Origin of the sequence: Tenacibaculum sp. M341 (assembly GCF_004337695.1) — a bacterium.
GTDB lineage: Bacteria > Bacteroidota > Bacteroidia > Flavobacteriales > Flavobacteriaceae > Polaribacter.
The window spans coordinates 115343-230685 of sequence record NZ_SJXJ01000010.1 but is presented as its reverse complement, the minus strand read 5'-3'; the positions used below and the strand labels follow the sequence as shown (position 1 = coordinate 230685).

Sequence of the window (115343 nt, the reverse complement as noted above, 5' to 3'; positions counted from 1 at the left end):
TACATCAATCATCTCTCCTTTATCATCAATAATTTTTAATACCATATCTCCTTCTACTTGATAAAAGAATTCTGGAGTTTCATTATAATGATAATCTTTTCTGCTATTAGGACCACCAACAACCATTACTATGTATTCACCGTTATCCCAAACTTGCTTATTACCTACAGGAGGTTTTAACAAATGACGGTGTTCATCAATCCACTTTTTAAAGTTTAAAGGCTGTACTAAATTCATAATATTTTCTATTAAATTCTAAAATTAAAGAAAAAGAATGAAGTACAACTATTGCTCATTAATTAAATATTGAATAGTTTTTTACTGATTTTCTATTAAAAAAAATTGACTTAAACTAAACAAAAACAAACAAACATCTAAAAACCAGTAGTTTAAATATTTTCATTTATTAACTTTGTAAAACAAACGGTCTTAACCTCCGTTATTATAAAATCAAAATTATAATCTAAAAAACCCTAAAAATGTTTACAAACAAATTAACCTTTTCAATTTGTGTTGATGTATTGTTATCAACACTCGCTTGGTTACATACCAAAACACACTATTTGATAGCTAACAAAAACTACAGTACTAGCTAATCAAACAATTATTGGCTTTTAGTAGAAACTCATAATTACTTTCTAACGAGTAAAAAGTAACAGGCATTTCTGTACTGTAGATAGCTTTTGAGTTATCTAAAAAACTCTATGTTAGAATTTTATTTATGATGAAATCAACTAAGAGCTACAAAAAAATCAAATAATTGAGTTTACTATAAATTTTCTGACCAACTGTTTATAGTAATTGGATGAAATACTCGTGTTTCTGATTGTTTATACCCTAAAAAGATCAGTAAAATAGGACTGAAACTCAACAGCAATACAATGTATTTAAACCTACTCTGATTTGATTTGATTTACTAAAAAAACTAATAAATAATCCTTTAAACTTTTAATAAACTATTGAAAGACGGTCATACTATTCTGTAAAAAATAATATACAAACTTCAAATATATGTGGTCTTTCAATTAGTAAAAATTAAAACAATTACTAAAATGAAAAATCTTAAAATACTTTTACTTTTTGTACTATGCTTAAGCATACAAATCACTGCTCAAAATGATTGGGACAATATATCGATACCTGCTAATGCTGGTGATGGAAAAACATGGGAGATAGTTGAATCACTCTCTGATGATTTTAACTATTCTAATTCTTTTTCAGCTGGGGAATTTGCTAATAGATCGAACTTCGGTCCTCAAAATCAATGGTATAATTTTTATCATAATCAATGGGATGGTCCAGGATATACCTATTGGGATACTTCTAATGTAGCTGTAGATGGTACTAACTTGGTAATAACCGTTGGACAAACACCAGAAACAACCAAAGGAGGTGCATATGGTGTTGCTTCAGGCTGTGTTACTTCAAATGCAAAAGTTACATACCCTGTATATGTTGAATCTTCAATTAGTGTTGCCAATATATCATTAGCTTCATGTTTTTGGTTATTAAGTCCTGATGATACTGAAGAAATTGACATTATTGAAAATTATGGTGGTGTTGATTTCTTTAAAAATTTCACACACATTAGCCATCATTCGTTTGTTAGAAATCCTTTTACAGATTATCAACCTAGAGACTGGAATAGCTGGTATCCTATTGATGAAATCACACAAGCTGGTGGATGGGGAGAATACTGCTGGAATGGTGGTAATAGACGTTACATGCGAATGGGAGTAAATTGGATAGGTCCGAAGCACTGGGAATATTATATTGATGGAAACTTAGTACGTGTTATGTACTACAATGCCATGGCTACTAAAATAGGTGATAAATGGGAATACACCTATTACAAGGCTGTTCAACAAAATGCCAATGGCTACTATTTTCCTACCAATAGACCTGATGGATATTCAGATGTAACAATTCACACTACAACTAACAATTACAGTTTAAGTACGCTGCAAAATACTAGTAATGCTTCAAAAGGTTTTAGTGTAATTGATCCGGGATGGTTTCAAGGTGGAGATGATAATGATGTAGATCAAAATGGAGTTACTGTTGAACCTGCAGGTTTTACAAAAGAATTAGACATTATAATTAATATGGAATCTCAAGGTTGGTTATTAAATAGTACACCTTCTGTAGCCGATTTAAATGATCCATCAAAGAATAAAATGTTGGTAGATTGGGTAAGAGTATACACACCTATTACCAACTCTTCAAATAATGCCTCTGTAAGTTGCAATAATTTACCAAGTACAATAACTGCTGAAAAGAATTACACGTTTGATGTTTCTTATGAAGCTGATACTACTAGAGATATTGTGATTGAATTTTGGGAATCTGGAGTGTGGAAAACCAATGGAGTTACTACTGTAAATGCAGGGTCTAGTACAGCTACTGTTTCTGTTAACTTAGAACAAGCTCCGGCAGCAGGAAGTACTATTTTATTAAAAACAAGCATTAGACCAGTTGGAGGAAACTTTACCACTTCTATTGATAATTGTGAAACCACACCTCAACTATTAACTAGCGACAATACTTTCTTTATAATCAACAAACAGACAAATGGTAAAATAAGCGCAAATGGTACTACTGTATTCTCTGAATTACAAATGGTTGCCAATAGTAGTAACTCAAATAGTGCAAAATGGACTATGATTGATGCTGGTAATGGTTACTTTTTTCTTAAAAATGTAGCCACTAATTTATTCTTCCGCCCGTTAAATAATTCCAATTCAAGTATTATTCAACAAGTACCTAATACCTTTAAGGGAAATTTCACTCAATGGAAAAAAGTACCTAGCGCTAATGGTTATTTCTATTTACAAAATAGACAAACTGGAATGTACTTTAGACCAACTACAAATGCAATTTCTAGTAGCCTAGAACAACGCCCTACCAATTGGTCTGGAAATTATACTCAATGGATTTTTAAAGATGCCGTTACAGGAAATGCTTTCAATAAAACTGTAACAGTTAAACAAAAAATCCAAGAAATTCCTAAACAACAAAAATTCTCTGTTTTCCCTAATCCTTCAAACGGATTACTTACCATAACTGGTTTGAAAAATACCAATGAAGTATTTAAGGTTGTAAATCTTTTAGGAGCAACTGTCAAAGAAATAAACACTGAAATTCAAAATGGAAAAACAACCATAAATCTAAACAATTTGGAAACTGGTTCTTATTTCCTTCTTAGTAAAAACCAAAAACTATCGAAACGAATTATTATTAACAAATAAAACCTTAACCAAATGAAAAGATTAACCTCCTTATCTATTTTAATTACGCTTTTAGTAATAACACAAGTAATTGCTCAACCTACTCCTCCGTCAGGAAAAAAGTGGCAAAAAATTGAGAACATGTCTGACGAATTTAATGGCTCGTCACTAGATTTTAGTAAATGGGACAATCAATCTCCACAGTGGGCAGGAAGAGTACCTGGCTTATTTACTAAAAATGCAGTTACTATTGCTGATGGTAATTTAAGGCTTACCGCTGGCTTATTGCCTAGTCCACAAGGAAATTACACACACCAAGGTGCGTTAGTTAGAAGTAAAAACAAAACTACTTATGGCTATTTTGAAACAAAAATGAAAGCTAATAAAACGTTTATGTCTTCTACTTTTTGGCTTATCAACAAACGTAGTGATAACTCAGGTTGTGATGCAAGAGTTACCGAATTAGACATTACTGAAACTGTTGGAACCAATACTGGTGGTGCTAATTGGATTAACAACACTATTAAACAAATGAATTCTAACACTCATAGTAGAAATACATCTTGTAATAATACTCCTATAGGTTCAAAAGGCAATAAAGCAGCATTGGGTAGAAATAGTTACGAAGGATATCATATTTATGGTGTTTGGTGGAAAAGTGCAACTGAGTTACTTTTTTATTTAGATAACAAATTTGTGTACAGCATTACTCCTCCAGCTAACTTTAATATAGATATGTATTTACGCATGGTTGTGGAAACTTATGATTGGAATCCTCCTAAAGCTGGTAGTGATGGTATTAACGGTTCTTTTGAAGATAGAACGACCTATTATGATTGGACTAGATCATGGAAGTTAGTGGACGATACTAGTAATAATGATAGTTTTTACATAGTTAATAAAGAAACTGGTGGTAAAATTAGTGCGAATGGTACTGCTCTTTTTTCTGGACTTAAAATGGAAAATGCTAACACAACTTCTAATGCTGTAAAATGGACAATGATTAATTCTGGAAACGGATATTTCCATCTTAAAAATGTAGCTACTAATTTATTTTTCCGTCCATTTAATGATACTAATCCTAGTGTTATACAACAAGTACCTAATACATATTTGGGGTATTATACACAGTGGAAAAAAGTTCCTAGTTCTAATGGATACTTTTACTTACAAAACAGAAAAACAGGAATGTATTTTCGTCCTGTAAAGTATGCTTTGCCAAGTAACTTAGAGCAGCGCCCTACTACCTGGTCAGGTAATTACACCCAATGGATTTTTAAAGATGTGAATACAACAAACGCTTTAAAGCAGGAAGTAACCTCTAAACAAACGTTGACAACTTTAAAAACCGCTCCACAAGAAGAATTCATTTCTGTATATCCAAATCCATCAAATGGTATTCTTACTATCTCTGGATTAGATAACAAAAAACAAGTATTTAACATTGTAAATATTTTAGGTGCTACTGTACAAAAAGTAACTACAGAAGTTCTAAACGGAAAAGTAATTTTAGACTTGAAACAACTAGAATCTGGTACTTATTTTATATCATCTGAAGATAAAAAAATATCAAAACAGATCATCATTAATAAATAAGAAGTTCTCATCATATCATAAATGAAAAGCAGCGTCAAAAAAACGCTGCTTTTTTTATGGTATAACTTCTTTTAATATGATATCACAATTATTGAAAACACCAATGCTTCTCTATGAATATTTAATAATCATAATTAACTTGTATATTTAAGCATTATTTAAATTACAACAAACCAAACCAGTATAACATTTTTATACCGCATCAAATGAAGAAAAAAATATTAATTACTATTTCATTCCTTTTATTGTTAGCTGTTATTGCTTTCTTCTGGGTTAAGAATAGTAATAATTTTAAGCAAGAAGGAAAATTTGAAATTACTGTAAACGATCGTCCAATAAAAATAATTAGAGATACATATGGAGTTCCGTACGTAATTGCAGAAAATAAGGCAGATGTGTTAAGAGGTCAAGGCTTTGTAATTGCTCAAGACAGACTTTTTCAAATAGAATTTTATAGAGCTATTATACAAGGTAAAGCAGCAGAATTAATAGGACCTGTAATGTTAAACTCAGATATTAAAGTTAGAGTTTTAGATATTTATGGAAATGCAAAAAGAAGTTATCAATACTTAAATGCAGAAACAAAAGAGGCTTTAACTTGGTACTGTGAAGGATTTAATGAATACTTAAGAGTTGGTAAAGATGAGTATCCGCTTGAAGTAGGTTTATTAAACATTACTCCAAAAAAGTTAGAACCAATAGATATTTTATCTGTAGTACATTTTGTGGGATTATTTCAAGCACAAAATATGGATGATGAAATTATTAGTCATAATTTATCTTCTCTTTTTGAAAATGCTTCAGAATTATTACCGCTTTCAATTAATTTAGATAGAACGAAACCTTTAAAATTAGATTCTATTAAAAGGGTAACACCAGTTGCTGCTGAAAAGAATGTAGCATATCAAAAACTTCCGTTACCAATGATTCCTTATCCTAAATTAGGTTCTAATAACTGGATTATTTCTAGCGAAAAATCAACATCAGGAAAACCGATTTTAGCTAACGACCCACATGTAGATTCACGAATTCTTCCCGGACTTTTTTATCCTATCGGATTAATTTGTCCTGAATTTAAAGCTGTAGGAATTGCTACTCCTGGTATACCTGGTTTACTTTCTGGTAGAAATGAATTTGTATCATTTGGTGTTACCAATGCTTATGGTGATAGTCAAGATTTATTTATAGAAGAAATTGACGGTGACTCTTATATTGAGGAAGGAAAAAAAACACCTTTTACAGTTCGTAAAGAAACTATCAATATAAAAGATACTACTGCTCTTGAATTAACAATTAGATCTACCTCAAGAGGTCCCATCGTTTCTGATTTTCCAATATTTAATATACTTACCAATGATGTGATCAGTCAAAGATGGTCGTTGGCAGAAACCAAAAGTAGTACTATAGGGCAAATTGGAATGTTAGAAGCTAAAAATGTTACTGATTTTAGAAAAGCTTTGAGTGGTATGGATAATATGTTTTACAATTATGTTTTTGCTGATGTAGACGGAAATATTGCCCATCAATCAACCGGATTAGTACCTATCAGAAAAAATGCGAATGGAAATTATCCACAACCAACTAAAGATGGTGATAATTGGATGGGATTTATTCCTAAAGAAGAACTACCTCATACTATTAATCCTGAAAAAGGTTGGCTTGGAACTGCAAATCATGATACAAGACCAGATGATTATCCTTATTTTTATTCAAATCACTTTTCACCATTCTACAGGTATGAAAGATTAATAGAATTATTTTCTTCAAATAAGAAATATAATGCTGATGAATTATGGAAACTATTATTTGATGTAAAAAATTTACAAGCAAAAAAGTTAAACCCATTATTTGTAGCTGCTCTTAGTAAAAATGAAAAAACTAAAAAGTTAGCTGATATTTTGAGTTCATGGAATCTTAAAGAAGACATAGATGAGGTTGGCGCAAGTGTATACACAATGCTATACAATGAACTTGGCTATCTTATTTTAGATGATGAATTACCTGATGAGGTTGAAGAAATGTATTGGGACAATCTTTATTACTGGAATCAAAGAATTGATCAAATGATACTTACCAATCATCGCTTCATTGACAATATTAAAACTCCAGAGAAAGAAACATTGGCTGATTTAATTATAGCTGCAGGAATGACTACTGATAAAATTTTAACTGAAAGATTTGGAGCAGATACTAAAAACTGGACTTGGGGTAAACTGCATACTGTAAATTTTGTAAGCCCGTTAAGAACCAAAGGTTTTGGAAAAGAACTTTTAGGAGGCGAATTGTTACCCAAAGCAGGTTCTAACCAAACAATTAATAGAGGTGGTTTTGTAAAAAACAAAGAACACACTTATGAAACTTCTTGGTTCAGTTCTTTTAGAATGATTGCTGATATGAATGACAATGAAAAAATTATGGGAATCATAGCTGGAGGAAACTCTGCTAGAGTATTTCATCCATATTATAAATCACAATTAAAAAAATGGGATAAAGGCGATTGGATTCCTTATTGGATTTCAAAAGATAAAGTTTTAGAAAATGCTAAATTCGAACTTACACTTGAATAATTTAAAGTTTAGCAACTTTTAAGAAAGTAAAAACTTATTTCCTTAATATTATAAAATAACCTAGAATTTACAGTGTAATTCTAGGTTTTTTAGTTTAATTTTTAGTAACAACATAGTTAACAACTACCCGTTGATTTTTTTTCTTCATCAAAATACATTTCAATATTAAAAAAATCTTCTGTTCCAAATACATTTAAACAAGGTGCGTACCATTTGTATTGTTTACCGTTTTCACATCCTACTGAATAACAAAAAACACCCCATCGGTATTCTTTTAAATGATTAAAATTACATACCCATTTAATAGTTAGTTTTGTTTTTCTACAAGAATATGGAATTCCCCATCTTTTACAAGTTCCCAAATAAGAAACTCTTGTTTGTAACATTCTTTTCTTGGCATAATAGTTAGTTTTTGAGTTTTCAAAACTAAGTTTGATACTATTGTAAACACCAAGTGTTTTACTTTAAAAAGGAAGAGGAAAAACCTTATTTATAAAAACGGGTTTTTACCTTTATAAACTTTTCGTTCTGCCTCCGTCTACAGGCACATTTATTCCATTAATAAAACTAGCTCTTTCACTTGCTAAAAACGCTACAGCATCTGCTACCTCTTCTGGTTTTGCAAAACGTTTTGCTGGTGATGCATTTTGCATAGTTTCCGTAATTTCTTCTACAGATTTACCCGTTTTTTTAGCTTTGTTATCAATAATCTCTTTTAATCTTCCTGTGGCTGTTGCTCCTGGTAACACATTATTCACTGTTATTCCAAATTGCCCTAACTCATTAGCCATGGTTTTAGACCAATTGGCTACTGCTCCTCTAATGGTATTAGATACTCCTAATCCATCTAAAGGCTGTTTTACCGAAGTTGAAATAATATTGATAATTCTACCGTAAGATTCATTTTTCATAAATGGAACCACAGCTTGAGTTAATACATGATTGCATTTTAAATGCTGCGTAAATGCTTTTTCAAATTCTTCAACCTGTGCATTAAAAATTGGTCCTCCAGCTGGTCCTCCAGTGTTATTTATTAAAATATGGTAATTTAAAGCAGAAGCAGCTATTTTGTCTTTTAATTCTTCCGGATTAGAAAAGTCTGCAACAATATAACCATGCCTTTGATCTTCTTTTACATCACATGTTTCATTAATTTCTTTAAGAACTGCTTTTAACTTTTCTTCATTACGAGCAACTAAAGTTACACTAGCTCCTTCTTTAGCTAAAATTAATGCTGATGCTTTTCCTATTCCTTGTGTACTTCCGCAAACTAATGCGTTTTTATTTTGTAAATGTAAATCCATTCTTTTTTTAGATAAGAGAGAAGAGAATAGATAACAGAGATTTTTCTCTTTTCTTGATTCTCTTTTCTAGATTCTTTGCTTTTGCCCTTACTAACCTCCCCAGAAGGGAGGAACTCTCATCTGGGTAAATGAAAGTTTTATTTATTAGTTTTTATAATATATACTCTTGATTGATTCTTTTATCACAATAATTTTCACTGCCTAACTTAGGAAGGGTTGGGATAGGCTTTTATACAAACATTCTTAGGTTCTGTAAAAAAGCGTAAAGCTTCAAAACCACCTTCTCTACCCACTCCACTATTTTTCATACCTCCAAACGGAGTTCTCAAATCTCTTAATAACCATGTATTCACCCAAACAATACCTGCTTCAATTTGCTTGGTCATTTGCATGGTTCTATTTAAATTATTTGTCCATAAAGTAGCGGAAAGTCCATAAGTAACATCATTAGCCATTTGTAATACTTCTGCTTCTGTTTTAAAAGGCATTATTGTAACTATTGGACCAAATATTTCTTCTTGATTTAATTTACATTTATTGTCAGTCACTTCAATAATTGTTGGCTGTAAATAATATCCTTGCTCGCTACCAATAACCTCTACTTTTTTACCTCCAAAAAGTATTCTCCCTCCTTCTTCCTCAGCTATATTTATGTATGAAATTACTTTTTCTAAATGCGCCTTAGAAACCAATGCTCCTACATTTGTATCTTCATCAAATGGATTTCCTACCTTTAATTCTGATACTTTCTGAATAAAATCTTTCTTAAATCTTTCGTAGATTGATTCTTCTACAAAAATTCTACTCCCACATAAGCAAATTTGACCTTGATTGGCAAATGAAGAGCGAACTGTTGTTGCTAACATTTCGTTATAATTACAATCGGCAAAAATGATATTTGGATTTTTGCCTCCCAATTCTAAAGACAATTTTTTAAACATTGGTGCAGCTGTTCTGGCAATATGAGCACCAGTAGTGCTTCCTCCTGTAAATGAAATTGCTTTAATATTTGGATGCTCAATAATTGCTTGCCCAGTAGTAGTTCCTAATCCGTGAACAATATTTAAAACTCCTTTTGGCAACCCCGCTTCGTTACAAATTTCTCCTAATAAATAAGCTGTCATTGGAGTTACTTCACTTGGTTTTGCTACCACACAATTTCCGGCAGCAATAGCAGGAGCAATTTTCCATGTAAATAAATACAAAGGTAAATTCCATGGAGAAATACAACCTACAACTCCAATTGGATGACGGAGTGTAAAATTCATTGCATTTAAACCAAAACTCTCATAAGCCTCTGACGAAAATTGAGTGATGGCATTAGCAAAAAATTGAAAATTAGACGATGCTCTTGGTATATCAATAGCTGTAGCTAAACTAAGAGGTTTTCCGTTATCTTTAGCCTCTGCTTCGGCTAAAAAATCTAATTTTTCTTTTATCAGCTGTGCTATTTTAGATAAAATAGAGCTTCGTTCTTCTAATGTTGTATTAGACCAAGAAGGATAAGCATCTTTTGCTGCTTGGTAAGCTAACTCTACATCTTCTTTAGATGAATTTGGAATTTGTCCATAAATTACTCCTTTTGATGGATTATAATTATCAATATAATTTCCAGATAATGGTGCTAAAAATGCTCCGTTTATGTAGTTTTTTATATTCATCCTTTTTTTCTGTTAATTAAGGCTATAAAGAGATTTATTAAATATAACAATTGAGCTAATAAAAAAGTAAAAAAACCTACTGTTATATAAATACTACTTATTTCAAATGATTCATGATGCTTTGCTAAATTAATTATATCAGCATACATAGAAATTACTCCTTTATAATATAACAATCCGCCTAAAACTGTTAGGGAAATGTGTAAATAAGTTAACCAAGAATTAATTTTTCTGTTACTTTTTAAGATAAACCAATATCCTAAACTTAGTAATCCTATTATTAATGAAATAAAAATAGAAAAATAGAATCCTTCAAACACAAAATAAGTGTCATGAATATTTATATCTATTACTTCTTCTTTATTGTAAACTCCAAATAATAGCGTAACAATTATCAGAATTAAAACAAAGACATATGGTTTAAGTATCTTTTTTTTCATTTTTAATTTTAAATTCAATAATACTCGAAATTATATACTTATTAAAATATTCTATTATCAATAATATCAGGTCGAGGGCAATCGAGATTGAATGAATAGCTAGTTTCATAAAGAACTTGAGACATAAAAAGATAAACTATTATTTTTTTAGCCCACTCTATAAATTTAGTTTAGTGTTTAATAATTAACAGATTGCTTCACTACATGTGTTTCGTTCGCAATGACATTCTCTTTTAATGTAAATTTAAGAACATAAAACTGAATACTTAAACACTACCATATTGTCAACTAAGAGAAAGCTGATCTTGTCAGATCGAGCACAGTCGAGATTGTTTTTTATTGCTAGTAACAAATCTCTTTCCTTTCTAACCAGTTCATTGGTATTTCTTTATTACAAAACTCTAAATGAATTACTCGTCTATCAAACTCTGAAGTAGATTTTGCAGAAGCATGCAACAACAAAGGTTTCATTAACATTACTCCACCTTTTTTTACATTACACAAATACTCTTCTCCTAGATTTTCTTTCTCAAAGTTTTCATCTATTCTTATAAATCCTTTGGTATGAGTTTTTGGAATTACCTTTAAAGCTCCATTTGTTTCATCAGTATTATCTAAATGTATTCTGAAAGTAATTGTGTTTTCTAAAACTTCTTTTGGAGGAATTACTCCCAATTGTCCATTCTTACTAGTCCAATTAGTATAGCCATCCTTTTCAACTTTATTCTTAACACTAATACTCATGTCTTGATGATATCCTACAAACCAATTTGACTGGCTTGGCTTGTTAAAAAAAATTGCTTTTGATAAAAAATAATTCTCATCGCAAACTGATTGATATAAGCTAACAAACTGTCGATTCTTGAAAACTAAATCTAATAATTGAGGTTTAAAATTTACAAGCTGCCTAATAGCATACTTCTTGTGAGAGTTCTCAATAATATCAATAAAGCTATCAAGTTCTTCTTCAGAAAAAACAGTATTTTCTACGGAAAAACCTTTCTCTTCTAGTTCTTTTTTATACTTCATTTAGTTTTATCAACCTTTAAAACCTTTTAAATACTTAAGTAAATCAACCAAATGCTGCTCACTGTGTGTATTCATCAAAAAATTAAAGTGCCAAATAGCATCAGTATTACTTGTATTTTCAAATCGCCATTTTACCTCTAACAAGTCTTTTATTATATCTGAAATATCATCAATGGAGTCTCCTAATAAAAAATCTATGTCTAAATTTGAACTTGAATTTGTTTTATACTCTACTTTATGACAATCAATAACAGTTGTGTAATAAGTTAACTTTGGAAAGTTACTTTCAACATTCTTTCTTACATCTTCATATAAATAATTAAAATCCACTTCATATTCATTGTCATCTACTTCAACTTTTATATCTATAAAAATTGCATAGATATTGATTAATAAAGACTTTAATCTTAAAACATTATCATCATAAAGATTGATACTTGGCTTCAATCCAAACTCAACAATTTCATCAATATATTTTTTTAAAATACTTTCATCCAATTCCTCTACTGTTTTTTATACGCTGTAACTTTTATTTCTACTACCAAATCAGGATGTGGCAATTGATGTACGGCAACTGTCGTTCTAGTCGGACCTGTTTCTTTATCAAAAAACTCAGCATAAGCTTTATTATAGCCTGCAAAGTCATTCATATTCACTAAAAAAGTAGATACATCAACTACATCTTTTAAGCTAGCTCCAACTGTTTGTAAATTCTTATCGATATTTTTTAAAACTTCTCTAGTTTGCGTTTCTATATTCAAACGCTTAGTTCCCATTTCGTCAATAATATCTACTCCTGCAATCGTATTATCAGGTCTACGAGAACTTGTTCCTGACACAAATATAAAATCACCTACTACTTTTACATGCGGATAAGCTCCTCTTGGAGTTACTTTTTTTGTACTCATTATTATTTAGTTGTTGTTTAAATTATCTAAGAGTTAAATACTAAAATGTATTATTATTCTTTGTATTTCTTTATTTTCTTGATATATGACAGCATTCTATCACATTCATTTTCTAATGCGGCATCTGTTTGTTCTTCACCTCTTGTATATCTAACATTTTTATCACAAATGCTTACGTTATTTTTACCATTAAAGGTGTTTACAAACAATAGCCACTTATCTCCCTCTTTTACCATTAATCCACAATCTCCACCGCCCATTCCAGTTCGAATTTCTAATGTTTCTTTCTCATCTCCTTTATAAGTTTTATAAACCTCCAAAGTAATTACTTTCTGATATGCTTCTGTATCTGTAACAATTTTTAAAATCTTCCCTTGCACTATATAACTCGCATTTGCATAATCTTTTTTTCCAAACTTGCTCTTTAAACAAGAACATGCTGATACTGAAACTCCAATAAATAGAATAATTAAAGTGATAATTTTTTTCATGTTGCTAGTGTTAATAATTTTAATGTTGTTTTTAAATTTCTAGTTGTTGCCGATACTTTTAATTTCTTTTCAAATAAATTGTTGTTCAGTTTTGTTTTTCCATATCCTCCTACTGCATTTACATAAACAACATCTCCCTTTATTTTGTACTCATCATTTTTTGCATCAACTTCTATGTTTTCCATACTTGTTGCTTCTGATAAAAAAGTAAAATATTGCTGTTTTTCTTCAACATTTTTAAATGGATTATTTTCAATTGCTGATTGCCATTCTTCAATTGTTTTTACCAATACCGGTACCTCATAACCAAACTCTTTTAAAATAGCTTCTTTTATAATAGAAGCTACTTTTTCTTTGGTGTCTTCAGATTTTAAAATAATATTACCACTTTGAATATAAGTTTGTACAGCCTCAAAGTTCAACTTTTCTAACAATGTTCTTAAATCTTGCATTGGTAGCTTGTTTTTACCCGATACGTTGATACCTCTTAGTAAAACGATGAAAGCCCCTCTTAATCTCCCCTGAGGGGAGAAACTATTTTCTTGATCTGTTTTCATTTATTTATTTGATATTTATACAATCACAATGCCTCTTTTCTTACCAAATCAGAATAATTCATATTGTTTGGTATTGACTTTAGTATTTCTAAATTTTCTTTGTTTTTTCTTTTTCTATGGAATTAATATCCAGGTTAAACCAAACAGTATATTCGCTTATAATCCAGCTATTTTATCTTCCTCTAAAATTTCAGAAGTTTCTTCTTTTACTTTTTGTAAGATGATTTCTAGTTCAGCATTAGTCATATTATCAGATGTAATTACCTCTTTATCTGCAATCAAATTCAATAGTGCTTTATCTTGAGCTCGTCCTCTTTTCAATGCTTCTGCATATCCTACAGACGGATTAAAAGTTACCATCGCATATTTTGAATAATATTCAGTTGGAAATGTTTTTTCTAAATCCATTTCTATTTTTCGCTTCTGTTTGAATAATGGATTTGCTACATGATCTCGCATTTCATAATAATTATCAACTGCTAAGTCCGCAATTGCATCGGTATCTTTTTTCCGTACTTTCTGATATGTTTTAAAAACAGCTTCCCAATCTCCTTGGGGTTTTTCTAAAATCGAATCAAAAACCAATACATCTTCAAACGAAGCATTCATTCCTTGTCCGTAAAAAGGAACAATTGCATGCGCTGCATCACCAATTAATAGTGTTTTGTTTTCATACATCCATGGAGAACATTTTACAGTTCCTAAAGCTCCGGTTGGATTATTAAAAAACTCATCTTTTATGCTTGGAATTAAAGCTAAAGCATCTGGGAATTGTTCTTCAAAAAATTTGGTTACGGCTTCTTCTGTAGTTAAATTCTTAAAGTTATACTCTCCTTCTTCGTAACTTAAAAACAACGTAACCGTAAAACTTCCATCTAAATTAGGCAATGCAATCAACATATACTCACCTCGTGGCCATATATGCAAATGATCTTTGCTAATTAAATGATTTCCATTTTTATCTGCTGGAATTTCTAATTCTTTATAGCCATGTGTTAAATACTCCTGACTATAACTGAATAAAAATTTTCTTTCTAAATAATAACTTTTACGTAATATAGACCCCGCTCCATCTGCTCCAAAAATTACATCTGCATCTACCGAAAACTCTTCTTTTGTCTCATAACTTTTAAAATGAGCTACGGTATTTTCTATATCTACTGAAATACATTTACAATTAAAATGTAGTGTTACGTTCTCGTGTTTTTCTGCCTCATCTAATAGTAAAGAATTTAAATCTTGACGAGAAATTGAATTGATATACTCTCCTTCTCTACCTGAATAATTAGATGAAAACGTGTTTCCTTTTGTATCGTGCATTAAACGACCATACATTGGAATACAAATATCTTTAGCTTTCTCAGCCACTCCTGCTAATTCTAAAGCTTTAAACCCACGATCAGAAAGCGCTAAGTTAATAGATCGTCCTGCTGAAATATCTACTTTTCGTAAATCAGGTCTGCTCTCATATAAAGCTACTTTATAACCTCTTTGAGCTAATCGAAGTGCTAATAAACTTCCGCATAAACCTGCGCCAATAATTAAAACTCCTCCTAAATCATCTCCTTTATGAAGAATTTCCTTATTTGTATGTTTTTTTATACCCATAAACACTTATAAATCTTTCCTTATGAAAGAGTTTTCTTATTTATATTTTCTAATTTCTTTTACCCTTCAGTACTCAACATCATTTTTACTATTGCGTCTACATGTATTTCTGTAGTATCCATTACTTTAATAGTTTTAAAATCATCTTGATTTAAAATTAGAGGTATTTCAGTTCCTCCTAAAATTAAACCTTCTATAGCATGTTTGTCATACAAGTCATTTACTATATTTATTAAAGCTTCTTTAGTTGTTTGTTTTATATCTCTATATAGAAGTTCTTTCATGTACTTTTCATGAATATATTCCATTTGACTTTGAGTAGGTGCTATTACTTCTATTCCATATTCTTTAGCCTTTTTCTGATAAAATCCACTAACCATTGTAGACATTGTACCAAATAAAGCAACCTTCTTTAAATTATTTTCTTTGGTTGTTTTACACGTCTCCTCAACAATACTTATTAAAGGGATAGTAATCTCTTTACTTAACTCTTCATAAACTACATGCGGTGTATTAGATGCCATAGCTGCAAAATCAGCATTAGCTTTTTCTAATACGTTAATTTTCTCTTTTAAAAAAGCTACTAAATCTTTATACCTTTTTTCTGCTGCATAGGCTAATACAACATTTGTGTCAATACTTTTGATTAAAAAATCAGGATTTGTTCCTTTTATTTCTTTAACCTTCTTTATTATTTGTAGATAATATTCTACCGTTGATTCTGGTCCTATTCCACCAACTAATCCAAAATTTTTCATATTGTTTTTTTAACTTCTTTTAATTCATTATTTAAAATTGATGCATAATAGAAATGAAAAGCTATATAAATTCTTAAAACTTCATTTTCTTTTCTTAAAGTCTCTCTTCCTCTTTCACCATACAAACTGCCTGCCAACGTAGGAACATAAACCGAAACATCTTTATTTAACATTGTTAGAAACTCTTTAAACCGTTCTGTCTTAGCTAATTTAATTAAGCATGATAAATATTTACCTTTCTTGGGAAAATATTGTTCTTCATCTTCGTAGACTTCTGTTTTTTTCCAAAAAGTTTTAATTTTATTTAAAGATTTTAACTTTTTAATAAAATCTATTCCTTTCGATTTAGACTCTAATAAAAAAAGATTGTCAGTGGCTAATGTTAAATCTTTAAAATAAGACATATAACAATCCTCTAAACTTTCTTTTGCATAAAATTCTATTAATGTTTCTTCAAAAACGTTTTTTCCTTCATATAATAGTTCCGCTTCTTTCTTTTCTAAACATTCCGATAATTTTATATCTCTGGAACTTGAACAACTTATTATGATTAATAATAAGAATAACAATTTTAATATTTTCATTTTACAATAGCTCTTTCAATGTAGTAACCATCCTAAACACATCTTCAAAAGAGTTATACATTGGTACAGGTGCACATCTTATTACATCAGGCTCTCTCCAATCGGTAATAATATGATGATCTGTTAGCTTTTGATGCAAACTCTTATCTGCATTTTGGACTTGAATAGATAATTGACATCCTCTTTCTTTTGGATTTGAAGGTGTAATAATTTTAATTCTATTAGTATCTATTTGTTTGATTAAATATTCAAAATAACCAGTTAGTTTCTCTGATTTTTCTCTCAAAGCATCCATTCCAACCTTTTCAAATAAATCTAAAGAAGAACGAATTGCTGCCATGGATAAAATAGGTGGATTTGATAATTGCCAACCTTCAGCACCTGCCATTACATCAAATGGTTGACGCATGTTAAAACGTGTTTCTTTATTATGATTCCACCATCCTGCAAACCTTGGTAAATCTTTATTATGAGCATGTTTTTCGTGCACAAATAAACCAGACAAACTTCCTGGGCCAGAGTTTAAATACTTGTAAGTACACCAAGCTGCAAAATCTACTCCGCTATCATGTAAATTAGGCTGCACATTTCCTGCTCCATGAGCTAAATCAATACCCACCATACAATTTTTAGCATGTCCAATTTCAGCAATACGTTTTATATCTAAGTATTGACCAGTATAATAATTGACTCCACCAATTAATAACAAAGCAATTTCATCTCCTTGTTCTTCAACAATAGCTTCTAAATCTTCTATACGTAGTAATTCTTCACCATCTCTAGGTTTCCATTCTATTAAACCATCTTCAGTATTAAAACCGTGAAATTGTAATTGTGATTGTACTGCATATCTATCAGAAGGAAAAGCATCACTTTCAATAACTATTTTATATTTCTGTTTTGTTGGCTGATAAAATGACACCATCAATAAATGTAAATTGGTGGTTAGTGTATTCATCACCACTACTTCTAGCGGTTTTGCTCCAACAATTTTAGCCATATTATTAGTTAAAAACTCATGATAAGGTAACCAAGGCGTTTCTCCTTCAAAATGTCCTTCTACTCCAAAATTTGCCCAATCATCTAACTCTTGCTGAATGTATTTTTGAGTTTGTTTTGGTTGTAATCCTAATGAATTTCCTGTAAAATATAACCAATCATTTCCCTCTTTATCTTTAGGAATATGAAATTGATTTCTTAAATAAGCTAATGGATCGTCTTTATCTAGTTGTTGCGCGTATGCTAATGAGTTTTGATAATTCATCAAATAGTTGATTTTATTCAAAGATAAAAAACAAAACTAACAGATTTCTTTTGTTACAAAAATAAGTGCTTTAATACTCTTTTTTTATGCGTTTATGGTTATTGTTAATCACTGCAACACCCATTTATATAATTTTAGATTACTAAAACTAACTAAACATTCAATTATGAATACTGTAAAATTATTTAGTGTTTTATTATCAATATTATTTTTAAGTGCTTGTAACAATAATAAAGATAACAAGACAGCTACCAACAATGAAGGCTATAGTAAAGTAGAAACTTACGAATATCCTACAGATTCTATCAGAATAAACAAATGGGTTTCTGAAGGTAACTTTAAAGCTATGTACAAGCATAGTTGGAATATATGGAAACATTTAACGGATAGTTTGAAAGGTGGTAAATTAAGATATCAAACTTGGGCTAGTCCAACACAAATTGTCAATAAATTAAATAATCCATCTGGTAACGAAAACACAGAAACGTTGTTTGAAAAACCTCATCAATTTACACATCATAATCCAGATTTTGTAACTGATGATTTAAGTATTGTGGTTACTGTTGGTTACAACAAAGCTTCAGAAAAGTTTGCTATTGATAATAAAATATTTTATTTATCTAGCTTACAAAAAATGCAAACAGGACCTTATAGTAAAATTCCAGACTTTCCTTCTGATGCTATTAATATTAAGCCTGTATATAAAATAATTACAGAAGATAAAGTATACGACGGTATGTACACAATGTCTGCTTGGAATGGACCAAAATCTTACGACGATGGTTATCCACAAAGCAAATGGAAATCTTGTATTCATGTAAATATAAACGAAAAGAAAAACAATCCTAGCGGACGCTTAGACTATGCTTGCGATGATATTAACAACAATAATACTTTTTATTTAGATGATTTTATTCATTTTAAAATTTCAAAAAAACAAGCAGCTTCATACAACCAACAAATAAATAATGCTGATGTAAAAGCTAAAGAAGGTGACATTGCTTTATTAGTAGCTATGCATGTTACAACAAAAGAAATTAAACGTTGGACATGGCAAACATATTGGTGGTCTCCAACTCCATTAAACCCAAGAAATCCTAGTTCAAATGCAATTGCTTCTTCTAAAAATGGAATTGCTCTTGAAGGTGCTGCTCCTCATTATGCTATGGCTGTAGCTTATTCTATGATTACTCCAAGTCAGCCATATATTAATGGTAAAAATGAAGGTAATCCGTTAATTGCATTTAATCCTTATTTAGAAGCTCATTTTGGAAAATTTGGTTCAGATAGCTATGTGATGAATAATGGTAGTAAAATTAACACCAACTTAGGAGTAGATTCTAATTGTATGTCGTGTCATATGGTTGCTGCTATTGATACTAAAAAAGGATCAAGTTTTAACGGACCTAGTTACCAAGGAGATAAATATACTAGTTATAAAGATCCTGAATTAGAAAATAGATTGATGTTAGATTTTGCATGGTCTATTCAAGGAAATTTACAAACTTCAAAATAATAATATCCAAACTACATTTCTACTATAAAACGCCCTTTGTTTCTTTTGAAACAAGGGGTTCTTTTTAACAAATACTTTAATACAAACACTAATTTATTGTTTACTGATATTTCAGAAGATTATTATAAACAAAAAGACCACAAAGTAATAATAACTCATTCTCTTTTTTAGACTTTATTTCTCCTTTAAATGACTTTTTGTAGTAATTAATGATCGAAAAGTCATTCTCATACACAGCCCATTTACTTCTCCAAAAGTTTTCAAACTTCCATACATATTTTTCTCCTTGAAGATTGATCTCTGCTTGATACCCTAAAAGCTTAAATTTTATAGAGCCTAAACTTGTATGGTGTAATAAATCAACAATCTCTATTTCAGACCTCCAAAAACTCTTTTTCTGAAACTTAAAACTATAATTGTTTATTTGTCCTACGGAAATACTTCTAAAGTTACTGGTATTTAACTCCCCTATTTTACTATTATTGGTAAATAACTCATAAGTAGATGAAAAAATTCTTCTTTTCCATTTGATATTTTTAAATTCTCCTTTTTTTAATTGTACTTCATTTGTTACTGTAACTGCAGGCACTTCTATAATCATAACATTCAAATATTAAATAACAACTTATAGGTATGTAATTTTATAAAACTGTTACATTTTTTCACAAAAAAATAGCTTAATTAAGGTTACAAAATTGTAGACATCCTTTTAATTTTTTAATATCTTTAAATTCTCAAAAATTGTAATTAATATCCAAATATATTCCTATGAAAAAAATTAATTTTTCACTCATCATTTTATCGTTATTCATTTTTTTTAGTTGCGAAAAAGAAAAAGTAGAAGACAGCTTATTAAGCTCTGAAAAAGAAAAAGTATCTAATTTAAAAAACTACAAAGGTTTACCAGTTTCTCATCGTTTTGATGTTCCTTTTGAACAGCTTCATAATATGGAAAATGGTGTATTTAAAAAGAGTAATAATTCAGATGAAAGCCTATTAAGTTTTGAAAAGCATAGTTTGAAACAAATATCTGAAATCGTTCAAAATGAAATTAAAAACTTTCCTTTTATTACAACAAAAGAAGAATTAGAAGAAAAAATTCTCCTTTTGAAACAAGATTTCCCGACTTTAACTGATGATGAAATTCAAGAAAAAATGCCTTTAATTGAAGAGTATTACCACAAAAACTTAGACATTATTACACTAAACAAGCTTGAAGAAAATGCTTCTTTAGGTAAACAAAAAAACTCTGAGAATTCTTATTTAGATAGAGTTGCTTGTGTTGCTGATATCGCTTTTAATGATCATGGTGGTTTTATAGGTTCCAGTGCTTTATCTGCCACTGCATATTATCAAGCTTCTACTAAAGCACAAAGTATTTCTGCAGCACAATATCCTAATCTTAGCGGAACAGATACAAAGCGAGATGCTTTTCGTCATATTATTTGGAGCGCTTTGTTATGTAAGTATTACTACACTGTATCATCTAAAGCTCCTAAACTTCGTTTTGCCAAAGCTGTAGGAGACGCTAATGAAATTTGTGGAGAAAATGACGATGATGGTAAAGAAATGGATTATCATAACAATTATATGGGAAGAGAATTATATAATGCTAATACGCCGTACGAAACATTTTTAGGAATGACTACAGGTTTAAAAACACCTAGTGTTGAACTTTTAACGAATAAAACCAAGGAAATTATTGAGAAAGCTGTTTTAATTAATGGAAGTACTATTACCGAAAGAGCACAAAAAATTAGAGATAAAAAGTTTTATTGTATATCTATTTCATCTAGAAAATATAGATACATCTGTGATGATGTTGATCAAGATGCCTCAAATTTTATTGATACTGATAATCCTCAAGACCCTACTAGCGAAGATTGTTGGGAAACTTATTATGAATCTTATGATTCATGTGGAGATAATGCTCCAGTATATTTAAAAGAATAATCTACTAGAACTTTAAATTTAAAATCATAAAAAAACCTTGTTTCGAAAGAAACAAGGTTTTCACTAATCATCCTATCACATCTACCATTAGTGGAATACTTTTAATTCTTTTATTCCTACTAAACCAAAGTCATTAATATCTTTTGCTTTTTTTCCTTTTACAGATTGTAAATAAGCTCCTGCTTTAAAATAATTTTCTTTTGCAGCTGCCTTTTTAGAAGTATATATTGTTCTTACTCTATTTCCATTACTATCTAACTCATACAATTTTACAATACTGCTTTTATAAGTTAGCTCTAAATACAACTCTTCTCCTAAATTAAACTCACCTACAGTTTTTCCGCCTCCTTCAAGTACTTCTGTAACATAACCGTTAATTCTCATTGAAATTTTCCCACTGGTTTGTCCGCCGCTACCTTGACATTGAACTCTGATTACATCATCAAACTCATCTGTTTTATCATGTATTTGTCCGAAACAAACTTTACCTGATTGTGGTAAACGATCAACTTTTACTTTCCATATCATTCTATGTTCTGTACTAGTCGTTCCATCCCAATAAATATTATCGCTTCCGTCTTTTGTTAACTCTCTTAATTCTGATCTAGGATTACCAGAACCACTTGAAGTAGGATTCCCTACATGTGCTTTAAAATAAGTCCATGTACCATCTGTATAAAACCAGTTTGTATTGCTATGACTTTCTAAATTTGGAGTATTATCTACATAAGTTAATCCGTTAAATGTATCACCTATGCTAAGAGTACCTGAATACGCATTTAACTTCCAGTTTTTTAATCCTCCTAAAAGGTTTGCTGGCGAATCTGTTCCTCCATCAGTATCACCATTATCTCCATTGTCTCCGTTATTTCCATCATCTGATCCATCAGAACCTCCACTACCTAAAGTAACTATTTGTACTTCTGATATACTATTCCATTCACTTTCTGAATTACCAAAACCTCTAATTCTTAAATAACGAGCATCTGTATCAGGTAATTCATATGATTCAAAACCTTCCGTTGTTCCAGAAGAACCTTCTTGCTTCTTATTCAAAATAGTTTTTAAAGTATATTTAGAATCTCCTACAGCTACTTGGAAATAAGCTTTCCTTTGATCACCTTTATACCAAGCGATTCTAATTTCATCTATTTTTTTAGTTTCTTTTAAATCATAGGTAATGTATTTACCTAATCCATTAGATGACCACCTTGTATCTAACTTACCGTCAATGGTATTTTCAGCTACATTTCCATCATCTCCGTTAGAAGAAACAATTACATCGTTACTAGTTAATGTTTTTGAAGTTTTTATTAATTGATTTTCTGCTAAAGCAGCTTCAAGAGTTTCTTCTCCATTTTCCTGACATGCAAAAGAGGTCAGAAAAAATGCTGAGACAAAAAAAGTATTACACAATAAACCTGTAACCTTTTTAGTTTTTAAAAATTTAATTTTCATAATTGTTGGATTATATATTTAGTTAACTTTAAATTGGATCACCAAACTGGTAAACCAATTATAGCAACCAAATTTACAGATTAATATTATATAAACAATAATTTTTTTTTAAACTTTTTAATTTTAACCACTAAAAAACAACCACTTAACAAAAAAACACTATAAAAATTATACAGTTTATAATTTTTATAGTGATTTTTAAACAGACACCTTTTTGTAAAATGTCTTACTATTCTAACAGACTATTTATAGTCTAATATAATACTCTAAAACGGATGGTTCCTTCTACATCTTTTAGCTTAGATATAACATCTTGGTTGTAATCTTTATCAACATCAGTAATTACATAACCAACTTTAGAATCTGTAGATAAATATTGACCAACAATGTTTAATCCGTATTCTGCAACTACCTTGTTGATATTTGCCATTACTCCAGATACGTTTTTATGTATGTGTAAAAAACGATGTGCATTTTGCTGCTTTGGTAATCTAATGTTAGGGAAATTTACAGCATCTACAGTATTACCTGCATTTATGTACGCCATAATTTTGCCTGGAACAAAGTCAGCGATATCTCGTTGCGCCTCTTCAGTGCTACCTCCTACGTGCGGTGTAAGAATTACGTTTGGTAATCCTTTTAAATCAGTAAGAAAATCACCATTCTTTCTTGGTTCTTCAGGATATACATCAACAGCAGCTCCTGCTAATTTACCAGATTTTAATGCAGCCGTTAATGCAGGAATATCAACTACAAAACCTCTAGATAAATTAACTAAATGTGCCCCGTCTTTCATTTGAGAAATTTCCTTTTCTCCAATGTAATTTTTATTTAATGAGTTATCATCAACATGTAAAGTAACAACATCAGAAATTGCTAATAAATCTGCTAAAGAATTCATTTTTGTTGCATTACCTAATGCTAATTTGTCTTCAACATCATAATAATAAACATCCATTCCTAAAGCTTCAGCTAAAACAGATAATTGCTTCCCTATGTTTCCATAACCAACAATACCTAATTTTTTACCTCTAACTTCTTTAGACCCTTGAGCTGTTTTATTCCATTGACCGTTGTGAATTTCTGTACTTCTTTGAAAAACACTACGCATTAACATAATAATTTCTCCAATAGCCAATTCAACTACCGAACGAGTATTGCTATATGGAGCGTTAAATACTACAATACCGTTTTCTTTACAAGCATCTAAATCTATTTGTTTGGTACCAATACAAAAAGCCCCAACTGCCAATAAACGAGGTGCATTTTCTATTACTTTTTTTGTTATTTGTGTTTTTGAACGAATTCCAATAACATGTACATCTTGTAATTTTTCAATTAACTCTTCTTCTGATAAACTTCTTGATACAGTTTCAACTGTAAATCCGTCATTGGTAAATTTTTCGTACGCATCTGCATGAATGTTTTCTAATAACAACATTTTAATGCGATTTTTTGGATATGATATATTTCTTGGCAAATCGTTTATAAATAAAAATTCGTCTAAATTTGGTGTGATATGATCGGCATTTGCGATCGTTTTTTGTCTTTCAACATTTTCTGTATAGGCAAAGAATTTATGCGCAACTCCAGCTTCTCTGGTAACATAATCGCTATAACCGTCACCTATAACTTGTATTTCTCCATCTAGCTGTAAATTTTGTATACAAGCTATTTTTCCGTTGTGTACAGAAAGTTCATTATCTCTATCAAAACCAATAATTTCACCAGCTTCGCTAAATTCAAATGTGTTTGCAAATACTCTTTCTGATGGAATATTATATTCAGCAACTATTGGATCTATAAATTCTTTGAAACCTGCTGATATTACATAAATTTGATCTGAATAGGACTCAAAAAATTCTTTATTTCTTTCAATAGATGAAGAAACACGCTTTCTTAATTCTTTTATTAATAGCTCTAAGTCGGATCGATTGGCATTTAATAGTTTAATTCTCCTCTCTAAGGATTGTGTAAAGGAAATGTCCCCATCAATTCCCAAATTAGTAATTTTAATAATTTCTTCAATTATTTCTTCTTTTTTAGGATGGCTTGCCAATGTGATTTCGGCTAAAACATCCAACGCTTCAACTTTGGTGAGCGTACTGTCAAAATCGAAAATATAGTATTTATTCATGACTTAGAATTGTGTTGTTGGTTGAAAATTACAATCTATTTTCTACATATAAAACTAATGATATAATTTTAAATGATGAATTATGAATTATGAATTTTTTCATACTATTTTTTAATAATCCTGAAAAAAAATATTTCTTTTTGAATACTACTGAGTTTACCAGTATCTTTGAATTAGATTAAAACTTACCTACAAATATGAATACAAAAATTACTTTTTTCTTTTTCTCTCTTTTACTTTCTGTTTATATATACTGCCAAGAAAAAATAAAAGGTAATGGTGTTTTATCTATCAAAAAAACTCCTTTAACTTATTTTTCTAAAGTTGAAGTAGGCAATAATTTTGAAATTACGCTAATCAAATCGAGTGAATCTGCTATAGAAATAGAAACAGATGAAAATATTCACGAACATTTAAACACTAGTGTTAGTGATAGCATTTTAGTTTTAAAAACTTCTAAAAAAATAAGACCAAAAAAAGGATTAAAAATCACCTTATTTTTCACTGATAATTTGAAAGAAATAGTACTAAGCGATAATGCTAAATTAGAAACTATAAATGCCATAAACATTGATGAATTAAACTTGTTTATGAATGATTATGCTAAAGTAAATTTACATGTAAAATCTAATAAGTTTACCTTAACAAACAATACAATAAGAGCTATACAATTAAATGCCAAAGCAAAACTAAAAATTGAAAGTGCCTATGCTGGTTTTAATTTATCAAATGCCACTAGTACCAATGTTTCTATAAAATCTGACAGTATTGCTGTTAGTTTAATAAATAAAGCTTCTTTAAAGATTAATGGTATTACAAAAGCTTTAAGTGTTACTGCTGAAAAAAACACTGGTTTTAAAGGTATTGATTTGGAAGCTTCTAAAACCTTTGTAAAAGCTTCTGGTAATTCTCAATGTATTTTAAATTGTAAAAATGATATTACCATTGATGCCTCTGAGGAAAGTATTCTTGAATTGTATGGCATTCCTAAAATAACTGTGAATAGATTTACCAATAATGCTAAACTATTAAAAAGAGAAGTTGAAGAATAAAGAAATTAGTAGCTGCTAATAATGTTTAACAACTACTAAAATCTCTTTTTTATTTTTCTGTAAGTGCTTCAGATTCGAAATGTAAACCTTCAAAACCTGTTTTCATAAAGTTTCTAATGTTTTGGTGATCTGTAGCATTTGGATGCTCTAACACATCATTAAAATAATATTGCCCGAAACAAGCTAAAGTATCTTCTTTAGTTAAATTTTGCTTTACAGCAAATGAAAACACTTTACAAGATCCTTGATTTTGAGAAGCTTCATTTTTTAATTCTCCATTGGTAAAAGTAGCTGGTGTAAACTCATACATTGATTCTATTACTGAAATAGTTTCTGTGAAATTGATATCTTTTGCATTGTTTGCAAGCTTATTTTTAAATTCGTTTAGTGTCATTCTTATTTTTTTGAGTATCAAAACTACTTAAAAAAATAGTATGTAAACAAAAATCTCCCTTAACTTTTAGTCTAAATTTTGACTGAAAAATAAGAGAGATTTTCTTAAGCCTTGTAACTTATATTAGCAAATATAAGTTCCTCCAAAAAAACGATCTGGTACATAACAACATACTTTTACACCATCTTCATAAATAAAAGACCCATCACCACCACAAACAGTTATTGGTATAAACCTGTCATCTCCTCCGTTAATTTCTTGTTGTTGTGATTTACTTAATGCCTTGCCGAATTCTTTAATGTTTTTTAACATGATTTCTAAAAATTATTGGTTAATTATTCCTTTAAAATTAAATAAAAAAACAACGTGTTAGATCACTTTAACAAAAACTTAAAATAGAGATTTTCTTTAAGTATCGTGTTTCGTAAAAACACATAGTGCATAGGATAAGCACTATTTTAGTACTTGATAAATAGCAAAATATAATATTTTACTTTTATCTTATTTTTTAAAAACATCAAATTTTATATTTGGTGGACTTTATTAAAAAACATAGAACTTTGTAGTTAATACCAAAGCCCTATGTTTTTTTTATAAATTGTTATAAAAATGTTTTTAGTACATAAGTCTGTTTTCAAAAATTTTCATTGTTTCTATATAATATCCTTATCTATTAATAATGTCTTGATTTAAAAAATAATTATAAAAAAAGCTGTGAAAACAGCCAAGTACAAAACCATAAGTTAATTAATCAATACTTTTAAAAATTTATCTTGGATTTAAAAGAACTTTCTACTTTACTTTTTAATCTTTAAATTTAAGACCTTTAAAATTTAAACTTTGGGCTTTTAACCTTAAGCTTTAAACTTTTCAGTTTTAATTAAAAGCTTTTCTAACCGTCAAGCTCGGGATTAAATTCAGGTTTTTCGTTTCCACAGCTAAATATTAAATTTCGATTTGAGTTATAGCATTTATTTCAGATAATACGGCATCAACTTCAACTTCAAAGTTATCTACTTCATTTTGTAACTTCTCAATTAGCTTTTCTATATTTAAAGGATCCACTATATGAAATTGATTTCTTTTTATATAAGGCTCAATAATATTTTTAACATCTTCATCATTTGGTTTAACTCTGTCATCTCCTTGTTTTCCTAGCATAATTTTAGCATTATCTAGAGCAATGTTATTGACCTTTTCGTTTTCTTGATTAAATTTAGCCTTAACAGATTGGTGTCTTCTGTTTAAAGTATTAATCAAATTCTTTTTAACAGCAATTACCGTTTTAAAATTAATTGCATCTGAAATAGTCATTGTTTTACCACTAATAATTACTTTTGTAATGCTATTTGCTTTAACAATAGCAGATTTAATAGAATTTTTTCTAGTTATTAAATCTTGTACAGATTGATATTTAGCTTTAGCTTCTTTTTCAAAGTCTTCTTTAGAATAAAAGCCATTTACTGGTTTTCCTAATTTCATTAATCCAGTCGGTTCCACCAAATTAATAGCTTTTTCAATTTTTGAATCAATTAACTTTAATTCAGCTAAAGCTCTGTGAATAGTCATTTTTTGAGTTTCCATAATCTTTTATAGTCTAATGTAAATTTATGTTCTTATTTCCAAAAACACAAAAAATCATTTTAATTGTATTTATTTTGATATCAAAATTTTATCACTCTCAGATAAGCACCAGTCTAAAATTTTTGCAATGTTTTTAGCATCATCTACTCCTCTGTGGTGAGTTCCATCTAAATTAAAATTTAAAATACTCAATGCTTTTTTCATTCCAACTCTTTTAGAAACACCTCTTACTTCTGTAAAAAGCTCTTTCACATTAATATGATCATGAGACATTGGATATTCAAGCCCTTTAATTCTACATTGACTTTTTATCATTTTTAAATCGTAAAAACCATAACTAGCCCAAGTATATTCTTTAGGATTGTATTCTTCTCTTAATTTTATCAATGCATCTCTAAGTAACATTCCTTTTTCATCTAACATCTCTTGGGTAATAGTTGTTAACTCGGTACAAAACGGACTTACTTTAGATCGTTCTGGTTGTACTAAAATTCCTTGGTTTTGTGAAATTTCTCCTGTAGCAGTATCTAGTACACAAATACCTATTTCTATTATTTCACTCGTTTGACCTTGAGGAATGTTTCCCCGCCAACATGTGGCTTCTAAGTCAATAACTATAATTTTATTTTGTTTCATTGTTTTTTAATTTTTACTTCAATTCAATTAAAATGAATTGAATGTTTTTTGAGTATCTTCTTCTTCTTCATCCTCAGGAACAAAAGACTTTACAATGGGTATCAATACATCGTTATTTGGATTCGGATACTCTTTTCCAAAACTGCTCCACCCCGAACTCCAATACAAAATCATTTCTTTCCACAAAGGAATATCTTTTGTTTTCGATTGCTCATACTCTGAAATATTGATCTCTCCTAACTCTTTTACAAATTCATGATACCATTCATCATCTTCTTTATCATACACAAGTTCAAATAAATCTAAATGCTCTTTCAATTCATTTAAAAGATAATGTCTCATATTCCAACCGTACACAATAATATCTGATCCCCAAATAGAAAGCACTGGTTCTTGTTTACTCACTAAATCACAAACAACAGATCTATGCGAGGTAATTGGTAATAGTTTAGGTGTTTTTTTAAACCATTCAGAAAATATTTTTTCCTTGTCTTCATCAGATTTAGGTCTTACACTTCCCCATGATTTCAACCAAACTTTATTAGATCCGGTTACATCTTCAAAAATTGTTCGGTATGGCCACTCCATCGCCTCCTTTATCTCTTCTGTATCCTTTTTCCAATTGTAAAAGAAAGGACGATGATTAAACTTTACTTCAGCATCATCCTCAAAACTATCAGTATACTCAATTACTTCTTTTCTATCTATAGTATGTAGTATATTCAAGAAAGCTCTATGTTCTGGCGAAAAAGTAATTTGATATTCTTCTTCTATAGCATCAATTTCTTCTTGGGTTAAACCAATCCACTTAGCTCCGTAAATCCAATCTTCACACACAAAGTCATCTTCTGATGTTTCTGGATTTTTACTCCAAAAACTTTCAGTTCTTTCTTTTACCCAATGTAAAAACTCAATATAATCCTCAGGTATTTCTAAACTCATTTTCTTTTTATTTTTTAATTTCTTTATCTTGTTTCATTGGCAAAAGGAGGTGTCCACTCTTTTTGTTTCATGATATTTTTAACCTCTTGATATGATATTGGATAATAATCATGACAATCAACACCTACATCAAACGACAGAGAATTAATATCGTCGGGTAAGTTTCCATGAGAATGACCGTACAAATGCCATGTTCCTCTAAAAGAAGAACGCCACACTTTCATTGCGTAATGAAATAGCATTATTTTCTGTTTGCCATTTGGAGCATCTTCATCTCTAACACTTAACTCGAAATAATCTTTTATCCATTCAAACCTGTTTTTATGCTGAGTAGCTACACCTTCATGATTTCCTTTGATTAGATAGATTTTACCATTTAATCGTGATAAAATATCTTTTAAACTATCAGAATCACCTAAACTCACATCTCCTAAATGATACACTCTATCATTTGGTTTTACTTTACTGTTCCAACGTTTAATTAGTTCTTCATCCATTTCTTCTACACTTTCAAAAGGTCGATTTGAAAATTTTATTATGTTTTTATGACCAAAGTGATGATCGGATGTGAAAAATATATCTTCCATAATTTCTTTTTTTTAATACCTCATCAGCTAAAAAACCGATGAGGATTTTATTATTTCTTCTTTTTGTTTTTCTTTTTATTCTTGGTTTTCTTCTTCTTGGCTTTTGATTTTTTCTCTGATTTCTTTTTAGATTTTTTAGTTGTCAACGCTATTTTCTTTTTGATGCGCTTCTTCTCGTCATCCATAAAATCAAAATAATATTCATTGTAAATATGAACCTGAGCTTTCTTTAATAGTTTAATACTCTTTTTATAGTTTCCATTTACATCTTCTATATATGCTTTTAACCAATACAGTTGAGAAATGTCTATTGCTTTTAATTTCTCAGCAAATGCTATTAATTTTTCTGCACGTGCTATTTCGTCTGCCCAAATTAAATATCTAATGTATACTGGATACACCTCTAAATAATTTGTATTTGTAGCTATGATTTTATCAAAGCATTCAAAAGCTTCACTGTACTGAGATAATCTTTCAGCATAAATTTGTCCTAAAAAACATAAAGACGGACAGTGGTTTTCATCATAAGACAAAGCGTAATTTAGAGATTCTGTTACCTCACCCCAATCACAACCAAAACCACCTGCTGCTGCCCTAGCCTTTAAATAATAATTGTCTGCTAATGTTAATCCCATAACTTAATTTGTTTTTCTTTTTTCTTTAATTTCTTCTCTTTTTATAGCAATATTCCCACTTCTAAACGGCGTATTTTTCATAACTACTCTGCAAATATTTTACAGTACTACGTATTCTTTTTGCGCAACTAAAAAAATATTACCTCTCGATTATGCTCGAGGAGACATTTTTAACTTAAACTCTTAATTAAATGATATTAAACAACCTAATTGTTACTATTAATCCATTTTCAAATTGTTATAGTGAAATATCACTTCTACTTTTTTCTAGAATCTTATTCCTAAAAGTAGCTTCCATTAATGAAAATTTCTCTAGCAATCGTCATCGTAATTGATCTCTCAGATCATTTTTTAATTCGTTACGCTTATTCTTATACGATTTTGTTTTCTTTTCTTTTTTAAAATCTGTTCCTTTAAATACTCTCACAGAATTTCCTCTTTTCAAATTCAAATGGTTTTCCCATTTTTCTTGAATTGAATTTTGCAATTTTCCCCTATTGTAAACGGCTACTTTTTCTTTTAATCGTTGTACGGCTATTTTTTTATTCTGATGTTGAGATCTACTATCTGAAACCAATACTTGCTCTCCTGTTGGTAAGTGCTTTGCTCTAACTGCAGAACTTACTTTATTTACATGTTGACCTCCTGGTCCTGAACTTCGTATTGCTTGAAATTGAATATCTCTTTCATTAATAGTGCTCTCAGTAACTTGGCTTAATTCAAAACAACCTATAAACCAATTCTTTCGTTTATGAAACTTTCTAAAAGTTGAGGTTCCTATCCATTGTATAGTGCCCAACCACTGCTCTAAGAATTGAGAAAGTTGTTTTCCTTTTAACTCAATAGTTACTGATTGTACAGTACCATTTTCAATTCCATTTACTTTGTGTAAAATTTGATATTCTATTTTTTGATCTATTACTTCTTTTATGAATATCTTTAAAACTTTAGCTACTACCCAAGCACACTCTGCTGGTCCTTTAGCCGCTGTTAGCTGTATTAATTTTGTATTCATGTTTTCTATGTTTTTAAATGAATTGCTCCAGTAGTAACATCAAATACCATTTGTTGTACTGTAATATTCATTTTTACGTTATCATCTGATAGTATTGAAAAATAATCTTCAACACTTACAGGAGGTTTAATTTTTAATAATTCTGATACTCTTTGGTGACTTTTGCAAAAAGTATTTCTTCTAAAAATAGGTTCTAATAAGTTATTAACTTGCTCTTTATATGCTTTTAGAAACTCCCATCTTTGCGACGGGAGCTGATCTAAATTGATTCTTATTCGTTCCACTATTTTTCTTTTAATTTTGAGATTAACTTTAATAAACCATCTCTATTATTTTTATCTTTTATAAAAGATGGAAGTTTATCTACCAACATCATTCCTGAACGATATTTACTTCTTAATCTTAATTTGGCTCTTATAAAATCTTCTAAATACGCTAAATGTTCCTCATTTACTGCCCAAAACCGATTGCCCTGATATGTTTGAGAATACCAAAAAGTAAATTCAATGTTGTTTCCTTTCCAAATAAATTCTCTCACGGTTTCTACTTTAGGTGTATACGTAATTCGTGCTTCACAACTTTTGCAACAAACTTCTTGTTCCTTTTTTATTTTTTTTGTTTGCATTGATCTGTAATCAATTACTTCTGCACAATAAGGACAATGTCTTTTAACTGTATAAATGTATTTTTCAACCTCTTTTATTTCTGAATGACAATGATTGCATTGAAATTTAAAAGTATATCCATAACAACATTTATAAGTATTAGGTTGGCGGTGTAATTGTGCTTTACTTTGACAATTAGGACACTCAACATCTATTATCTCTTCAAAAAAATCAAGCCACTTTATTGTTGATCTGAATCTTTTTGCTTCCATTTTACTTTATTCTAAAGGGTTCTTTGTTAACAATGGATTACCTACAGGATTTTTTCCTTGAGATAATAATTGAACTGCTTTTTGAACCGCCCAACACTTATCACTTGAATGAATGTTACTGTAAAAACTTAGTAATGTTTCTGGCTCTACTACATTCCAACCATTTACCTGAATACTTTTTAATGTTTTAGACTCAAAAAAATCGATGGTAGTTCTTACTTCTCTTCCAATGTCTAGCCAATCTACTTTTTCGTAGCGTCTAAAGTTTTCGTTACTTGGTAAATGATCGTAACGTGTCCAAACTTTTTCAAACCCTTCTTCTAAAAGAATTTGCATTACAATACCTACATTTTTAGGATTTACAAATATGTCTATGTCCTTATGGTCATGAGCATGTTTGTATTCTTTATGATTCATTTCTGACATAAAATGCCATGCCCATCCTCCAGATATTATTACCCATTGCTTTAACTTTTCTAATATTTTTATACCTAATTCTATTCGGTAATTAGGCCATAATTCTCCGTATCTTTTTATATTATGATTTGCTCCCATTTCTCTTTAATATTATGCTATTAGCTTTTTTTATTGGAATCACTGATAATTGATAATTGGACATTATTTATCCATTCGAACAATTTTTGGTGTGAATGTTCCTAAAACTTCTACCAATTCTTGTTGATTTGCCATGACTTTTTTAATGCTTTTATAAGCCATTGGTGCTTCGTCAATTCCACCACCAATCAAACTAACACCGTTCATGTTTAATTGATGTTTGATATCACTTTTTGTAAACTTTTCTTTACAAGCTTTTCGAGAATGTTTTCTACCTGCTCCGTGAGAAGCTGAGTGTAAACTATCGGTATTACCTAAACCTCTAACAATGTATCCTGGTGCTGTCATAGATCCTGGAATAATTCCTAACTCTCCTTTATTTGCTGGTGTAGCTCCTTTTCTATGTACTATTAACTCTTGACCGTTAATTTGCTCTTTCCAAGCAAAATTGTGATGATTCTCAATTTTTGCAATAGCTTTGGCTCCTAATAACTTACCTACTCTCTTATGAATATTATCGTGACATGCCTTTGCGTAATCACCAGCTAAATTCATTGCTAACCAGTACTCTTGTCCGTCGTGGGTATCTAAATCTAACCAAGCCAAATGCTGGACATTTTTAGGTAACGGACATTGCTTTTTGGCTAAATATGTATAGTGTTTTGCTATGTTAGCTCCTAAACCACGACTACCACTGTGCGATAACAATCCTACATATTCTCCAATTGGTAATCCAAACTCATTATTTTCATCAGTAACATCCACAATTCCAAACTCTACAAAATGATTCCCTCCACCCGAGGTTCCTAATTGATTGTATGCTTTCATTCGTAAGCGTTTTAACAATGGAATGTCTTTAAATTCGGTACGTTCAAATATTTCGTGATCGTGCTTTACCTTGTGTGTTTCATACATTCCAAACTTGGTATGTTCAGATAATATGTTTTCTAACTGATGTTGTTTCCCTTTTAAATAAGATGCTTTTACTGGGTAAACTGTTAAACACATTCTACAACCAATATCTACACCTACTCCGTACGGAATTACAGCATTATCAGTAGCTAACACTCCTCCAATTGGCAAGCCGTAACCTGCATGTGCATCGGGCATTAAAGCTCCTTGCACTGCAATTGGTAATTTTAACGCATCGTATAATTGATATTTAGCAATGTCATCTATTTCATTTTCACCATAAATACTAAAGGGTGCTCTGGTGTTTCTTAATTTATGAAACTGTACTTCAACTGGCTTTACCAATCCTTCTGCTACTTTGCCCCAAATAGCATTTCCTTTGTACTTTTCTGGTTCTAATAATACTTGTTTTGCTTCTTCTAAAATGCGTTCTTTTTTCTCTTTTTTTCGATATCTATTAATTTGCCCTAAGGCGATATTTATGCTATTATTTTTTGGAAATCCTAAATTAATTAAGTCTTTTCCTTTTAATTTTTTTCCCATGATATGTTGTCATTAATAATATCCTGCAACGGATATTGTTTAAGAGCATACAATTGTTTTTTTACTTTTAATTTTAAACCTCTTTCAATAGGTTTTCTCCAACAATTCTCCCAATAACTATCTTGCCACAGGTCATAAAAACCATTTTTAAATAGTTGTTGTTCTAATAAATCTAATTCACTTTCTAGTGCTGGATCTATTCTTTTAGAATGCGTTATGTATGCTCTTGTATATTTTATTTTGTAAGCTCCTTTCGGAATTCTCACATAAAACCGTTTTTTTAATCTTTTATTTACATCTCTGTACGAATAAATAGTGCACATTGCTTGTGCTTTGTATGTTAATCTGTTGAATTGTTTCTTAGAAATAGTTGGGAAATTTCGGTAGATTAAAAATTTTGAAATTTGATGAAACCATTGTCTATCAGCTTCCTCTTTTGTTCTACCCCAAAAACTTTTTTCTATACAGTCGTATAATTCTAGTATATGCTTTTTGTTTTTATAGCGTTCTACATTTTCGGTTAGCACAATTTCTTTAAACCAACCATGACGTATAGGTTCATCTAGTTTTTTATATCCTAATTCCCTTATTTCTTGATAAATTGCTCGTTGTCTTTTTCGAATATTTCGAATGACTTTTTGTCTTTGTTCTTTTATATGCCTTGGTTTCAATGAATATAATTTGACTATTCATAACCTTTTCGGATATAATTTGTAACCTCAACGATTCCTTGAAAGAAGTGTATAAAAAAATCCGAAACTTTTGGGCTTCGGACTTTTCATATATATTGTGTTTTATTTATCTATGAAGAAAGTCGCGAAGCATTGTACTGCAAAACCTAGTTCTGATCCTGTACCTGTGTTTAATTGAAATTTTAACATATTTACTTCGTTTTTATATAGTGTTAAGTTTTAATTACTTTTTTTATTTTAAACTAAATAGACTCCCCTAAATAATTTAATAAAGCTTTTAAAACGATATTTTGTTTTTGCTTAACTGCGATGCAAACTTAGAATGCTTTTTTGAATTACACAAATAAAATTTAAAATTATTTTATTGATTCTCAACAATTTAACTAATATTAAAGACAATAAAAATCCTGTCCGCTTTAAGCAGATATTTAATAGGTTGATACTTTGTGATGTATGTTTTTAATTACACGATTCAAAGAGTATTTCAGGTTTTTATTTTTTTTATAAAAAAAGCGTCCAAAAAATTAATTTTGGACGCTTTTGCTTTTTTATATTGTGAATTTCTACCTAAAATACAATCCACGAAGTCGCATTTTTGCGTCCTGATATGTGAATTTTAGTATTGTCATAGGTTAAAATTTGTTTTATTTGTTATTAATTACTGTGCAAGTATACTACTTTTTTCTAATGATTTTGTTAGATTCATTTTAAATTAAGTAAAATTATCCGTTTTTAACTAGGTTTCTTTAAAGATTTATCAAAAAAAGCGTGATGAGAAATTTCAATTGCTATTAAAGTGATACATCAAATTGTAAAAAGGTCTCGAATAAGTTCTACCTGACAAGATCGTCGCTTTTTAGTTGGCAGTATGCTGTGTTTAAGTATTCAGTTTTACGTTCTTAAATTTACATTAAAAAAATGTCATTGCGAACGAAACACAGTGTAGTGAAGCAATCTGTTAATTATTAAATAACGTGAATATCGTTTAAGAGTAAAAGTGTCACTTCGAGTGAAATTATTTGTAATGGAATGAAAAATAATTTTGTATCGAGAAGCTTTCGTAATACGAATTGTTCTCGATACAATTTTTTATTACGTTTTACTCCATAAAAAATCACTCGAACTGACATAATAGGGTTCTTATCCAAGATTCACGTTAAATACTAAATAAAATTGATAAAGTTTATCAGAAAACTAACTAATAATTAAATATCGACTGACCTCTAACTTACACTCTAAAGATACTTTTTGATATGTACTAACTATTTATTAGCTAAAAAAACAACTGCCGAAAACGCCGCAGAGCCTCTGGGATGAAAAAAACAACCGCCAAAAACGCCACAGAGCTTCTAGGATGAAAAAAACAACCGCCGAAAACGCCACAGAGCCTCTGGGATGAAAAAAATAACTGCCGAAAACGCCACAGAGCCTTTGAACTATTAACAAGCCTCTTTAATAAAGTCTTCAATTCTTATGTACTTTAACTTTCTAACTTTTGCTTTTGCTTTTGCTTGTTGCCTACTTTCTCTAAAACTAAGCCAGTCAGATTTCAATCCAAATAACTTTTTTTCTACGTCGTAATATCCTTTGCGTTCCATTTTCTTATATAAAAACGCTATCTCTTTTTGTAGTTCAGGATTTATATTACGTGTATGAGTTACATACGCTCTTGTAAATTTTATTTTGTAAGCACCTTTAGGAATTTTAAGGTAGTAACGCGTTCTTAATCTTCTTCGCTTTGTGTAATATTGAAAAGGAACACATAGTTTTTGGGCTTCAATACTTAATTTATTGAATTGCTTTCTATTAATCGTAGGAATTTCTTTATTGATAAGATATTTTGATATTTGATATTGCCATTTCCTTTCGGCTTCTTCTTTTGTTTTTGCCCAAACTTTCTTCTCTACTAATCTATATACTTCTTTTACATACTCTTTGTTAGCATACTTATCTATATCGTTAGTTATAATTAATTCTTTAAACCAACCATGTCTGTATGGTTCATCTAATTTTATCAACTTTAGCTTAGACTTTTTAACGAATAACTCATCAAGTTTTTTACGAATTCTTCGAATCTCTTTTTCTCGTAGTTCTTTCTTATTTTTAGGTTTCATAGCAATCAAAATTTATAAATATGTTATTTAGATTAGTACTGAGTAGAGAGAATTCAGTATTAAGTGAATAGTAATATCTTATTTTTCTTTTTTTAATATCTCAATTTTAAAATTTATAAATTAAAAAAACTTCTCAGTATTAAACTGAATATTTTTAATTTTATAAACTTGATTAGTTATGAGATTAGCAATTATATATTTAGAGTGTTACACTCTTAAGTTGATGTTTCTTTTTAGAATGCCTACGGCATTTAAAGTATTTCTACTACGATACCATACACATTTTTAGTCCATCCGTTAATTCTACCATGATTATTTCCTATTAACAAACCTCTTTTTGCATTTTTCCCTTTTACAAGGTGTGTAAAACAATTTCCGCGAACTTTACAATATACAATATCTCCAACTTCGCATTCTTCCCAAGTTATAGGTTTTAATTTTACAGGTTGCTTAGATTTTAAAATAGGCAACATAGAATTTCCGGGTTCTTTTGAAATAATGGTTTCACCATTATTTAGTTTTTGAATTTTCCAATTCATCTTTTAAATATTTATAAATTATGTAAAACACTATTGTCTTACATATTTCATAAAATTTGTTAGAACCATTTCAATGAACTATTGCAAAGATGCAACAAAAAACTATTAAGTTCCAAATTTAGAGTTATTTCTCAATTGAACTTAGTATAAATACCTAGTTGTAGGGATAAAACTACATCAATCGTCATGATAATTTAGTAGCGATAAAAATTCATAACAAATGAATATTATCAAATACTATAATCAAAAAAATAAATTAACATGGGGAACAATTCAACAAAAGAGAAATCTTCAAATACTGATTTCTTACAAAAATCTAAGTTTAGACTAGCTATAGGAATACTTTTTTTCTACTTAATATTCATAGTCTTTTTGACTTTTTATATTGAAGTTGATGAAAAGTATTGGAGTCGATTTCTATTTCTTTTTTCTGGTGTAGAAGCTATTGTTTTTGCTGCTATTGGTTATGTATTTGGACGAGATGTAAGCAGAAGTATAGAAAAAAATGCTGAAGAAAATGCTGAAAAGTCAAAGCAAGAAAAAGAAAAGGCTTTAAAAGACAAACAGAACGCTGAAAAACAAGCTTCAAAAGACAGAGAGCATTTAATTAGAATACAAGAAGCTGTTCTTTCTGAAAATGAAATTGCAAAGAATTCAAATATGGGAACTTTCGGATTTGATAAAGCAGAAACGGGATCTTCTATCAATGCTATGTCTACTAATAGCCGATCTTTAAAATTAGCAAAAGAGTCTTTAAATGTCTTTGAGTCTGGTAAAATAATCTCTTTTGAATATGAGATTGAAGTAGATGACTTTAACTCTATTAACATAGACGGTAATACTCAGTATGAGAAAAAAGGACGCTTTGCTTCTGTTTTTGTTTATGGAAATATTGTAGAAGTAGAAGTTGATAGAGATAATTTTAAACCTTGGAAATTTACCGCTACTAACATTAGAGATAATGATTATAACGAAATGAAAATGTCTAACACTCCTTTAGAAAGTCAAGGAAATAAAAGCTTTTTTAGAATTGAATACAAATAAACTAACTTATATCGTTTTAGGTGCATTCTTATTACTTTCAAAACAGTTAATAAATGCACAAGCTTTTGGACAAGATGCTAATGGTTTCAGTACTATAGTTTTTCCGGTTTCAAACTTAAATATCGATGGAAATAACAATATTATTTCATTATCATTTAATCAATTGAAAAGAGTGCGTAAAAAACCAATTAACAATGATGAAGCTAGTATTGCTAAATGTTTTTTAAATGAAAACAATGATCTTATTAAAACCGAACAATGTGTTGATTATACATGGAGAAAAGATGAAAATAAATACCAAAAAGAAAACTCTTATGCTTTATATGGATTTGAGCTAACTGGTAGTTCTAAAAATGGAGTTGCTTTTATTTTTGATAATGAACTTTTAGCTAATTCTGCAAAAATAAATGGTACGTTGGGTTATTATTTTAAATCTAAGAAATATAATCGAAAACACTTAAGTGAATATGTTTCGCAAAAAATTGAGTTCAAAAAAAGATCAGATAAAGAGCACGAATTAACTTCAGATATAATTGAACTGGTTGATCAAATGGCTTTGAATGGTGAAATTACCAATAATCAAAAAAGTAAATTTCTTGTTTTTGCTTCTATTGGTAATGTAAAAAATCAGATTAAAGAAATAAAGGCTAGAATTAATGATCCAGATTTAAAAACTAACTTTAAAATAGCTGATCGTGTTAATGAACTAAAAAATCAAGCATTGGTATTAGATTATTGCTTTAATAAAGTTGATGCAGTAGTTTCCAAATTTGAAAACAATAAGTATCCTGATTTAGAAAACTTAACAGATATTGATATAGAAGAGCTTAGAAGTGAAATCATAAACATACAATCTGAAATTAATAGTCTATCAAAAGATAATAGTAGGTTCAAAAAAATTGTACTAAAAGAAGATCTAAATAAATATTTAGAGATAAATACTTGGAAAAATTTAAAGAAAGAAATAATAACTTTTAAAATGTATACTAAAAGTGAATTGAATTATTTATCTAAGCAAAAACAATCATCTCATTCTGAACTTATTTCGTTATTTGAAGAGTACCATTTATACCTTCTAACAAAAGAAAATAATATGAATGAAATTAATAATCTATATAATAGAATACTTCATTACAATAAACATTCATTCTACTTTAAAGGTGGTTTTACGGGAAGAACTTTTTTGTATGATTTAAATAATGGAGCAAATACTATAAAAGAACGCTTTGCTGAAAGAGGTTTTCAAGGCACTCAATTTGAATTAGGTTGGTCGCATCAGTTTAAATCTTATAATTTTATAGGTGTTAATATATCTAAAAGCTATACTGATAATTCTAATTTATTAAGACCAAGAACCTTTGAATTTAAAATCATTGACAATACTGTAACACCTAGTCTTGAAGCATCTAGCTCTATAACTGCTATTTCAGGAACTTATGATCGTTTTGATGACTATCAGATTAGTGCTGATTATGTTGGTTTAATTTCATTAAAGGATAAAAGTAAATTCAATTACCAAAAACAGGATGACGATCTGTTTTTAAACATAAATCCATATTTCAGACATCACTTTTATAGTAATTCTGTTCTATATAACCCCAATACATCTATAGGCTTAGGGTTGTATGCTTTTAACGTAAATAAAAACACTATTACTGGTGGAGTTTTTTTCCAAGCAAATGATATTTTTAATACCAATACTGATCAGGCTAAAAACTTCATCAAACAATTAGATATTGGATTAGTATTTAAATACTCATTGAGTTCTTTTAGTACTAAATAAAATTTTTAAGAAACCTTATCATATTTACTTTGCCAAATGTATTTATTGAAATTTTTACCTAAAGAAATACCGTATAGTAAGCTTAAACCTACAGCACCTTTAAAGTAAAACATAAATAAAACTATAAAGTATGTAAAGTTACTTTGTTCTCTAAAGAAAAAAGTATGAGAAAGTAACGATAGAATAAAACTTACTAAAACTAGCGTGAAAATATAATTATCAACATCTTTAATACACCAGAACTTTAATCTTCTAAGCGGATGCAAATCGTTACCCCATTTGTGAATTAAATAATAATAATCGTTTCCCATTGGGGCAAAAAGTACAGGATCATCTGCTTTTTTTAATCGGAATAATACAGAGGGAGCTATAATCTTAAATCCATCTAACTTTGTATCATGGATTCTTTCTAACTCATGAATTTTTGTAATAGCTTCTTCTGGATATTCCCCTTTAAATAAAGATGTATCTAAAAAACGTAATCTGTAATCTATACACAGCTTTTTAATTTGATTAATGTGAAAAATTGCATTAGGATCAACTTCATCAATATTAAAATAATTGTTATTAATATGATCTGGACTAGATAGTTTTTGTTTTGTAGTTTCTCTTGCCTTATCTAAATCTGCAAAAATATCATGAATCCAAGATTCTATATCTGCATCTTTAATTTCTCTATTTCTTACATTTACTAATTTATCTTGAAGGTTTACAGGCTTTAACATCATTATTCAATTTTTAAATTATGAGTTACAAATACTTGAATTTATACTATAACATTTTTCTAAAAAGAAAACAAAAATAAGCTTGTAAGTACATTAATAATCAACCATGTACACACAAAAATATTTTTAATATAAATTTACAACAAAAAAAAGCTTACAACCGAATGATTGTAAGCTTTCATCCTATTTAGATTTATTCTAAAACTTAAATTGTAATGTTGTATACCAATTTCTTGGTGCAGAAGGAATAATTCCAGGTCCTGGATACCCTGTAGCTCTTCTTGTAAAATAAGAATTGTCTAATAAGTTATTTACTCCTGCTTCTAATTTTATATTTTCTGTAAATGAATACGATGCTGAAAAATCTAATATATCATAAGAAGGTATTGCTCCATCTACTCTATCGTTATTTAAAGGATTGTATTCTGAGTTTGTAGCATCTGTAAATTGTTCTGATAAATATGAATACTGTAACGATGTTAGTAAGTTTCCATATCCAAAAGATACTCCTGTTTTAAAATTCACTTCAGGAATAAATTCAACTTTATTACCATCCACACTTTCGCTTGTATTACTACTGTATTCTGAAGTTGTGTATGCAAAGTTTGAAAACACGTCTAATTTTAAATTGTCATTTTCTTCGAAAAAAGTTTCCTTAAGATTCCACTGCACCAAAGATTCTAATCCGTAAATAGAAGCTTTTCCTATATTTCCTCGTACCCATTGTCCTCTGTATGGAGGTTCGCTACTAAATACCTGTCCTATTCTATTATCGTATAACAATGAAAAGATGTTTACATCGTAAGAAATAATCTTTTGTAGCTTTCCTCTTACTCCTAAATCAATAGAATAGCCTGTTTCATCTTTTATGCTTGGATCAACTATAAATGAAGGATTGATATTTCTAATATCTGAAAAAGTTACTGACCTATAGTTTTGTGAAAAATTAAAATACGTTTCAAAATAGTTTTCTGGTTTATAACTTACACCAACTCCTAGTAATAAAAAGTTTCTATCTAATACATTATTATCTGGCGTAAACGTAACAATTGGATTACTTCCTTGAATACTTCCTCGCTCTAAATATTCACCAATAGATTCTGTTTTAATATATTCAAATCTAAAACCTGGTGTAACCGATAATTCATCAGTTATATTAAAAATATTTTCACCAAAAAATGATGCATTTAAGTTAGGGTATTCAAACTTATTCTGATTTGGGTAAAAAGGAAATTCATCTGTTTTAAATGTAAAATTTGCATCTGAACCTTTACTTCCTGGTCCTTGTTGAGAAGTGTTATTTGCTCTATAAAACTTAGCTCCTAATAATAAAACAGCGGGTTGATTTTTAATATCATATTTAGTAATTACTCTGGCTTCTGCTCCGTAGTTTTTAAAATTCCCCACTAATAAATCTCTTTCGAAATCAAAATTACCAAACCCATCTGTTTCATCTGGACCAAAAATGTCTGGATTTTCATTTACCACAAAATTATTTCCATTTCTTATCACTTCAATTCTTCTAAAACCAATGGCTTTTCTTGAAGCATCTAACGCAAATAAACTAAGTGTACCACTTACTTTATCTGAAAATTTATGCTCTAACTTTAAATTGAATAAATTCCAGTTAACAGCAAACCAATTTCTTGTTCTATAACTTTGCCTTGGATCTTCTAAAAACTGAACATCTGAAAGTCCTCCTGCCTGCTGTGCTAAATAATTTAAATGACTTACTTCTGCTTCAATTTTTGTTTTATCATTAAACTTATACCCTACATGTGCAAATGCATTTTTAGAGTCAAATCCTGAATTTGGTCTAAAGCTATCTCCTTGCTTGTAATTATAATATGCGTAGTAACTTAATTTATTGGCTGTTCCACTAACGCTTGTAAAGTTTGTAAATAGATTGAAACTACCTATTGAACTTCTAGAAATAATTTCGAATGGTTTATCTGGATTAGGTTTCTTTGTTACAAAATTTATCAAACCTCCAAACTGTGTTCCATATTGTAGAGAAGCAGCTCCTCTTATCACCTGAATTTTCTCTAACGCTTCTGTTGGTGGTGTGTAATAACTTTCAGGATATCCTAATACGTCTGCACTAATATCATAATCGTTCTGACGAGTATTAAAATTGGCTGTTCTATTTGGGTCTAATCCTCTACCTCCAATACTTAACTGTAAACCTCCATCATTGCTATCATAAATATTAAGTCCGGCTACTTTAGCATAAATCTGACGTGCATTATTTACAGATTTATTTGCTATTTCTTGATCTAATAATACAACTTCTGATTTTTTTCCTGCGTAAATATGTGTTCCTTCTACAGGTTTTAAGGTGGTTAAACCAAATGCTTGTCTTTTCTTGTACCCTAAAACTACTTCTGAAAGTACATTACTTAAAGGTTCCATTTTAACAACCAAACTGTTAGTTTTTCCAACAGTAATTTCGGTTTCATAAGTTTTATAATTGTACTCAAAAAAAACTATTCTATATTTTGTGTTATTTTTTAGACTAACTAAACTTACCTTTCCTGCATCGTTAGTAGTACCAATAAAATTACCTGCTTTAGTGTACACTTCTACTCCTAAAATAGGCTTTGATGTTCCTGCATCTATTACTTGTACGTTATTACTTTGAAAAGCGTATGTGGTTAGTGTTAAATAAAAAAGTAGTAAAAAATTATAAGCCTTTAATCTCATCTTTAAATGGTAAAATCCAATTTTTATGTTTGAAGTTGTCTTCTACTTTTAGTAAATCAATAGTAGGATCTATAAAAGGTTTACTTACTCTTCCATTTAATGAAATGTAACCTTCTACAAAAATTCCTATATTTTCAGTTTTAAGCTCTTTTTTATAATGTTCCCCTAAAAAATGAGCATACTCAATAATAAAATCAGGTTGTGTAGTCATTTGTTTCTGCTGAAACACATTTAAAAAATAACTATCATTTACCTTAAAACTATTACCTGTATCATATTTTAATACCCTAAACGCGGTGTATCCTGCTTTTTCAATTAACATTACTCTCCAAGAAAAACGATATCCTTCCTCTGTCCAAAACAATTCATCGGGATATAATAAATATCTAAAAGGCACTATTAATTGTATTCCTAAAAATAAACAGACAACAAAAAATATTTTTTTGTAAATCTTCGGCAAATATACATCTCTTACCGTATTAACACTAAACTTAATACGCAATATATCTGTAATTTTTTTTAAGGATTTCTCATGTAATTCTCCACTAAAAAAAATAAGTGTTACACATATCATTACATACGGAAACACTCCGATTGGGAATAGTAGACGAGTAAATATGTGAAAAATAACAACTAAGAAGAAAGCAAAAGGTCTTGTTTTTCTAATTAATAATAAAAATGGTATGGTTAAATCATACAGAGCTCCGCTCCAACTCATTAAATAATGGAACCAAGTATCATTCATAAATCTACCAATAACAGGAAAATCTGTTTTTGAAGATAACCATATTTTTAATGGTTGTGCTCTTAATAACCAATCTGAATTTAATTTAGCTAAACCCGCATAAAAATATACTATACCTATTAAAAGTTTAATAGAATCTACTGTCCATGACGGAACATATTTATATGATTCTTTTTTGAAATACGCATCTAAAGAATAGGTAACATTTAAAGGTAAAAAGCATAATAAAAAACTTAAAACACTTATAAAATAATAATGGTTTAAGTAGGTAGTTTTATCAATCAACTCTATATATGTGAACGATAAAAAAAATAGAATAATAGACAATCGATATTTAAAGCCTATAATAATACCAATACAAGCAATAATAGCTATTGCAAATAAAATATAAGTATACTCTCCCCAGGTTACTACCCAAGAGAATCCGTAGTATTTAAAATGAAAGTTTGGAGCAATATAGAATTTGTATACCCAACCTTTGTATAAAAATCGGACAAGGCTAAACATCATTAAAACTCCAAATAATATACGAAAAGCGGCTAATGTAGCCGCTCTTGATTTTTTATTTAGATATTGATTAACGTATTTATTAATCTCCATCACTATCTGCAAAGTCTATTGTTAAATTAAATGCATTTATAACATTTGATTTTACAGCTACTACATATTCTTGAATAGCATCAAAAGCTTTATCAAAATTAGGATTGTAATCTTGTGTTTGCTCAAAAAAGTTATCTGTAATATTGTTATTCGCTGCATCTATGTTCTGGAATAACTGCTGAATATAAGTATCTAAAGAAATATCTTCTCCGTTTACTAAAATAGTAGTTCCTAAAGATTTTAAATACTCCTGTATTCCTATAGTATCAGCATTATCTGTATAACTTCTTCCGTAATAAAAATCTTGAATAGCATCATAAGCTTCTAAATATAATATTTTAGAATTTTGAGGACTATATAAAGACTCTACAAACTCAGGACTTGCTGAAACAGAAATCGTTGGAAAGATATCTCTATTTCTAGTTCCTGAAGGAGTTGCTATTTTAGCTTCTCTAAATGATTTTTCTGTATACTGAACAAAATCATTTAATTGAATACTAAAATATGAACTAATTGTATTATCTACTTTGTTAATATTAGCTTCTTTAGATGCTTCAAAATCTTCCAATACTTTAGTAGTTATTGTAACTAAACGCTCTGACAATAATTTTAAATAATCTTGATATTTAGCTTCGTTATATTTTACTAAAACATCAGCTTCGGTAGCTTCTAAACCATTTACTAAATAATCTAACGCTGGTAAACCTTGAGAAGAATTTAAAACTGTTCTGTCTAAATTAATTTCTGTAGTGCTATCAATATTTAAAGTAATATTGTTTACATCTGCTGGATAACTGTTCACATCTAAAGAAAAACTAGATCCATAAAAAAACATTTCAACATGTTGCCAAACTTTATAAGCTTCAAATAAATCTGCTTTAACTTTAGTTAATTTGGTTGCGTCTGGTGCATCTGCAAATGCTACTACTGAAGTATTTAATGTAGTAACTTTAGTTTTAAAATCATTTGTTGCTGGTAATAATAAATTATTTACCCAACTTGTTGTTAAATTCACTCGATTAAAACTATCCTCACCATCTCCTCCATTACCTGGTTTTTCATCACTGGAACAAGAGAAAAAATAAAAAAGTGTGACTATTGGTAATATGTACACTATTTTTTTCATAAAATTTTGGTTTTAAATTTGACTGTAAAAATAATAAAGGGATTGCTTAAGAGCAATCCCTTTTGATATATATTTATATGTATATTTTAATATTATACATTTTTAACTAATTAAGGATTTACATCTTCAACAGTCCAAGAAATACCACCTACACTTTTACCTGCAATAGCATCTGCCATATCAGTTAATTGAGTAGGAGTAACATCCCATAATCCATCTCCTGTTGTTAAAATACTGATGAATCCATCAACATCAGCATCTGTAAAATATCTATCTCCGTTAGCATTTACTACATAACGTAAACTATTTACAAAACCATATCCTTCACATAAATCGTGGAAAGCATCTTCTCTCTTTTTAGTTGCTCCTGGAGCTGCTGCTTCTGAAATAATTTCTGCACCACCAATTAAATAATGTACAGCTCTTACTGCAATTACTAAACCTAACTTTTCACGTAAAACTTTTACTTGAGTATCTCTCTCTGTGTAATTCTTTTCTACAATTGCAATTCTACCTTTTACAAAAGCAGTAAAAATATCACTTTCTAAACCTGTAAATTTAGGTAAACCTGCTACATTATCAATGTACTTATAAATTAAGTTCTGTGCTGAAGTATTTCCGTAAATATAACCGAAAGACTCATCCCAGTGGTGCTCCATAGTTGTATAACTCTTTCCTTCTGCTACAGTACCAGCATCATTTAAAGCTCTGTAATCTTTAGCCCCATCAGCATCGTCTCCGTTTTCATTATCTAAACGATTTAAATAATGGTTAACAGCTTGATCATAAGCTAATGCTCCTGCCATAGATTTCGTAAATAATTGATCTAATTCAAGTCCTTGCTTATTAACATATCTTCTAGTAGTTCCATCAGATTCTAAGAAAGATCCTGCTTGACCAGCTGCTGCAGTTGCTGTCCAATTGTCTAATACATCTTGGTGCTTAGTTATGAAAGCATCTATAGCTTCAACATTCGTTTTTCCTTGTCCAGAAGTATTTTTATCAGATCCAAAAATACCTATTGAAGAAGAAGACTTTGGTCTTACAACTTTAGTAGTTCCGTTTAATGATGCATCTGAAAAACCAGCACTTTGAAGTTCTCCTCCTACTTCTACACCTTCAAATTTTTCTCTAATATCAGCTACAGAAGTTTCAGATTTTAAGTTGCTTCCTATTTCTTTAGCTTGCTTTAAACGAGTTGTTTGTCCGCTAAAGCTTACAGTTGCTTCTCCTTCTCTAGTGAATAAAGTTTTATAATTATTAATGTAATCATTATTATAATCACCATCATCACCTCTAGAAAAATCAGTACCTGTTATTACTTCACTCACTTTAGGTGTACTTACAGTAGTACCAGGGTCTGGAGTTATACCTCCATCAGTATCGTCAGAACATGAAGCTAATATTGCTCCCAGAACAAATAAACTTAAAATGTTTTTTTTCATTATAGATTTATTAAAAAATAATTTTCGGCTAAATTATTAAGGATAATGAAAATAAAAAAATTTATTTAGATTTATTTAAAATAAAATTTATAATAAGTTTAAATAAAGATTATAAAACAATGAGAAAAAAAGAAACAAACACCTGTTAATCAATAAAAAACAGATTATTATCTAATATTTTTTGTATTGATATGAATTAGTGAAATTACGATAAGAAGAGCATGATAATAAGAATCAAACTTGATTGGAGATGCAAAAAGGATGGTAAAAAAAGAGGCGAAAAAGACTTTTTATAATTATTCTTTTTATCGGAAAAGTAAAAGAGGTTGATATAATAATGTATAAATCTAGATTTGATGTTATACAGATTACATTAATAATTAATGTAAGATCAAATTAGAAAAAAGATCTTAGAATTAATGTCTTAGATTAAGGGTACTAAAATTAGTATTGATATTTTCTAATATTCTTCTTGATGATTTTTCTGTAATATACTAACTCATCAAATTGATAGAAGAAATTAATCTTTTTATCAGCAACTGTTTTAGGATTTTTAATTTTCCCTTCACCTAAAACAAAAGCAGTCCAACTTTCAGCAATATCTTCTTCTGGACTCTCAGCTGCGTAATCTGTTAAGAAAGTTGTGTAGTTATCTTTATAAAGACCATATAATTTTTCTAAACAACTTTTTTGTTCTGTGTAGCAATATGTTTTTTGAATAAAGTCCCATTCTTCTAATAAACCATCATCCCAAAATTCGTTAACAAATTTGTTTAAATAGCTTTTCTTATTAGTTACACCTTCTAAAGTAACGTAAGGTTCATTACTATCTTGATTAATTTTTGATTCTGGTCTTGGTTTAATTTGTGTATTATTCAAAGTAAGTAAATGACCAAATTCATGTACTAAAGTATAGATTGATTGACTAATTCTAGAATCATCCTTACTAGTAAAATCAACATCTATTGGATCTAGAACAAGTTGCCATTCTGTATTATCTTCATTTAATGATCCTAAAGCTCCTGTTTTTTCATCTTCTCCATCTGTAATTAAAACTAGTCTTTTAATATATTTCTGAGTTATTCTCTTAGGAAACATATTGTAAAAAACATTCCAATTATATCTAGCAATGCTAGTTTCTTCGTCACTGTTATCTATAAAAATACCGTTCTTTATATCCCAACTACCAAGGTTTTCGCTATCTGATGGATCTACTGGATTGGGGTGCAGTGAAAATCCTAAAAAGAAAAAGACTAATAAACTAAACTTCATCTAAAATCATATAAAATTAAATACTTCTAATGCTTTATTATAAGCACTTTCAAAACTCATTGGCTTTACATTTGTATCGATTTTGTTGGTTGTAAAATATGACAACATTTTTTCTGTTGGCATGTTACCTGTTAAATCGTCCTTAGCCATAGGGCACCCTCCATAACCTTTAATTGCACCATCAAACCTTTTACAGCCAGCTTTATAAGCACTGTCGATTTTTTCAAACCAAGTTGAAGGTGTCGTATGTAAATGAGCACCAAATTCAATATTAGGATATTCCGGGGTCAAATTCGAGAATAGATAGTCTATAATTTTTGGGGTTGAACTACCTACCGTGTCCGACAAAGATACAATCTTCACTCCCATCTTTGCAAGTTTCTCTGTCCAATTTGCCACTATATCAACATTCCACGGGTCTCCGTAAGGATTACCAAAACCCATCGACAGGTAAGTTACAACTTTTTTATCATTTCTCTGCGCAATATTCAAAATATCTTTCAAAATATCTACAGATTCTGCAATTGTCTTGTGTGTATTACGCATTTGAAAGATCTCAGAAATAGAAAAAGGATACCCTAAATAATCAATTTCTTCAAAAGCGCACGCATCATTTGCTCCTCTTACATTAGCTACAATGGCTAATAATTTACTATCAGTTTTAGATAAATCTAATTTATTTAAAACTTCAGCAGTATCTCTCATTTGAGGTATTGCTTTAGGAGATACAAAACTTCCAAAATCTATCGTGTCAAAACCTACTTTTAGCAATGAATTTATGTACTTTGCCTTTAAATCTGTAGGTATAAAATGACTTTTTATTCCTTGCATAGCGTCCCTCGGACACTCTATGATTTTAACTCTTTCAATCATTATGCCAAATATAGGGATATTTATATGTTATATTTTTAAAACTTATAAAATTGAGTGTTAATTTTTTTTATTTTTCACAAAAGTGTAACAACTTATTTTTTCATGGGTCTTTGAGATAGATTAACTAGAATTGGAAACACCAAACGCACACATAAAACAATTATTAGAAAGCTGTAAAAAAAATAATACATCAGCTCAAATGCAACTATATAAGTTGTATTACAAAGCTATGTTTAATTCTGCTTACAGAATTTTAAAAGACGAATTTGAAGCTGAAGACGTTATGCAAGAAGCATTTTTAGCTGCTTTCACAAAATTAAATGACTTTAAAGGTGAAGTAACTTTTGGTGCTTGGCTAAAAAGAATCGTTATAAACAAAAGTTTAACACAACTAAAAAAGAACAATCGTTATAATGAAGTAAAAATGGAAGTTGTTTCTGATAATGATGTCAACGAAATTGAAGAGATAAATTATAATGATGTTAATGTAAAAACAATTATTGGAGCCATTAACTCATTAAAAGAAAATTATAGAGTTGTGTTGACTTTAAATTTAATAGAAGGCTATGATAATGAAGAAATTGCTCAAATATTAAACTATAGTAATGAAAATGTTCGAACAACAATTTCTAGAGCGAAAAAGAAATTAAAAGGATTATTAATAGATAGTAAAAAACAAATGAATGCAAATGGATGATAAATTAAGAGATTTTGTTTTAAATAATGATTTTGACATTTATGAACCTCATTCGGGTCATGAAGATCGATTTTTGAAGAAACTTGAAGCTAAAAAAAATAATAAGAATCATTTTTCTTGGAAATGGTTATCTATAGCCGCCACAATTACTTTACTAATAGGAATTTTTATTGGAAGTAATTATACAGAAAGGAATCAAATGAGTGAAATGGCAGAAACAGAATCATTCTTTATAAACACAATTAATCAAGAATTAAAAGAAATTGAAAGGCATAGAAATATTGAAACTGAAAGTATTATTGAAGATGCCTTAGAACAAATTGAAGAATTAGAAGATCAATTTAAAAGTTTTAAAAATGATCTGGAAACTATGGGTAATGAAAAACAAATCATAAAAGGTATGATTGATAATTACCAACAAAGATTACAAATATTAGAAAACTTATTATATCAATTAGATGTTATTAAAAACCCCGAGAAACAAAATGAAGAGTTCAATGAAATTATATAAAATCACCTTCCTCCTACTTCTTTTACCAATTATTGGCTTTGCTAATAAACCAAAAGATAAACATGAAAAAACTAAAAACATTAGTAAAAGGTTTGAGGTAAAGAATAACGCAACTTTATACGTTAACAACAAGTATGGAAACGTTACAGTTACTACTTGGGAAGAAAACACCATACAAATAGATGTAAAAATACTTGTAAAAGGTAGTAACATTGAAAAAGTAAACGATAAGTTAGATGGTATAAATGTTGTTTTTGAATCGAGTGAAAGTTTAGTAGAGGCTAGAACTAGGATTGAAGATACTAAATCTAGCTGGAGCTGGTGGGGAAATAGCTATAAAAATATTAGTTATAAAATTAACTATTACATTAAAATGCCTAAAACAAATAATGCCGATCTTCATAATAAATATGGCGGAATTGAATTAGATGTTTTAGAAGGAAGAGCAAATATTGATTGTGATTACGGATCTATACAAATTGAAAAACTACTAAATGATGGAAACTCTATTAATTTAGGTTACTGTGGAAACTCTACTATTAATTACATGAAATCAGGTAATATACGTTCTGATTATTCTAAATTGAGTGTAAATGAAAGTAATGACTTAAAAGTAAATGCTGACTATAGCGGAATAAAAATAGGTACAACTAAAGAAATTAATTTTAACTGTGACTATGGTAGTATTGCTATTAAAAATGCAGATTTTATAACTGGAAATTCTGATTATGCTGGTATGCAAATTGGCACGGTTACTAAAGATCTTAATATTAATACTGATTATGGTGGGCTAAAAATTAAAAATCTAGCCAAAGGGTTTCAAAAAGTTTATATCGATGGAAGCTACGCTGGTATAAAAATAGGAACACCTAGCAACAATAATTTTGATTTTATCTTAAATCTTAGTTACGCTGGATTTAGCTATCCTGATGAATCTGTAAACATGAAAAAATCTATCAAAAAAATATCTAAAAAATATTACGAAGGTAGTTATGGTAACTCTGAAACAGGTTCTAAAATTGAAATTAAATCAAACTACGGAGGTGTATCTTTAAAGGTAAATGATTAATTACTTTCTCAATATCATTGACTTGTAAATTAAATACCTTGCCAAATAGTATAGTAAATGGTAAATGATAATGAAAGAGATGTGATTATTAACAAAATCAGAAAAAGCCATTAAAATATCAGCCATAGGCATTAAGGTAGTCCCCCAGAAAAAGTAACGAGCTTTGTTATTGTTTTTATTCAATAAGTTTAAAAAAGTAAAAAACACTAAAATTACAGACAAAGCTCCCATTAATAAAACAGGAACCCTAATTAAATCTATGTACCTATAGAATAATGTGTAGATAGCTATAAAAGTCAGAATAAAAGGTAATACGTAAATAAACATTTTAGCTGAAAGCCTTGGAAAAACTGAACTTTTTATAACTACAATGTATAAAAACCTATTAACTATTAATAAAAATAAAGCGGGGTAATAAAAATCTGCTTCAAAAACGAATAGTGAATCTGAAAGAATCGATATCAGTAATATTAGTACGTACCAGTAATTTACCTTGTATGTGGTTTCTAAATATAAAAATGATAACGACAATAGCGCTACTAGTTTAACAACAAACTCTATATTAAGATCCTGAACCACTAACGTATAGCCTACAGAAAGCGAAGCTATTACATACAAAATTGTAAGCGTTAGATTTATTAGTTTGTTAGGTTTTTTTTGGCTCAAGTACTGTAAATTAAAAACTAAAAATAAAATAAAAAATGAAAAAACTACTATTTGTAACACTTATTTTATCATGTGTAAATGGCTTCTCTCAAAGTTGGTGGAATTCAAAAAAAGTAAAAGGAAATGGAAATATCACTACGGTTACTAGGTCTATAAAAAGTTTTGACAAAGTGCATGTTGGAGGCTTTTTTGATGTAGAATTAGTTGACGGAAGAGAAGGGAAAGTTACTATTAAAGGAGAAGAAAATATTATACCTTACATTATTACTGAGGTACGTGATAGAAGTCTAAAAATTAAAGTAAAAGATCATGTAAATATTAAAACTTACAAAAAGTTAACAGTTACAGTACCTTTTAACTCTATTTCTAGTGCATCGTTAGGTGGATCGGGTAATATTTTTATTAAAAAAACAATAAACAGTGAGAATACATCATTTTCTTTAGGCGGATCGGGTAATATTAAAGCTACTGTAGATACTAATTCGGTTAAAAGTTCTATTGGTGGTTCTGGTAACATATATTTAAAAGGAAAAACAAATTCATTAAAAAGCTCAATTGGTGGTTCTGGTAATTTAATTGCATACGAGCTAAATTGTAAAGAGCTGAAAGCTAGTTTAGCTGGATCTGGAAACATTAAAGCTTCTGTTTCTTACAAAATAAAAGCCACTCTTGTTGGTTCCGGTAACATATACTATAAAGGAAGTCCTGAACTGGTTGACACAAATGCTATTGGATCTGGAAGTATTATAAAAAAGTAGATAGTTAATACTATTATAAATTTTGAAAAGATTGCATCAATTGTAATCTTTTTTCTTTTAACGACTCATTAACTACATTCCTACAATAAATTACTACTTTTGAAAAAACACGATCGATTTATGAGGAATTTATTTTTACTTTTTGCTATGATTTTTATTTGTGAATTTGCTTTTTCACAAAATCCTTCAAAATACAAAGCAGAGAGAGAAAAGACTCATAATCTTGTTCATACAAAACTTAAAGTCGATTTTAATTTTAAAGATCAAACTATGAACGGTGAAGAATGGGTTACAGCTAAACCTCACTTCTATCCTTCAGATAAATTTACTTTAGATGCAAAATCGATGCTAATTCATGAAGTATCATTGAATAATAAAAAATTGAACTATAATTATGATGATCATGAATTAATTATTGAGCTACCTAAAAAATACAATCGAAACGAAGAATTTATCATTTATATAAAATACACTGCTCAGCCAGAAAAAATAAAAAATAAAGAAACAAAGAGCTTTTCTGCTGACAAAGGGTTATACTTTGTAAATCCTACTGGATTTGATAAAAATAAGCCTACTCAAGTTTGGACTCAGGGTGCTACTGAAGCTAATAGTTGTTGGCTTCCTACTATTGATGCTCCTAATCAAAAAACTTCTCAAGAAATATACATTACTGTTCCTGATAAGTTTGTAACTCTTTCTAATGGTCTTTTAGAAAAACAGACAAAAAATTCAGACGGAACAAGAACAGATTACTGGAATTTTAAACAAAAACATGCTCCTTATTTATTTTTTATGGGAGTTGGTGAGTACGAAATCATTAAAGACACCTACAAAAATATTCCTATAGAATATTATGTAGAAAAACAATATGCTCCGTATGCTAAAGACATTTTTGGAAATACTCCTGAAATGTTAGCTTTTTTCTCAAAAATTACTGGAATTGAATACCCTTGGAGTAAGTACTCTCAAATTGTAGGAAGAGACTTTGTTACTGGAGCTATGGAAAATACAACTGCAGTTATTCATTCTGAAGCCGCTTATCAAACTCCTGGACAATTAATTGATGAAAATGTTCAAGAAACTGTCATTGCTCATGAAGCTTTTCATCATTGGTTTGGAGATTTGGTTACTGCTGAAAGTTGGAGTAACATTGCTGTAAATGAAAGTTTCGGAAATTACAGTGAGTATTTATGGTTAGAACATAAATATGGTAAAGATATTGCTGATGCTCATTTATTTGAAAATATTAAAGCTTATAAAAACGGACAAAATCAAGATAAAAATTTAGTTCGTTTTTATTATGATAGTAAAGATGATGTATTTGATGCTGTTAGCTATAACAAAGGAGGCGCTATTTTACACATGCTTCGTAAGTATTTAGGAGATGAAGCTTTTTATGCTGGCATTCATAAATATTTAAAAGATAATCAATACAAAACGGGTGAAGTACATCAGTTACGTTTAGCTTTTGAAGAAATTAGTGGTAAAGATTTAAACTGGTTTTTCAATCAATGGTTTTATGGTAAAGGACACCCAGATTTAGATATTTCATATGATTATAACAAGCTACGAAAAACGGTTACTGTAAATGTATACCAAACTCAAGATACTGAATTTCAATTCCCGCTAGCCATCGATATTTTTGAAAAAAACGGAACTGTTAACCGTCATCACGTATTTGCAAATAGAAGAGAAACTTCATTTACATTTCCTTATGTAACTCAACCTAAACTAGTGCAAATAAATGCAGATGGAGTTTTGCTATGTACTCTAAACGAAAACAAAGTATTGAGTGATTATATCTTTCAGCTTAAGAATGCTAAAAATTATGAACACAAAAGAGAGGCATTATTAGAAGTTGCCAAACAACAACAATACGATAACAAGGCGTTTAACGCTATTGCCGATGCTTTAAATGCTCCTTTCTACAAAATAAGAAAACTTGCTTTAGAGCATATCAATTTAATCAATAAAAATGCTAAAAAAAGAGTTATTGAACGAATTAAAGAAATGGCTAATAACGATCCAAAAACGTTAGTACAGGCAGCTGCTGTAGAAACTTTAGGTAAATTAACCGATCCTTTATTAAAACCAATTTTTGAAAAAGCTTTAAACAGCAAATCATTTGCAGTTATGGGTAAAGCTTTGGTTGCTATGTATTATATTGATAAACCATTAGCTGTAAAAAAATCAAAAGAATTACCTTTAGAAGTTAAAAATATAATTGCAACTCCTTTAACTAGAATTTATCTTGAAGAGAATGATGAAAGTGAACTTATTTTTATTGCAGGAAATGTAGTTACAGGTATGTACTTAAGTCAAGATAAAGCTACTCAAAGCTTGTACAAAAAAGCATATGATAAAATTGCTGAAAGTAATAATACTGAAGCTATTCAGAATTTAGTAAATGATATTGTAGTAAAAGGAAAGCAATATCAACAATATGGTTTTAATAATGTAGGTATTAGCTTAATGCGAAGCATGGTACAAACACAAAAAAACAAAGACAATAAAAATGAAGTTAAAAATATTGCCATAATTAAAGATGCTATGGCTCGATTACTTCAATAAATTAAAAAAAAGACCAAAGTAGATACTTTGGTCTTTTTTTTAATTTATAACTTCTACTGTCATTGGTATATCTTCTAAAGGCCAATCATCAGAACCTACTTCTACTTTCGCTATTTTTTCAATTGTAGAAAATCCTGAAATTACTTCGCCAAAAACAGTGTGTTCTTTATCTAAATGTGGTGCTCCTTTTTTATTTTGTACAATGTAAAAATTAAATGGACTTGATAATTTCTTTGGATTATTCTCTACATCTTTTGCTGCTGCTAATGATCCGTATTTATGTCTTCTCCTTTTTCTAATTTCTGGTTTTAATCTGTAATGCTGATATTTACCTCTAATTCTTGCTGTTTCAGATTTATCAGAATCACCTGCCTGAACCACAAAGTTTTTAGCTACTCTGTAAAAATAAGCAGTGTTAAAATATTTGATTTTTGTTAAGAATATAAAATTTGCTCTATGGATTGGAGTGTCATTAAACAAGCGTAATTTAATTTTTCCAAATTTTGTAGTTATCAATACTTTGGTTTCTTTATTTAACTCTCCGTACTTCGTAAAAAAAGCATCTACATTAGTTCTATCTAACGTATCCCATTCTTCTAAAACCTCTTTTTCTTTTACTTTCTTAATTTTTTTCTCAACTTTTTTTATTGGCGCTACCTTTTCAACCTTCTTTTTAGGTACTTGTTTTTTTTCTTCATTACAACTTACAAAAGTGATAATTGCCACTAAAATTAAAAAGATGCTTGTTTTATGAAACATTTTTATTTGTATTATTTTGGTGTAAATATACTGAAAAGAGTTTTCGAGTTTCAGCTTTTAAACTTAAAACGGTATTGTTACATTTGTATATATGATAGAACAGGTAATTTTAGTTGACGAACAAGACAACGAAGTAGGGTTAATGGAAAAGATAGAAGCGCATGAAAAAGCAGTTTTACATAGAGCTTTCTCTGTTTTTGTTTTTAATGATAACAACGAGTTAATGCTTCAACAAAGAGCTAAAGAAAAATACCATTCTCCACTACTTTGGACCAACACATGTTGTTCTCATCAACGAAAAGGAGAAACTAATTTACAAGCAGGTAAAAGACGTTTACAAGAAGAAATGGGATTTGTATGTGAACTTGAAGAAGTGTTTTCTTTTATTTACAAAGCTCCTTTTGATAATGGCTTAACAGAGCATGAACTTGATCATGTTATGATTGGTAAATTTAACGGAGAACCAGCTATTAATAGAGATGAAGTTGAATCTTATAAATGGATGACTTTAGAAGCTGTAAAAGAAGATATAGAAACGAATCCTGACAATTATACTGCTTGGTTTAAAATTATCTTTGAAAAATCGTACGACAAAATTGCTAACCACAAAATTTCTTAAACATGCCTAGAGTAACTGTACACAGAAAAGCTCATTTTAATGCAGCACATCGTTTATACAGAAAAGATTGGAGTGATGACAAAAACTTTGAAGTTTTTAATAAATGTAGTAATCAATATTTTCATGGTCATAATTACGAATTAATTGTTTCATTAACTGGTGAAATTAGCCCAGAAACAGGTTATGTTTATGATTTGGGAGTATTACGAAATTTAATTAAAGACGAAATTGAAGAAGCTTTTGATCATAAGAACTTAAATATTGAAGTTCCTGAATTTAAAGACTTAATTCCTACTGCAGAAAATATTTCAGTAGTTATATACAACAAACTACGCGTACATATTCCTGAAGACTTAGATATTAAAATTACCCTATACGAAACTCCAAGAAACTTTGTGAGTTATAGCGGTGAATAAAACTGATATACAAATAAAAAGCTCAAAAACCTTTGCTTTTGAGCTTTTTAAACAAACAAACCAAATTAACTTACAAAAGAAGTTATTCAAACTTAGTGTGTTTATAATCAGTGACAAAACCTAGTCATTAATATAAACGTTAAAGTTTTGTCTTTTTATTATTTATTTTAAGCTATTTTCAGAATATGTAAATATGTACCTTTGTAGCATTCTAAAAGCATATTTTACATGAAAATAGTTGCCATGATTCCTGCTCGTTATGAAGCTTCACGCTTTCCAGGAAAACTTATGAAAAACTTAGGAGGTAAACCCGTAATTGTTCGAACTTACGAAAGTGCTCTTCAAACTCAATTATTTGATGAAGTATATATTGTTACCGATTCAGAAATTATATCAGAAGAAATAACTAAAATTGGTGGTAAAGTAATAATGAGTCAAAAAGAACATGATTGTGGCTCTGATAGAATTGCGGAAGCTGTTGAGAATATGTCTGTAGATATTGTTATTAATGTGCAGGGAGATGAACCATTTATTGATGCTACATCTTTAAGTAAACTTATTGATGTTTTTAAAGTTGATAATAAAAAAGAGGTAGACTTAGCTTCGTTAAAAGTGAAAATTACTGAAGAAGAAGAAATTAAAAATCCTAATAATGTAAAAGTTATTACCGATACTCGAAATTTTGCTATTTACTTTTCTCGTTCCGTAATTCCATACCACAGAGACACAGATATTAATGTTTCTTATTTTAAACACAAAGGTGTTTATGCTTTTAGAAAAGAAGCTTTAATGGATTTTTATACTACTCCTATGACACCATTAGAAAAAGCTGAAAAAATTGAAGCTATTCGCTATTTAGAAGTTGGTAAAAAAATAAAAATGGTAGAAACACAAATAGATTCTATAGGAATTGATACTCCAGATGATTTAGAAAAGGCTATTAAAAAACTGAATTCTTAAAAATTAATAAAAGTTAGGACTGAGATTTTTTCAATCCTAACTTTCATATTAAAACAGTTAATTAAAACTGTTAAATCAAACGAGAAATTGATTCTTTTCTCGTTTGTAAAAATTAATCCTCTACTTTGTTAGTCGTTTATTTTTTTATAATTTTTTTAGTAAACTTCTTCTTACCAAATACATTTATAAAGTAAAGATCATTTTTAAACTTCTTTAATGGTATGTCAGTATTTGTACTCATTAATTTTTTACTTAAAATAATCTGACCATTTATATTATGTATTGTAATGGTTGAATAATCTACTAGGTTATCTACAGAAATAGTAAGGTTATCTGTTTTTTGAGTAATTTTTACTTTATTACTCTCTAAATCAGATGATATTTTCCCTTTTGATACTTTATTAGCAGCAGAATTACAATTTCCTATCAGCGTCCATACTTGGTACTTATCTGAGTTTAATTTTGGATTCTGACCACGAGTATACCAATTGTTTTTATAAATTTTATTTTCATAAACAACTTTAGTATTACTTTGAGGATATATCGTAGAGCTAGACCATACTGGAATATTTCCACAACCTTGATTGTTTTGATCTCCATCTCCGCCACCATCATTATTATCATCTTTTTTATTTTCAAAAAGAATATAACCAGGGCAATGAATCCAATCACTATAACTTCCTCCACAACTATCATTTTGCCACACACCAGTGTTTACTTTTTGATCTTCAGCCTGAAGTTTTTTTCCGCTAATTGTAATATAATCAACTTGAACATCTCTTCTTACTCCTGCAACATCGTTTGTAAATTCTACTTTAACATTCTTGTTTTTATCACCATTAATAGCGTAGTTTTTAAAGTTTCTTGATAATGTGATTGTTCTTAAAACTTTATTGTTTATAGATACATCTATAGTTTCGTCACCAGAAACTCCTTTGGCTCTAATAATAATATTACCATTAGTTTCATCACCATCATTAGTATCTCCACCATTATCTGGTTCTCCATTATCTGGCTCTCCGTCACCTGGTGTTTCATCATTATTACTACACCAATTTTTCATAATAGTTCTTACTTTCTTACCAGAGTCTGTTAAATTCTGCGAAGACCAATTCCCCTTAGTAGATGCTCCAGATTTTATAATTGAAGCTCCTTCGTTTTTATCATGTACAGACCAATTAAGATGAGATATTTTGTTTTCTGCTAAAAATTTCATCCACTCATCAGTAGAACCATTATCTACAGCACCATTTCCGTTTGCAGAAACACTACCCCATTCCGTTACCATTAAAGCTATTCCATTATTTAAAGCTGTTCTAGCCTTTTGTCGTAAAGATTCTTTATGAGTTGCAGCATAAAAATGTAATGTATATGCAATGTTTTTACTGCTAGTAATAGGGTTTCTTGAAGCAGCATCAACATCTTGAGACCATGTTGAAGTTCCTACTATTATTAAATTATTCTGATCAATACTTCTAATAGCAGAAATAACCTTTTCTGCATAAGACTTTATAGTAGACCATGGTGTATATATAGGCTCATTGTAAATTTCATAAATTACATTTGGATGTTTACCATAAAGAGAAGCCATTTCTTTAAAAAATGCTACAGCTTCTTCTTCATGTTCTTCAGCATGATGAGAATGCCAATCTATAATAACATAAAGTCCTTCATTAATTGCTGCCTCAACAATAGTTTTAACTCTATTCTTATTTCCAACAGGATCATTCAAATATCCTCCATTGTCTTCAACTCCCATTGCAGCTCTTACAATGTTGCTATTCCAATCTTTTTTAAGCCATGATACAACGTCTTTGTTATAAAATTTTTCTGCTCCCCAGCCCGTATTGGACCAAAAGAAGCTATTTCCTGCAAAACTTACAGGCTCATCTTTTTGATTTACGATTTTATTTCCAGATACTTTTAAACTTCCATATGTATCAACAGGTCTAGAATCACAATTATTCTGAGAGTTTATGCATAATACAAATGCGAAGATTGTTAAAAAAGTTAGACTCTTTTTTAAATTTTTCATTAATTTAGATTTATATTTTGTTAGTATTTTAATACCAAAAAACAAAATAGGTTAGGGATTAAGATTCATTATTAATAACTGAATATTTATTGAATTATTATTCAAACCAAAATCTCATACCCAATACACTAAAAACCAATGAAAAACAACCAAAATTTAGGAATAATTGCTTTTGATGCAGATGATACACTTTGGGTAAACGAAACTTATTTTAGAGAAGCTGAAGATGCTTTTGCTAAATTGTTAAGTAATTATGAAACTGAAAATAAAATACACCAAGAACTTTTTAAAAAAGAAATTGATAATCTACATCTGTATGGTTACGGTGTAAAAGGCTTTACACTTTCTATGGTTGAATGTGCATTAGAACTTTCTAATAATAATGTACAGCCCGAAACCATTAATAAAATACTTGATATAGGTAAAACAATGTTGGAAAAACCGATAGAGCTACTGGATAATGTTGCTGAAACTTTAGAATATTTAAGTAATAAAAATTATAAATTGATTGTTGCTACAAAAGGAGATTTACTAGATCAGGAACGTAAGCTAGAAAAATCTGGAATATTATCTTATTTCCATCATGTAGAAGTAATGAGTGAGAAAAAAGCTGTCGATTATAAAAAACTAGTGAAACACTTAGATATAAATCCTTCAGAGTTATTAATGATAGGGAACTCATTAAAGTCTGATGTATTACCATTACTAGAAATCGGAGCCTCTGCAATTCATATTCCTTTTCATACAACTTGGGCACATGAAACAGTAAGTGAATCGCAAAAAAAAGAAGCTAACTACCAAACTTTATCAAGTATAAAAGAACTTCAGAACTTGTTATAAGTCTTATCTGTTTATTTTTAGAAATATTTCAGAAAGAATTAGATAAAATCATTTAATTTTGCATAAAAATATTAATTATGGCTAGCGTAAAAAATCTTAAAAAAGATATCAATTACACTTTAGGAGATATTATTGAAGAATGTTATGTATGGGAGTTAATGAATCCTAAAGAAGACACTACAAAATCACAAGGAATTATCGATGAAGCGATTGTTGTTTTTGATGAATTAATTGTCAAAGTGCATGCTAAAAATGTTGAAAACAAGAGAGCTCACTTTAAAGCAATAAATTCTGATTTAGAAACTAAAGCAAAATCTTTAGTAGCAAAAGTAAACGCGCTTTAAAATCATTTAAAGTAAATTATTAAAAAACCGTTTAAAGATATTTTAAACGGTTTTTTTATGCTATCTAACTAAACCAGGAAAAGATGTTACTGGTTCTATTTTAATATCTGCGAAGTTTTCTGCGATATATACTTTTAAATCACCTCCATTTTCAACTATCTGCCATTCTCCACATTCATCTGCAAAGTTTTCTACAAACTTAACTTTTATATCTGCAAAAGAGTTTACTATTTTTACTTTTACATCAGCTTCAGAAACATATTCAACAAGTTGAATTTTTCCATAAAGTTTTTTTCCGTCAAATTCACACTCCTCTAAACTTACCTCTTTATTTGTATTCGAATCTTTTACAGTAAAAGAAACAATACATAAAAGAACAGTAATTATAATGGCATAACTTAAAAATTTCATAATCTAAATTTATCTTTTATTCTGTATTATTAAATACCTAAAATCACCTAAACTTAAACAATTTAAAACAAAAATTGACAAAAATTACTATTACTTTTTCAAATGAAATAACTACATAAAAAAAGGACCAATAATAAATTATTACTAGTCCTTAATTTGCTTTATGAGTTAGTTTATTAACTAACTTCTTTTAAGCTGGTTATTACATACTTCTTTTTCCCTTTTACTTCAGAAACTGTGTAAGTAACTTCAAAAGTTTTTCCTTTATAATCTCCCGATTTTAAGTCTATTACCTTTGATGCTTCTTCAGCAACCTGATGAAAAGTTACAGTATCACCATCTTTTGTAGAAAACTTAAACCCTTCACTTTCTGAGAATTCCACAAAAGTAGCGACTATACTTTTATCTTGATTTACAATTTCTACAGCTTCTAATGTATTAGTAGCTTGTAAAGTTCCAAAAAATCCTGTTCCGATAAATAACATTAAAAATGTTACAGTTTTAAAATAATTTTTCATGTTTAATTGTTTTTGATAGTTAAACGAAATGGTTGATGATAGTAAAAACAATAAACTGCGCAGAAATTTTATTACTATACTATCGAAACGGAAAATAAAAACTCATATTTCGTTGCTTTAACAAGTTTAACTGTATTTAACAACAAAATATGAGTTATTTTAGAACTTTTAACGCTCTTTAAGAATGCTTTAAAACTATCTGATTAGTTTCTTATATTTAATACGTTTTGGCATTAAATCACCACCTAAACGTTTCTTCTTGTTTTCTTCATAATCAGAGAAAGAACCTTCAAAGAAATACACTTGAGAATCACCTTCAAAAGCTAAAATGTGCGTACAAATTCTATCTAAAAACCATCTATCGTGAGAAATTACTACTGCACATCCAGCAAAGTTTTCTAAACCTTCTTCTAATGCTCGTAATGTATTTACATCTAAATCATTTGTAGGCTCATCTAATAATAATACGTTCCCTTCTTCTTTTAAAGTCATTGCTAAATGCAAACGGTTACGCTCACCACCAGATAAAGTGTTTACTTTTTTGTTTTGCTCACTTCCTGCAAAATTAAAACGACTTAAATAAGCTCTAGAGTTTACTTGTTTTCCTCCCATCATTACTAAATCTTGACCTTCAGAAAAGTTTTCCCAGATAGATTTCTCAGGATCAATATTAGAATGAGATTGATCTACATATGCAATTTTAGATGTTTCTCCAACTTTAAAATTACCAGCATCAGGAGTTTCCTCTCCCATTATCATTCTAAAAATTGTTGTTTTACCAGCACCATTCGGTCCAATAATTCCGACAATCCCTGCTTGCGGTAAGTTAAACTCTAAATTTTCATATAATAACTTATCACCATAAGCTTTAGAAACCCCAGTAGCTTCAATTACATTGGTTCCTAAACGAGGTCCGTTAGGAATATAAATTTCTAACTTCTCTTCTTGCTGCTTTTGGTCTTGACTCATTAATTTTTCATAGTTCTTCAAACGTGCTTTCTGCTTTGTTTGACGACCTTTAGCTCCTTGACGCACCCATTCTAACTCTCGTTCTAATGTTTTCTGACGCTTAGAAGCTGTTTTACTTTCTTGTGCTAAACGCTTCGATTTTTGATCTAACCAAGAAGAATAATTTCCTTTCCAAGGAATACCTTCTCCCCTATCTAACTCTAAAATCCAACCAGCAACATTATCTAAGAAATATCTATCGTGCGTTACTGCAATTACAGTTCCTTTATATTGTGCTAAATGATGCTCTAACCAATGTACAGATTCTGCATCTAAGTGGTTGGTAGGCTCATCTAATAATAAAATTTCTGGCTCTTGTAATAATAATCTACACAAAGCAACTCTACGACGCTCTCCTCCTGAAAGTACTCCGATTTTTTTATCAGAATCAGGTGTACGTAAAGCATCCATTGCTATTTCTAACTTTGTATCTAATTCCCAAGCATTTGAAGCATCAATTTTATCTTGTAATTCAGCCTGACGCGCCATTAACTTCTCCATCTTGTCAGCATCAGAATATACTTCTTCTAAACCAAACATATCGTTAATCTTGTTGTATTCATCAAGAACTGCAACTGTTTCAGCTACACCTTCTTTTACAACTTCCATTACCGTTTTATTTTCGTCTAATTGCGGCTCTTGCTCTAAGTATCCAACTTTATAACCTGGAGAAAAAGTAACTTCTCCTTGGTAATTTTTTTCTACACCAGCTATTATTTTTAATAAAGTAGATTTACCCGATCCGTTTAAACCTAAAATTCCAATTTTTGCTCCGTAGAAAAAACTTAAATATATATCTTTTAAAACTTGTTTCCCTGTTGATTGATAGGTTTTAGAAACCTTATTCATAGAGAAAATGACTTTTTTATCGTCTGACATGTTAATTGATTATTTGATTTGATGATTTAATTATAAAGATACTAATATGATCAATAATACTAGTATCTATATTTTTAAAACTTTTAAAGATTTTTTACACTAACACAAAAAAATCCAATTGTACTTACATTTACATTTTGAGGATATTGTTTTATGGAAATATTTTGTGCAATGAGTATTTTTATACTCTTCCTTTTAGTGCATTAAATACCCAAGCTATAGAAAAGAAACCTAAAGCTACTGCTCCAAAACCATAACCTGCTATCTCATCATATTTAAAAACTGCTAAGGCAGTTAATAATAACCCCATGATCACCATTATTAAAGTTGCATAGGTCAACACTGTATTTTTGTTCATTGCCATAATTAATTTCAAAAAAATTGAGCTACAAATATCGTTAATAATTTAGATTTTACAATTTTACGATAAAAAGTTAAACACCCATTTTTATAGTTTGTTCATTTTTAGTGGTAATAACTTAAAAATTTCTTCTCATTCCACCAGATCTATTTCCTCTCATGCCTCTTGAATTTCGTCTAACTTTTTGTGTTGGTTTTGGATTTAATTTTTCTTTTTCTTTCTTCTGAAATTTTAACCATTTTTTTAATTGTTTTTTGGTTAAAACCTCCATCAAACGCTCATTTAAGCTAGCATCAGTCCTTTTCACTTTTAGTCTTACTGGTTTTAAAGTCCTATTCGCCTCCTTCCTAGCTTCTCTTATCGATTCAAAATCTTTATTTTCTCTTGCAATTAAAATCGTCTCTTCAAAAGCTGCATCTACTTTATTTAATTTTACACTTTCTAAAAATTCAATCTCTTCTATTGCAGTATTGTAGTCTTTAATGGCTTTTAAAACTGTGGTTTTCTTGTTTTTCTTCTTTATTTTTAACTTTTTCAACACTTCTTGCTCATTAAAATACAATATACCAACAGCATTGCGTGAACTAAATTTTTGTTTTTTGGTAGCTTCTAAATTATTTGCTTGTGGAGATATTTGAGCATTAATGCATGCTATTGAACATAAAATTAATATTAAAAAAAACTGTCTCATAAAATGTAATTTAAATTATCACTTCATGAGACAGATATTATGCCGGTAGGTTTAATCCTACTTTGTATTTTAACTATAATTTAGCAGCTAAATTATTTCTTTAGTGAACTTCTATTATTTTCTTGCTAATTTTCGTAGAGCTACCCATTGTCTTAATTTTTCTTTTGCTTCACATGCTGGATACCCTACTACAGTTTGCCCTGCAGGAACATCAGCTATAACACCAGATCCCGCTCCTACTGTTGCTCCTGAATGAATTGTTGTATGATCTTTTATAGAGGCACTTCCTCCAATAACAACTCCATCTCCTAAAGTTACTGAACCTGCTAATCCACTATTTCCAGCCATAATACAAAATTTTCCTAAAACTGAATTATGTCCTATTTGAACAAGATTATCAATTTTACAACCATCTCCTAATATTGTAGCACTAAACTTACCCCTATCAACACATGAATTAGCCCCAATTTCAACATTATTACCTATAACAACATTTCCTATATGAGGAATTTTAATTAATCCCTGTTTACTTGGTCTATAGCCAAATCCGTCAGCTCCAATACTTACATTATTATGAAAAATACAATTGTTTCCTATCTCACTTCTCTCTCTAATTACAGTTCCTGACCAAATTATCGTATTATTACCTATAGAAGTGTCATCAAAAATAGATACATTAGGATATATAACTACGTTATCTCCTAAAATTACATTTTCTCCTATAAAAGAATTTGCTCCTATTTTACAACCTCTTCCTAATTTAGCTGTAGAAGAAATAACTGCCTTGGGATGAATCTCTTCACTAAAATAAGGTGAATCAGGTATAAAAAGTTCTAAAACCTTCACCATCGCTAAATCTACATTCTTTACTTTTATAAAAGCTTTACCTGCTCCTGGTTCTAATTTTATTTTTTCGTCTAATATTGCTACTCTTGCTTTTGATGTTTCCCATAAACGAGCATATTTACTACTATTTATAAAAGTAATATTATTATTTTCTGCTTTTTCTATTTGTTCTGGAGCTTCAATTTTATGATCACAATCCCCTATTAATTCTCCGTCTAATAGCTTTGTAATTTCGTTTACGGTAAATGACTTCATTTATCTAATTTAAGTTAGTTTTAATCTTGAAAAAACTAATAAAAAAAACCTACGTTACGTAGGTTTTTTTATTAGGTATAATATTTATTTACAGTTCAGCAGCCAATCTACTTCCCTGATCAATAGCTCTTTTGGCATCAAGTTCTGCAGCTACATCGGCACCTCCAATAACATGCACTTTAACTCCTTTAGCTTCTAATGGCTGATAAAGCTCTTTAAAAGGTAATTGTCCTGCACAAATAATTACATTATCTACTGCTAAAACTTTTTGCTCTTCATTCTGTACATAGTGTAAACCATAATCATCAATCTTAGTATATTGAACTTGATTGATAAACTTTACGTTCTTCTTTTTTAAATTAGCTCTATGGATCCACCCTGTGGTTTTTCCTAAATTACCACCAAACTTACCCTTACTTCTTTTAAACATAAAGATTTCTCTTGGCGAAGTATGAAACTCTTTTTCTACACCTTCAATACCACTTCTTGCCTCTAAACTTTTATCAATTCCCCATTCTTTTAACCAAGCATCAATATTCTGTGAAGTACTCTCTCCTTGATGAGATAAATATTCAGAAACATCAAAACCAATTCCTCCAGCACCAATAACTGCTACTCTTTTTCCTACTGGTTTTTTATGCTTTAAAACATCAATATAATTCAGTACTTTATTGTGTTCTATACCTTGAATTCTAGGTGTACGCGGAGTAATACCTGTAGCTAATATGATTTCATTAAACTCACCTTGTACTAAATCTTCAGCTGTAACTCTGGTATTTAACTTTAAATCAACATTATGTAGCTCTATTTGTTTGCCGAAATAACGAATTGTTTCATAAAACTCTTCCTTTCCAGGAATTTGTTTCGCTATATTAAACTGCCCTCCTATTTCACTTTCTCCATCAAATAAAGTTACTTCATGTCCTCTTTGAGCCGCTACGGTTGCAGCAGCTAAACCAGCAGGTCCAGCACCTACAACTGCTATTTTTTTCTTTTGATCTGCAAGCGAATAATCAAATTCTGTTTCATGACATGCTCTAGGATTTACCAAACAGCTTGCTATTTTTTGCTCAAAAACATGATCTAAACAAGCCTGATTACATGCAATACATGTATTTATTTCATCATCCTTTTCCTCTTCTGCCTTATTCACCCAAAAAGCATCTGCTAAAAACGGACGAGCCATAGAAATCATATCTGCATGTCCTTCGGCAAGTACTTTTTCAGCTGTTTCTGGCATGTTTATTCTATTTGAAGTTACTAACGGAATAGCTACTTCTTCTTTCATTTTTTGAGTTACCCAAGTAAAAGCAGCTCTTGGAACTGAAGTTGCAATCGTTGGAATTCTTGCTTCATGCCAACCAATACCTGTGTTTATAATAGTAGCACCAGCTTTTTCTATTTCTCTTGCTAACAATACTATTTCTTCCCAAGAACTTCCTTTCTCTACCAAATCAAGCATCGATAAACGATACATAATAATAAAATCTTCACCTACCTTTTCTCTCGTTTGTTTAACAATTTCAATAGGTAATCGCATTCTATTTTTATAGCTTCCTCCCCAATCATCTTTTCTTTTGTTAGTTCGTTTAGCTATAAATTGATTGATCAAATACCCTTCAGACCCCATTATTTCTACACCATCATAACCTGCATCTTTAGCTAAAGAAGCTGATTTTACGAAATCCTTAATTGTTCTTTTAATACCAGACTCTCTTAATTTAAATGGTTTAAAAGGTGTTATTGGTGATTTTATATCTGATGCACTTACATTTAAAGGATGATAACCATAACGACCTGTATGTAAAATCTGCATACAAATTTTACCTCCTTCTTTGTGTACTGCTTTTGTTATTATTTTGTGTTTTTTTACATGCTTTTTGGTGCTCATTCTTGCTGAAAAAGGACCTGTCCAGCCTTGAATATTAGGAGCAATTCCTCCAGTAACAATTAAACCAACTCCTCCTTTTGCTCTTTCTGCATAGAAGGCAGCCATTCTTTCATAACCGTTTTTCTCTTCTTCTAAACCAGTATGCATAGACCCCATTAAAACTCTATTTTTTAGAGTTGTAAATCCTAAATCTAATGGTTCAAAAATATGTTTATACTTCGTCATTTTGTTAGTTTTTATTACACAGTTATTATTAAATAACTACAACAATGTACATCATTTTTATAAATAAAAAAACTGCTAATTTGTCAGCAGTTTTAATTATTTGAATAAAAATAAGTTCTAATTTCTTTTAAAATTAAACAAAACCTTTTACAATTTCATCTACCGATTGAATTGATTTTGTGTATTCTATACTTGGTCCTGCAACCCAAACTGTTTTATAAGTAGCTTTTTTTGCTGCTTTTTCAGTAGCCTTCATTCCCATAGAAAAACGAATCATTTTAACCCACTTTTTTAGCTTTCTATTTTTGTTTAAAATCTTTTCAATCCAAGTTTCTTCTGTTCCTATTTTTTGAACATAAGGCGTATTTATAACCGTACAAGGAGTTCCTGAAATTCTTTTTGTCATAATAATATCATCTGCTCCATATTTCACACAAGCCTCCTTATAATCTTGAGTAACACCAGATTCTTCTGATGCTATAAAAGGACTTCCTACAGACACTCCAATTGCTCCATAAGATAACATTTCATCTAACTGAGATTTATTTCCTACACCTCCTGCTGAAATTACAGGTATATCACAATTTGCTACTAATTCTTCTATTAATTCTTTAGGGGAGCTATTACCTCTATGACCTCCTGCTTCGTTATTTACTGCAATCAACGCATCAGCTTTTAAAGAAGTTACTTTTTGAGCAAATTTTAAATCAGTAACATCACAAAAAACTTTAATTCCTACTTTGTGAGCTTCCTTTATTGTTTCTGCTGGACTTCCCAAAGAGGTAATGATAAAATCCACACCTTCTTCACACAAAACCTCTAGTTGGCTTTTGTATTTTACATTTGATTTATTTACAATTAAATTAAAACCAAATGAACCACCTTCAACTTTGTTCTCTTTTAATTCTTTTATCGCTTCTCTAAGCTCTTCTAAGGTTCTATAATTTAATGCAGGAATACAACCTGCAACTCCTGATTTCATCCCTTCAATCACCATTTTAGTATTTGATACTAAAAACATTGGCGCCATAATTATAGGATGTTTAATATTTAAAATTTTAGTAAGATCTGACATATTCGTTTAATTTTATTATGCATGCATAACAAATTGCAAGATAATTTTATTTTATGAATCTATAAACTTTACCTTCGTAATATTTTTAATTCACGAAAAAACTAACTTTGCAACAAAATTTAAACATAGAAATGAAAACTAATAAACACTATTTATTATTTTTAGTATCAATTCTTACCTTTCAATTTAACTTTGCTCAGTCTGCCCCAATTATAATTGACGGCTTATTTGATGATTGGAATGCAGGATTGACCACTTTTACCGATGCTACAGAAACAACTAGCGGAGTTGATTTCTTAGAACTTCAGGTTACAAACGATGCTGATTATTTATATATTAAAATTAAAGCTGATAAGGAATTTGATTTAACAGAAGGAACCACTATTCGTAGTTTTTTCTTACACTTAGATACCGATAACGACGCTGCTACAGGTGATAATGTAAGAAGCGATTATGGAGCAGAATTAAGCATTGATTTTGCTAATAGAATTGTATACAACAATTTTGCAGGTACACCAGATGCTGAAGTAAGATTTGCTGACATTGAATTTAGACCAGCACCTACTGTAACTTCTGAAGAATTTGAATTTGCTATTAGTAGAGATGCCATTCCTGATGGAGTAAACGCTTTATTTCCTTCTAGCACTATTAAATTACTACTTGAAAACAGAGAAGACTCAGATTGGGTACCTAATGTAGGTTCTGTTTTTACATATACTTTTGATGAAACTCCAACTACTCCGTATACATTAATTGATTTTGATAAAACAGACAATTCTTTTATTAGAGTTATGGCATACAATGCATTGCAAGATGGTTTATTAAATAGTAGTAGAGTTGACGATTTTGAACGTATTATTAAAGCTGCTAAACCAGATATTGTTGGTTTTATCGAAAGCTCAAACACAAGTGCTACTTTTGTTAAATCTTTATTCGATACTTGGTTTCCATTAGGCACAGCAGATGGTTGGTATGTTGAAAAGCATGGTGGTGAGGTTACTGTATCTAGATGGGAAATTACTCAAAGATGGGATAGTTTAACCAGACAGTTTCCTGTATTAATTGATTTACCAGAAAGTTATGGTATTGATTTATTATATACTAATGCTCACTTAAATTGTTGTGGTGCTGATGATGCAAGACAAGATCAAGTAGATCAATATGCTGCTTTTATCTTAGATGCTAAAAGTCCTGGAGGAGATATTACACTTCCTCAAAATACTCCTTTTATTTATTCTGGTGATTTAAATTTAGTTGGTTTATCACAACAGTTAACTACTTTAGTTACTGGTGACATACAAAATACTGGTACATATGGTGCTGGTGGTAAATTAGATTGGGATAACACCGATTTACATGAGGAAAACGCTTTACAAAGTGATATAAACATGGGATATACTTGGAGATCTGATACCTCTAGCTTTCCTACCGGAAAATTAGATTTCATCATTTTTTCTGATTACATTTTAACTTCTGAAAAATCTTTTGTGATTCAAACTGAGGTAATGAGCAATGATAGATTAAACATGTATGGTTTAACTGCAAATGATTCTAGCACTGCATCAGATCATTTTCCTGTAATTGCTGATTTTTCTATCGATAAAACATTAAGTACTCCTGAAGCGAGCTTAATTACCAATACTGTATATCCTAATCCAACTTTTGGAAATATTAATGTTTCTTTTAAAGATTACAAACAATACATTATTAACGTTTATGATATAACTGGAAACAGTATTCTTTCTACTGAAATAGAAAACAATCGTGTTTTATTAAATATTGATTCTGTGGCTAGTGGTATTTATTTCTTAAGAGTTCAGGATAAAGAACTTGGAAACTCTCAAACTATAAAGATTATTAAAGAGTAATTTAATAATTGAAATGTCTGATAGAGTCTTTCAGCTTATTATAAAATAATTGAGAGATTCAATCAGACATTTTTTAAAGGTACATACAGATAATCTTTTTATATTTTACATAGGAACTTCAATAAACAATAGCTCTGACTTGGTTATTGCTTTTAAAGAAAATTGTTTTGTTTTTGAAATTCCTAAAGCATCTCTAGAAGAAATTCGATGCTCATTTACTTCAGTATTACCAGAAATACTCATTAAATACACTCCATTATTTTCTGATTTCAATGTGTAATCAAAAGAAGCTCCTTCATCTAAATCAATTCTAGATATTTGAGCGTTTTGATGAATTTTTAGACCTTCATTTTGATCTCCTCCTAAAGGACTTACTAAAACTTGAAGTTTATTTTCTCTGTCTTGTGGATTATAAGCTTGCTGATTATATCTTGGAGCTACTCCATCTTTTTCAGGTAAAATCCAAATTTGAAACAAATTTAAACGATCCTCTGAAGATCCATTCATCTCAGAATGATAAATTCCTGTACCAGCAGACATCACCTGTACTTCATTTGGATGTACATATAACCACTCTTCGGTCATACTATCTTTATGCTTCAAAACTCCACTTAAAGGTATCGTAATAATTTCCATGTTTTGATGAGGATGTGGACTAAATCCCATACTAGGTGCAATCAAATCATCATTTAAAACACGTAAGGCACCAAAGCCCATTTTATCTTCATTATAATAATTAGCAAAACTAAAAGAGAAGTTTGCTTGTAACCAACCATGGTTGGCAAATCCTCTGTCAGATGCTGGAAATATAGCTACATTCATATTCAAACTCACCTTATTTTGTCTAACAAATCACTCAATTGTTTTGCTTCTTCTTCAGATAATTTATTTAAATAATTTAACTGATCCATGTATTTATCTATTTCTGCAAGTAATGACAATCCATTTTCTGTAATATCAACATACACTACTCTTCTATCATTGTTACAACGTGATCTGGTAATAAAATTTTTCTCTAACAATTTATCCATTAACCTTGTAGCGTTAGGTGCTCTTTCAATCATTCTATCTTTAACAACCTGTACTTTTATTCTTTCTCCAGCACCTCTTAAAATTCTGAGTATATTGTATTGCTGTGGAGAAATGGCAAATGGTTTATAAAATTCTACTTCTTTACTTGAAAGCCAACTATAAGTATATTTAATATTTACAAATGCTTTAAATCTATCATCTAAAAAAGTATAATTAATATCTTCTGAAATATCAGCCATTACAACGATTTTTCAAATTCAGCTACTTGCGAATTTAATTCTTCTAAAAGCTCTTTATCTGTAATTGCACCATCTTTGAAAACATCATAAAACTTAGGCAATGAAAAAGTTCCAACTACTTGTGCCCCCATGTGAGGAAAAGTAGCTTGTGCAGATGCCAAAACAGACGCTCCTCCTCTACCTCCTGGCGAAGTTGCCATTAATAATAAAGGTTTATTTCTAAAAACTTTTTGCTCTTTTCTTGAAACCCAATCAAATAAATTTTTAAATCCTGCTGTGTAAGATCCATTATGCTCTGCTAAAGAAACAACAAAAGCATCGCTAGCATCTAATAAACTATTAAACTTTTCAGCATTTTCAGGATACTCCATTCCTTTTTCCACAGTTTCACTGTATAATGGTAGTTCAAAATCATTCAAATCAAGTATTTGAACTTCTACATTATTTAATTTACTTGCTACAAAAGTTACCAATTGTTTATTTATTGAAGTAGTACTTGTACTACCAGCAAACGCTACTATTTTTTTCATTAAAGTGTAATTTATGCTATTTTTTTTCTAAAAAAGTATGATACAACCAACAAAACAAAACCTATCAACGCTCCCATTTGTTCTCCATCTCCAACCATTACATGAGCAAAAAATGCTAAAACTAAGTTGAAAAAGAAACCAGCATACGCCCACTCCTTTATCGATTTATTATTGATAAACCATAGTGCTATTAATCCTGAAATTTTAGCAACGGCTAATGGATATATGATATAAATTGGAAAACCTAAAGCTTGAAAAGCCTCAACAACTTTCTCATAATTAAAAAAATACATTCCCGAGGAAAACAGCATTAACAATGTTAGCAAACCTGTTGATACATAATAAATTATTTGATTTTTTTTCATGAGAAGATATTATTTTGTCTTATTAACAAATTTAATTAATCATGAAATACTTTCCAAGGAAAATAAATTTTGTACTGCAATTTTAACTAAATATTAAATAAATCTCATACTTTTACATAAGCACTTATATAAATACATAGATAAACATGGATGCTTTAAAAGGAATTGGAGAAATTGGAATTGGTTCACGGTTAAAACGATTAAGTGAGTATATGATGAAAGAAACACAAGTTGTTTACGATACTCTTAATATTGATTTTGATCCCTACTTATTTCCTACTTTCAAAATTATTATTCACAAAAAGGAAGTTACAAACACTGAAATCAATAAAAGTTTAAAAACTTCACAACCTGCCACAACTCAAGCAATAAATAAATTAGAGAAAAAAGGATTGATTGTACTTACCCCTCACCCCAAGGATAAAAGAAAAAAAATTATTTCTTTATCTGATAAGGGAGAAGCACTAATTGATCATATAAAACCTTTATGGAAAAGTATAGAACATACAATTAAAGAATATACAACCATTACCTCAGACTCATTAATTGAGCATATAAATACACTTGAAAAAAAATTTGACAAAGAATCTTTTAGTAATAGTATTATGAATCATTATAAAATGAACAACAAAACACAATTAGAAATAATCGATTTTAAAAAATCTTACAGCCCTTATTTTTATGATTTAAATATTGAGTGGCTTAAAACTTTCTTTTATGTTGAACCTTATGATGAAGAAGTTTTAAGCAAACCTGAAAAATATATCGTAGACAAAGGCGGGCACATTTTCTTTGCGAAAATGAATGACGAAATTGTTGGTACGGTAGCCTTAATGCCTTTAAACGACAATAACACTTTTGAATTAACTAAAATGGCTGTCTCACCAACGTACAGAGGACATAAAATTGGTCAGCAACTTATGAAAAAGTGCATTGATTTTGCCAAAGAAAATCAGTTTAACAAATTGCTTTTGTACTCTAATTCTATACTTGAAAATGCAATTTACATTTATAAAAAATATGGTTTTGTTGAAATCCCTTTAGAAAAGGATTCTCCATACAAAAGAAGTGATATTAAAATGGAATATAAAGGACTTTAAAAACAGGCAATGTTGGTGTTTAATTATACCAACATTATCTTTTTTACTACTTCTTCTTTCATTTCTTCATTAATCATACGAACAATTTTTTCTTTACCATAATTAAGTTCTTCCCTCAAAACAGAAGAGTTTAATCGTACTATTAAAGTTCCATTTTGCAATTTTACTTCAGTAGTGTAAGAAGAGACACCTGTTCCCATTAACTTTTTCCATGCTTCTTCTATGTGAATTTTTTGAAAACCTTTTTCAAGTTTATTCTCTTTAATAAAAAAGCTCATTAAATCTTTGATAGAAACACTATCATTTTCTCTTTTCGACATATTCTTTAAATCATTACCTTTTTAAATTCCCTCTACTTAATGTACTCATTGATCCTTAACCTATGCTTCTAGATTAAAAATTTGATATGGTTTATTACTTTGTTTTACAACATTTTCTGTTCTTTCAAAATGTGTATCAGTAATAAAAATTTGCCCGAATTCTTCATTGTTTACTAAGTTAACAATTTGCGAAACACGGTGCTCATCTAATTTGTCAAAAATATCATCTAATAATAGAATAGGTGTAATTAATGATTGTTTTTTTATAAATTCAAATTGAGCAAGCTTTAAAGCTATTAAATAAGACTTCTGTTGTCCCTGAGAGCCAAACTTTTTCACAGGATATTCATTAATTAAAAAACTTAAATCATCTTTATGAATACCTGTAGAGGTATATTGTAGTATTTTATCCTTTTCTAAACTATTAGCTAATAAATCCTCAAACGAACTATCGTTCAACTGACTTTTGTAACTCAAATTTACTTCTTCTTTCTCTCCAGAAATAATCTTATATTTTTCATTAAAAATAGGAGTAAATTTTTCTAAAAACTCTTTTCTCTTTTGATGAATTTCAGCTCCAAAACCAATTAACTGTTCATTATAAACACTTAAATTTAAAGCATCAAATGTTCTGTTTGCTGCAAAAAACTTTAGCAGTGCATTTCTCTGACTTATAATTTTATTGTAAGAAATGAGCGAATTTAAATACTGTTTATCTTGCTGAGAAATGACTCCATCTATAAATTTCCTTCTAGTATCACTTCCTTCTATAATCAAATTTCTATCTGCTGGAGAAATAATTACCAATGGAAATTGACCTATGTGATCAGAAAAACGTTCGTACACTTTTCCATTACGTTTAAGAAGCTTTTTTTGCCCTTTTTTTAATGAACAAATAATTTTTTCTGTTCTATCATTTAACAAATAATCGCCTTCAATCACAAAAAAATCTTCATTATGTTTTATGTTTTGAGTAGCAACCGGATTAAAGTAACTTTTGGTAAAAGACAGATAATAAATAGCATCTAAAACATTCGTTTTACCCACGCCATTATTGCCCACAAAACAATTTATCTTTTTTTCAAAATCAAATGTTTTTGCCTCTATATTTTTAAAATTTACTAATGATATTTTTTGTAAATGCACCTACTATATTTGTTTTCAGAAAGGAACCGCAAAATAACGAAAAATCGGCTTTTAAAATCCAATTAAAAAAACTATTTTTGCCTGCATTAATTTTATACTAACTATGGCAACATATAAAAAGAGAGGATATAAACCTAAGAAAGAAAAGGTTGTAGAAGAAGTTATTGAAGAAACATTTGACGAGTCTCAAAGTGACGTAGCTAAAGCCTTTGAAGGCTTAGACGAAGCTGCTAACAAATCAGAGCAATGGATCGAAAAAAATAGCAAACCTCTATTTATTGGATTAGTTGGTGTTGCAGTTGCAATTTTAGGATATTTAGCTTACAACAAGTTTTATTCTGAACCAAAAGAAGTAGACGCTGCAAACGATTTAGCTTATCCAAGATCTCTTTTTAACGAAGCTGAAAAAGCTGCAGGTGTGAAAGCTGATAGTTTATACAACTTAGGTCTTGAAGGTATTGACGGTAAATATGGTTTCTTAGATGTAGCTGATATTTACAGTAGTACTAAAGCTGGAAACGTTGCAAATTATTATGCAGGTATCTCTTATTTAAAAATGAAAAAGTATGACAATGCTATTTCTTATTTAGATAAATTTGATTCTGATGATGAATTATTAGGTCCAACTGCTTTAGGTGCAATTGGTGATGCTTTTGCTGATTTAGAGCAACCTGCTCAAGCTTTAGAATACTATGTGAAAGCTGCAAATAAAAAAGAAAACGAGTTTACTGCTCCAATGTTTTTGTTCAAAGCGGGTCAAACTGCAATGTTATTAAAAGATTACAGCAAAGCAGAAGGCTTTTTTAATACTATCAAAGAAAAATATAGTACTACTCAAATAGGTAGAGATATTGATAAGTATATAAACACTGCAAAATACGCACAGTAAAATATAAGTTGGTAGTATTTTAAACAGTTTATCGGTTATCTTTTTATCAGTTAATCACTGTAAACTGAACACTGCTAACTGAATACTAAAAAATATATGGCAACAACAAATTTATCTTATTACGATAAAAACACAATCCCAAATGCGAAAGATTTTCGATTTGGGATTGTTGTTTCTGAATGGAATCCAGATATAACTAGAAACTTACAACAAGGAGCAATTGATACTCTTATAGATTGTGGAACCGATAAAGAAAACATCATTTCTTGGGATGTTCCTGGTAGTTTTGAATTAGTTTATGGGTGTAAAAAAATGATTGAAACTCAAAAGTTAGATGCAATCATAGCTATTGGTAATGTAATTCAAGGAGAAACAAAGCATTTTGACTTTGTTTGTGAAGGAGTAACTCAGGGAATCATTGATTTAAATGTAAAATACGATGTTCCCGTTATCTTTTGCGTACTTACCGATAATACTAGGCAACAATCAATAGAACGTTCTGGTGGTAAATTAGGAAACAAAGGAATTGAATGTGCAGTAGCTGCTATTAAAATGGCTGCTATTAAAAGTCTAGGAACACAAACTAATACGGTAGGGTTTTAGTTTTTACTAAAATGAAATAATCATTTATAAATTTAACCTTACATAATATAAAAAAGTAATAGTAAATAAAGAATACCGATTTCTTAATTGGTATTCTTTATTATTACATACTAATCTTGATCACTTATCAATTATTATGTAACTTTGAATATCTGTTTTGGTGTGGTTTTTGAAACACTCACATAAACTACAATTAGACAATTATGGGTATATTTAAAAAAGAAATCAAAAAGTTCGAATACAAGCCTCGTTACTACAAAGGTGAAGGTAATCCTTATGAAGTAAAACATAAGTTTGATGAATTTAGAACTACTGTCGGAAAAAGAAAATCAATAAAGGATAAGCTTAACACTGCCTTAAATGAATTTAGTAGCTCAAAAAACGGAGGTTTTAACAAAACTATAGTAATTATTGCTGCTATATTAACGTTCATTTTCTTATACTTGATAGACTTTGATCTATCTATATTTTTACGAAAAAATTAATGTCAGATATTATACAATTATTACCTGATCATGTTGCCAATCAAATAGCAGCAGGTGAGGTTGTTCAACGCCCGGCTTCAGTGGTAAAAGAGTTATTAGAAAATGCTATTGATGCAGGGGCTTCTAATATTACACTGCTCTTGAAAGATGCAGGTAAAACACTTATTCAGGTAATTGATAACGGAAAAGGAATGAGCACTACAGATGCTCGTTTGTGTTTTGAAAGACATGCTACTTCTAAAATTAAAGACGCTAAAGATCTTTTTAATTTACAAACGAAAGGTTTTAGAGGTGAAGCATTGGCTTCTATTGCTGCAATTGCTCATGTAGAGTTAAAAACCAAACAAGAAAATCAAGATGTTGGTACTCTTATTAAAATAGAAGGCAGCGAAATTGTTTGTCAAGAAGTAGTATCAACTGCTAAAGGGACAAGTATTGCTGTAAAAAACCTTTTTTACAATATTCCGGCAAGAAGAAACTTCTTAAAATCAGACACAGTAGAAACACGTCATATTATTGACGAATTTCAGAGAGTAGCTTTGGTACACCCAAACATATCTTTCTCTCTTCATCATAATAATAATGAAGTATATCATTTAAGAGCTAGTAACTCTAGAAAACGTATTGTTGCCATGTTTGGTAATAAGATGAATGAAAAACTAGTTCCTATTGAAGAACAAACTGATATTATTACCATCAAAGGTTTTATTGCTAAACCTGAGTATGCAAAAAGAAAAAGAGGAGAACAATTTTTCTTTGTGAATAATAGATTTATAAAGAGTACTTATTTAAATCATGCAGTAAATAATGCTTTTGAAGGGTTATTAGAACATGGTACTCACCCAACGTATTTTATTTATTTTGAAGTACCGCCAAACACCATAGACATCAACATTCACCCAACAAAAACTGAGGTGAAATTTGATAACGAAAAAGCACTGTATGCTATTATTAGAGCTACAGTAAAACATAGTTTAGGACAATATAACGTAGCTCCTGTTTTAGATTTTGAAAGAGATGCTACTTTAGATACTCCTTATGATTTCAAGGATAAAAAAGAAGTTTCTACACCACATATTATTGTAGATCCAAGTTTTAATCCTTTTAAAAATGATATTCCGTCTACTCCTACTCCATCTAAAACAACAAGTATTAGTAGTGGTAGTAACTCAAACAGTTACAAAAAATCATATGCTCAAACTGATTACAAAAAAGATGCTGGTACCTGGGAAGCTTTATATTCCTCTGAAAATATTCAAGTAGAAAGCACACCACCGGCAACGCATCAAGAAGAATTATTTAAAAGTGAGCAAGAAACTGAAACTGGAAAAACGTTTCAAATTCAAAAAAAATATATTTTAAGTTCTATAAAATCAGGTGTAGTGCTAATACATCAATCCTTAGCACATCAACGTATATTATATGAAGAGTTTTTAGAAAACATTACTGTAAAAGAAGCTAGTAGTCAGCAATTATTATTTCCTATAAATGTTTCATTGGCTAAATCTGATATTGAAATGATTTATGGAATAAAATCTGATTTAGAAAGTACTGGTTTTGTATTTAATGAATTCACTAAAGAAGGTGTGGTTATAGGTGGAATTCCTACTTCTATTACTGAAAGTCAAATTATATTAGTTTTAGAGCAATTACTTGACGATATGAAATTAGAAGTACCTGATGCTAGCTTTAGTCATTTTGATATTATGGCTAAATCTTTCGCAAAATCATTGGCTATAAAAACAGGTACAGTATTATCTGCCAAAGAGCAGGAAAACATGGTTAATAATTTATTTTCTTGCAAAGAACCTAGTGTTTCTCCTCTTGGCAAAGCGACCTTTAAAACATTAACTTTGCAAGAAATAGATACATTATTTAGTAAATAAATTATGCAGAAAATAACTCCAACCATAAAACATTTAGTCATAATAAATGCCATTCTGTTTTTTGGTCCTCTTCTATTGAAGATGGATTTAACAAACATATTAGCTTTGCATTTTCCCAAAAATGAACACTTTGGCTTTTGGCAATATGCAACCCACATGTTTATGCATGGTAGTCCATATCATATACTTTTTAACATGTATGGTTTATGGGCATTTGGTACTCCTTTGGAACAAATGTGGGGCAGAAATAAATTTTTATTTTTTTATTTCTCTGCTGGAATTGGAGCCGGAATAATTTACACTTTAGTTAACTATTATCAATTTAATGGTATATATAATGAGCTAATCGCTTTTGGAATTTCTCCTACTGAAATATCTTCTATTCTAGAACTAGGCAAATACAACGATCAGCTAATAAGTATTCCTATTGAACGTATGAGAGAGTTTTATTCCTTATACAACACCCCAGCTGTAGGTGCATCTGGAGCTATTTATGGAGTTTTAGTTGCTTTTGGTATTGCTTTTCCTAACGCTAAATTAGCAATGATCTTTTTCCCTGTTCCTGTAGCTGCAAAATACTTTATTCCTTTAATAATATTAAGTGATTTATTCTTTGGTCTTACTAAATATTCTATTGGAAATGTAGCTCATTTCGCACATGTTGGTGGTGCCTTAATTGGTTTTATTATTGCTTGGTTTTGGAAAAAAAATCAATTTAAAATTCTTTAAGATGATCAATTTAAATACCTTAAAATATCGTTTTAAAAATGCAGGAATTGTAGAACAGTTAATATATATCAATTTAGCTGTTTTTATTGCTGTATATTTATTTCAAGTAGTTGGTTTTCTTTTTCAACTAGGTGACTCGCTTATTTTGGTTGAATGGCTTTCACTGCCGGCTAGTTTTAGCGGATTTATTAGAAAGCCTTGGACTATTATAACTTATGGTTTTGTTCATACTGGAATCATTCATATTTTAATGAATTTGATCGCATTGTATTTTATAGGTCATCTTTTTAAACAATATTTTACAGGTAGACAATTACTAGATTTTTATTTACTGGGAACTTTATTTGGCGGAATTCTTTTTCTTTTATCTTATAACTACTTCCCTGCCTTTTTACAAGATAAAAATGTAAGTGTATTAATTGGTGCTTCTGCAGGTATTTCAGCAATCTTTGTTGGCGTTGCTACCTACATTCCAAATTATCAATTAAAAATACCTTTAATTGGCTTTGTTAAGTTATGGCACTTAGCTGCTGTCTGGGTAATGTTAGATGTTATTCAAATTCCTATCAGTAATCCTGGAGGACGCATTGCACATCTTGGTGGAGCTTTATTTGGATTTTTGTATGTAAATAGTGCTAGTAATAAAGATTTAGATATTTTTAAAAGCTTTAGAAACTTGTTTAAGCAAGAGAAAAAATCTCCTTTAAAAACTGTACATAAATCAAAAACAACTACCACAAAATCTAATACTTTCAAAAACAAAGATGTTAATCAGCAAAAAGTTGATGAAATTTTGGATAAAATAGGTAAATCAGGATATGATGTGCTTTCAAAAGAAGAAAAAGAATTTTTATTTAAACAGGGTAGAAAATAAGAGTGACCGCTAAAAAAAGAAAATATTCAATTTTTGATAAACTGCTTTATTTTATCAACTCAATAGTAGCAACAATACTACTATTATCATATTTTCTTGCTTTTATATCACCTAAAACTGTTCCTGTTTTTTCTGTTGCTAGTTTAGCCATTCCATTATTAATCATTATTAATCTTATGTTTTTAATTTATTGGGTTGTAAAGCTTAAAAAACAATTCATTATATCTGGTGTAGTTTTATTGATTGGCTGGTTATTCTTTCCTGCTTTTCTTAAATTTTCAGAAAAAAATACCGCAAGAAATAACGATGTAAAAGTGATGAGTTACAACGTTAGAATGTTTAATTTGTATAAATGGATTAAAGAAGAGGATATTGATAAAAAAATTGTTGAATTCATAAACACAAAATCGCCAGACATTCTTGCTATACAAGAATACCATAGTTCTAAAAAAAAGAAAATTAACTATCCTTATTCTTACTTCGTTCCAAAATCAAAAAAGAATAATTTTGGATTAGCTATTTTCTCTAAATTTAAAATTATCAATAAAGGTTCTTTAGACTTTAAACACAGTGCTAATAATGCCATTTATGTTGATGTTTTAAAAAATAAAGACACTGTTCGCATATATAATTTACACCTTCAATCTTTAAAAATAAATCCAAAAAAAGAAAATTTCGGCGAAAAAAGTTCTGAAAAACTAATCGAACGATTAAAAACAGGTTTTATAAAACAAGCATCACAAGTAGAAGCTTTTTTACAACATGAAAAACAATGGAATGGTAAAAAAGTAATTTGTGGCGATTTTAATAACACTTCTTTTTCTTGGGTATACAGACAAATATCAAAAAATAAAAAAGATGCTTTTGATGAAGCAGGAATTGGTTTTGGAAAATCGTTTAATTACTTTTTCCCAATGCGTATCGATTTTATTTTAACCGATAAGAAAACTCAAATAAATAACTTTAAAACATACTCAAAAAAATATTCTGACCACTTCCCTATTATGTCTAGAATAAATTTTGAATAACTATATTAGCTAGCAATTAACTAAATAACAATCAAATTAAATGAAACATTTTGATGTTGCTGTAATTGGTAGTGGTCCTTCTGGTGCTTCAACTGCCTTTCATTTGGCTAAACAAGGTATTTCAACTGTCATTATAGAAAAAGAACAATTACCTCGCTATAAAACTTGTGGTGGTGGATTTGTTTTTAGAGGTAGAAAGAATTTACCTTTTGATATTTCTAAAGTTATTGAGCGAGAATTTCATACAGTTGATATATTTTTAGGTAAAAGTTTACACTTTCAAACTACAAGAAAAGATCCGACAATTACCATGATTATGCGTGATTCTTTTGACTTTTTAATTGTTGAAGAAGCTAAAAAATTAGGCGTAACTATCCTAGAAGGAAATAAGCTTACCAATATCACTTTCAACAACAATATTGCACTTTTAACTACTACAGAACAAGAAATTTCCGCAAACTTTGTTATTGCTGCTGATGGCGCTTTGAGTCCTACTGCTAAAATGGCTGGTTGGAATCAAGAAACTAGAAAACTTATTCCTGCCTTAGAATATGAAATCGAAGTACCTGAAGAAGATTTTGAGCGATTAAAAAACGAAGTTCGCTTTGATATTGATGCCATTCCATATGGGTATGCATGGAATTTCCCAAAGAAAAACCATCTTTCTGTAGGTGTTGCATCTACAAAAAAAGCCAGAATCAATTTAAAGAAATACTACGAAGAGTATCTTAAAACTATTGGTATTAATACTGTTTTAAAAGAATCTCAACACGGATTTCAAATTCCGATTGCTCCAAGAACAGATGGTTTTATAAAAAACAATGTTTTTTTAATTGGAGATGCTGCTGGTTTTGCAGATCCTATTACTGCTGAAGGTATTTCTAACGCTATTTATAGCGGTGTTTTAGTAGCAGAAGCTATTAGTGAAAGTAACTTAAATTTAGATGAAGCTAAATCATTATATCTAAAAAAATTAGAAGCTAAATTATTACCTGAAATAAAAACAGGTTTATGGTTAGCTAAATGGTTTTACGAGCAAAAAAGTATTCGTAACATAATGTTGAAAAAATACGGTCAACGTTTTAGCGATGAGATGGCTGATATTTTTCACGGAGATAGATCGTATCCTACCGATATAAAACAAGCTATTAGTAAAAAAATTAAAGAACTTGTTTTTTAAAATGAGTTATTAAACTAAAATTCAAAAGCCTCTTGAACATTATTCAAGAGGCTTTATTTATTAATTAAAAGTACTATTTAAGTACTAAAATCTATCTGAATTATTTTACTATGAAACGCTTATTCGTTTTTGTAAACTCATTTTCAAGTCTTAGTATATATATTCCAGCATCAAACTTATCAACATTAATAGCCTTGTTATCGTTTAAGTTACCTTTTTCGATTACCTGACCAATCATGTTAATTACAGAGTAAGTTGCATTTGTTAAACTTCTACTAGGTCCAACTATTTTTAAAGATAACCCTTTACTTACTGGATTAGGAGATAATTGAACTGTAGTAAATGCATCTTCATCTTGGTCACCTAAAATATCAGTTCTAGTTCCAAAATCTCTAACAGCAACAGAACTTCCACAAGATCCTTCGTAAATTCTAACATTTGAGAATGTAGAGTTATTACCAGAACCAGCATCATTATCATTAATAAATACTAATCTATCCATACTTCCTGTATAAGAATCTCCTACAGGAATTACATATGTTTGCGTACCACTTGTGTAGTTATCAAAATTTGTAATACCATAATTTTGAGTACCATGAACTTTAAAGTATCTAGTAGATGTTAACGTATTATCATTTTCAAAACCAACACCATGAATCTCTCCTTGAGAAGTACTACTAAACTCAAATTCAATTACTGTATTAGCTGTAACCGTATAATTTAAAGCTATATACTTCCATGTATTGTTTGTTAATGTTAATGAAGAACCTCCACTTCCAATAGAGAAGTTACCCGCAGAATCTTGGTTAGAGAATGAAGTAATGGTAAAATCATTGAAATTTAAAGCCTCACAAGTAGGATCTGGATCTCCTCCACCTGTTCCTTCTGTTAAAGAAAGATTATCTATTGCAATATCACTTGACCAACTTGTACCAGTGGTTCCAACAAATCTTAATCGAACTGAATCTTGACCAACATAAGAAGCTAAATTCACAGAAACGTCATTCCATTGATCTCCTTGATTACCCGATTCATTCCATAAAGAAGTCCAAGTAGCACCGTCAGTTGAAGCTTCTAAAGTTAAAGAACCTACACTAGTACCAAACATATGATTACTAAATGAGAATGTTGCGCTACTTACTGCTGTAAGATCAAAACATGGACTAGCTAAAATTGCTGTAGCATTACTTCCTATTTGACCTGTACTTCCGTTTGTTGATGCCTCTAAGAACATATAAAAGTTTCCATCTGCTCCGTTACTAGGACCTGTTCCTGAAGAAGGAGTTCCATTTGAATCTCTTACCCAGTTACCATCATCTCCAGTTACTTGAGTCCATCCGTCATTAGATTCAAAGCTCTCTCCATAAGGGAATGTATCTACCGTTGAAGAACAATTTGTTGGATCTGGATCTGGTCCACCACCATCACATGGATTTGTAAAAGAAACAGACTGGTCACTATTTGTATTAGTTCCACCATTTGTATTTTCATTTGCTCCTTCTCCTACTCCTCTTTCGGCAAATGCTTTCCAAATTAAACAACTGTAAGCACCACCATATAAATCTTGATCTGCTTGTAAAATTCCATCACGCCCAGAAACAAAACCTGGATTGTTTGCTGTATTTTTTAATCCTTCAATAACTAATGCCATTGCAATATTGTTACCTCCTGTTCCATTGTAAAAATCAGGATCAAAACCTTCTTGATCAACTAATAACCAAGTCATATCCCATAAAATAGTAGCAAATGCATATCCTACACCATGAGGTACAGCTAAACCATTAATATCTGCATAATCAGTATTATTTATAGACCTGTCAGTAGAATATGCCGTCGGTCTAATACCTGTTCCACTAGAATTTTGTCCTAAAACATAGTTACCTACACCTCTACTATCTGTACCTTGGTCTCCTGCTTTCATGGTTAACATTAATCCAAACCAGTCAGACCATCCTTCACCCATTTGCTCAGAACCTCCTAATCTATTTGCTCCTGGTCCACCAACTAAACGAATAGAAATACCGTGACCATATTCATGAGCAATAATTACATTATCGAAAGATCCATCTCTACCTGGATTAGTTTGATTCCATAAAAACATTTGCATTCTTGGGTTACTACCATCTGGTGGTGTACTAAAGTTTGCATTATTTGTTCCACTACCATCTTGAGAATCTGCATTTACAGAATCACTTCCTGAACCACCTTTTCCGTAGTTATTTTCTTGAAAGTTACCACTAGCTTCATCAAAACCATATTGATAAAAAACATCATGCATAATATTGTTCCAGTAGAATAAATTTACGGTAGATGCATCTCTGTAATTGCTTGGTGCTTGATTTAAATTTACTGGAAAATCAAAATCTAATCCACTTCCTCCACTAGGAGCAGATCCTGTACCATTATTTCCATTTGCATCTTCTTGTGCCCAAACATTATTACCTCTAGTAATTGTAAATTCAGCCCCAGCTGAACCGTTAGTATCATGCCATCCAAAAGGAGACGCCGTTAAATTAGCAGGATCTACTACAATAGATCTATTTCCATCGTTTGGATCGCTAATAGGCATTGCATATACATTATAAGAATCTGGTGCAAAAAATGCAGACTCTTTGGCTGCATAAGGGGCAGCATCAATATCTACTTTCTTAAAATACTCTTCTGTATTTTTTAACGTATGAATATGTCCTTCTTCATCGTGTCCTGGCCCTCCAAAATCACATGAAATTACCCAGTTATCTTCTTCTACAATTTCGCTGGTACTTACATCAACGAAACTGTTCCACCAATTCTTCCCACCTTTTTCGTATAAATTCACATTCCAACATAACTTCAACTTTCCGTCATGTAAAACGTATGATTTTTTCACCAAAATAGGCTCATTATCTTCCGTTATACCAGATCTTTCATATCTAGATACAAGTAAACCGTCTTTAGATTTTTGTTGCACTTTTGATAAAGATTGTATTGATGGAAGATTGTGTGCTTTAATAACTGCATTTATTGCTGATGATTCAGAAATTGCACCACTACTTTTATTAGCAGCTACTTTAGCTTCTACTTCTTTTACAAATTGATTTACAGAATAATTTATCTTGTTATTGATAACAGATAAATTATACGTTCCATTTACAATAGGAATACCTTTGTAATACTGTGTCAAATAATAGTGTGTTAGTCCTTTTTTAAGTGAAGATGCAGTACTTGTAATTTTCCATTCAGAGTAATCTACAGCTGATGACTTTCCACTATTTTTAAGGTTGTTTAAATGACTCTCGATTGCGCCGACGTCGTTTTTTGGAGTTAAAATTTGCGCAAAACCTGCCTGTAGTGCTAGGAATAGCACCACTACTAGGGAGTGTTTTTTCATGGTTAATTAATTAAAGGGTTCTGTAACGAAAATACACAATTAACATTTCCTTAACCAAAAACCACACAATATCAACAAATTAACTATAAAAGTTAAATTTTAACATCTAAAACACAATAATTTAACAAAACCAATAAAAATATAACTATACTAATTTTCTTTACTTACTCTTTTTAGTACTAGCATGTCTACTGGATTTATTCCTAATCCTTTTACATTTTTTTGTTTGAATCGAATTACTTCATCGTAATACAAAGGTACTATTGGAGCTTCATCAATTATTAAACTATCCATTTTTTGATATAATTGATATCGTTTATGATCATTTACCTCTTTAATTGCTTGTTCATACAAAGTATCAAAGTAATCGTTTTTAAAATGTGTGTAATTTGGACCGTTAGGTGTAAAGTTTTCGCTGTAAAAAAGTGATAAATAGTTTTGAGCATCAGGATAATCTGCAATCCAACTAGCTCTGAAAATTGGTAATTTACCATTTGCTTTTCCCTGACGTAAAGTAGATGGTAGGGTTACATCTACATTTACTTTTAATCCTAATTTCTGTATCTCCTTTTGAATAAACTCACATAAATCTAAATAATTACCATTGGTAGTTATGGTTATCTCAGGCTCTACTACACCTGTTTCTTTGATATATTGATTAATTAGCTCTTTTGCTTTCTGAGGATTAAATTCATACCCTTTTTGATGATTAAAAGAAGGAAGTCCTTTTGGAATAAAACCATTAACTGCAGGGGTACCAATACCATTTCTTAGAAACTTCATCATTTTATCACGATCAAATCCATAATTGATTGCTTTTCGAATCAATTTAGATTTTGTAGGGTATTTATTCTCTACATCTAAATACAAACCTAAATATTCGGTATTTAAGTAAGAACCTACTTTTATATTTATTTTATCTTGATATTTCTCTTTTAATGCTCCTGTGGTAGATAATACTTCATCTTTATATGATGCATCTAAACCTTTCATAAAATCAATATTACCTTGTACAAATTGTAAAAACTCACTTTGTTTGTCTGGTAAAAAAGTAACTGCTACAGCTTCTAGGTAAGGTAAAGAATTACCGTTTTTATCTTTTTCGTAATACTCCTTATTTTTTCTCAATACTAATTTTACATTTTCTATCCAAAGCTTAAAGTGAAATGGTCCTGTTCCAATTGGATTTTCTCTAAATGTATTTCCAAAATAATCAATCGCTTCTTTTGGAACTACCGAACAATATTTCATAGAAAGTAATCCTAAAAAAGGAGGAAAAGGTTGTTTTAAATTAATAACAAAAGTGGTGTCGTTTTTAGCTTCAAAATTCTCTACATATTTTAACACCCACTTTCCTGGTGAAGCTACTTTTTCATCTAATAACCTATTAAACGAATATTGAAAATCTTTGGCTATTACCTTTCTGGTAGAATCTTTACCAAATAATGCATGTTTATGAAAATCAACATCATTTCTTAAAGTAAAATGATATGTTTTACCATCTTCAGAAATACTCCATTCTTTTGCTATATCTGGTTGTACATGCAAACTATCATCTAACTGTACCAAACCATTAAATAATTGATTCACTCCCCAAATATTAGGTTGGTCTTTTGCAAATGCAGGATCTAACGAACTGATATTCGAATGTTCATTATACCTAAAAACCTGATGATCGGAAAATTGATGATCTTTAGTCTTACAAGCAATTATTGATAACAATAAAAATATGGAAACTAATTTCACAAACACTTTAACACACTCTCTACCCCAAAAAATACAACTCATAATATTTAAGTAAAAACTACTTTATTTCTTTTTTCGCTTATTTTTATAATAGCCTTTATCAGCAACATATATGGTTTTAGATACTTCTGCAAAAACAGTCAATCCTTCTTTATCTTTAATTTGTAAATGTTTTATGAGATCTATTTCTTTTTCATCCGCTACTCTCTTCTTTACTTCTTCTATTTCTTCATTAGTAAAAATAAAATCAGCATAACCATCTTTTTTAGCAGGTCTTTTAAACTTTATAGAGGCTTCTTTATCCCAAACAACATAGTCGTTACCTAAAATTTGCATTAACTGAATCATATATATTGGATCTGTGGCTGAAAACAAACTTCCTCCAAAGATAGAGCCAACATAATTTCTGTTCTTATAGCTTAAAGGTATTTTGATATTCACCTCTAATAGATCGTCTGAAACATGTATTATTTTTCCTGTAGACCTTTTATACATTGGTGAATAATTGAATCCGTATTTATATATACTACTATCTTTAAAAAACTTTTTTAAAAACTTTGTTATTACTGCGTACATTCTTTCTTTTCTATATTTAGTTTAGTTAGTTTTTATATTTACTTTTATAAATACAATACGTATTTAGTTTCTGGTAATCCTATATCATCACTTACAAACGATTTTTCTTTTGTAAAATTAAATCGTTCTAAAATTTTTGCTGACGCTACATTTTTATCGACAACACAGCCTATTAATTTTTTCATACCAATAGATTTACAATAGGGAATTAAACTTTCACATACTTCAGTTGCATATCCATTTCCCCAATAACGTTGAATAAATCGATATCCTATCTCATCATCTCTATTTTCATCTTTCACAAAAGCTAAAGTCCCTATAAACTGATTGTCTGACTTACGTTCAATAGCATAAATCCAAAAATCATTACCTTTTTTATCATATTTATGAATCAACTCTTTTAACTCTGCCTCACACTCTTCCAATGTTTTTACTTCACCTGTAGCATATTGTAAAACTTCAGGATTACTTTCTAATTCAAAAAAAGGCTGAAGATCTTCTAATGTTAACTTTCTTACAATTAATCTATTCGTTTCAAAAATCATATTTACTTTTCTAAATTCAATTCCATAATAAACTCAGGCAAATTGGTGTGCTCACAAATTTGTTCATCTACAACTTCAAAACCTTTACGTTTTAATAATTTTAATGATCCTTCGTTTTCTTTAATCACTAATGCTTTTAATGTATTTAACTCTAATACTTCTGCATACAAAATAAGCCAATCTAAAATTTCTTTACCATATCCTTTTTTCCAAAACTTTGGTAAAAAACGATAAGCAACTTCATTTTCATGTATAATTCCGCACAATCCTACAAACTCCTTTTCATCTTTCAAAAAAATTGCCAATGCACCAAAACCATTATCATAATCAAAAGTTGTTAACCATTTTTGAAGTTTTTGCGCTGTTTCTTCATATGTTAAAACTTTTCCAGTAATGTATTGCACTACTTCAGGTTTACTTTCCATTGCATATAAGTATGGTACATCAGTAGCATTCATCTTTCTAATAAAAAGACGCTGAGTATGAAAATCAAAATTGTTAGAATTTATACGCATTATATTGTACTTTTGCAGCTGGTTAAATGTACAAGAATGAATGCGGAAAAAAAAGTAGCTTTTTACACTTTAGGTTGTAAACTTAATTTTTCTGAAACATCTACAATTGCTCGTAATTTTGTAAATGAAGGGTTTAACAGAGTAGAGTTTGAAGAAAAGGCTGATATATACGTAATTAACACTTGCTCTGTTACTGATAATGCAGATAAACGTTTTAAAACGATTGTAAAATCGGCGTTGAAAAAAAATGATGAAGCTTTTTTAATTGCTGTTGGATGTTACGCGCAATTAAAACCAGAAGAACTTGCTGCTGTTGATGGTGTAGACTTAGTTTTAGGTGCTACTGAAAAATTTAATGTAACAAGTTATATTAATGACTTAACTAAAAATCAAATAGGAGAAGTACATTCTTGCGAAATTGAAGATGCTGATTTTTATGTAGGTTCTTACTCTATTGGTGATCGTACTCGTGCTTTTTTAAAAGTACAAGATGGTTGTGATTATAAATGTACATATTGTACTATTCCATTAGCCAGAGGAATTTCTAGAAGTGATACTTTAGAAAACGTTTTAAAAAACGCTAAAGAAATTTCTGAAAAAGGAATTAAAGAAATTGTACTTACTGGTGTTAATATTGGTGATTACGGAAAGGGTGAGTTTGGAAATAAAAAACATGAGCATACTTTTTTAGAATTAGTTAAAGCTTTAGATACTGTTGAAGGTATTCATCGTTTACGAATTTCATCTATTGAGCCTAATTTATTGAAAGATGAAACGATAGATTTTGTTTCTAATTCCGATACTTTTGTACCTCACTTTCATATCCCTTTACAATCAGGTAGTGATGAGTTGTTGAAGAAAATGAAACGTCGTTATTTACGTAAAGTATATACCGACAGAGTTGCTAAAATTAAAGAAGTAATGCCTAATGCTTGTATTGGTGTTGATGTGATTGTTGGCTTCCCTGGTGAAACAGATGAATTATTTTTAGAGACTTATAATTATTTATCTGAATTAGATATTTCTTACCTGCATGTATTTACCTATTCTGAAAGAGCTAATACAGAGGCAGCTTTAATGGATGGTGTAGTTCCTAAAAATGTTAGAGCTAAACGTAGTAAAATGTTACGAGGTTTATCTGTTAAAAAACGTAGAGCTTTTTATGAAAGTCAAATAGGCAACAACTTAACTGTTTTATTTGAAAGCGAAAACAAAGAAGGTTACATTCATGGTTTTACAGAAAACTACGTAAAAGTGAAAACTCCATGGAATCCAGAATTAGTAAATACACTTCATAACGTTACCCTTACCAAAATAGATGAAGATGGTATGGTACGTTTTGAATTTATAAATAGTGAGGTTAAAAATTAAGGAATAGATTAGGGAGAATACAAATATCAACTTTTGAATTTACCAGAAAGGTGTTTATTTACAACTCTAGATACAATATACTTGGATGTATTGTATTTTTCAGCAATTACTGATATTCTGTTGTCGTTTTCATTTTTAAAATAATATATGATGTCTCTCTCTAAATCTGTCATAATTATTAATAGCGTTTTAACATTTTCCCTTTTCAATAACTCTTTTTAGTTTGTATTATTATATTTTTTCTGTGATTGAGCGTTATTTGTTCAGTATTTCACCAGTAAATTAGAGTATTTAGAGCGTTTATAAATTATCTTTAAACCATGAATAAATTCACCTTACGTGCTAAAATCTATGCTATTTTTTCAATAGTAATTGCAATTCCAGTAATTTTAATTGATTGTGAAGAATCACTGACTATTTGCAATATTAGACCGTTTTTATTATTTATTTCAATTGTTTTACTATTTCTAACATATGTAATTCTATTAGGTAAAAAAAAGGAGTAATATTTTCAATCTAAAGCAAACTTCTAAAATCTAATATTTTACTTTCAATATTAAATAACTAACTTACACTTCTAACAAAAAATCGAACACTAAAAAGCAACACAAATGAAAGCATTTTGTATTTCCTTATTCTTATTAATACTTAGTTGTAATGAAACTAAAAAAGAAACGAAACCTAGTGTAACATCTCCAGAAGAAGTTAGTACTGAAGTTGAAAAAAACAATGACGATGTTGTTACAAAAGAAAAAGTGATGGTTAACAATAAAATCATAGCTGTATTAAATAACCCTAAAAAACTAGCAAAAGCCAAAGAAATGGTAAAAAATAGTGGTTTTACTTGGGATAAAATGATTTTAGATAAAAACACAGCTAAAATTGCTTTAATTGAAGTTCCTGAAAAAGATAAAAATAGATGGATTGAAGCTTTAAAAACTTCTGGCTATTTTAAAGAAGTAGCTTTAAATTCTGATGAATTAGCTAAAGAGTTAATTGAAAAGGAAACAAACACACTTCTTACATTAAATAAAACAAATTGTTTAGGAGATTGTCCTGTTTATTCTATGAGTATAGATAAAAAAGGGAATGTTACTTTTAATGGTAAACAATATGTGGTAGAAAAAGGAGTTAAAGAATTTACATTAACTGATAAAGAACTTACTACTTTAAATGAATATTTAGCTAAAGATTTTTCTTCATTTAAAGAAATGTACGATAATCCAAAAGTAATGGATTTACCTAGTACGTTTATCACTTGTAATGATAAACAAATTCAAATTCGTTTATGGAATGATGATGTACCAGATACATTATTAGAAATGCACGAATATTTAGAAGGAATATTATTAGAAAAAAAATACGTTAATTAAATATATTTATGGAAGAGAAAACTCATTTATATTTTGTGCCTGGCTTAGCTGCCAACATTAAAATTTTTGAATACATTAAATTGCCTGAAGATCTTTTTGAACTTCATTTTTTAGAATGGATTATTCCATTGTCGCTAGATGAAAGTATTGAGAGTTATGCTAAACGAATGTGTGAAAAAATCACTCATGAAAATCCTGTTTTAATAGGTGTTTCTTTTGGCGGTGTAATGGTGCAAGAAATGAGCAAGCACTTACAACCGAAAAAAACGGTCATCATTTCTAGCATTAAAAGCAATAAAGAACTGCCTACTCGTTTAAAAATTATTCAAAAAACAAATGCTTATAAATTATTTCCAACCAAATTAGTTGAAAATATTGAAGATTACGAACATCTATTTGTTGGTGATTATTTGAAAAAAAGAGCCGAACTATACAAAATGTATTTATCTGTAAGAGATGGTAATTATTTACAATGGGCTATTTATAATGTTTTAAATTGGAAACAAGATTATGAATTAGATAATTTAATTCATATTCATGGAGACAAGGATGAAATATTTCCTATAAAACACATAAACAAGAGTATAGAAATAGAAAATGGTACTCATATTATGATTTTAAATAAAGCCAAAACCATTTCGAATATTTTGGAACAACAATTGCAACAAATAACATGTTAATGTTTGTATATTTTTATCAAAACATGTAACAAAAAAGAAATAAAAACTGTAACTTTAAAATAAAACAATTTTATATGAAAACATTTTTACGCATTACCTTATTCAGTACTTTTTTAATTATTTGTTTTTTATTTATGAATGTTTCAAAACCTCAAGAAACATCCAAGAAGAACGAAGATATAATAAAAAAAGACACCGGTATTGTAGCTAAAAATGTAAGTAAATTGTATGAAGTAAAAGCTGTAAAACTTCCTAGTTCTATGGAGTTTGCTGGTGAGCTAGTTCCGTTAACAAAAGCTGATATTCGTGAACGTTTAGATAGAGAGTTACTAGTAAATACGTACTGGCAATCTAATGGTTTACTACTTCTTAAAAGAGCTAATAAGTTTTTTCCGTTATTGGAACCTCTTTTAAAACAACATAATTTACCTGATGATTTTAAGTATTTATGTGTTGCTGAGAGTGCTTTAATTCAGGTACCTTCATACAAAGGAGCTGCTGGTTATTGGCACTTTATGCCTAGAACGGGTAGAGAATATGGATTGGAAGTGAATGAAAATATAGATGAACGTTACAATTTAGAACTTTCTACTAAAGTTGCTGCTGAATATTTAAAAAGAGCTAAAAATAAATTTGGTACTTGGACACTAGCCGCTGCTGCATATAATGCTGGTAGTGGTAGAATTTCTAAACGTTTAAAAGAACAAAAAGTAAATAGTTATTACGATTTGCTATTAAATCCTGAAACTGGTAGATATGTATTTAGAATTTTAGCTTTAAAAGAAATCATGTCGAATCCAAAAAAATATGGTTTTATTTTCGATCAAGAAGATTTGTATACCTATCCGAATGTTAAAGAGATTCTAATTGATTCTCCTATTGAAGATTTAGCTGATTTTGCAAAACAATACAATACTACTTACAAAGAGTTAAAGATTGTAAATCCTTGGTTACGTCAAACAAAATTAAACAACAAGAGTAAAAAAGAATATAAAATTAAAATTCCAGTAAACTAATTAAAAACGATAATTTACCTAGAAGAATACATCTACACTTAGCAAATACATATCATCTGTGATTAATATGGAAAACCAAAAAATAATAAATACTATTTTTTGGTTTTCAGTTCCATTATTATGTGGTATTTATTTTTTCTTTCTATAAGTCATATTGTCAAGACCTAATTTGGCATTCCTTGCTAAATCATCTCCTCCTACTTTACCTGATGCATCAGGTGCAAAATCAAGTAGATACACCTCTCCTGTATATTGATGAATAGCTAAAGTAAACTCTCCAACAATATTCGAAATTCCATCAACTTTTGGTTTTAGAGCATTTAACCCTCTCAAAGCCGAAGCTTTAGCTTCTGCTGGTAAAAACCTTAACAACCTTTTAAAGTCCATTGAAGTACCCGACCACATCATTGCTGGCTTATATGTTTTATCCATTGGAACATGTTGAATCCAATAACCATTTTGTGGTGCACCTAAACTACCTCCATCTTTTCCACGTAATTCTGTGGGACCATCAGTCATAATCAGTCGAGGAAGAGTTATGTTTAATGAAGATAATGCTTCATATGCTTTAAATTCGCGTTCAATTACCTCTGGAGATGTCTCAAGCCATCCATATTCGCCTCCATTCCAAAAATACTTTTTATCCATACCCCCACCTTGATGTATGAAAGGTCTATCATTTACATCACTAACAGTTGCATCTTCTTCCGCTAAAGGATCACTCCCATGCAATGCAACCCAATCCGCACGAGGCTTTGCATTTGCAATCCCTTGGTGCTTTTTATATTTTCGCTTTGATTCTTTTGGTTTTTCTATTAAAAAATACATCAAATCTTCGTCTTTGGCTGAAAACCATCTAACACCTTCAATCAGGGTATCCCATTTAAAGTAATCTAAATTATCATCATTAATCCATTGCATTTGAGCAATTTCAGCACCTGTATTATTTACCTTTGTTGATTGAGATACCTTTCCAACACTATGGTTACCTCTTAAAGCTCTATCTCCCATTACATCTGCTTCTCTTTCAAGCTTTGAGTCATCATTTACATTCACTCCTCCTTTCATTTGTAAAGTAGGCTTTACCCTTCCTTGTTTCTGTTGTACTACATGCCATGCTTCATGAGCTAAATGTCTTTCTTGCCCAGAAGCTACATGAATATTTGTTCCTTGGGCATAAGCATGAGCTCGTAATTGAGTTGGCTTACTAGAGTTATAATGTACTTTTACATCATCCATAGAATAACCGGATAAATTTTCTATTCCTATCTTTAAATTATCTGGTAAACCTGTTTTATTTTCTTTTTTTTGAATTAAATTATCTTTTCCTGCATAACGACTGTCTACTGAATCTTGGAGCTTCATTTGAGCAACAACCTCTGGTCTATTATTTTGAAATTGAAAAGAAGCCTCATTATTGTTATCCTTTTGATCGTTTGAATAACCTGCTGAAGATTTTTTACTTTCTTCACTTTTCTTAGGATACGTTCTCATAATAATTCCTTGTTTTAATTAATTTGATTAGGAGTATAAGTAAAAATACATATTTTAAGCTTAAAATACTAAACTCAAAATATGTATTTTTAATCCTTAATATACTTCATTGAGGAATATAACACTAAATCTAGTTTACTGGAATTCTATGTATCTGTCCATTAAATTGAACTTCTGTATCATCTAAAGCATTTTGATCAAGTCCGTTATATATAGAAAAAAAGTTTTTTTGATCAATTTCAGATTCTTTTTCTAAAACAAACTCTATTCCTACTAATATATATTCAGACTCGTTTTTATTTCCATAAAAATCATACTGTAATATATTTATTGCAGTTATTTTTTTATCTAAGTTTTTACTTAGTAATTGATTAGCTTTTTCTTTCCATTTTAAAGGCATCTCGTCTCCCATTCCATACCAATCTAATTTCTCAGTTAATTCAAATGAATTTATAGATAAACTAAAATCATCTAATTGATACGCAGTAAATTCTAATCTATCTCCATTGATTTCTAAAACCACAGGTCCATCAGCCAGCCATTCATCTTGGCTAACATTCCACATTAACCAAAATGTATCAATTTTATTTCCTATAAGATTTTTTAAAACTTTCTGAAAATCATTTTTAAAATAACTAGCTTTTCTATAAAACTTAGGATTAAACGATTCTATTCCAAGCATTTTTTTGAAAATTAAACTTAAAAAAGATGATTAAACATCTTTTTCAAAATATAAGTAAATGTAAACAGCTAGTCCAAAACTTGTAGAATCTGTAGATGCTAACTTATATCCTTCTTTGGCATATTCATCTAATTTTTTTTGAATATCTCTTTTTGAATCTTTAGCAATATGATTCTTATCTGTAGTTAATTTTGAATAATAAATTAACGTTTCTACCTTGTATTCTTTCATTTTATATAGTTTTTATGCTATCTCAAATATAAAAGAAAATTAAAATTTACCGCTATTTACATCATTTTCTGGCACAGGTTCAACATTATCCCAGTGTTCAACTACTTTTCCATTTTCAATTCTAAACAAATCTACTTGCGCATAATCTTTATTTATTTTACCATCATTCCAGTTGGCTTTAGACAATGTTGCTACAAAATTCCCTTGCCTTACTGTTAAAACAATCTCTTTATATTTTAAAGGTGCATTTGGCATACTTGCTAACTTTTGAAAATGTTCCAGCCCATCTGTGACATCTTTATTATGCTGAATATAAGTTTCTGTTGAAATATAATTAGACAATTTAGAAGGATCACCTCCTTCCATTAAGGCGTCTTTAAGTAAGTTTTTAACCAATTGTTTGTTTTCCTCTGTCTTATCTAAATCAGTAATTTCAGTAGCTCCATCAATTGAAGTATGTCCAGAAGGTGTTGCATCTGCATATTCAGAAATAACATCCCAATGTTCTATAATTTTATCGTTTTCATCTGTATCAAAAAAATCTGTAGTTACCCATTTAGCTTGTCCATCATTTAAACTTTGATACACATGTAAAAACACATACTGCCCATCAACTAAACTTCTTATAATTTGTATATCTCTTTTCGGATTTCTCTTAATAAAAGGTTCAAAAAACTCAATAAATCCCTATTGTCCGTCTTTTACACCTGTACTATGTTGCGTGTACCTATCTCCAGTGTATTTATTGATTGCCTCATGAATTTTTCCGTCACGAATTCCATCTAAATACAAACCTTTAGCATTCTCAAGTTTTTTACTCATAATATATTTTTACTGATTTACAATTAACTAACCATATAAAAATAAAACTTTTAAGCATTAAACACTCTAAATCAAACCATTGATTTATTGCAGTACGTTGCTTTTTCAAAATCTCTAATATTTATTGAAATTATAGGTACCTCTGGAAACATCATTTTTAGTTCTGAAACAATTTTATCTGATAAACTTTTCTTTTGTTCAACAGAACGTCCTTCCATTATATTGGCAAAAATGTGAATAAAATCATCATCGGTATTACCTACAGTATAATATTCAAATGGATTAATTCTAACTTTAATGTCTCCTTTGGCAAATAACCCTGTAGAATCAGCTGTATCATATACTTTTTGAATGATTTCCTTAGGGCTTTTAATATTGATAATATCTTTAGAACAATCAATTACAAAATGTGGCATTGTTTATCGTTTTTTTCAATTCTTTCTCACACTAAATTTAAGGCTATTTCTTCTATTTTTTTACTAAATATTTCATAAGATTTTAACTTTCTTTTTTCATTTCCCATTCGCCTTTTGTACCAGGATAAAAAACAATTTTACCACTTTTAAAACCAATGCCTTTTTTAAACTTCCAAGTACCTTTAGCTACACCTGTTGATTCGTTTAGTACTCCTTTGTAATAAATCGGTCTATGTGGTTTATCCTCTTCCAATCTTGTTCCATCAGGAAAAACAACTGTACTAACTGGCATTCTTTTAATAAATTTTATTTTTTTGTTTTTTACAGTTCCAGAAAAATGACCAACACCTTTGGTGCCTCCTGTTTTTATATCATCTTTTATTACGCCAGAAATTTTAGCGTTTGTAAAACCTTTTATAGTTAATTCAAAATTGGTTTTTCTATTTTTTAATGATTCATGTACATTTCCTATAAACCAATATGTACCTTTCCATTTTCCTTTCATTATTTAATCACTTTTTGCTTTTCGAGTTCTAAATCTAATGCTTTTTTAAAAGACATTACTGATCTAGAAATATCATCCTCTGTAGTAGCCCAAGAGCATATACTAACACGCATTACCTTTTTACCAAACCATACAGAACCACCTAACCAACATTCTCTTAACCTTTGAATATTACACAAAACATTTGTTGTAATGTCATTCGAATCACATCTTACAACTACTTGATTAAAAACAACATCATTTTCTACATAAAAACCTTCGATTTCTAATATTTCTTTTGCAAACTGTTTAGCTCTTTTATGCATCATTAATATCATTTCATCTATTCCTTTTTTACCAAGATATTTCATTATTGACCATAACTCAATAATTCTTGCTCTTCTAGACATTTCAGGAGTATAAAACATTCCGTCTCTCTCTTCACTTTCAACAATATAACTTCCTGACATATGAAGAGCAGCAATCATTGCTTCTCTATCTGCACATAATACAATTCCACAATCATATGGAGTATTCAATGTTTTATGCCCATCTACAGCCCAAGAAGAAGCATTCTCTATTCCTTTGGTTAAATGTTTTAACTTCTTTACAGCTCCTGCCCATAGACCAAAAGCACCATCAATATGAATCCATGCATTTGCTTTTTTTGCTTTTCTGCAAATAGCTTCAAAATCATCAAAAGCTCCACTATTTACATTACCTGCTTGCAGAATTAAAATACAGCTTTCATCAAGTTCTGGTATTTGTTCTGAAATAATTCTCCCATGGTTATCTACTGGAACCCACTCAATATTTTCTTTTCCTAAGCCTAGGATTCCAATTGCTTTTAAAACTGTTGAATGAGCATGTACCCCAGTAATTACTCTTATTTTTGGAGAGTTTCTGAGTCCTTTTTCATTAACATCCCAATTATTTCTTTGAAGAATACGGTATCTTGCGGCCGCTAAACTACATAAATTAGCAGTTGATGTACCACTTACAAAACCTGCGGAAGTATTACTTGGTAAATTAAACAATTCTATCATCCACTTTTCAACTACAGCTTCTAGTTTGCTTCCTATTGGTGACAGTACATTCATTGCCGGAGCTTGATCCCAAAATGTACCTAATTTTTTCGCTGCCAATCCTACAGGTACAGCACTTCCAGTCACAAATCCAAAATACCTACCTCCTAATGTTGCTGTTGTAGTTGGACTTCCATAAAAATTTAACTGCTTTAATACTTCTTCTGCGCTAGTAGACTCAACAGATAGTTCTTCTTCAAATACAGACAAATTCTTAATTGCTTCATCTGTAGGATATACATTTCTATCAAAAACACTCTCTAAATATTCAAATGAATACTCTTGTACTTGATTAAATATTTTTTTGTTTCTAATTTCTTGAAACATTTTATCTTGAATTTCACTCATTTTATTTAGTTTGAGAATAAACATTCATAAAGAAGAATTAAAAACAAATTATAATTTCAAACTATTCATTTGATTTTTAAATTCCATCTTTTAGCTTCTTATTTCTTTAAAAATACAACTATTCAATATTTTATAACCAATCATTATTTAATATTAAACCAAATGTTTTATATTGTTAAAAAATGAAGAAACCATGAACATTGCGGCACAAATAATTATCGGAATAATAGCGTTATTACACTTGTACTTTTTATACTTTGAAATGTTTGCTTGGGAAACTAGAGGTAGAAAAGTATTTAAAAATTTTCCAAGTGATTTATTTCCTAAAACCAAAACACTTGCTGCTAATCAAGGTTTATATAACGGCTTCTTAGCTGCTGGTTTGTTATGGACTTTTTTTATTGACAATATAGAATGGAAAATTAATATTGCTTATTTTTTTCTAGGATGTGTTGCTGTTGCTGGTATTTATGGAGCTATGACTGCTAGTAAAAAAATATTTATTGTTCAGGCTTTACCTGCAATTATTGCCTTAATTTTAATCGTTATTTTTTAATTGTACGCAAACCTCTTTTTATAATGTAAGCGGTTTCTTTTGTCGATGATTCTTTTTCCCAACGATTACAGACTGATAATACCCAATCTGGCTGTGATTTACTTGCATCATTTAGCCAGTTAGCAACTGAATCTCTGACATATTTTGAATCGTCTGATTTTAATGGTTCAAGTAAACTAATACCTTTTGCTGGATTCTCTTGAAATTCAGCTATTTTTTTAGTCCATACACCAACTGGTCGTAATGACTCTACAGCAAATCTTCTTATATTTTCGTCTTCATTTAATGTCCACTTTGACAAAATTGCGATAGCTGTATCCAAATCTTCAATCATTCTCTCTTTAGTAGCAAAAACAACTACTTCTCTAATTCCAAAATGAGCATCAGCAGCATATTGTTGCATTACTTCTAATAACTCTGATAACTCATCATAATGTAAACTTTCTGCCCAACACGCCCAACATCTTACTACATCTGAAATATGACTTTTTAATTTCTGATATATCTCAGTATCCTTTGTTTTAATACCAAAAGTTTGACCAATAATTTTAGTTATTGTATTTGCGGTAGGCTTCTTTTCAGAAGTTATAGCATTCTCAAAATCAATTAACCAATCTTCTTTATTTATTTCTTTTAATACTAATTTTAATAACACTAACTGATCAACAGCTAACCATTCCATTAAATTTTTAGTTTCAATTAAACCTTTATTTAAATAATCTAAAACTTCTGGATCAAGATTTTTTAAGCTTCTTGGACCTTTTCTTGTTAAAATATGTGCTGGAATCATTTTTTTTATCAATTATCAATTATCAATTATCAATTATCAAAGCTATTTCTCTTACTGTTATATTCCAATTATTTATCACTTTTTTATTTAAAAAATGTCTGAGATTTAAAACTATTCGTTTCAAACCTCAGACATTTACTTTATATTTTATTTAATTAAATAATTGGCATATTAATATCTACGATTAACTGATCTGATGGAGTTTCTGTAGGATCATTTAAATACATTTCTACAGGATAACCTTTTTTATTTTTCTTAAATTCTTTATTTCGTTCCATCATCATTACAGCCGACCAAGCATTTCCTAAATGATCGTATTTACCTTTATGACGAACTGTTTCCATGTTTGATTTAGGCAAACTAGCATAAAAAAAGTTTTCTGGTAAGTTTTCTGGTTTTTCTTTCACCGGAACACCTGCAACATACACCACTTTATCTTTTACCACATTAAATTTCTGATATTCAGAAAAAGGGACTCCTACAGTTTCAACATTATTGTCTTTTAAATACGTATGAAGCGCTGTAAAATCTTTTTCCATTGCTTTATCCATTTTAGAAAAAGCAGTATCTGTTTTTATTCCTATATAATTACAACCTTCAAAGTTTGTTTTTCCAACAAACTCAATCTCACTATGAATTTTTCCTTCTTCTATTTCTTCTTTCAACATCTTTAGACCACGATCATAATCCATACCAATATAGGTTTCCATTGATTTTTTCATCCAAAACATAAAAAAAGGCAACGAACTATCCATCAACCATTTTACTTCTGTACCTCCTTCAACATCTGTAAGCTTAAAATTAACTTTTGCTTTCGATTTCCATGGTTTTAAAAAAGTTAAATCATAATCAATTTCACTATCATACTCTTTCAACACTGTCATCTCTCCTACTCCTACTCGCTTTCCTTCCCATTTATAATATTTACCATCTTCTTGGTAATCTAATTTAGCTTCTGGTTCACAAATTAACCATGGAGACCAATTTTTCCAATTATGAAAATCTGATAAAAAGGTTTTGATTTTTTCTTTAGGCGCATTGATAGTAATGCTTTTAGAAACGTTCATTTTTGGCATAACAGTATAAGTTTGATTTCTATAAATTTATGAAAATCAAACCAATAAACAACAAACAATTAATGATTGACTAGCAGCTTTTTAATTTTGAATACCTTAAAAATGATAAGTTCTCATATGTCTTTTACATCTAATAACTGTAAATTAAACACCAAACTGTGTTAAATGATGATCTAAATGTTTATAAAACAAATTATTCCACTCGTTCTTAGTTAACTTACCAAAAGAATGAGATTCTTTTCCATCGAAATAACTTTCTCCTAATTCTTGTGTTTTTAAAAGGTAGTCTATTAGCTTCTTTTTTTCTTCTTCAAAATTACGCTCATCAGTAATTAAAAATTGTGGAGCTGTTTTACCATTTTTTGGATATGGTTTTTCAGATACTACTGCCTTTTTTATAAAGCTTTTAAGTATGAACTTTAAAAACATATTAGGTTTGGCATGTTTATCTGTATAAACTCCTTCGTAAGCCACAGAACAATGAGCCATCATTTGTGCTACATTCATTTTCCCCCAAGTTGGTTGAGTTTGAGAAGTAAGGCTGTTTATTCTATCAATAACTTCGTTAGTAACTTCTTTGGTAAAAATGTTTTTCATAATTGTTAGGAGGTTTTATTAATGTAAAATTCTGAAAATTAATTCTTTTAAAATATCTTCATTTGATTGATTTGCTCCTACACCTTTACTTTTTACATCTGCATCACGTAACAAACCTATTATTTGTGATACTTTTCTCATGGGATAATTTCTTGCTGCTGATACATAATCATCAACAAAATACGGATTTACTCCTAAAGCTCTTGCTACTGAAGCTTTTGATTTATCTTTTAATCCGTGATAAGATAACAACTGCGTAAAAAAACTATTCAATAAAGATATGGTCATTACCAAAGGATTGTTCTTAGGATTTTGAGCAAAATAATTAATAATTCTATTGGCTTTCACTACATCCTTTCCTCCAACAGCTTTTCTCAACTCAAAATTGTTAAAGTCTTTGGATATCCCTATATTTTCTTCAATATGTGATGGATTGATAATTGTTTCTTTGGGTAATACAGAGGTAAGTTTATTTAACTCATTGCTTATTTTACTTAAATCTGTACCCAAAAACTCTACTAGCATTTGTGCTGCCTTAGGTTCAATATTGAACTTTTTTCCGCTTAAAACTCTACGAATCCAATCTCCAACTTGATTTTCATATAATTTCTTGCTTTCAAAAATTAATCCCTTTTTAGCAATCGCTTTGTATGCTTTTTTACGTTTATCTAGTTTTTTATACTTGTAATTAAACACTAATATGGTAGAAGGCTGTGGATTTTCTGCATAAGTATCTATTTTATCAATCGTTCTACTTAAATCTTGTGCTTCTTTTACAATAATCACCTGATGTTCTGCCATCATAGGAAAGCGTTTTGCTGCTGATACAATTTCATCTATTGACACATCTCTACCATACATTACCACTTGATTAAATCCTTTTTCAGATTCATCTAGAATGTTTTCTTCAATATAATCAGATATTTTATCGATATAGTATGGCTCTTCTCCCATTAAAAAGTAAATAGGCTTTAAATTACCATTCTTAATATCGTCAACAATTTGCTTTACTTCGTTCATTATTGTAGTTACATAATTGAAAGATTTAGTACTTTTGAGCAATGCAACAACTAAATCTACCAACGTATTCTTTCAGGCTCAAAAATAGTGAAAAACATACCCTTATTTTTGATGAATTACGAAAAAAATATCTTGTATTAACTCCTGAAGAATGGGTACGCCAGCATTTTGTTAGATTTTTGATTGATGAAAAAAAATACCCAGTTTCTTTAATAGCTATTGAAAAACAATTAATTATAAACAATCGAAAAAAAAGAACTGATATTTTAATTTTTTCTTCACAAGGCACTCCAAATATAATTGTTGAATGTAAGGCTCCGAGTGTAAAAATAACACAAGACACTTTTGATCAAATTGCTAGATATAATTTAAAGTTAAATGCTAATTTTTTAATTGTTACTAACGGATTAGAACACTACACTTGTATTTTAGATAAAGAAAATGAAACCTACATGTTTTTAAGAGATATTCCTGTTTACGAAAAACAATAACATAAAAATAACCCCCATAAATAAAAAGAAATTCTTTTTACCTACAGGGTTTAGCAAAAATACAATGTCAGATTAAAAAAGATTTTTATCTAGGATATTTCGTTTCGGTATTATCAAAATTTTTAATTTTATATGATACACATTCGTTTTTGTTATCTCCTGTATGCGGTATATGAATTTGTTTGTTAACGTTAAAAAAACTGATTTTAGGGCTATTAAACACATTCATTTTACACATTTTATTTCTTGCTATAAAAATATCTTCAGATCGTTCACTTTCTATTATTCTATTGCTTTTTCCTTGAGTAGTAGCTCCTCCTATACCAGCAAAAACATTTCCTAATATTTTTATGTGTTTACTCCCATCTCTAAAAAGTTGACTTTGACTAGAGCCCATAAAAATTAGCGGTTTACCTGATGCTGTTGTGTTACAATAAAAGCGATTATCTGTAATATCTACTCCAGAGGTAGTGTCTTCAATATGAATAGCATTTTGTTTTTGCTCATTTCCAGCCTCAAAAGTATTATCATGAATAATCACATTGGCAACTTGTGCCAATGCGATTCCCCCACCAAAATCATCTTTAAAAATACAACCTTCAATAATCATATTATTCATGTTGGTTACGACACTATCATTATTAGCGGGTTCATTACCGCAATCAATAGAGATTGCGAATTTCTCATTTCCTGATATTGGTTTTTTATCATCAAACACACTGTTCTTAATTTCTATTTAACGCATGCTTGACACATTATCTTTTGACCATACTCTATTAAATTCTATACCTCTAAACGTAATTGACTTTGTGAAATGACAATCTATAATTTTCAACCCTCCAAAGTTTCTATTTGAAAAAATTGCCCACTTGGCATCTATAAATTTAACTCCGTGAAACTCTACAAACTCTTTATTTATATGTACTGCCTTAGAAGAATTATTTCCTGCGTTAATCGTTAAGTTTTTAAATTTAATATTTGTAGTACTGCATACTATAAATAAAGAAGCATCTGGATTACTCTTAGAACCTGTTCTTTGATATATTGAAGTACCATGTTTTCGGTTTCCAATAATGGTTACTGCTTTATTAATTTCAAATTTCCCATCAATATTATAAGGTCCTTCTCCTAATTTTATAACGTCTCCTGCAGTAAAATTACGGTCGTTTAAAATTGAGTTAAATGCTTCTTTAAAACCTAATCTTAAATTCCTCATTCTAACATCAATATTCCATTCTCTTACATTTCTGGCATTTCTTTCTGGTTTAACTGTACTCTGAGTTGTAATTACCACACCTGAACCTGTTATTTCTGTATCTAAATATTCATTATCTATACAACTTGCTAACACCAATAAAATGGTTAACATTAAAAATGTAATTAATTCTGTGTGTTTAATTTTCATTATTTATAGTTTTATATTTGGCACTTTTAAATTACACTATCTAAACTTTTACAGAACCTATAACAAGTTAAAAAAGATGTTTTTAAGTTAAACAACCTCATGTTTTAACTTATATCATACAAAAAAAGAATAGATGTTAATTTCACAGAAAACTCCATAAAAATTAATAAATCTTTACATATCTAAATCAATTTATTAATGTAAGTTTGCCAACTTGAAAACAGCAATTGTCATATTAAATTGGAATGGTAAGCAGTTATTAGAACAATTTTTACCATCAATCGTGAATTTTAATTCCGATGAAGCAGAAATTTATGTAGCAGATAATGCCTCTACAGATGATTCTATTGAATTTGTTAAACGTAATTTTCCAACAGTAAAAATTGTAGTTAACAAAACTAATGGAGGCTATGCAAAAGGATATAATGATGCGCTACAACATATAAAAGCCGACATTTATTGTTTGATAAATTCTGATATAGAAGTTACTGAAAATTGGCTTCCTCCTATTCTTAAAGTTTTTAAAGAAAACGAAAACACGGCAATTATTCAACCTAAATTACTAGATTACAAAAACAAATCTAAATTTGAATACGCAGGTGCTGGTGGTGGTTTTGTTGATTTTTTAGGTTATCCATATTGTAGAGGACGTCTTTTTAATAACCTGGAGGAAGATAAAGGTCAGTTTAATGACATCGCAGATATTTTTTGGGCTTCTGGGGCTTGTTTTTTTATAAGAAGTGCTGTTTTTCATAATTTAGGTGGTTTCGATGAAGATTATTTTGCACATCAAGAAGAAATAGATTTGTGTTGGAGAACTCAAAATGAAGGATACGATGTACAGTATGTTGGTACTTCTACCGTTTATCATGTTGGTGGTGCTACATTACAAGAATCTAATCCTCAAAAAACATACTTAAACTTTAGAAATAGTCTTTTTACTATTTTAAAAAATGTACCCAGAAAACATGTTTTCTTAATTATTTTTATTCGACTTATTTTAGATGGTGTAGCCGGTATTAAATTTGCTGTAGAATTACGCCCCATTCATACATGGTCTATTCTTAAAGCTCACTTTAGTTTTTATAAAAACTTAATACCATTTATAAAGAAAAGAAGGCAATTACAACGTAAGTATAACTACAGTATTCACACGTCTATAGTTTGGCAGCATTTTGTATTACAACGCAAAAACTTTAAAAATTTGCTGTAAACACAATAAATCCGAAAAAACATTACAAGCTCTTTTTCAATAAATTAACTTTAAGGAGATGATTTTTTCTTAACAAAAAGTTAAAAAAATGAAAAAAAATTTCTACATTACTGTAAAAATTTAACATTATGACAATGTTACCCCCGTCAAAAGGCAGACTTTTAATAGCCGAACCATCTATTTTAAATGACGACTCTTTTAAAAGAGCCATCATATTATTGACAGAGCATACAGATAAAACTTCAGTAGGTTTTATACTAAACAGACCCTTACAATATGTATTGGAAGATTTGATTCCTGATATTGATTGTGACTTCACAATTTATCAAGGAGGTCCTGTTGAACAAGATAATTTATATTTCATACATAGAGTTCCTCATTTACTGAAAGACAGTATTGAAGTAGCCAAAGGCTTATATTGGGGCGGTAATTTTAGCGAACTAAGAGAATTATTGAAAAATAAATCTATTAGTCCTGATGATATTCGCTTTTTCTTAGGATACTCTGGTTGGGCTTCAAATCAATTAGAAAGTGAATTAAAAACACATTCTTGGTTTATTTCTGAAAATGATTTTAATAATATTTTATCAGAAGAAGAAGAATGTATATGGAAAAATAAGCTGTTACAAAAAGGTGGAGAATATAAAATATGGGCTAATGCACCAGCTGATATTCGAATGAATTAAAAATTAAATTCTCCAAGGTGGGTTTATTCTATTTTCACCAGCATAAAAAATAATTAACTGGTTCCCATCAGTATCCTTTAGTCTGGCTTCTCTCCATAACCAGCTTTTATCATTAGGTAGTTCATCAAATGTTATTCCTTTTTCAATTAATTCATTTACATATGAATCTATGTTTTTGTTTTCAAAATAAACATAAACTCCATCTCCTTTTGGAAGTTCATCTACTAAATGTATTGAAAAAGTTGACTCTCCTTCTGGGCATTTAAAACGAGCGTAATGAGGCAAAGCTTCTACTATTAATTCTAAACCTAATGTTTTGTAAAAATCTATAGATTTAGAAATATCAATTGAAGGAACTGTTATTTGGTTTAAATTCATTTTAATTGTGCTAATTATTAAAGATCAATAAATATATATGCAAGTGAAAATAATTAAAATAAATCTTAAAACAATAGAAAATAAAGTATGTAATCTTTTATGCTTTAGCTAGTAAAAGTCAACACGGCTAAATTTTTACTTATTTTACTGGCTATATCAACTTTAAATTCTTTTTTTCTGTAATTTGTAACTGACTGAATACCTTTAATTGCATTTGTAATAAACACTTCATCTGCTTTTTGAATTTCGAAAGGAGAAATTGTAGTTTCCTCAATAGAATAATCCTCATTTTTCTCAAGAATTTCAATTACTTTCTTTCTGATAATTCCTTTGATACAGCCCTCAGAAATAGCAGGTGTTTTAATTGTAGTACCCTTAACAATAAAAATATTACCATTAATAGCTTCTACTACACCTTTCCTCTCATTTAACAACACACAGTTATCCAAATCATTTTCTTCAGCAAAAACAGCAGCTAAAGTATTTAACATTCTGTTTGTTGTTTTTACTGTTGATAGTAATCCTGAATAATTGTAAAAATCTTTAAATAAATCTATTCGGTATTCACTTTTACTTGATGAAGCTTTTAATTCTTTGGCTTCAATCAAATAATCTACTTCATTAGTATTAGGTTTGTATAAACCACCATCCTTTCGATATACATTTAATCTAATTCTTATTTCTGAACTTTCAGAAGTAGTTATAGTTTTCTGTATTTCTTCTTCAAGAAACTCAAGCGTAAACTCCATCGGAATTTTCATTCTTAGCATTCTCATAGAAGCCATCAACCTAAAATAATGATCTTCCCAAAAAATTACTTTCTTATTTACTACCTTAATTGTTTCAAAAATACCATCACCATATTTAAACGCTCTGTTTTCGACTCCTAAATTAAGTAATGAATCTTCAATTAAATTTCCGTTGTAGTTTACAATCATCAATAAAAAAATTTTGATTGCAAAATTACTAAATAAAAAAAGTACAAAAACAAAAAACTCGGACTAAAGCCGAGTTTTTATTTTTAATGTTGTATAATTTTAAGCACCTATAAGATGTCTTAACTCATCTATTTGATTCTCCCAAAGCATCTTAGCCTCATCAGCAGCGTCTTCATCATCTGCAAAATCAGTAATAATTAACGATACATCCTTTGTTAATGGATCTACTTGAATTCTAAATTCAAAATAACTATCATCTCCCTCACTTTCAGTCCATTTAAACTTTATTCGCTCGTCTGCCTTTTTACTTAATATAGTAGCTTCTTCTTCACTATCGTCCCAAAAAAAACTAATTAACTTACCTCTTGAATTTACTTTATCAGCAAACCACTCTTCTAAACCAGAAGGTGTTGCAAAGTATTGGTATAATAACGCCGGGGATGCGTGTACGGGAATTTCTAACTCGAATTTAACTTTACTCATTTACATTTAGTTTGTTCCACAATATATATAAATATTCTTTTTAAAAAAAATTACAAAAAAATATTGTTCAATTAAAAAAAAGTTATATATTTGCACCCGCAAATGGCGAGGTAGCTCAGTTGGTTAGAGCGCAGGATTCATAACCCTGAGGTCGGCAGTTCAAATCTGCTCTTCGCTACAAAAGCCCAGAATAGTCCATTCTGGGCTTTTTATTTATATCTAATTTTATAATTAAATTCGCTACTTGTAAAACAACTTTCTTTATACTTTGGAAAAATCTATCACATATCAAACGACAAATACTTATGAAACTTTAAATGAATATTCTCAAAAAACTAAAAATGTTTGGTTGGTTTTTCATGGAATAGGGTATTTGAGTCGTTTCTTTATTCGTCATTTTTCCAAACTACCATCAGATGAAAACTATATAATCTGTCCTCAAGCTCCTTCTAAATATTACAAAGACGCTAATTATAAACGTGTTGGAGCTTCATGGTTAACTAAAGAGAATACAATTACAGAAACACAAAATGTTCTCAATTATATTGACACTATTATTAGCAATGAACAAATTGATTTCGATACTGTAAATTTCATCGTTTTAGGCTATTCTCAGGGCGTAAGTATCGCTACTAGATGGTTGGCATTACGTAAACAATTTTCGAGCAAATTAATTATGGTTTCTGGAGTTTTTCCTAAAGAATTAAACAAAGAAGATTTTAATCATTTACCAGATTTAAAAACAATACATAGCGTTGGTTTAAATGATGAAATTTTTGATCCTAAAAATGTAAAAAAACAAGAAGACAGAATTCTATCTTATTTTCCTAATACACAATTTATAAATCATAATGGAGGACATATTTTTGAATCTGATTTATTAAATGAATATTTATCTGCTTAATTAAATAAATTAAAACCAAAATTTTATATGCAAAGGAATTAACTTTACTCCTATAATTATTTTTGGAGGTATCTTCATATTTATTATCATATTCGCCATTTGATATATACATTCTGCAATAAAAGATAAATGAAAAAACACAAATACTTTATTATTTCCATTATCCTGATATTAACTTCTATATTTCGTATTATTTATGTTTTTAATCTTAGTAGTTGTAGACATGGATGCATACCTATAATCGGTTTTATTATTTTTCTTACAGGTATAATTTTCTTGATTTTTAGTATTATAAATCATTATACCAAACAAAAAAACAATTAGTATTAACAAACCTTTCATTGATTTAATTCATAAACCTTTATATAATCTACAATAAAATCTTGTGGAAAAATACTGTCATCTACTTCTGGTCCACCAAAATTACCTCCAATAGCTACGTTTAATATCAAGTAAAAAGGTTTATTATAAGGCCAATTTTTATCATTTTTCTCTTGTGGCGCATACGTATACACTTTTTTAGCATCTATAAAAAACTCTATAGCAGCTTCAGTCCATACCATTTTATAAACATGAAAACCTTCTTCAATATTTTTTATATTGGTCTTTTTAGAATGTACTGTATTTCCAAAACTAGAGGGATTGTGCAACGAAGTGTAAATAACATGTGGATTTTTCCCCACATATTCCATAATGTCAATCTCTCCACAAGCAGGCCAAGTATTCGTATCAATATCATTTCCTAACATCCAAATAGCTGGCCATAAACCATAACCTTTAGGAAGTTTTGCTTTTACCTCAACCACTCCATACTTAAATTCAATTTTATCTTTGGTATGTATTTTTCCTGAAAAGTATAAACTATCTTTTTTAGAAGTTCTTATCATCAAACTTCCCTCTTTCAGAATCACATTTTTCTTTGAATACAACTGACGTTCATTATTTCCCCAACCACATAAATTAGGACAACCATCTCCTTCATCATAATTCCATATACTTGTGTTTAATGAACCTTCATTAAAATCTTCATTTAAAATAAATCTAGACTCTGTTTTACAACTAAAGTAAAACAAGCTTATAGCTACTAGTATAATTTGATATCTGTTTCTCATTTTTAATCTTTAAATTAAAAGATATTAGCAAATAAATAACTGAATACTATGTGATAAAAAAGAGACCAATAACATAACGTTACTAGCCTCTCATCGTACTAATTCAGATATTCCGAATTATAAATTATTGAAATACTCTTACGTAATCTATTTCCATTGTATTTTCTGTAAAACTACTATCAATAGCTCCACCAAGAGTTCCTCCCATTGCAACATTTAAAATCATAAAGAAATTCTCATTAAATGGTAAAGATGCATTATTTGCAAGTCTGTAATACTCAACATCATCTAAATAAATCTTAATAAACTCATCATTCCACTCTAAAGTATATTTATGAAATTCAGAAGTCGCGTTTGTAATTGATGTAGTTAATCCAAAATCTGCTTTGGTACTACTAGCTGCATCTAACCAGTGACAAGTTGCTAAGATGGTATTTTTATCAGCTCCTGTTTGTTCCATAATATCTATTTCACCACTTTGAGGCCAACCAACGGTAGAAAAATTAGCTCCTAACATCCAAATAGCAGGCCAAGTACCAGCATCCGCTGGTAATTTTGCTCTAACTTCTACTCTACCATATTTAAAGTCGTATAAACCTTCCGTTTTTATACGCGCTGATGTAAAAGCACTTCCTAAATAATTTTCTCTTTTAGCCGTAATAACTAAATTACCTCCTTCAACTTTTACATTTTCTGGTCTATCTGTGTAATACTGCACCTCGTTATTTCCCCAACCATTTGTTCCTGTACCAATATCATAAGTCCATTTTGTTGCATCTGGCGCACCATCAACGGTAAAATCATCTTCCCAAACTAAATTATTAAACTCATAAGTAACACCTGTTTGAGGATCTGCCGATGTTATTACAAACCACCAATCAAATTCATTGTTTCCATCTGTTATTCGTAAAGTTAACTCATTCGGATTTTGTCTATCAAATATTTCATATGTGTGATTTGCTATATAATACCCAATAAAACCAACTCCTGTTAGCTCTAATGTTTCAACACCTCCAGGAGCAATTAAACTCCAACTTTCGGTATAATCATTATAAGAATAATTTAAAATATCAGCCCCATCTGCTGTACCTCCTGATCCTCCTGAACTAGCTAATTCATCTATCAATCCACTTCTACCAAAAATATCACCTCCCGTAGTGTGTTCAAAAGTTCCATCTGAGTGAAAGATAAAACGATCATCATACATTCCAACGCCACTTTTGTCGTTTGCAGGTGCACTAAAAAACTCTCCAAAAAAAGTTCCATCTACAGGACCTAAACCAAAATGTGTATTTGCTTCAGCTTTTATTCTAAATGTTTTTGAAGAAGCAGCCATAGGATCTGCTGGATTAAAACCAAATAATTTCGTTTTTAAGTCATCTGGAGCTTCATAAACAGCTAATACATCTACCTGAATGGTTTGACTAGAAGATGCACCTCCTGTACCAAAAGCAACCACCGTAACTGTATAAGTATTTACTCCTAAAGTACTAAATGTATACGTTTTTTTTCCGGATATTTCTGTTGATTCTGATCCGTTAAATATAAATTTATACGACAAAGCATTATCTGCTTCTGCAGTAAAATTTACAACTCCACTTCCATCTCCATTAGGATTGGTTGCATCTTGACCAACAATGTCTGCTGTAATTTGAATATTTGAAGGAGCTACAATGCTTCCAAATTCAAATTCATTCTCTTTACAACTTGTTAATTGTAAAACCGCAATCGTCATTACAATTAGTATGATTATTTTTTTCATCTGATTTAATATTTTTTCGTTAAACATCTCATTAGATATTTATACTTT

118 protein-coding genes and 1 tRNA gene (1 of these 119 cut by a window edge) are annotated in these 115343 nt (G+C 29.7%); 38 read left to right on the top strand and 81 right to left on the bottom strand.

The window, feature by feature from the left end:
• A protein-coding gene (locus EYW44_RS13670) for a 3-hydroxyanthranilate 3,4-dioxygenase (protein WP_132724226.1) crosses the window boundary here: on the bottom strand, positions 1 to 240 show its start. The gene continues 288 nt to the left of window position 1, outside the view; 240 of the gene's 528 nt are visible here — the first part of the coding sequence; its start codon is at positions 238 to 240; the stop codon falls past the left edge of the window.
• A gap of 812 nt (positions 241 to 1052) precedes the next feature.
• Between EYW44_RS13670 and EYW44_RS13665 the strand changes: the two genes are divergently transcribed.
• The 3 genes from EYW44_RS13665 (at position 1053) to EYW44_RS13655 (ending at position 7390) form a co-directional block, all read left to right on the top strand.
• Entirely contained in the window at positions 1053 to 3248 is a 2196-nt protein-coding gene (locus EYW44_RS13665; protein ID WP_132724225.1) for a T9SS type A sorting domain-containing protein, read from the top strand.
• Positions 3249 to 3260: 12 nt separating this feature from the next.
• Positions 3261 to 4823 (top strand): family 16 glycosylhydrolase, encoded by a 1563-nt coding sequence (locus EYW44_RS13660; RefSeq protein WP_132724224.1) that lies wholly within the window; start codon positions 3261 to 3263, stop codon positions 4821 to 4823.
• A 206-nt stretch (positions 4824 to 5029) separates the two neighbouring features.
• The gene (locus tag EYW44_RS13655; RefSeq protein ID WP_132724223.1) at positions 5030 to 7390 is read left to right on the top strand and encodes a penicillin acylase family protein; all 2361 of its coding nucleotides are present in this window, start codon (positions 5030 to 5032) and stop codon (positions 7388 to 7390) included.
• A 116-nt stretch (positions 7391 to 7506) separates the two neighbouring features.
• Here EYW44_RS13655 and EYW44_RS13650 read toward each other — a convergent pair whose 3' ends face one another.
• The 13 genes from EYW44_RS13650 to kynU all read right to left on the bottom strand — a co-directional run bounded on the left by EYW44_RS13650 (position 7507) and on the right by kynU (position 17994).
• On the bottom strand, positions 7507 to 7776 hold the full coding sequence (locus EYW44_RS13650; RefSeq protein ID WP_132724222.1) for a hypothetical protein: 270 nt from the start codon (positions 7774 to 7776) through the stop codon (positions 7507 to 7509).
• Between the two features lie 126 nt (positions 7777 to 7902).
• A complete protein-coding gene (locus tag EYW44_RS13645) occupies positions 7903 to 8694 on the bottom strand; it encodes an SDR family oxidoreductase (RefSeq protein ID WP_132724221.1) in 792 nt (263 codons plus the stop codon).
• 206 nt (positions 8695 to 8900) lie between these two features.
• Positions 8901 to 10355, bottom strand: a complete 1455-nt coding sequence (locus EYW44_RS13640) for an aldehyde dehydrogenase (protein WP_132724220.1) — start codon at positions 10353 to 10355, stop codon at positions 8901 to 8903.
• Positions 10352 to 10795, bottom strand: a complete 444-nt coding sequence (locus tag EYW44_RS13635) for a hypothetical protein (protein WP_132724219.1) — start codon at positions 10793 to 10795, stop codon at positions 10352 to 10354. The genes EYW44_RS13640 and EYW44_RS13635 overlap by 4 nt, the downstream gene beginning before the upstream one ends.
• A gap of 342 nt (positions 10796 to 11137) precedes the next feature.
• Entirely contained in the window at positions 11138 to 11824 is a 687-nt protein-coding gene (locus tag EYW44_RS13630) for a phytanoyl-CoA dioxygenase family protein (RefSeq protein ID WP_132724218.1), read from the bottom strand.
• A gap of 9 nt (positions 11825 to 11833) precedes the next feature.
• A complete protein-coding gene (locus EYW44_RS13625; RefSeq protein ID WP_132724217.1) occupies positions 11834 to 12322 on the bottom strand; it encodes a DUF5063 domain-containing protein in 489 nt (162 codons plus the stop codon).
• Between the two features lie 5 nt (positions 12323 to 12327).
• Positions 12328 to 12732: a RidA family protein gene (locus EYW44_RS13620; protein WP_132724216.1), complete on the bottom strand. Its 405-nt coding sequence runs from the start codon at positions 12730 to 12732 to the stop codon at positions 12328 to 12330.
• 53 nt (positions 12733 to 12785) lie between these two features.
• Complete coding sequence (locus EYW44_RS13615; RefSeq protein WP_132724215.1) at positions 12786 to 13223, bottom strand: hypothetical protein; 438 nt, start codon at positions 13221 to 13223, stop codon at positions 12786 to 12788.
• Positions 13220 to 13780, bottom strand: coding sequence for a DUF1697 domain-containing protein (locus EYW44_RS13610; RefSeq protein ID WP_132724214.1), 561 nt, complete (start codon positions 13778 to 13780; stop codon positions 13220 to 13222). Before EYW44_RS13610 ends, EYW44_RS13615 begins: the two co-directional genes overlap by 4 nt.
• Before the next feature lie 156 nt (positions 13781 to 13936).
• On the bottom strand, positions 13937 to 15388 hold the full coding sequence (locus EYW44_RS13605) for an FAD-dependent oxidoreductase (protein ID WP_132724213.1): 1452 nt from the start codon (positions 15386 to 15388) through the stop codon (positions 13937 to 13939).
• A 59-nt stretch (positions 15389 to 15447) separates the two neighbouring features.
• A complete protein-coding gene (locus tag EYW44_RS13600; protein ID WP_132724212.1) occupies positions 15448 to 16146 on the bottom strand; it encodes an aspartate/glutamate racemase family protein in 699 nt (232 codons plus the stop codon).
• Positions 16143 to 16730, bottom strand: coding sequence for a hypothetical protein (locus tag EYW44_RS13595; RefSeq protein ID WP_132724211.1), 588 nt, complete (start codon positions 16728 to 16730; stop codon positions 16143 to 16145). The genes EYW44_RS13600 and EYW44_RS13595 overlap by 4 nt, the downstream gene beginning before the upstream one ends.
• A gap of 1 nt (position 16731) precedes the next feature.
• Positions 16732 to 17994 (bottom strand): kynureninase, encoded by a 1263-nt coding sequence (gene kynU, locus EYW44_RS13590; protein WP_132724210.1) that lies wholly within the window; start codon positions 17992 to 17994, stop codon positions 16732 to 16734.
• Between the two features lie 166 nt (positions 17995 to 18160).
• Here kynU and EYW44_RS13585 point away from each other — a divergent pair, with 166 nt between their 5' ends.
• Positions 18161 to 19510: a hypothetical protein gene (locus EYW44_RS13585; RefSeq protein WP_132724209.1), complete on the top strand. Its 1350-nt coding sequence runs from the start codon at positions 18161 to 18163 to the stop codon at positions 19508 to 19510.
• A 100-nt stretch (positions 19511 to 19610) separates the two neighbouring features.
• Here EYW44_RS13585 and EYW44_RS13580 read toward each other — a convergent pair whose 3' ends face one another.
• Positions 19611 to 20111 carry a hypothetical protein gene (locus EYW44_RS13580; RefSeq protein WP_132724208.1) on the bottom strand — a complete coding sequence of 167 codons (501 nt, stop codon included), beginning with the start codon at positions 20109 to 20111 and terminating at the stop codon, positions 19611 to 19613.
• A gap of 167 nt (positions 20112 to 20278) precedes the next feature.
• Between EYW44_RS13580 and EYW44_RS13575 the strand changes: the two genes are divergently transcribed.
• Complete coding sequence (locus EYW44_RS13575) at positions 20279 to 21463, top strand: DUF6973 domain-containing protein (RefSeq protein WP_132724207.1); 1185 nt, start codon at positions 20279 to 20281, stop codon at positions 21461 to 21463.
• An 87-nt stretch (positions 21464 to 21550) separates the two neighbouring features.
• Here the strand turns inward: EYW44_RS13575 and EYW44_RS13570 are convergent, their stop codons facing one another.
• Together EYW44_RS13570 and serA are read right to left on the bottom strand one after the other, a co-directional pair.
• Positions 21551 to 22921 (bottom strand): polysaccharide lyase family 7 protein, encoded by a 1371-nt coding sequence (locus tag EYW44_RS13570; RefSeq protein ID WP_132724206.1) that lies wholly within the window; start codon positions 22919 to 22921, stop codon positions 21551 to 21553.
• Between the two features lie 253 nt (positions 22922 to 23174).
• Entirely contained in the window at positions 23175 to 25058 is a 1884-nt protein-coding gene (gene serA, locus EYW44_RS13565; RefSeq protein ID WP_132724205.1) for a phosphoglycerate dehydrogenase, read from the bottom strand.
• A gap of 197 nt (positions 25059 to 25255) precedes the next feature.
• On the opposite strand from serA, the gene EYW44_RS13560 reads away from it, so the two are divergent.
• Positions 25256 to 26110 (top strand): GIN domain-containing protein, encoded by an 855-nt coding sequence (locus EYW44_RS13560; RefSeq protein ID WP_132724204.1) that lies wholly within the window; start codon positions 25256 to 25258, stop codon positions 26108 to 26110.
• A 49-nt stretch (positions 26111 to 26159) separates the two neighbouring features.
• Here the strand turns inward: EYW44_RS13560 and EYW44_RS13555 are convergent, their stop codons facing one another.
• The 15 genes from EYW44_RS13555 to EYW44_RS13490 all read right to left on the bottom strand — a co-directional run bounded on the left by EYW44_RS13555 (position 26160) and on the right by EYW44_RS13490 (position 38135).
• Positions 26160 to 26504, bottom strand: coding sequence for a HopJ type III effector protein (locus EYW44_RS13555; RefSeq protein ID WP_132724203.1), 345 nt, complete (start codon positions 26502 to 26504; stop codon positions 26160 to 26162).
• A 123-nt stretch (positions 26505 to 26627) separates the two neighbouring features.
• Positions 26628 to 26816: a hypothetical protein gene (locus EYW44_RS13550; RefSeq protein WP_132724202.1), complete on the bottom strand. Its 189-nt coding sequence runs from the start codon at positions 26814 to 26816 to the stop codon at positions 26628 to 26630.
• Between the two features lie 633 nt (positions 26817 to 27449).
• Positions 27450 to 28088 (bottom strand): hypothetical protein, encoded by a 639-nt coding sequence (locus EYW44_RS13545; protein ID WP_132724201.1) that lies wholly within the window; start codon positions 28086 to 28088, stop codon positions 27450 to 27452.
• A 69-nt stretch (positions 28089 to 28157) separates the two neighbouring features.
• Positions 28158 to 28724 carry a 3'-5' exonuclease gene (locus tag EYW44_RS13540; protein ID WP_132724200.1) on the bottom strand — a complete coding sequence of 189 codons (567 nt, stop codon included), beginning with the start codon at positions 28722 to 28724 and terminating at the stop codon, positions 28158 to 28160.
• 27 nt (positions 28725 to 28751) lie between these two features.
• Positions 28752 to 29666, bottom strand: coding sequence for a hypothetical protein (locus tag EYW44_RS13535; RefSeq protein ID WP_132724199.1), 915 nt, complete (start codon positions 29664 to 29666; stop codon positions 28752 to 28754).
• Positions 29667 to 29689: 23 nt separating this feature from the next.
• Positions 29690 to 30253, bottom strand: a complete 564-nt coding sequence (locus tag EYW44_RS13530; RefSeq protein ID WP_132724198.1) for a metallophosphoesterase — start codon at positions 30251 to 30253, stop codon at positions 29690 to 29692.
• A 50-nt stretch (positions 30254 to 30303) separates the two neighbouring features.
• A complete protein-coding gene (locus EYW44_RS22250) occupies positions 30304 to 30888 on the bottom strand; it encodes a hypothetical protein (protein ID WP_165872226.1) in 585 nt (194 codons plus the stop codon).
• 322 nt (positions 30889 to 31210) lie between these two features.
• The gene (gene prfH / locus EYW44_RS13525; RefSeq protein WP_132724197.1) at positions 31211 to 31903 is read right to left on the bottom strand and encodes a peptide chain release factor H; all 693 of its coding nucleotides are present in this window, start codon (positions 31901 to 31903) and stop codon (positions 31211 to 31213) included.
• A 5-nt stretch (positions 31904 to 31908) separates the two neighbouring features.
• Positions 31909 to 32187 (bottom strand): hypothetical protein, encoded by a 279-nt coding sequence (locus EYW44_RS13520; RefSeq protein WP_132724196.1) that lies wholly within the window; start codon positions 32185 to 32187, stop codon positions 31909 to 31911.
• Positions 32187 to 32780, bottom strand: coding sequence for a hypothetical protein (locus EYW44_RS13515; protein WP_132724195.1), 594 nt, complete (start codon positions 32778 to 32780; stop codon positions 32187 to 32189). The genes EYW44_RS13520 and EYW44_RS13515 overlap by 1 nt, the downstream gene beginning before the upstream one ends.
• Positions 32781 to 32786: 6 nt before the next feature.
• A complete protein-coding gene (locus tag EYW44_RS13510; protein WP_132724194.1) occupies positions 32787 to 33335 on the bottom strand; it encodes a hypothetical protein in 549 nt (182 codons plus the stop codon).
• A 63-nt stretch (positions 33336 to 33398) separates the two neighbouring features.
• A complete protein-coding gene (locus EYW44_RS13505; protein WP_132724193.1) occupies positions 33399 to 34790 on the bottom strand; it encodes an RtcB family protein in 1392 nt (463 codons plus the stop codon).
• Positions 34775 to 35461: a hypothetical protein gene (locus EYW44_RS13500; protein WP_132724192.1), complete on the bottom strand. Its 687-nt coding sequence runs from the start codon at positions 35459 to 35461 to the stop codon at positions 34775 to 34777. The genes EYW44_RS13505 and EYW44_RS13500 overlap by 16 nt, the downstream gene beginning before the upstream one ends.
• Positions 35462 to 36921: 1460 nt before the next feature.
• Positions 36922 to 37596, bottom strand: a complete 675-nt coding sequence (locus EYW44_RS13495) for a hypothetical protein (RefSeq protein WP_132724191.1) — start codon at positions 37594 to 37596, stop codon at positions 36922 to 36924.
• Positions 37597 to 37847: 251 nt separating this feature from the next.
• Positions 37848 to 38135 carry a phage repressor protein gene (locus tag EYW44_RS13490; RefSeq protein ID WP_132724190.1) on the bottom strand — a complete coding sequence of 96 codons (288 nt, stop codon included), beginning with the start codon at positions 38133 to 38135 and terminating at the stop codon, positions 37848 to 37850.
• 261 nt (positions 38136 to 38396) lie between these two features.
• Here EYW44_RS13490 and EYW44_RS13485 point away from each other — a divergent pair, with 261 nt between their 5' ends.
• Positions 38397 to 39179, top strand: a complete 783-nt coding sequence (locus EYW44_RS13485) for a hypothetical protein (protein WP_132724189.1) — start codon at positions 38397 to 38399, stop codon at positions 39177 to 39179.
• Positions 39166 to 40962, top strand: coding sequence for a hypothetical protein (locus EYW44_RS13480; RefSeq protein WP_132724188.1), 1797 nt, complete (start codon positions 39166 to 39168; stop codon positions 40960 to 40962). Before EYW44_RS13485 ends, EYW44_RS13480 begins: the two co-directional genes overlap by 14 nt.
• A gap of 5 nt (positions 40963 to 40967) precedes the next feature.
• Here the strand turns inward: EYW44_RS13480 and EYW44_RS13475 are convergent, their stop codons facing one another.
• The 7 genes from EYW44_RS13475 to EYW44_RS13445 form a co-directional block, all read right to left on the bottom strand.
• Positions 40968 to 41690 (bottom strand): hypothetical protein, encoded by a 723-nt coding sequence (locus EYW44_RS13475; RefSeq protein WP_243643661.1) that lies wholly within the window; start codon positions 41688 to 41690, stop codon positions 40968 to 40970.
• Between the two features lie 195 nt (positions 41691 to 41885).
• The gene (locus EYW44_RS13470) at positions 41886 to 44390 is read right to left on the bottom strand and encodes a TonB-dependent receptor domain-containing protein (RefSeq protein WP_132724187.1); all 2505 of its coding nucleotides are present in this window, start codon (positions 44388 to 44390) and stop codon (positions 41886 to 41888) included.
• Positions 44371 to 45735: an HTTM domain-containing protein gene (locus EYW44_RS13465; RefSeq protein WP_132724186.1), complete on the bottom strand. Its 1365-nt coding sequence runs from the start codon at positions 45733 to 45735 to the stop codon at positions 44371 to 44373. Before EYW44_RS13465 ends, EYW44_RS13470 begins: the two co-directional genes overlap by 20 nt.
• On the bottom strand, positions 45725 to 46861 hold the full coding sequence (locus EYW44_RS13460; RefSeq protein ID WP_132724185.1) for an imelysin family protein: 1137 nt from the start codon (positions 46859 to 46861) through the stop codon (positions 45725 to 45727). The genes EYW44_RS13465 and EYW44_RS13460 overlap by 11 nt, the downstream gene beginning before the upstream one ends.
• A gap of 110 nt (positions 46862 to 46971) precedes the next feature.
• Positions 46972 to 48306 carry a DUF4856 domain-containing protein gene (locus EYW44_RS13455; protein WP_132724184.1) on the bottom strand — a complete coding sequence of 445 codons (1335 nt, stop codon included), beginning with the start codon at positions 48304 to 48306 and terminating at the stop codon, positions 46972 to 46974.
• Positions 48307 to 48750: 444 nt separating this feature from the next.
• Positions 48751 to 49578: a hypothetical protein gene (locus tag EYW44_RS13450; protein ID WP_132724183.1), complete on the bottom strand. Its 828-nt coding sequence runs from the start codon at positions 49576 to 49578 to the stop codon at positions 48751 to 48753.
• Between the two features lie 6 nt (positions 49579 to 49584).
• The gene (locus EYW44_RS13445; protein WP_132724182.1) at positions 49585 to 50451 is read right to left on the bottom strand and encodes a hydroxymethylglutaryl-CoA lyase; all 867 of its coding nucleotides are present in this window, start codon (positions 50449 to 50451) and stop codon (positions 49585 to 49587) included.
• Positions 50452 to 50581: 130 nt separating this feature from the next.
• Between EYW44_RS13445 and EYW44_RS13440 the strand changes: the two genes are divergently transcribed.
• Genes EYW44_RS13440 through EYW44_RS13430 form a run of 3 tightly spaced genes read left to right on the top strand, consistent with a single transcriptional unit; the run spans position 50582 to position 52728 of the window.
• Positions 50582 to 51148 (top strand): RNA polymerase sigma factor, encoded by a 567-nt coding sequence (locus EYW44_RS13440; protein WP_132724181.1) that lies wholly within the window; start codon positions 50582 to 50584, stop codon positions 51146 to 51148.
• On the top strand, positions 51141 to 51659 hold the full coding sequence (locus EYW44_RS13435; protein ID WP_132724180.1) for a hypothetical protein: 519 nt from the start codon (positions 51141 to 51143) through the stop codon (positions 51657 to 51659). The genes EYW44_RS13440 and EYW44_RS13435 overlap by 8 nt, the downstream gene beginning before the upstream one ends.
• Positions 51646 to 52728 carry a hypothetical protein gene (locus tag EYW44_RS13430; RefSeq protein WP_132724179.1) on the top strand — a complete coding sequence of 361 codons (1083 nt, stop codon included), beginning with the start codon at positions 51646 to 51648 and terminating at the stop codon, positions 52726 to 52728. Before EYW44_RS13435 ends, EYW44_RS13430 begins: the two co-directional genes overlap by 14 nt.
• On the opposite strand, the gene EYW44_RS22900 is transcribed toward EYW44_RS13430, so the two are convergent.
• A complete protein-coding gene (locus EYW44_RS22900; protein ID WP_373681069.1) occupies positions 52729 to 53307 on the bottom strand; it encodes a lysoplasmalogenase family protein in 579 nt (192 codons plus the stop codon).
• Between the two features lie 122 nt (positions 53308 to 53429).
• On the opposite strand from EYW44_RS22900, the gene EYW44_RS13420 reads away from it, so the two are divergent.
• Positions 53430 to 54152 carry a head GIN domain-containing protein gene (locus EYW44_RS13420; RefSeq protein ID WP_132724177.1) on the top strand — a complete coding sequence of 241 codons (723 nt, stop codon included), beginning with the start codon at positions 53430 to 53432 and terminating at the stop codon, positions 54150 to 54152.
• Positions 54153 to 54272: 120 nt separating this feature from the next.
• Positions 54273 to 56723, top strand: a complete 2451-nt coding sequence (locus EYW44_RS13415; RefSeq protein ID WP_132724176.1) for a M1 family metallopeptidase — start codon at positions 54273 to 54275, stop codon at positions 56721 to 56723.
• Positions 56724 to 56762: 39 nt separating this feature from the next.
• Here the strand turns inward: EYW44_RS13415 and EYW44_RS13410 are convergent, their stop codons facing one another.
• The gene (locus EYW44_RS13410) at positions 56763 to 57482 is read right to left on the bottom strand and encodes a peptidylprolyl isomerase (RefSeq protein WP_132724175.1); all 720 of its coding nucleotides are present in this window, start codon (positions 57480 to 57482) and stop codon (positions 56763 to 56765) included.
• Positions 57483 to 57573: 91 nt separating this feature from the next.
• Between EYW44_RS13410 and idi the strand changes: the two genes are divergently transcribed.
• From idi to kdsB, 3 genes are all read left to right on the top strand, one after another.
• Positions 57574 to 58101 carry an isopentenyl-diphosphate Delta-isomerase gene (gene idi / locus EYW44_RS13405; protein WP_132724174.1) on the top strand — a complete coding sequence of 176 codons (528 nt, stop codon included), beginning with the start codon at positions 57574 to 57576 and terminating at the stop codon, positions 58099 to 58101.
• 2 nt (positions 58102 to 58103) lie between these two features.
• Positions 58104 to 58517: a 6-pyruvoyl trahydropterin synthase family protein gene (locus EYW44_RS13400; RefSeq protein ID WP_132724173.1), complete on the top strand. Its 414-nt coding sequence runs from the start codon at positions 58104 to 58106 to the stop codon at positions 58515 to 58517.
• A 228-nt stretch (positions 58518 to 58745) separates the two neighbouring features.
• On the top strand, positions 58746 to 59477 hold the full coding sequence (gene kdsB / locus EYW44_RS13395) for a 3-deoxy-manno-octulosonate cytidylyltransferase (RefSeq protein WP_132724172.1): 732 nt from the start codon (positions 58746 to 58748) through the stop codon (positions 59475 to 59477).
• Positions 59478 to 59613: 136 nt separating this feature from the next.
• Here the strand turns inward: kdsB and EYW44_RS13390 are convergent, their stop codons facing one another.
• Entirely contained in the window at positions 59614 to 61512 is a 1899-nt protein-coding gene (locus EYW44_RS13390) for a cellulase family glycosylhydrolase (protein ID WP_132724171.1), read from the bottom strand.
• 138 nt (positions 61513 to 61650) lie between these two features.
• Between EYW44_RS13390 and EYW44_RS13385 the strand changes: the two genes are divergently transcribed.
• Positions 61651 to 62352: an HAD family hydrolase gene (locus EYW44_RS13385; RefSeq protein ID WP_132724170.1), complete on the top strand. Its 702-nt coding sequence runs from the start codon at positions 61651 to 61653 to the stop codon at positions 62350 to 62352.
• 77 nt (positions 62353 to 62429) lie between these two features.
• Positions 62430 to 62696 (top strand): hypothetical protein, encoded by a 267-nt coding sequence (locus tag EYW44_RS13380; RefSeq protein WP_132724169.1) that lies wholly within the window; start codon positions 62430 to 62432, stop codon positions 62694 to 62696.
• 60 nt (positions 62697 to 62756) lie between these two features.
• Here the strand turns inward: EYW44_RS13380 and EYW44_RS13375 are convergent, their stop codons facing one another.
• The 8 genes from EYW44_RS13375 to EYW44_RS13345 form a co-directional block, all read right to left on the bottom strand.
• Positions 62757 to 63107 (bottom strand): hypothetical protein, encoded by a 351-nt coding sequence (locus EYW44_RS13375; RefSeq protein WP_132724168.1) that lies wholly within the window; start codon positions 63105 to 63107, stop codon positions 62757 to 62759.
• Between the two features lie 176 nt (positions 63108 to 63283).
• On the bottom strand, positions 63284 to 63625 hold the full coding sequence (locus tag EYW44_RS13370; protein ID WP_132724167.1) for a hypothetical protein: 342 nt from the start codon (positions 63623 to 63625) through the stop codon (positions 63284 to 63286).
• A gap of 195 nt (positions 63626 to 63820) precedes the next feature.
• Positions 63821 to 65512, bottom strand: a complete 1692-nt coding sequence (gene ettA, locus EYW44_RS13365) for an energy-dependent translational throttle protein EttA (protein ID WP_132724166.1) — start codon at positions 65510 to 65512, stop codon at positions 63821 to 63823.
• Positions 65513 to 65693: 181 nt separating this feature from the next.
• Positions 65694 to 65870, bottom strand: coding sequence for a CAL67264 family membrane protein (locus EYW44_RS22245; protein ID WP_165872224.1), 177 nt, complete (start codon positions 65868 to 65870; stop codon positions 65694 to 65696).
• 121 nt (positions 65871 to 65991) lie between these two features.
• On the bottom strand, positions 65992 to 66564 hold the full coding sequence (locus EYW44_RS13360) for a hypothetical protein (protein ID WP_132724165.1): 573 nt from the start codon (positions 66562 to 66564) through the stop codon (positions 65992 to 65994).
• A 114-nt stretch (positions 66565 to 66678) separates the two neighbouring features.
• Entirely contained in the window at positions 66679 to 67665 is a 987-nt protein-coding gene (gene lpxD, locus EYW44_RS13355) for a UDP-3-O-(3-hydroxymyristoyl)glucosamine N-acyltransferase (RefSeq protein ID WP_132724164.1), read from the bottom strand.
• Between the two features lie 88 nt (positions 67666 to 67753).
• A complete protein-coding gene (locus tag EYW44_RS13350) occupies positions 67754 to 69781 on the bottom strand; it encodes an NADPH-dependent 2,4-dienoyl-CoA reductase (RefSeq protein ID WP_132724163.1) in 2028 nt (675 codons plus the stop codon).
• A 133-nt stretch (positions 69782 to 69914) separates the two neighbouring features.
• Positions 69915 to 70856, bottom strand: coding sequence for an NAD(P)H-dependent flavin oxidoreductase (locus tag EYW44_RS13345; protein ID WP_132724162.1), 942 nt, complete (start codon positions 70854 to 70856; stop codon positions 69915 to 69917).
• A gap of 131 nt (positions 70857 to 70987) precedes the next feature.
• Here EYW44_RS13345 and EYW44_RS13340 point away from each other — a divergent pair, with 131 nt between their 5' ends.
• Positions 70988 to 72724: an endonuclease/exonuclease/phosphatase family protein gene (locus EYW44_RS13340; RefSeq protein ID WP_132724161.1), complete on the top strand. Its 1737-nt coding sequence runs from the start codon at positions 70988 to 70990 to the stop codon at positions 72722 to 72724.
• Between the two features lie 105 nt (positions 72725 to 72829).
• On the opposite strand, the gene EYW44_RS13335 is transcribed toward EYW44_RS13340, so the two are convergent.
• From EYW44_RS13335 to EYW44_RS13320, 4 genes are read right to left on the bottom strand one after another with little or no spacing between them, the layout of a single operon-like run.
• The gene (locus EYW44_RS13335) at positions 72830 to 73546 is read right to left on the bottom strand and encodes a pirin family protein (RefSeq protein WP_132724160.1); all 717 of its coding nucleotides are present in this window, start codon (positions 73544 to 73546) and stop codon (positions 72830 to 72832) included.
• 8 nt (positions 73547 to 73554) lie between these two features.
• On the bottom strand, positions 73555 to 73995 hold the full coding sequence (locus EYW44_RS13330) for a MarR family winged helix-turn-helix transcriptional regulator (protein ID WP_132724159.1): 441 nt from the start codon (positions 73993 to 73995) through the stop codon (positions 73555 to 73557).
• Positions 73995 to 74525 (bottom strand): NADPH-dependent FMN reductase, encoded by a 531-nt coding sequence (locus EYW44_RS13325; RefSeq protein WP_132724158.1) that lies wholly within the window; start codon positions 74523 to 74525, stop codon positions 73995 to 73997. Before EYW44_RS13325 ends, EYW44_RS13330 begins: the two co-directional genes overlap by 1 nt.
• Before the next feature lie 11 nt (positions 74526 to 74536).
• A complete protein-coding gene (locus EYW44_RS13320) occupies positions 74537 to 74890 on the bottom strand; it encodes a DoxX family protein (RefSeq protein WP_132724157.1) in 354 nt (117 codons plus the stop codon).
• Between the two features lie 146 nt (positions 74891 to 75036).
• Here EYW44_RS13320 and EYW44_RS22790 point away from each other — a divergent pair, with 146 nt between their 5' ends.
• Positions 75037 to 75990, top strand: coding sequence for a bifunctional helix-turn-helix transcriptional regulator/GNAT family N-acetyltransferase (locus tag EYW44_RS22790; RefSeq protein ID WP_132724156.1), 954 nt, complete (start codon positions 75037 to 75039; stop codon positions 75988 to 75990).
• A 23-nt stretch (positions 75991 to 76013) separates the two neighbouring features.
• Here EYW44_RS22790 and EYW44_RS13310 read toward each other — a convergent pair whose 3' ends face one another.
• Both EYW44_RS13310 and recF read right to left on the bottom strand, forming a co-directional pair.
• Positions 76014 to 76310 (bottom strand): DUF721 domain-containing protein, encoded by a 297-nt coding sequence (locus EYW44_RS13310; protein ID WP_132724155.1) that lies wholly within the window; start codon positions 76308 to 76310, stop codon positions 76014 to 76016.
• 60 nt (positions 76311 to 76370) lie between these two features.
• Positions 76371 to 77456 carry a DNA replication/repair protein RecF gene (gene recF, locus EYW44_RS13305; protein ID WP_132724154.1) on the bottom strand — a complete coding sequence of 362 codons (1086 nt, stop codon included), beginning with the start codon at positions 77454 to 77456 and terminating at the stop codon, positions 76371 to 76373.
• Positions 77457 to 77559: 103 nt separating this feature from the next.
• Here recF and EYW44_RS13300 point away from each other — a divergent pair, with 103 nt between their 5' ends.
• The 8 genes from EYW44_RS13300 to EYW44_RS13265 all read left to right on the top strand — a co-directional run bounded on the left by EYW44_RS13300 (position 77560) and on the right by EYW44_RS13265 (position 85130).
• The gene (locus tag EYW44_RS13300) at positions 77560 to 78345 is read left to right on the top strand and encodes a tetratricopeptide repeat protein (RefSeq protein ID WP_132724153.1); all 786 of its coding nucleotides are present in this window, start codon (positions 77560 to 77562) and stop codon (positions 78343 to 78345) included.
• A gap of 96 nt (positions 78346 to 78441) precedes the next feature.
• Positions 78442 to 78948 (top strand): 6,7-dimethyl-8-ribityllumazine synthase, encoded by a 507-nt coding sequence (ribH, locus tag EYW44_RS13295; RefSeq protein WP_132724152.1) that lies wholly within the window; start codon positions 78442 to 78444, stop codon positions 78946 to 78948.
• Positions 78949 to 79151: 203 nt separating this feature from the next.
• Complete coding sequence (locus EYW44_RS13290) at positions 79152 to 79433, top strand: riboflavin synthase subunit beta (protein ID WP_132724151.1); 282 nt, start codon at positions 79152 to 79154, stop codon at positions 79431 to 79433.
• Positions 79433 to 81319: a DNA mismatch repair endonuclease MutL gene (mutL, locus tag EYW44_RS13285; RefSeq protein WP_132724150.1), complete on the top strand. Its 1887-nt coding sequence runs from the start codon at positions 79433 to 79435 to the stop codon at positions 81317 to 81319. Before EYW44_RS13290 ends, mutL begins: the two co-directional genes overlap by 1 nt.
• Positions 81320 to 81322: 3 nt before the next feature.
• On the top strand, positions 81323 to 82048 hold the full coding sequence (locus tag EYW44_RS13280; RefSeq protein WP_132724149.1) for a rhomboid family intramembrane serine protease: 726 nt from the start codon (positions 81323 to 81325) through the stop codon (positions 82046 to 82048).
• A 1-nt stretch (position 82049) separates the two neighbouring features.
• Entirely contained in the window at positions 82050 to 82922 is an 873-nt protein-coding gene (locus tag EYW44_RS13275; RefSeq protein ID WP_132724148.1) for a rhomboid family intramembrane serine protease, read from the top strand.
• A gap of 176 nt (positions 82923 to 83098) precedes the next feature.
• On the top strand, positions 83099 to 83950 hold the full coding sequence (locus EYW44_RS13270; RefSeq protein ID WP_243643659.1) for an endonuclease/exonuclease/phosphatase family protein: 852 nt from the start codon (positions 83099 to 83101) through the stop codon (positions 83948 to 83950).
• Positions 83951 to 83990: 40 nt separating this feature from the next.
• Entirely contained in the window at positions 83991 to 85130 is a 1140-nt protein-coding gene (locus tag EYW44_RS13265) for a geranylgeranyl reductase family protein (RefSeq protein ID WP_132724147.1), read from the top strand.
• Positions 85131 to 85230: 100 nt separating this feature from the next.
• On the opposite strand, the gene EYW44_RS13260 is transcribed toward EYW44_RS13265, so the two are convergent.
• From EYW44_RS13260 to EYW44_RS13240, 5 genes are all read right to left on the bottom strand, one after another.
• Positions 85231 to 88500 (bottom strand): M36 family metallopeptidase, encoded by a 3270-nt coding sequence (locus tag EYW44_RS13260; protein WP_132724146.1) that lies wholly within the window; start codon positions 88498 to 88500, stop codon positions 85231 to 85233.
• Positions 88501 to 88650: 150 nt separating this feature from the next.
• Positions 88651 to 90288 carry an ABC transporter substrate-binding protein gene (locus EYW44_RS13255; protein WP_132724145.1) on the bottom strand — a complete coding sequence of 546 codons (1638 nt, stop codon included), beginning with the start codon at positions 90286 to 90288 and terminating at the stop codon, positions 88651 to 88653.
• A gap of 21 nt (positions 90289 to 90309) precedes the next feature.
• Positions 90310 to 90822, bottom strand: a complete 513-nt coding sequence (locus EYW44_RS13250; RefSeq protein WP_132724144.1) for a DUF4442 domain-containing protein — start codon at positions 90820 to 90822, stop codon at positions 90310 to 90312.
• Positions 90823 to 90866: 44 nt separating this feature from the next.
• The gene (locus EYW44_RS13245) at positions 90867 to 91367 is read right to left on the bottom strand and encodes a GNAT family N-acetyltransferase (RefSeq protein WP_132724143.1); all 501 of its coding nucleotides are present in this window, start codon (positions 91365 to 91367) and stop codon (positions 90867 to 90869) included.
• A gap of 2 nt (positions 91368 to 91369) precedes the next feature.
• Positions 91370 to 91882 (bottom strand): GNAT family N-acetyltransferase, encoded by a 513-nt coding sequence (locus tag EYW44_RS13240; RefSeq protein WP_132724142.1) that lies wholly within the window; start codon positions 91880 to 91882, stop codon positions 91370 to 91372.
• 36 nt (positions 91883 to 91918) lie between these two features.
• Between EYW44_RS13240 and mtaB the strand changes: the two genes are divergently transcribed.
• Entirely contained in the window at positions 91919 to 93253 is a 1335-nt protein-coding gene (gene mtaB / locus EYW44_RS13235) for a tRNA (N(6)-L-threonylcarbamoyladenosine(37)-C(2))-methylthiotransferase MtaB (RefSeq protein WP_132724141.1), read from the top strand.
• 26 nt (positions 93254 to 93279) lie between these two features.
• Here mtaB and EYW44_RS22240 read toward each other — a convergent pair whose 3' ends face one another.
• Complete coding sequence (locus EYW44_RS22240; protein WP_165872223.1) at positions 93280 to 93426, bottom strand: hypothetical protein; 147 nt, start codon at positions 93424 to 93426, stop codon at positions 93280 to 93282.
• Between the two features lie 438 nt (positions 93427 to 93864).
• On the opposite strand from EYW44_RS22240, the gene EYW44_RS13225 reads away from it, so the two are divergent.
• The 3 genes from EYW44_RS13225 to EYW44_RS13215 all read left to right on the top strand — a co-directional run bounded on the left by EYW44_RS13225 (position 93865) and on the right by EYW44_RS13215 (position 96322).
• On the top strand, positions 93865 to 94626 hold the full coding sequence (locus tag EYW44_RS13225) for a DUF6438 domain-containing protein (RefSeq protein ID WP_132724139.1): 762 nt from the start codon (positions 93865 to 93867) through the stop codon (positions 94624 to 94626).
• Between the two features lie 8 nt (positions 94627 to 94634).
• Positions 94635 to 95306, top strand: coding sequence for an alpha/beta hydrolase (locus tag EYW44_RS13220; protein ID WP_132724138.1), 672 nt, complete (start codon positions 94635 to 94637; stop codon positions 95304 to 95306).
• Positions 95307 to 95380: 74 nt separating this feature from the next.
• The gene (locus tag EYW44_RS13215) at positions 95381 to 96322 is read left to right on the top strand and encodes a lytic transglycosylase domain-containing protein (protein WP_132724137.1); all 942 of its coding nucleotides are present in this window, start codon (positions 95381 to 95383) and stop codon (positions 96320 to 96322) included.
• A 129-nt stretch (positions 96323 to 96451) separates the two neighbouring features.
• Here the strand turns inward: EYW44_RS13215 and EYW44_RS13210 are convergent, their stop codons facing one another.
• The 8 genes from EYW44_RS13210 to EYW44_RS13180 all read right to left on the bottom strand — a co-directional run bounded on the left by EYW44_RS13210 (position 96452) and on the right by EYW44_RS13180 (position 101884).
• Positions 96452 to 97816: an eCIS core domain-containing protein gene (locus EYW44_RS13210; RefSeq protein WP_132724136.1), complete on the bottom strand. Its 1365-nt coding sequence runs from the start codon at positions 97814 to 97816 to the stop codon at positions 96452 to 96454.
• A 130-nt stretch (positions 97817 to 97946) separates the two neighbouring features.
• Positions 97947 to 98498: a hypothetical protein gene (locus tag EYW44_RS13205; RefSeq protein WP_132724135.1), complete on the bottom strand. Its 552-nt coding sequence runs from the start codon at positions 98496 to 98498 to the stop codon at positions 97947 to 97949.
• Between the two features lie 30 nt (positions 98499 to 98528).
• Positions 98529 to 98729 (bottom strand): DUF4177 domain-containing protein, encoded by a 201-nt coding sequence (locus EYW44_RS13200; protein WP_132724134.1) that lies wholly within the window; start codon positions 98727 to 98729, stop codon positions 98529 to 98531.
• A 39-nt stretch (positions 98730 to 98768) separates the two neighbouring features.
• On the bottom strand, positions 98769 to 99317 hold the full coding sequence (locus EYW44_RS13195; RefSeq protein WP_207893790.1) for a nuclear transport factor 2 family protein: 549 nt from the start codon (positions 99315 to 99317) through the stop codon (positions 98769 to 98771).
• Positions 99318 to 99416: 99 nt separating this feature from the next.
• On the bottom strand, positions 99417 to 99551 hold the full coding sequence (locus EYW44_RS22710; RefSeq protein ID WP_256369376.1) for a hypothetical protein: 135 nt from the start codon (positions 99549 to 99551) through the stop codon (positions 99417 to 99419).
• 71 nt (positions 99552 to 99622) lie between these two features.
• On the bottom strand, positions 99623 to 99967 hold the full coding sequence (locus tag EYW44_RS13190) for a 5-carboxymethyl-2-hydroxymuconate Delta-isomerase (protein ID WP_132724133.1): 345 nt from the start codon (positions 99965 to 99967) through the stop codon (positions 99623 to 99625).
• Positions 99968 to 100049: 82 nt separating this feature from the next.
• Positions 100050 to 100472, bottom strand: a complete 423-nt coding sequence (locus tag EYW44_RS13185; protein ID WP_132724132.1) for a hypothetical protein — start codon at positions 100470 to 100472, stop codon at positions 100050 to 100052.
• Positions 100472 to 101884: a pyridoxal phosphate-dependent decarboxylase family protein gene (locus EYW44_RS13180; protein ID WP_132724131.1), complete on the bottom strand. Its 1413-nt coding sequence runs from the start codon at positions 101882 to 101884 to the stop codon at positions 100472 to 100474. Before EYW44_RS13180 ends, EYW44_RS13185 begins: the two co-directional genes overlap by 1 nt.
• 193 nt (positions 101885 to 102077) lie before the next feature.
• Here EYW44_RS13180 and EYW44_RS13175 point away from each other — a divergent pair, with 193 nt between their 5' ends.
• Entirely contained in the window at positions 102078 to 102440 is a 363-nt protein-coding gene (locus EYW44_RS13175) for a DUF1304 domain-containing protein (RefSeq protein WP_132724130.1), read from the top strand.
• Here EYW44_RS13175 and EYW44_RS13170 read toward each other — a convergent pair.
• From EYW44_RS13170 to holA, 4 genes are all read right to left on the bottom strand, one after another.
• Complete coding sequence (locus EYW44_RS13170; protein ID WP_132724129.1) at positions 102430 to 103230, bottom strand: DNA alkylation repair protein; 801 nt, start codon at positions 103228 to 103230, stop codon at positions 102430 to 102432. The two genes, EYW44_RS13175 and EYW44_RS13170, sit on opposite strands and share 11 nt — an antisense overlap.
• Before the next feature lie 155 nt (positions 103231 to 103385).
• Positions 103386 to 104306: an SRPBCC family protein gene (locus EYW44_RS13165; RefSeq protein ID WP_132724128.1), complete on the bottom strand. Its 921-nt coding sequence runs from the start codon at positions 104304 to 104306 to the stop codon at positions 103386 to 103388.
• Positions 104307 to 104450: 144 nt separating this feature from the next.
• Positions 104451 to 104903: a DUF1569 domain-containing protein gene (locus EYW44_RS13160; RefSeq protein WP_132724127.1), complete on the bottom strand. Its 453-nt coding sequence runs from the start codon at positions 104901 to 104903 to the stop codon at positions 104451 to 104453.
• A gap of 18 nt (positions 104904 to 104921) precedes the next feature.
• Positions 104922 to 105923 carry a DNA polymerase III subunit delta gene (holA, locus tag EYW44_RS13155; protein ID WP_132724126.1) on the bottom strand — a complete coding sequence of 334 codons (1002 nt, stop codon included), beginning with the start codon at positions 105921 to 105923 and terminating at the stop codon, positions 104922 to 104924.
• Between the two features lie 41 nt (positions 105924 to 105964).
• Here holA and EYW44_RS13150 point away from each other — a divergent pair, with 41 nt between their 5' ends.
• Positions 105965 to 106414: a type I restriction enzyme HsdR N-terminal domain-containing protein gene (locus EYW44_RS13150; RefSeq protein WP_132724125.1), complete on the top strand. Its 450-nt coding sequence runs from the start codon at positions 105965 to 105967 to the stop codon at positions 106412 to 106414.
• Between the two features lie 85 nt (positions 106415 to 106499).
• On the opposite strand, the gene EYW44_RS13145 is transcribed toward EYW44_RS13150, so the two are convergent.
• Together EYW44_RS13145 and EYW44_RS13140 are read right to left on the bottom strand one after the other, a co-directional pair.
• Positions 106500 to 107132, bottom strand: a complete 633-nt coding sequence (locus EYW44_RS13145; RefSeq protein WP_132724124.1) for a NosD domain-containing protein — start codon at positions 107130 to 107132, stop codon at positions 106500 to 106502.
• 18 nt (positions 107133 to 107150) lie between these two features.
• Entirely contained in the window at positions 107151 to 107819 is a 669-nt protein-coding gene (locus tag EYW44_RS13140) for a hypothetical protein (protein ID WP_132724123.1), read from the bottom strand.
• Positions 107820 to 108033: 214 nt separating this feature from the next.
• On the opposite strand from EYW44_RS13140, the gene EYW44_RS13135 reads away from it, so the two are divergent.
• Positions 108034 to 109032 carry a glycosyltransferase family 2 protein gene (locus tag EYW44_RS13135; RefSeq protein ID WP_132724122.1) on the top strand — a complete coding sequence of 333 codons (999 nt, stop codon included), beginning with the start codon at positions 108034 to 108036 and terminating at the stop codon, positions 109030 to 109032.
• A gap of 128 nt (positions 109033 to 109160) precedes the next feature.
• A complete protein-coding gene (locus EYW44_RS13130; protein WP_132724121.1) occupies positions 109161 to 109718 on the top strand; it encodes a YqgE/AlgH family protein in 558 nt (185 codons plus the stop codon).
• Between the two features lie 3 nt (positions 109719 to 109721).
• Here EYW44_RS13130 and EYW44_RS13125 read toward each other — a convergent pair whose 3' ends face one another.
• From EYW44_RS13125 to EYW44_RS13115, 3 genes are all read right to left on the bottom strand, one after another.
• Complete coding sequence (locus EYW44_RS13125) at positions 109722 to 110096, bottom strand: VOC family protein (RefSeq protein WP_132724120.1); 375 nt, start codon at positions 110094 to 110096, stop codon at positions 109722 to 109724.
• A 104-nt stretch (positions 110097 to 110200) separates the two neighbouring features.
• The gene (locus tag EYW44_RS13120) at positions 110201 to 111034 is read right to left on the bottom strand and encodes an aminotransferase class IV (protein WP_373681068.1); all 834 of its coding nucleotides are present in this window, start codon (positions 111032 to 111034) and stop codon (positions 110201 to 110203) included.
• A gap of 99 nt (positions 111035 to 111133) precedes the next feature.
• Positions 111134 to 111517: an START-like domain-containing protein gene (locus EYW44_RS13115; protein ID WP_132724119.1), complete on the bottom strand. Its 384-nt coding sequence runs from the start codon at positions 111515 to 111517 to the stop codon at positions 111134 to 111136.
• Between the two features lie 104 nt (positions 111518 to 111621).
• On the opposite strand from EYW44_RS13115, the gene EYW44_RS13110 reads away from it, so the two are divergent.
• A tRNA-Met gene (locus tag EYW44_RS13110) sits at positions 111622 to 111695 on the top strand.
• A gap of 90 nt (positions 111696 to 111785) precedes the next feature.
• Positions 111786 to 112421 carry an alpha/beta hydrolase gene (locus tag EYW44_RS13105; protein ID WP_132724118.1) on the top strand — a complete coding sequence of 212 codons (636 nt, stop codon included), beginning with the start codon at positions 111786 to 111788 and terminating at the stop codon, positions 112419 to 112421.
• Between the two features lie 338 nt (positions 112422 to 112759).
• Here the strand turns inward: EYW44_RS13105 and EYW44_RS13100 are convergent, their stop codons facing one another.
• Both EYW44_RS13100 and EYW44_RS13095 read right to left on the bottom strand, forming a co-directional pair.
• Positions 112760 to 113533, bottom strand: a complete 774-nt coding sequence (locus tag EYW44_RS13100; RefSeq protein WP_132724117.1) for a glycoside hydrolase family 16 protein — start codon at positions 113531 to 113533, stop codon at positions 112760 to 112762.
• A gap of 124 nt (positions 113534 to 113657) precedes the next feature.
• A complete protein-coding gene (locus EYW44_RS13095) occupies positions 113658 to 115295 on the bottom strand; it encodes a glycoside hydrolase family 16 protein (RefSeq protein ID WP_165872222.1) in 1638 nt (545 codons plus the stop codon).
• Positions 115296 to 115343: the final 48 nt, after the last annotated feature.

What these genes read in the sequence shown, in the direction of transcription:
- EYW44_RS13455 (WP_132724184.1), bottom strand. Translation starts at nt 48,306, where the DNA reads ATGAAAAAAAACATTTTAAGTTTATTTGTTCTGGGAGCAATATTAGCT.
- EYW44_RS13585 (WP_132724209.1), top strand. Translation starts at nt 18,161, where the DNA reads ATGAATACTGTAAAATTATTTAGTGTTTTATTATCAATATTATTTTTA.
- EYW44_RS13575 (WP_132724207.1), top strand. Translation starts at nt 20,279, where the DNA reads ATGAAAAAAATTAATTTTTCACTCATCATTTTATCGTTATTCATTTTT.
- EYW44_RS13470 (WP_132724187.1), bottom strand. Translation starts at nt 44,390, where the DNA reads ATGAGATTAAAGGCTTATAATTTTTTACTACTTTTTTATTTAACACTA.
- EYW44_RS13370 (WP_132724167.1), bottom strand. Translation starts at nt 63,625, where the DNA reads ATGAAAAATTATTTTAAAACTGTAACATTTTTAATGTTATTTATCGGA.
- EYW44_RS13400 (WP_132724173.1), top strand. Translation starts at nt 58,104, where the DNA reads ATGCCTAGAGTAACTGTACACAGAAAAGCTCATTTTAATGCAGCACAT.
- EYW44_RS13530 (WP_132724198.1), bottom strand. Translation starts at nt 30,253, where the DNA reads ATGGAAGATATATTTTTCACATCCGATCATCACTTTGGTCATAAAAAC.
- EYW44_RS13120 (WP_373681068.1), bottom strand. Translation starts at nt 111,034, where the DNA reads ATGATTGTAAACTACAACGGAAATTTAATTGAAGATTCATTACTTAAT.
- EYW44_RS13430 (WP_132724179.1), top strand. Translation starts at nt 51,646, where the DNA reads ATGAAATTATATAAAATCACCTTCCTCCTACTTCTTTTACCAATTATT.
- EYW44_RS13535 (WP_132724199.1), bottom strand. Translation starts at nt 29,666, where the DNA reads ATGAGTTTAGAAATACCTGAGGATTATATTGAGTTTTTACATTGGGTA.
- EYW44_RS13415 (WP_132724176.1), top strand. Translation starts at nt 54,273, where the DNA reads ATGAGGAATTTATTTTTACTTTTTGCTATGATTTTTATTTGTGAATTT.
- EYW44_RS13570 (WP_132724206.1), bottom strand. Translation starts at nt 22,921, where the DNA reads ATGAAAATTAAATTTTTAAAAACTAAAAAGGTTACAGGTTTATTGTGT.
- prfH (WP_132724197.1), bottom strand. Translation starts at nt 31,903, where the DNA reads ATGAATACAAAATTAATACAGCTAACAGCGGCTAAAGGACCAGCAGAG.
- EYW44_RS13650 (WP_132724222.1), bottom strand. Translation starts at nt 7,776, where the DNA reads ATGTTACAAACAAGAGTTTCTTATTTGGGAACTTGTAAAAGATGGGGA.
- EYW44_RS13325 (WP_132724158.1), bottom strand. Translation starts at nt 74,525, where the DNA reads ATGAAAAAAATAGTAGCGTTTGCTGGTAGTACAAGTACTACTTCAATA.
- EYW44_RS13450 (WP_132724183.1), bottom strand. Translation starts at nt 49,578, where the DNA reads ATGAAGTTTAGTTTATTAGTCTTTTTCTTTTTAGGATTTTCACTGCAC.
- EYW44_RS13560 (WP_132724204.1), top strand. Translation starts at nt 25,256, where the DNA reads ATGAATACAAAAATTACTTTTTTCTTTTTCTCTCTTTTACTTTCTGTT.
- EYW44_RS13125 (WP_132724120.1), bottom strand. Translation starts at nt 110,096, where the DNA reads ATGAATTTAAACCAAATAACAGTTCCTTCAATTGATATTTCTAAATCT.
- EYW44_RS13375 (WP_132724168.1), bottom strand. Translation starts at nt 63,107, where the DNA reads ATGAAATTTTTAAGTTATGCCATTATAATTACTGTTCTTTTATGTATT.
- EYW44_RS13510 (WP_132724194.1), bottom strand. Translation starts at nt 33,335, where the DNA reads ATGGGAGCAAATCATAATATAAAAAGATACGGAGAATTATGGCCTAAT.
- EYW44_RS13250 (WP_132724144.1), bottom strand. Translation starts at nt 90,822, where the DNA reads ATGTACGCAGTAATAACAAAGTTTTTAAAAAAGTTTTTTAAAGATAGT.
- EYW44_RS13095 (WP_165872222.1), bottom strand. Translation starts at nt 115,295, where the DNA reads ATGAAAAAAATAATCATACTAATTGTAATGACGATTGCGGTTTTACAA.
- EYW44_RS13360 (WP_132724165.1), bottom strand. Translation starts at nt 66,564, where the DNA reads ATGAGACAGTTTTTTTTAATATTAATTTTATGTTCAATAGCATGCATT.
- EYW44_RS13200 (WP_132724134.1), bottom strand. Translation starts at nt 98,729, where the DNA reads ATGAAAGAATACAAGGTAGAAACGTTAATTTATTATTCAAAATTAACT.
- EYW44_RS13205 (WP_132724135.1), bottom strand. Translation starts at nt 98,498, where the DNA reads ATGCTTGGAATAGAATCGTTTAATCCTAAGTTTTATAGAAAAGCTAGT.
- ribH (WP_132724152.1), top strand. Translation starts at nt 78,442, where the DNA reads ATGGCAACAACAAATTTATCTTATTACGATAAAAACACAATCCCAAAT.
- EYW44_RS13555 (WP_132724203.1), bottom strand. Translation starts at nt 26,504, where the DNA reads ATGACACTAAACGAATTTAAAAATAAGCTTGCAAACAATGCAAAAGAT.
- EYW44_RS13340 (WP_132724161.1), top strand. Translation starts at nt 70,988, where the DNA reads ATGAAAACTAATAAACACTATTTATTATTTTTAGTATCAATTCTTACC.
- EYW44_RS13390 (WP_132724171.1), bottom strand. Translation starts at nt 61,512, where the DNA reads ATGAAAAATTTAAAAAAGAGTCTAACTTTTTTAACAATCTTCGCATTT.
- EYW44_RS13490 (WP_132724190.1), bottom strand. Translation starts at nt 38,135, where the DNA reads ATGAATTGGAAAATTCAAAAACTAAATAATGGTGAAACCATTATTTCA.
- EYW44_RS13210 (WP_132724136.1), bottom strand. Translation starts at nt 97,816, where the DNA reads ATGAGAACGTATCCTAAGAAAAGTGAAGAAAGTAAAAAATCTTCAGCA.
- EYW44_RS13320 (WP_132724157.1), bottom strand. Translation starts at nt 74,890, where the DNA reads ATGAAAAAAAATCAAATAATTTATTATGTATCAACAGGTTTGCTAACA.
- EYW44_RS13420 (WP_132724177.1), top strand. Translation starts at nt 53,430, where the DNA reads ATGAAAAAACTACTATTTGTAACACTTATTTTATCATGTGTAAATGGC.
- holA (WP_132724126.1), bottom strand. Translation starts at nt 105,923, where the DNA reads ATGAACGAAGTAAAGCAAATTGTTGACGATATTAAGAATGGTAATTTA.
- EYW44_RS13185 (WP_132724132.1), bottom strand. Translation starts at nt 100,472, where the DNA reads ATGAAAGGAAAATGGAAAGGTACATATTGGTTTATAGGAAATGTACAT.
- EYW44_RS13180 (WP_132724131.1), bottom strand. Translation starts at nt 101,884, where the DNA reads ATGAGTGAAATTCAAGATAAAATGTTTCAAGAAATTAGAAACAAAAAA.
- EYW44_RS22790 (WP_132724156.1), top strand. Translation starts at nt 75,037, where the DNA reads ATGGATGCTTTAAAAGGAATTGGAGAAATTGGAATTGGTTCACGGTTA.
- EYW44_RS22245 (WP_165872224.1), bottom strand. Translation starts at nt 65,870, where the DNA reads ATGAACAAAAATACAGTGTTGACCTATGCAACTTTAATAATGGTGATC.
- EYW44_RS13190 (WP_132724133.1), bottom strand. Translation starts at nt 99,967, where the DNA reads ATGCCACATTTTGTAATTGATTGTTCTAAAGATATTATCAATATTAAA.
- EYW44_RS13630 (WP_132724218.1), bottom strand. Translation starts at nt 11,824, where the DNA reads ATGAAGTATAAAAAAGAACTAGAAGAGAAAGGTTTTTCCGTAGAAAAT.
- EYW44_RS13255 (WP_132724145.1), bottom strand. Translation starts at nt 90,288, where the DNA reads ATGAGTTGTATTTTTTGGGGTAGAGAGTGTGTTAAAGTGTTTGTGAAA.
- EYW44_RS13350 (WP_132724163.1), bottom strand. Translation starts at nt 69,781, where the DNA reads ATGACGAAGTATAAACATATTTTTGAACCATTAGATTTAGGATTTACA.
- EYW44_RS13460 (WP_132724185.1), bottom strand. Translation starts at nt 46,861, where the DNA reads ATGAAAAAAATAGTGTACATATTACCAATAGTCACACTTTTTTATTTT.
- EYW44_RS13495 (WP_132724191.1), bottom strand. Translation starts at nt 37,596, where the DNA reads ATGAAACCTAAAAATAAGAAAGAACTACGAGAAAAAGAGATTCGAAGA.
- EYW44_RS13540 (WP_132724200.1), bottom strand. Translation starts at nt 28,724, where the DNA reads ATGAAACAAAATAAAATTATAGTTATTGACTTAGAAGCCACATGTTGG.
- EYW44_RS13595 (WP_132724211.1), bottom strand. Translation starts at nt 16,730, where the DNA reads ATGAAAATATTAAAATTGTTATTCTTATTATTAATCATAATAAGTTGT.
- EYW44_RS13515 (WP_132724195.1), bottom strand. Translation starts at nt 32,780, where the DNA reads ATGGAAGCAAAAAGATTCAGATCAACAATAAAGTGGCTTGATTTTTTT.
- EYW44_RS13280 (WP_132724149.1), top strand. Translation starts at nt 81,323, where the DNA reads ATGCAGAAAATAACTCCAACCATAAAACATTTAGTCATAATAAATGCC.
- mtaB (WP_132724141.1), top strand. Translation starts at nt 91,919, where the DNA reads ATGAATGCGGAAAAAAAAGTAGCTTTTTACACTTTAGGTTGTAAACTT.
- EYW44_RS13550 (WP_132724202.1), bottom strand. Translation starts at nt 26,816, where the DNA reads ATGTTAAAAAACATTAAAGAATTCGGCAAGGCATTAAGTAAATCACAA.
- EYW44_RS13505 (WP_132724193.1), bottom strand. Translation starts at nt 34,790, where the DNA reads ATGGGAAAAAAATTAAAAGGAAAAGACTTAATTAATTTAGGATTTCCA.
- kdsB (WP_132724172.1), top strand. Translation starts at nt 58,746, where the DNA reads ATGAAAATAGTTGCCATGATTCCTGCTCGTTATGAAGCTTCACGCTTT.
- EYW44_RS13640 (WP_132724220.1), bottom strand. Translation starts at nt 10,355, where the DNA reads ATGAATATAAAAAACTACATAAACGGAGCATTTTTAGCACCATTATCT.
- EYW44_RS13345 (WP_132724162.1), bottom strand. Translation starts at nt 70,856, where the DNA reads ATGTCAGATCTTACTAAAATTTTAAATATTAAACATCCTATAATTATG.
- EYW44_RS13335 (WP_132724160.1), bottom strand. Translation starts at nt 73,546, where the DNA reads ATGAATGTAGCTATATTTCCAGCATCTGACAGAGGATTTGCCAACCAT.
- EYW44_RS13615 (WP_132724215.1), bottom strand. Translation starts at nt 13,223, where the DNA reads ATGAAAAAAATTATCACTTTAATTATTCTATTTATTGGAGTTTCAGTA.
- EYW44_RS13445 (WP_132724182.1), bottom strand. Translation starts at nt 50,451, where the DNA reads ATGATTGAAAGAGTTAAAATCATAGAGTGTCCGAGGGACGCTATGCAA.
- EYW44_RS13580 (WP_132724208.1), bottom strand. Translation starts at nt 20,111, where the DNA reads ATGATTATAGAAGTGCCTGCAGTTACAGTAACAAATGAAGTACAATTA.
- EYW44_RS13465 (WP_132724186.1), bottom strand. Translation starts at nt 45,735, where the DNA reads ATGGAGATTAATAAATACGTTAATCAATATCTAAATAAAAAATCAAGA.
- kynU (WP_132724210.1), bottom strand. Translation starts at nt 17,994, where the DNA reads ATGAATTATCAAAACTCATTAGCATACGCGCAACAACTAGATAAAGAC.
- EYW44_RS13265 (WP_132724147.1), top strand. Translation starts at nt 83,991, where the DNA reads ATGAAACATTTTGATGTTGCTGTAATTGGTAGTGGTCCTTCTGGTGCT.
- EYW44_RS13655 (WP_132724223.1), top strand. Translation starts at nt 5,030, where the DNA reads ATGAAGAAAAAAATATTAATTACTATTTCATTCCTTTTATTGTTAGCT.
- EYW44_RS13385 (WP_132724170.1), top strand. Translation starts at nt 61,651, where the DNA reads ATGAAAAACAACCAAAATTTAGGAATAATTGCTTTTGATGCAGATGAT.
- EYW44_RS13610 (WP_132724214.1), bottom strand. Translation starts at nt 13,780, where the DNA reads ATGAAAACAGATCAAGAAAATAGTTTCTCCCCTCAGGGGAGATTAAGA.
- EYW44_RS13100 (WP_132724117.1), bottom strand. Translation starts at nt 113,533, where the DNA reads ATGAGAAACAGATATCAAATTATACTAGTAGCTATAAGCTTGTTTTAC.
- EYW44_RS13220 (WP_132724138.1), top strand. Translation starts at nt 94,635, where the DNA reads ATGGAAGAGAAAACTCATTTATATTTTGTGCCTGGCTTAGCTGCCAAC.
- EYW44_RS13660 (WP_132724224.1), top strand. Translation starts at nt 3,261, where the DNA reads ATGAAAAGATTAACCTCCTTATCTATTTTAATTACGCTTTTAGTAATA.
- EYW44_RS13485 (WP_132724189.1), top strand. Translation starts at nt 38,397, where the DNA reads ATGGGGAACAATTCAACAAAAGAGAAATCTTCAAATACTGATTTCTTA.
- lpxD (WP_132724164.1), bottom strand. Translation starts at nt 67,665, where the DNA reads ATGAAGTCATTTACCGTAAACGAAATTACAAAGCTATTAGACGGAGAA.
- EYW44_RS13380 (WP_132724169.1), top strand. Translation starts at nt 62,430, where the DNA reads ATGGCTAGCGTAAAAAATCTTAAAAAAGATATCAATTACACTTTAGGA.
- serA (WP_132724205.1), bottom strand. Translation starts at nt 25,058, where the DNA reads ATGAATAAATACTATATTTTCGATTTTGACAGTACGCTCACCAAAGTT.
- EYW44_RS13260 (WP_132724146.1), bottom strand. Translation starts at nt 88,500, where the DNA reads ATGAAAAAACACTCCCTAGTAGTGGTGCTATTCCTAGCACTACAGGCA.
- EYW44_RS13275 (WP_132724148.1), top strand. Translation starts at nt 82,050, where the DNA reads ATGATCAATTTAAATACCTTAAAATATCGTTTTAAAAATGCAGGAATT.
- mutL (WP_132724150.1), top strand. Translation starts at nt 79,433, where the DNA reads ATGTCAGATATTATACAATTATTACCTGATCATGTTGCCAATCAAATA.
- EYW44_RS13245 (WP_132724143.1), bottom strand. Translation starts at nt 91,367, where the DNA reads ATGATTTTTGAAACGAATAGATTAATTGTAAGAAAGTTAACATTAGAA.
- EYW44_RS13270 (WP_243643659.1), top strand. Translation starts at nt 83,099, where the DNA reads ATGTTTTTAATTTATTGGGTTGTAAAGCTTAAAAAACAATTCATTATA.
- EYW44_RS13115 (WP_132724119.1), bottom strand. Translation starts at nt 111,517, where the DNA reads ATGAGTAAAGTTAAATTCGAGTTAGAAATTCCCGTACACGCATCCCCG.
- EYW44_RS13225 (WP_132724139.1), top strand. Translation starts at nt 93,865, where the DNA reads ATGAAAGCATTTTGTATTTCCTTATTCTTATTAATACTTAGTTGTAAT.
- EYW44_RS13310 (WP_132724155.1), bottom strand. Translation starts at nt 76,310, where the DNA reads ATGTCGAAAAGAGAAAATGATAGTGTTTCTATCAAAGATTTAATGAGC.
- EYW44_RS13160 (WP_132724127.1), bottom strand. Translation starts at nt 104,903, where the DNA reads ATGAAAAACATTTTTACCAAAGAAGTTACTAACGAAGTTATTGATAGA.
- EYW44_RS22710 (WP_256369376.1), bottom strand. Translation starts at nt 99,551, where the DNA reads ATGAGTAAAAAACTTGAGAATGCTAAAGGTTTGTATTTAGATGGAATT.
- EYW44_RS13165 (WP_132724128.1), bottom strand. Translation starts at nt 104,306, where the DNA reads ATGCCAAAAATGAACGTTTCTAAAAGCATTACTATCAATGCGCCTAAA.
- EYW44_RS13475 (WP_243643661.1), bottom strand. Translation starts at nt 41,690, where the DNA reads ATGATGTTAAAGCCTGTAAACCTTCAAGATAAATTAGTAAATGTAAGA.
- EYW44_RS13215 (WP_132724137.1), top strand. Translation starts at nt 95,381, where the DNA reads ATGAAAACATTTTTACGCATTACCTTATTCAGTACTTTTTTAATTATT.
- EYW44_RS13410 (WP_132724175.1), bottom strand. Translation starts at nt 57,482, where the DNA reads ATGTTTCATAAAACAAGCATCTTTTTAATTTTAGTGGCAATTATCACT.
- EYW44_RS13600 (WP_132724212.1), bottom strand. Translation starts at nt 16,146, where the DNA reads ATGAAAAATTTTGGATTAGTTGGTGGAATAGGACCAGAATCAACGGTA.
- EYW44_RS13300 (WP_132724153.1), top strand. Translation starts at nt 77,560, where the DNA reads ATGGCAACATATAAAAAGAGAGGATATAAACCTAAGAAAGAAAAGGTT.
- EYW44_RS13645 (WP_132724221.1), bottom strand. Translation starts at nt 8,694, where the DNA reads ATGGATTTACATTTACAAAATAAAAACGCATTAGTTTGCGGAAGTACA.
- EYW44_RS13150 (WP_132724125.1), top strand. Translation starts at nt 105,965, where the DNA reads ATGCAACAACTAAATCTACCAACGTATTCTTTCAGGCTCAAAAATAGT.
- EYW44_RS22240 (WP_165872223.1), bottom strand. Translation starts at nt 93,426, where the DNA reads ATGACAGATTTAGAGAGAGACATCATATATTATTTTAAAAATGAAAAC.
- EYW44_RS13175 (WP_132724130.1), top strand. Translation starts at nt 102,078, where the DNA reads ATGAACATTGCGGCACAAATAATTATCGGAATAATAGCGTTATTACAC.
- ettA (WP_132724166.1), bottom strand. Translation starts at nt 65,512, where the DNA reads ATGTCAGACGATAAAAAAGTCATTTTCTCTATGAATAAGGTTTCTAAA.
- EYW44_RS13140 (WP_132724123.1), bottom strand. Translation starts at nt 107,819, where the DNA reads ATGAAAATTAAACACACAGAATTAATTACATTTTTAATGTTAACCATT.
- EYW44_RS13330 (WP_132724159.1), bottom strand. Translation starts at nt 73,995, where the DNA reads ATGGCTGATATTTCAGAAGATATTAATTATACTTTTTTAGATGATAGA.
- EYW44_RS13605 (WP_132724213.1), bottom strand. Translation starts at nt 15,388, where the DNA reads ATGGGTATAAAAAAACATACAAATAAGGAAATTCTTCATAAAGGAGAT.
- EYW44_RS13240 (WP_132724142.1), bottom strand. Translation starts at nt 91,882, where the DNA reads ATGCGTATAAATTCTAACAATTTTGATTTTCATACTCAGCGTCTTTTT.
- EYW44_RS13170 (WP_132724129.1), bottom strand. Translation starts at nt 103,230, where the DNA reads ATGATTCCAGCACATATTTTAACAAGAAAAGGTCCAAGAAGCTTAAAA.
- EYW44_RS13635 (WP_132724219.1), bottom strand. Translation starts at nt 10,795, where the DNA reads ATGAAAAAAAAGATACTTAAACCATATGTCTTTGTTTTAATTCTGATA.
- EYW44_RS13290 (WP_132724151.1), top strand. Translation starts at nt 79,152, where the DNA reads ATGGGTATATTTAAAAAAGAAATCAAAAAGTTCGAATACAAGCCTCGT.
- EYW44_RS13545 (WP_132724201.1), bottom strand. Translation starts at nt 28,088, where the DNA reads ATGGAAACTCAAAAAATGACTATTCACAGAGCTTTAGCTGAATTAAAG.
- EYW44_RS13620 (WP_132724216.1), bottom strand. Translation starts at nt 12,732, where the DNA reads ATGAGTACAAAAAAAGTAACTCCAAGAGGAGCTTATCCGCATGTAAAA.
- EYW44_RS13435 (WP_132724180.1), top strand. Translation starts at nt 51,141, where the DNA reads ATGGATGATAAATTAAGAGATTTTGTTTTAAATAATGATTTTGACATT.
- EYW44_RS13665 (WP_132724225.1), top strand. Translation starts at nt 1,053, where the DNA reads ATGAAAAATCTTAAAATACTTTTACTTTTTGTACTATGCTTAAGCATA.
- EYW44_RS22250 (WP_165872226.1), bottom strand. Translation starts at nt 30,888, where the DNA reads ATGGGATTAACATTAGCAGACAATTATTATTTAAAGGCTAGGGCAGCA.
- EYW44_RS13130 (WP_132724121.1), top strand. Translation starts at nt 109,161, where the DNA reads ATGACAATGTTACCCCCGTCAAAAGGCAGACTTTTAATAGCCGAACCA.
- idi (WP_132724174.1), top strand. Translation starts at nt 57,574, where the DNA reads ATGATAGAACAGGTAATTTTAGTTGACGAACAAGACAACGAAGTAGGG.